This window comes from Tumebacillus amylolyticus (assembly GCF_016722965.1).
GTDB classification, from domain to species: Bacteria; Bacillota; Bacilli; order Tumebacillales; family Tumebacillaceae; genus Tumebacillus; species Tumebacillus amylolyticus.
On sequence record NZ_JAEQNB010000001.1, the window covers coordinates 230687 to 346029 of the forward strand.

Consider the following 115343-nt stretch of genomic DNA (forward strand, 5'->3'; position numbering starts at 1 on the left):
ATGTGGGGATCGGCGTGGACGAGAGTGTCGTACACGGGAGGCTGCCAGGTTGTTTGGGAGAGGGTGTCGGCGTAGGCTTGCAGGGTTTGCAAAGTCGTCGGCTCGAGGAGATCGAGGTCGGCGGCTTTTTTGAGATGGTCGTGAAGTTGGGGCGTGCGTTGGGTGAGATCGAAGCGTTGCATGATGTCGGTGGTGGGGATGCCGCAGGCGAGCGCTTTTTCGAGAGGGAAGGAATGGACGGCGAGCAAAAATTCAGCGAGGGGCTGAGCCGCTTCGATTCGGCGAAGATGCGGAACTCGCTCAGGCGCAAGACCGTGAACGAGACGATACCCAAGGAAAGGCCAAGGGAACTCCTCACTACATTTCCCGTAAAAAAGCGGCTCTGGAATCTGCAACGAAAACCGCCCGACCAAGTCGGGCAACAACCGACCCTCCGCTTGCAAGAGTTGCACTGCAATCTCCCGCCGTGGGAAACGAAACACGTACTCTTTATTGACCTGATACACCGTATTATCAAACCCCTCGCCCAGTACCTGCACACAGGCAGGTGCCAACTCAGGAAATTGGGTCTCAATCAGTTGCCGTGCCAATGCTTCCGTCACCACATGCTCCGGTGACCAAGGTTGGGTCATGGTGGGGGACCTCCTGATGTGAATCGATGATTTTCCTACAACCATAACAAAACAAAAGCCTGTCCACCAGCGCGGACAGGTCTTTTCACAATTAGATATTCGGGTTTGCTTTGGCCGGTTTCGGTTTTTTCTTGTAGGCTTCTTCTTCAGCAGGAATCTCCTCGACGAAGGTGGACGGGTCAATGAAATCCTTGTCGTTTCGGAAACGTTTATCCTCCGGGTGTTGCGCATCAAGAGTAAACTTCCCTTGTACCATACCTGTCAAGACATAATACTTTTCGTCCGGTCTAGCCACGTCGCTGTTATCGGTGTGAAGAAAGAGTATCACGTCCTCGTCCGGTGCAAAATCAGGGTTGTCCTCCGACTTCCACGTTGTGTTTCCGACGTACCCTTTGTCGATTCGAATGGCGATGTCCTTGTCATAAGGGGTGCCTTTGAAAACTTTGTTCACATGAACCATGACATCCGTTTGAATGACATTTCTCACATCTTGGCCACGTCCCCAATTCGGGTTGCTCCATCTGCTGGGCAACAGTTCTTTGACTTTCCCACGTACGATGACTTCTGATTCACCAACTAAGTCTGTCTTGTATTTTGTTGGGATAATGCCATGCACGCTGATCGTTTGGGGCTCGGTGCTGTCCGCATCCTGAACAGTTTGTGTTGTTGCAGTCTTTTCCGGCTGGGTCCATGCTGAAAATCCGATCATCCCAGCTCCAACCGACAGGCAGAATATCAAGAGAAGTGTTTTCTTCATAGGTTCGATGACCTCCTATTTATATAGGAACAAGATTCCGTTTTTATCATCCTGTTCAATCGTCCGCTTTTTGGTCTCCCCTAGTGCACTCTGGTCAAACATGGTGGCTTCTGGATCAACGCTGTGTGCCAAACCCAACAAGTGACCCAGTTCGTGAGTAATATTTGCCCCGACATCATAGTTCCCGCTTGATCCGTCGCTTGCAAAGGGGTAATAGACATTAATGTCGATATCCGCCTCGATTATCTTGTTGGTTGAAGAATTGGTCCTAGTGGATGTCTCCATCAGATAGCCAATCCCACGATTCCCCCGAGTGATATCATTTTCGTTATTCAAAACGGGATAGGTCGTCAGCGAGTGTTCAGGAAGACTTTGAAAAACCAGACTTCCGGCACCTGCCGTGTTCCACTGTCCAGCCGCGTTCGAGATGGCTTGCTTTGTTTCCGGAGCAAAGCCACTGTAGGCATGAACATAAGCAGGTGTCGTACTATATCCTCGTGAGTTAAGAGCCCACGAATGGGCTGCACTAGCACCAATTGTAGTCCCGACTAGAACAGTAAGAAATCCTAACCCCCACTGGGTTTTGCGCATATTGGTTGCCTCCTCTATAAATCTACAAATCGAAACTTCTAAGTAACAGTCTATATCGGGGTAATCCTGTGTATCAATGTCTATTTATTAAATTATTGTAACAGAGGTATCGTTTACTTCTCTCCAGATCTCCCCTATAAAAAAAGCCCGAACAGGCCAGCTCCTGTTCGGGCTTTTTTACTTACGGGGTCAGCGTTAGTTGTTTCGCTTTCTGCTGATACACCTTCGGGTCGGTGCTCGTTACATGATACCCACCCGTCGTCCAGTCCTTCACTTGATCGTCATACCAAGGCGACAGCAAGTGTCCCGATTGACCGGGGCCGACGACGTTGTAGGTTTGCGTCAGATTGGAGAGGTCGACGACCGTTCGCCATGCTCCGCCGTGGTTGACTTCGCCGTTGGTGGTGTCCCAACCTGCGGCTTCGACGGTGACTTTGGAGCCGGGGACCGGGGTTTTTGCAGGGTCGAACAGCAGATCAAGCGGCTTCACCGCTGCCAGTGGATGGTGGAACGGGACTTGGTGGAAGTCGCCCCAGTTCCATTTTGACGCATCCTTGCCCTGCAACTCCACCGCACGGTCTACCGCTCGTTGGAACGAGGTGAGGGCGACGGCGTCGAGGCCGCCTTTTTCCTGAACCCAGGGTCCCGGTTTCCCGTTGGCGGCGTTGCGAATGAGGTGGTCGACGGTGCCCGCTTTGTCTTCGAACAGCGCCATCGTCTCTTCCGAAAGCTCCGGCTTGAACAGGACGTTCGGCAACTCGCTCTCCCACAAGTTGTAAACCAGCGAACCGCCTGCGTCCAACGTATCTCGCGCATCCCAGTCAAAAAGCACCTTCAACGCGGCCAAGTCGATGTCGCGCAGTTTGTCTTTTTGCTTCTGTACGGCGCCGGTGAGGATCGGCAGGAATTCCTTCGCTTGCAAGTTCGTCGGGTCGAATTGCAGCTTCTGCATGTCTTCCGCCGTCAATCCCGACTTGCCCGCCAGCGTCTGCGAAATCTCCTTCTCTCGATACGGTTGCGCCCAGACGTTGGAGAGGTGGTATTTGTAATCGTCGCCTACCACCTTGTTGTTCGCCGTCGCGATGTATCCGGACGGCGGGTTGACCGTGGTCGGCAGTTCCTCCCACGGGATGAAACCTTGCCACTCATACTCCCCCGTCCAACCGGGCACGGGAGTCGAAGCATCGCCCTTGGTGCGGATCGGAATCAGGCCGTTCGCCCGATACGCAATCGTGCCGTCCTGCGAAGCGAACACAAAATTCTGCGCCGGCGTCTGGAAGTAGGTCAGCGCTTGCTTGAACTCCTCCCAATTCGTCGCCTTTGCGAAACGCTGCACCGCTTCCAACTCCGAGGATGGTTGCAACGCCGTCCATTTCATCGAGAGCACGGTATCCGAGTTTTTGTCATTCGCGAATTCCGAAATGATCGGGCCATGACGAGTGATGCGCACGTCGTAAGGCACGGCAGCCGCATCCTTGACTTTGATCTCTTCGTGGATCACCTGCGCCGGCTCCCACTTGCCTTGGTACTCGAATTCATTTTCATTTGCCGGATTGCGTTTCTCCATGTAGAGGTCCTGCACGTCCGGCCCGACATTGGTCACACCCCACGCGATGTGGTCATTGTGCCCGAGGATAATCCCCGGAATGCCGGCGAAAATAACCCCCGACACATTCAGCGTCGGCGCTTTCAAATTCGTCTCGTACCAAATCGACGGCGTGTTCAACGACAGATGCGGGTCGTTCGCGAGCAACGGCTTGCCGCTCGCCGTCTTGGAACCGGACACGACCCAGTTGTTGCTCCCGTTAAACGGGTTCGGCTTCACCGCTTCTGCCAGCAACGGCCCGACATCCAGCGGATGGTCCTTCATCGCTTGGATGATCGTCGGCGCGTCCACAGGGTACGACGGGAACAGGTCGAGCGCTTTTTCCGAAGAGAGATGTTGCGCGAGGTCGTAGTGGAACGCTTGCTCTTGCCAGTGCCCGCCGAGGTCGAACGCCATGTACTTGCCGATCGTCAGCGAATCGACCGCCGACCAGTCGCGCGGCTGGTAGCCGAGCAGCGTAAACTCAATCGGTAGGGAACTGTCTGCCTTGGCTTGCGCGATGTACGCGTTCACACCTTGCGCATACCAATCCAGCACTTGCTTTGCCTCCTGCGAGTACGCACTCAGACTTGCTTCTGCCGCCCGTCGCAAACCAAACGTTCGGAAGAATTTATCCCGCGAGAGAGCTTTCTCCCCCACCACTTCAGACAGTTCGCCCGAAGCTTGGCGGCGCGAGAGGTCCATCTGGAACATCCGGTCTTGGGCGGTGACATAGCCCTGCGCCAGATAGAGGTCGTGTTCATCTGTCGCTTCGATGTGCGGAACGCCGTGGTCGTCACGCCAGACGGTGACGGGCTTGTCGAGGCCGTGCAGCTTGAGAGTGCCCTCCACCACGGGAAGACTTTTCGAGATCAGATAATACCCGGTGCCGGATGAGGTGAGGAGGAGCAGAACCAAGACCAGCGCGATGGAAGTCACGATCTTCCACAGACGGCGCTTGGGCCACAAGCGAAGTCGTCGTCTCGGTGTAGGGGTTACGGTCGGTTGCAAACAAACATCCCTCCTTTTCTCCCTCCATAATGACAGAAAATTCCGCAAGAAAAAAGACCCTGCCACGCAGATGTGGCAAGGTCTCTTTTTTCTACAATTCCGTCCGCAAGCTCCACAGCTCCGGGAAAAAGCGGTGATCCAACGCCCGCTTCAAATACTCCACGCCCGACGAGCCGCCGGTGCCCATCTTGAAACCGATGATGCGCTCGACGGTGATCATGTGGTTGTAGCGCCATTGTTGCTGGCGGTTGTCGATGTCCACGAGTTTCTCGGCGAGTTCGTAGAGGTCCCAGTACTTGTCAACGTTGCGGTAGACTTCAAGCCAGGCTTGTTTCACGCTTTCGTTGGGCGTGTAGTCCTGCGACCAGTCGCGGTTCAACGCCTGCTCGTCCAGATGCAGACCGCGCTCCGACATCGCCCAGATCGCCGCGTCGTAGATCGAGCGTTGGTTGAGGGCTTTTTGCAGAATGTCGTAGAGGTCGGTTTGGTGTTGGTAGACGCCAAGCGAGGCGGCGTTCTTGCGACCGAGCATGAACTCGATCAGGCGGTTCTGGTAGGACTGGAAACCGGAGGAGCGGCCGAGTTTGTCTCGGAACTCCATGTATTCCGACGGGGTGAGCGTCGAGAGCACGTCCCAGGACTGAATCAACTGAATTTGGATGCGCGAGACGCGGGAGAGCATCTTGAACGCGGGCTCCAAGTTGTTCTGCAAGATGGAGGCGCGGGCGGCGTCCATTTCGTGCAGGATCAGCTTCATCCAGAGCTCGCTGGCTTGGTGGATGATGATGAACAGCATCTCGTCGTGATGGTCGGACAGGCGTTGCTGGCTGGTCAGAACTTTCTCCAACTGCAAGTAATCGCCGTACGTCATGTCTTTGGAAAAATCCATTTGCAGGCCTTGCTTGTCGTGCGGGTGATTCGAATTGGACATGTGTGTCGCTCCCTCGGGTGTTGGCTTGGAAGTGGCAGTAGGCATGAAAAAACCGTGCGGAGTTGCAACCGGCACGGATACGTAATTTCTATTTTTGGACAGAACCTGATTCTCAGTGTACCAAATTTATGAAGACTAGTCTAGAGCTTTCCGGAACTCTCCCCTAGAATTAGCTGTGAAGGGGGGATTCATTTGCGCCGCGTCTATTCCCTGTCTCTGCCCGTCATCGGCGAACTGAGTTTGCAACATGGGCTCGCCGCCGTCGACGCTCTGTTCGTCGCGAAACTCGGCTTGCTTTCCCTCAACGCCGTCGGCGTCACATCGATGTTCAGCGTCATCCTGCTCTCGATTCTGAACGCGCTCGGGGTGACGGTCACCGTTTTTCTCTCCAGAGCTACAACGCACGCCACTTCGGAAAAAACTCCCTCCCACGCGAGGTCTCTCGTCTGGCACGGACTCGTTATGGGCGGAAGTGTCGGCCTCACCGTGGCGATTCTCTGCCTGCTGTTTGCCACGCCGCTTTTGCATCTGGCCGGGGCGCAAGGCGAGTTGCAACGGACGGCGATGCCGTACTTTTTCCTCGTCTTGAGTTCCACGCCGGTCCTCGCGCTGCAAACGATGCTCGCCGCTTGCTTGCGAGCGTCCGGCGATACGCAGACGCCGCTTAAAGTCGGCTTGCAGATGAACCTCGTGCATGTCGCACTCGATGCCCTTTTTATCTTCGGCTTCGACATGGGCGTCGCAGGAGCGGGAGTTGCGTATCTGCTCGTGCAACTTTTCACGCTCGGTCTCTATCTGAGACGTGCCGCCCACCACCTCCCCACCCGACGAGACCTCAAACTGTCCCGCCCGATTCTTGCTCGGATGATGCGGTTTGCCGTACCCGCCGTCATCGAGCGACTGTTCAAACGCGGCGGGCAGGCCGTTTATCTCAGCTTCGTCGTGCGCATGGGCACGGAACCCTACGCCGCGAATAACATCGCCAACGTCCTCTCCCTTTTTACCTCGCTCCTCGGGGATGGCCTTGCCACGGGCGTTTCCATCGCAATGGGCCAAGCGATCGGCGACGAGACCTCAGACCGTCAAACTCTGCAAGCACGTCTGACCGAAATTCGCCGCTGGGGATTCCTCGGCGCGGCCGTTTCGATGACGCTGACGACCCTGCTGCTCTGGTGCCTCAGCCCTTGGATTTCACTTTGGTTCACCGACGAACCGCACGTCATTCAATTGATCACCCTCGTTCTCGGAATCTACATCTTCTGCCAACCGTTTTTCGCCGCCAACCTCATCGACTGCGCGGCGATTCAAGCGGGCGGCAACAGCACCTACACGATGTGGGTGACGATTCTCGGCGTGTGGGGCGTGCGCTTGGTCTTCATCCCGATTCTGATCTTCGGCTTTCACCTCGGACTCTCCGGCGTTTGGATGTGCATCGGGCTCGACCACATGACCCGCGCGTATCTCTACCGCCGGTATCGCTTGAAACGTGATATTCTGTACGTACCTTGAGAGGAGGCGCGGAACCCATGCTGTCATTTCGACCTGTGAACGTCCCGGAACACCAAGAGCAAGTGCTTCATTTCTTCAAATCGGCGGCCACCGACCCGAACGAAGTGTTTGACGAAGCCGAGTACATCGAGTTCGCCACGCAAAAATCAGAGGAACTCCCCGAAGGCTTCGTCTTCGCCGAGCATGACAACCAAATCGTCGGAGAACTCGTCCTGCGCACGCAGCTCTACGAAGACCGCCACGTCGGCTACGTCTCTCTGATCTACGTCATCCCCGAGGGACGCGGAGCCGGATACGCCCAACTCATGTTCACCTATACAGAGGAAGTCTTCCGCAAGCTCCAACTCCCCGAATACCACCTGCGCGTCGACCAACGCAACGCCCGCGCCGTCGCCTTCTACGAAAAACAAGGACTCACCAAACTCGCCGAAGAACGCAACCGCTTCAACGACCTCTGCTGGCGAATGGGCAAAACCCTCTAAGCACGCAAAAAAAGGACTCTCCACACACGGAGAGTCCCTTTTTTCTCAACCTTACATGCCTGCTTGCGGATCGTCTTGCATCATGCCGAATACGTTGCCTTCGGTGTCTTTGACATACGCGAGGTAGCCAACGGTCGGAATCGTAGCGACCGGGAAGAGAACTTCGCCGCCTGCTGCGACAACCGCTTCGACTTTCGCATGGACGTCTGCCACACCGAGGGTGTTGAAGGTTTCCGGTTTTTCCTGTTGCGGCATGAATCCGCCGTTGATGCCCGGGCCTTCCTCGCCGGTGTTGATCATCCAGTACACGTTGCCATCCGGCATCTCAAACTTGTTAAACGTCCACCCGAACACATCTCCGTAAAACTTCGCCGCACGCTCAAAGTCCTTCGCGGACAATTCAAAATGCACAACACGATTCATCGTATGTATCCCCCTAAACTAGTAAATGAAGTCTTTATCTAGTATACAACATAAGAAACATTCTAGGAAACAGACAATTGTTAAGATTCGATAAACGAAATAAATAAACCCCTTGTCGTTTCGAGTCCATTTTTGTTTGTTGACGTGTATGATTTATTTCTATAAAATTTTGACAAATACCTGTACTAGAAAAAGAGGAGGTTTCATCCATGTCCAAGCGTCGTCCGATGTTTCTCGCGGTGCTGATGGCGGGTCTGTTGGTTGTCCCGTCCACGCTCCCTTCGACACAAGCTACGGCGGGTGCCATCGACACTCCGCAACAAAGTCCGGATGCTCTGCAAACCGCTTTTGAAAAAGCCTCACAGGAGTTCGGCGTTCCGCTGAATGTCCTCATGTCCGTTTCGTACAACGAATCCCGTTGGGAACAGCACGTCGGCGTGCCTTCTCTCTCGGGCGGCTACGGCGTCATGCACTTGACTTCGCTGTCCCAGCCGGACCTCTCCGCTCGCGGGGAAACCGCTGACGAAAGCGCTGAGGGCGAGTCGGTCACGACCTTGCCCGCCAACAACGACCTTTCTGTGAACACGTTGGACGCAGCGGCGGAACTGCTCGGCACGAACACCGACGTTCTCAAAACCGATCTCACCGAAAACGTTCGCGGCGGCGCTGCGCTGCTCGCTCAATATGCGCGTGAAACGGTCGGATCGACTCCGACTCAGGCATCTGACTGGTACGGAGCCGTAGCGAAGTACAGCGGTTCGGACATCGACGAGATCGCGACCGACTTCGCAAACGACGTCTACACCACGATCCAAACCGGCGAATCGCGCACGACTCCGGAAGGTCAAACGGCGACGTTGACGGCCGAAGGAGTTACCCCGAACAAGTCCACCGCCGACAGCCTCCACCTGCGCAACGCGAAAAAAACCGGCACCGACTGCCCGAACGGGCTGGAGTGCCGGGAGATTCCCGCTCTCTACAAGCAATTGTCGGCGAGCCAAACCAACTACGGCAACTATGACATCGGCAACCGCCAACAGGACGGCGACGACATTCGCTACATCATCATCCACGACATCGAAGGAACCTACGAAGCGGGCATTCGGACGTTCCTCTCCCCGTCTTACGTCTCGGCGCACTTCGTTGTCAACAACGTCGACGGCCAAGTCACCGAGATGGTGAACCCGAAGGACGTCGCGTGGCAGGCGGGCAACTGGTACATCAACTCGCACTCCATCGGCATCGAACACGGCGGGATCGCAGCGGAGGGCGGTGCTTGGTACAGCGAGCAAATGTACCACGCGTCCGCCAAACTTGTGAAGTACCTCGCTCAAAAATACGACATCCCGCTCGACCGTCAGCACATCCTCGGACATGACGATCTGCCGGGCACGTCGCAAGCGACGCAGAAATCGATGCACTGGGACCCGGGTGCATTCTGGGATTGGTCGCACTACTTCGACCTGTTGGGCCAACCGATCAACCCGAGCAACGGGAACGGTCAAGGCAATGACAAGAAGCACGGCGACAACCCGATTCTCACGATCAACCCGCACTTCTCGACGAACCAACCGCCGCTGCTCTACGGCACGAAAGTTCTCGATGCGCAACCGTCGAACTTCGTCTACCTCTACCAAGCTCCGAGCTTTGACGCACCGCTTCTGAGCGATCCGGCTCTGCACGCCAAAACCGTGCCGGGCACGACGCAGATCAGCGACTGGGGCGACAAAGCGACGATCGGCCAGACCTTCTACCAAGCGGAAGTCCAAGGCGACTGGACCGCGATCTGGTACGGCGCACAAAAAGCCTGGTTCTACAACCCGAACGGCACCAACACCGTTCCGGGCAGCGGCTTGCTGATCACGCCGAAGTCCGGCCTGACTTCGATCCCGGTCTACGGCACCGCCTATCCGGAAGCAGCGGCGTTCACCGCGGCCGGCATCCCGAAAGCGGTCAACAACCCGCTTCAATACAGCATCCTCCCGGGCCAAGTGTACGTCTCGGCGGGCACCGTCCCGTCCGACTACTTCTACGCGAAACTCTTCAACGCCCCGGAGACGTACAAAGTCGTCAAAGGCAACGACCAGTTCTACCAGATCTCCTTCAACCACCGCATCGCGTTCGTCAAAGCAAGCGACGTGGATGTCGTCCAGCCATAAGAAAAAAGCCGTCGTCCGGTCTCGTACCGGGCGATGGCTTTTTTTTGTCCGCTTTGTTTTATTTCCTCTCAAACGTGAAGTACGTATGGCGGTAGACATTCCGCTCATCCACCACGCCGGGTTTCTGCTCCACAACTTGCCAGTTCAACCCGTCAAACTCGGGGAAAAACGTATCTCCCTCAAACGCGTGCCGAATCAACGTGAGGTACATCCGATCGGCCCGAGGCAACAGTTCACGAAACAACTCCGCCCCGCCAATGACAAAAACGTCCCCCTCCGGCAACTCCTCCAACGAGTGAATCACTTCGACACCCTCCGCCGAAAAATCGACCTGTCGCGTCAACACCACATTGCGCCGACCCGGCAACGGTTTCCCAATCGACTCGAACGTCTTGCGCCCCATGACCACCGTGTGCCCCATCGTCACAGCTTTGAAGTGCGCGAGGTCGGCAGGCAAGTGCCAAGGCATGGCGTTGTCCTTGCCGATCACACGGTTTTCATCCATCGCGACAATCAACGAGATCATACGGACACCGCTCCTTTGATCGCAGGGTGCGGGTCGTACCCGACCAACTCAAAGTCCCCGAACGAGAACCCGAAGATGTCTTGCACCTCCGGATTCAACTTCATCGTCGGGAGCGCACGAGGTTCGCGGGACAGTTGCAATTTTACTTGCTCGATGTGATTCAGGTAGATATGAGCGTCTCCCAGCGTATGAACGAAATCCCCCAGACCCAATCCGCAGACCTGAGCGACCATCATCGTCAGCAACGCATACGACGCAATATTAAACGGTACGCCGAGGAACACATCTCCAGACCGCTGGTAGAGCTGACACGACAGCTTCCCGTCGATCACGTAGAATTGGAACATCGTATGGCAGGGTTGCAGCGCCATCCCCCCCAACTCGCCCGCGTTCCACGCACTCACCACCAACCGCCGAGAATCGGGATTGCGCTTGATCTCGTCGACGACATTCTGAATCTGGTTGATCACTTTGCCGTCCGCCGTTTCCCATCTCACCCACTGCTTGCCGTACACCGGCCCTAGGTCTCCCTGCTCGTTTGCCCATTCGTCCCAGATGGACACGCCGTGCTCCTTCAAGTAGGCGACGTTCGTGTCCCCCTTCAAGAACCACAGCAATTCGTGGATGATCGACTTCAAATGAACTTTTTTCGTGGTAACCAAAGGAAAGCCCTCAGCCAAATTGAACCGCATCTGATGCCCGAAGACCGAGATCGTGCCGGTGCCGGTGCGGTCTTGCTTCGTCGTGCCGTTGGTGAGGATGTGCTCACAGAGTTCCAAGTATTGTTTCATGATGTCCGCGCCCCTCTCTATGACCTTATTCTATCAGTTTTTGTCGTCGTAAAACACATGCTCCGCCCGAATCGACGACTCCTCCACCGTAATCAACCCATAGGAAAAACGCGGCTGTTTCCGCTTGTCCGTCGGGGAGCCGGGGTTAAAAAGCAAAACTCCCCCCTCCTCCCTTACCAGCGGAATATGCGAATGCCCAAACACAATCACATCCACCGACTCCTCCAAAAAAGCCGCCCGCGCCCGCTGCTCCGTCGATTTCCCCTTGCCATCCCCATGTACGAGACCGATCTGAAAACTCCCGACGGAGATCACCTTTTTCCGTCCAAACTTCTCGACGATCTCTTCGCCGTCCACATTCCCGGCAACACCCTCGACAGGAGCAATCTTGGCCAACCACTCGTAGACAGCGAGCGTCTGCCAGTCCCCCGCGTGCAAAATCAAATCCACGCCGAGCAACCCCTCCCGCAACGCCCTCGGAAGCTGCTTCCCCATCTTGGGCATATGCGTATCGGACACCACACCGATTTTCACGATCAACACCTCCACCCTACATGATAACAAAAAATCCCCTGTTTCAAGATGGGGGTCTCGTGCGTCCAATTGATGTGCAAGTTGAGAATCGAAATTCTGAGAGGATGACATTGCCTGATGAAAGCTAGGACTTGGATGATCTACTTGAGCGTGGTCGCCCTCGTGGTGGCGGGGCTTGGGTGGTATGCCGCTGATCATAAAAAAACGATGCCTTCTCTCCCGAACGTTACGCCTAACTCGCAAACCAGTCCGTCGAAACCAGCTCCCCCGACTCCGGCACCGTCGCAGGACTCCCCCGCCTCCTCCGACATTCGGGGTGTCATCGAGGGCTTTTACGGCGATCCGTGGACGTTGGCCCAGCGCAAAAGCATGTTGCAGTTCATGGGCGAGCATCATTTCAACACCTACGTCTACGCGCCCAAGGACGACCCGTACCAGCGCAAACAGTGGAGCCGTCTCTACCCCGCTTCCAACTTGCACGAGATGCAATCTCTCGTGCAATCGGCCGAAACCAACAACATCCATTTCGTCTACTCCCTCTCCCCCGGACTCCCGGCCCCACTTCCGGGCGAGACTTCCACATCGGACGACGAAACCCGTTCCATCACTTACTCTTCGCCATCCGACCGCGACCAACTCGCGGCGAAAATCGACCAACTCCGCTCCATCGGCGTCCATGACTTCCTCCTGTCCTTCGACGACGTGCAGGAAACGCTCAAACCCGCCGACCAAACGCAGTATGGCACCAATATCGCATCTGCCCACATCACACTCGCCAACGATCTGTACCAACGAGAACACACCCTCGACCCGACCTTCCACCTCTGGTTCGCGCCCACGACCTACTACGGGGTCCAAGACAACCCGTACTGGCAGACTCTGCGCGCCAACCTCGATCCGGCAATCCCTGTGATCTGGACGGGCAACTGGGTTTTAAATCCGACGATCACCTCCGCCCAAGCGGAGACCGTCACCCACCTCCTCGGCCGCAAACCGTTGCTCTGGGACAACTACCCCGTCAACGACTACACCTACGTCGTCAAAAAAGCACCTCAACTTTTCCTCGGCCCGCTCGTTGGCCGCGATGCCGATCTGCCCGGCCACCTCTCCGGCTACATCGCCAACCCGCAACTCCAAGAGGAAGCCTCCAAAGTCGCCCTCTCCACCATCAGCGACTACCTGCAAAACCCGTCCGGCTACCAACCCACCCCCTCTTGGAAAAACGCCACTGCCACCGTCGGCGGCATCGGCGACCCGGCGGCGTGGCAACTTTTTTGCAGCTATGCACAGGAAAGCACCTTGCGCACGACGAGCAACCCCGAGTTCGTGCAGATGACCCGCGACTACTGGAACGCACCGAACCCGCAAGCCCGCGCCACAGCAGAATCCCGCCTGCGCGCCGAATTCCAGAACCTCGCCGCTCTGCCAACCCGACTGAGCCAAACGGTCCGCAATCCCGACCTGCTCACCGAAATCAATCCGTGGCTTACGAAACTCGCAAGTCTGGCCCAAGTGGACCTCACCGCCCTCGACTCCCTCAACGACCCGCAAAACGCAACGCTCCGCCAGCACCTGCAAACCCAAATTCGCGGCACCCAATCCAGCTCTTACAAAATCGGCACCGACCTCCTCACTTTCGCCCAACAAGCCGCCGCCCACTAGGTGAAAAAAGAAAACCGCACGCGTAAAGCCGTGCGGTTTTTTTCCATCTCTACTATACTAGTAAATAGCAGTCAAGAAAGGAGGTTTCGCCATTTATGACCCTCGACCCGCAAGTCACCCGAATGATGGAACTGCTCGCCAAAAGCAAACTCCCGCCACTCGAAACTCTGCAACCGCCGGCGGCCCGCAAAGCGTTGACCGTCCGACACCTGCGCGCCAGACAAGCGGTGGGCAAATTGGTCCCGCCGGAACCAGTGCAGGAGGTACAAGATCGCATGATCCCCGTAGCAGACGGCGAGATCAAAGTCCGCATCTACATACCCGAACGCACAGAAACGGGCCCCATGCCCGCACTGGTTTTTTTCCACGGAGGAGGGTTTGTGCTCGGAAGCCTCGAATCGCACGACGAAATCTGTAGGGCGCTGACGAATTTGACTCCCTGTGTGGTGATCTCCGTCAATTACCGTCTCGCCCCTGAATACAAGTTTCCGACGGGACTGTGGGATGCCTACGCTGCGACGCAGTGGGTATTCCAAAACGCCGCCGAACTTCACCTCGATCCCACACGCATCGCTGTTGGAGGAGACAGCGCAGGCGGCAACCTCGCGACCGGAGTCTGCCGTCTGGCCAAGGAACGCGGGGACTTCCAACCCTGCTTCCAACTGCTCCTCTACCCCGCCACCGACCTCGACGCCCAAACGCACTCCAAAAAGCAATTCGCCAAGGGATACCAACTCGACGACACCCTCTTGCACTACTTCCACAGCCACTACGTACATCATGAGCAAGACTTCCAAAACCCGCTGGTCTCGCCGCTTTTGCACCCTCTTGAAAACCTGAGCACTCTCCCGCCCGCCCACGTCCTCACCGCCGAGTACGACCCTCTGCGCGACGAAGGCGAAGCATACGCCTCACTTCTGAAAAAAGCGGGCGTGCCCTGCACCCACACCCGCTACGACGGGATGGTTCACGGATTCCTGGCGATGACCGCGTTTTTGGATCAGGCACGTGAGGGTTTACAAGACCTCGCCGCCGTACTGCGTCAATCTGCCTTTCAAATGCCTTCCTAAAAAGAGACCCGTGAAGCGATGGCTCCACGGGTCTTTTTTTCTATAGTTTCGCGAGTTCCGCACCGAGGAACTTCGCGACTTCGAGCATGCCGAACTTGCCGGCTGCAGCTTCGGCGTCGGAGTTGTAGTTGGTGTTCGTGTTGATGTCGTAGGTGTAGATTTCCCCCGCTGCATCGCGGATGAACTCGATCCCCGCCACTTGGACGTGGTTCGCTTTCAACACCGCCGCGTACTTCTCCAGAATCGGGTCTTGGAAGCCCTCTTGAATCTGGAACTTCGGCTTCTCCTCCACTTGCTCGCCCACCGGGCAGAACAGATCGCCGATCTGGCACGCATCGGCCGGGCACAGCTCGAACCCGCCCGACGTATCCACGCGAACTGCATACACAAACTGCCCGCCGACAAATTCACAACGCGTAATATACGGCTCCGGCGCTTGGATGTACTCCTGAATGAGCGTAATGCCATCCACCGGCTCCTCAAACGCCTCCGAGTTCAGATATCCCTCAAGGCCCTCCAACGTCTGGAACAATTGCACACCCAAGCCCTTGCCGGCGCGGTTGTGCTTTGTGATAAACGGCTGACCCGCATAGGCGCGTGCCGCTTCTAAAATTTGCTCCTTGCCCACCGCAGCCGTCGTTTTCGGCGTGCGAACACCGCCGGCGTTGAGCGCGAGGTATTGCTTGACCTTGCTCACTTCGAGCTCCAACGCGCGAGTGCCGTTGAACACGGTGCGACCATGCGCTTCCAGCCAAGCCAACACGTTCGACGTAAACTCCGGGGCAAAACGATGATCTCGCGTATGCGCCGACGCACTCATACGGGAGTAAAAAATCCCCTCCGGCGGTGCCTGCGTCAAATCGAGGGTGCCTTGGTCGAGATGCCACTCCTCGTACGGCAAGTTCAGTTCCTCCAGACGGCGGGTCAGGTGTACCGTCCACTCGCTGTTTTCATGGATCACATAAATTTTCGCCATCGGGCATACGTCCTTTGCTGTACAGAATTTTGCTTTATTATAACACAGTGAATCCCGCTCGGAAAACAAAGAAAACCCGCCCCTGCACAAGCGGCGGGCGGGTCTTTTTTTTACAGAATCGGCGGTTCCGGCTTCTTGGGGAGTCGTTCGGTGTCTTCTTGGTTGTCGCGGATCGTTTTTTGCAACACGAAGGACGACATGATCAGGAAGAGAGCGGTAACCGAGTAGTAGCCCTTGACGGACAGGTCTGCATCCAGGGTATAGATGCCGATAAACATCGCGAACGTCGCCAAAACAAATGAGGCCCAAGCCAAAAACGTAAATGCTTGCGTATTGCGTTTGCCCATGTGCGAACCCCTCCTAAATAATGACATCTTACAATGAAATTTATCCCTTGGCAACTAGGAAACTAAAATCTCATTATAATCGGAGGTAAATGCACTCTTGTTATCCGCGTGCCGGCAGTCGTACCGAGATCGTCGTGCCCTGTCCCGGCACGCTCTCCGCACGAATCTTGCCCCCGTGCGCTTCGACGATCCACTGGGCGATCGACAGCCCGAGACCTGTGCCCGGATGCGTGCGCGCCCTCATCTTGTCCCCGCGGAAAAAGCGGTCGAAGATGCGAGGCAAGTCTTCGGCGGAAATCCCGATGCCGGTGTCGGTGACTTCGATTTGCACGTGGTTGGCGGTTTTTCGGCAGGTGACGTGGACACGCCCGCTCTCCTCGGTGTATTTCAACGCGTTGTCCAAGAGGATGACGAGCAACTGCTGCAACCGCTCTTCGTCGCCGAGAATTTCGACAGGGAGTTCGTCGAGGGAGGAGTGAATTTCAATGTCCTTGAGCATCGCGAATTCGCGGAACCGTTCGACCATGCGCCCGACCAGCTCGTCCACACGCATCGGTTGGCGGAGAATCTCCAATTCGTTCGAATCGGAGCGGGCGAGTGTGAGCAGTTGCGAGACCAGTTTGCTCATGCGGTTGGTCTCTTCGATGGCGTCCGAAATTCCGACGCTCTCCTGCTCGATGGTGTTGTCCGGATGGCGGAAGAGGCGTTCCAGAGACGTTTTCATCACGGTGAGCGGAGTGCGAAGTTCATGAGAGGCGTCGGCGACGAACTCTTGCTGTTTGTTCCAGGCCTGTTGAATCGGACGCAGGGCTCGGGTGGCGAGATAGACGCCCGCCCCCACGGCGACCAACGCGCAGACTGCGCCGGCGACGATGATGACCCAGAGCATGCTGGTCATCATTTCTTGCGATTGTTGCAGGCCGGTGAGCAATTGAAGGGTTTGGATCGACGTGCCGTTTGCCATCTTCATTTGCACGGGCACGTTGTAGACACGATAGTCGTTGCCGCCGATGGAGACGGTGTGGAACTGTCCCGGCTGTCCCTTGCCCGGAGGTTTTTTGGGATCGCCGTCATGATCCGGGTCGGGGCTCAACTTTTCCATATCTTCTTGAAAAAGCGCTCCCTCCGGCATCTGCAACGCCGCGTTGCCCTTGTCATCCCAGAGCACGTAGACGACCCGCCGTTCCGCTTCGCGCCCCTGATCGAGCGGACGACGATCCAGTTGACCGTGCGAGGCATCGTTGAGGAAGTGCTGGGCATTGTCCTGCAAGTTGTGGTCCGTTTGGGAGTACAAGCGCTCTTTGGTGTACAGATACAGCGTCGTGGAGAACGCCGTCAACAGCAGAAAAAACACCAAGGTGTTGAGCAACACGAGGCGCAGCTTCGTTTTTTTGAACATGCGCCTACGCCTCCTTGAGCATGTAGCCGATCCCTCGCACGGTGCGAATCATGGACTCACAGTGGAACGGGGTGAGTTTTTTGCGCAAGTAGTGGATGTAGAGGTCGACGATGGAGTCGTTGGCTTCCGAATCCAAGCCCCAGATGCGGTCGAAGATCTGACTGCGGGAGAGGATCTGCTCGCGGTTCTGCACCATGTATTGCAGCAACTCGAATTCTTTGTTGGTGAGTTTGAGCGGCGTGCCGTGGACACAGCCGTCATGCTCTTTCGGCAAAAAGGAGAGGGGTCCGTACGACAGCTCTCCCTCCGGGGCGAGCTTGCCGTCCCGACGCAAGAGAGCGCGGATGCGGGCGAGCAGTTCTTCGGTGGCAAACGGTTTGACGAGGTAGTCGTCTGCGCCGGCATCCAAGCCTTTGACGCGGGCGTCCACCGAGTCTTTGGCGGTGAGAAAAAGCGCAGGGGTCTTGATGCCTTTTTGCCGAAGACGCTTGATGAGCGAGAGGCCGTCGAGACCGGGGAGCATGATGTCGAGCACGAGGAGGTCGTAGGAATTGCTTTCGGCGAGCAAGAGACCTTCGTCGCCCGCTTCGGCCTCTTCGGTGAGATAAGATTCGTCTTGCAAGATGTTGACAACCGCGTGTCGCAGGGCACGGTCGTCTTCGACAACGAGGACTTTCATCGTCATTTTTTCCAGAGCCTCCAAGCATTCCAGAGATTCGCCGTCAGCAGACCGATCAGCAGGTACGCGAGACCTCCCCAGAGGAGATAGAGCGCGACGCTGACCACGGCGGCGATCAGGGCAAATACGATTTGGTCAGACGTTCGACCCGGCGAGGTCGGCGGGTCGGTCAGCATGACAAAACCGAGGAACAGTGCGGAATTCACAAACGGCGTTCGCAGGGCGTCGCTGGCGAGGTCGGTGTCGATTCCGAGCAGTGCCAGCACGAGAAACGCGAGAACGTAGACGCCGAGGAACGTGAGCACTTGGGCGTACTTGTTGACTTTGCGGGTGATGGCAAAGCCGATGAGCAGCAGGGCAAGGGTCCACCAAGGTGAAAGTTCTGCCATACCGCCCCACCAGTCTTGGTCGGTGGAGAGGAGAAGAACGCCGAGCAAGAGACCGATGGCGGCAGGGTTGAGCATCGGTTTTTTGCGCACGCGCAGGAGATTTTTGAGCAAAACGCCGAGAGCAGCGGTGGCGGCCGGGATGTACCACGGGGTGGTGACGGAGACCACCATCGCCACGATCAGTCCGGTCAGGATCGCGCCGTCGGGGAGTTTGTTTTTTCGTTTTTGGAAAAAGGCGAAGGGGAGGTCGATCAGCACGCCCCCGAGGATGGCGCTCGATGCGTTGAGCAGGCCCGACGTGTTGTGGGTGAAACCAAGGCCGATGGCGGAGAGGAACAGCAGAGAGAGCAGGACGAACGCTTTGGGCGTGTTCCAGTAGCTGAGTTTTGGGGTCGGTGCGGTGGTGAGCGGTACTTCGGGTTGCATGTTCAAACCTCCTCGCCTCTGTGGATGTGTAGGTCGGGTGTGATGAAAATTCCGGTGAGTCCGGCTTCCTGCAGCAGTTCTTGGCCTTGCACGGGGCCGAGCAAAAACGCTGCTGTTGAAAAAGCGTCCGCCAGCATCGCAAACGGTGCGACGACGGAGCAACTGAGAAGTTGGCTTGCCGATGTGCCTGTGCGAGGATCGAGCAGATGGTGCGTGTTCGGGTTCTCGCGGGAGATTCGTTCGTAACTGCCGGATGTGCAAATCGCGGCGTTGGTGAGCGAGAGCGAGGTGATGATGTCGTGGGGCTGCGTCGGGTGTTGGATGCCGACTTGCCACGGTTCTCCTCGTTCGTTGAGACCTCCTGCGTAGACATCGCCGCCGGCGTTGATCAGAAAGCCGGCAGAGCTACGCAATTCCTGTGCGGCGAGGTCGACGGCGAGACCTTTGGCGACCGCTCCGAGGTCGAGACGGAGCGGTTTTTGGAGGAGGACGGTGCGTGTTTCTTCATCTAATAGGACGTCGCGATAGGTAGCCGGGACGTGGAGGTCCGCAAGAGGTGGCGGGAGCGTTTTTTCCCCGGTGAGGTAGTTGCGGTTGAAGCCTTGGCTTTCCATGTGGTGCCCGATAGTGGGGTCGAAAACGCCTTCGGTGAGGTCAGCGATTTCGAGGGCGATTCGGATTGCTTCAAACAGTAGAGGGCTGACGGGGGTCGGCGCTCCGATTTTTTGGCAGAGTTGGCGCAGTTCGCTCTCAGGGGAGAAGCGACTGCAGACTTGCTCGACGGCGGTGAATGCGGTGAATGCACGGTCGAGTTGACGGTGCAGAAGGTCCGTTGGTTCCGCAGATACGAGTTGAATCGTGACCAATGTATCCATATGCAAGGCGGCACGAGTGAGTTTGGTAGGCTGAATGGGAATCGTCATCACGTGTTGAGCCTACGCCTGTGCTTGCGCGAGGGCTTGGTTCATTGCGTTGCGGAAGTCGTCTGTGGACTTGGTGGCACCGCTGACGGTGTCCACTTTTGAACTCTGACGCTCGACCGCTTGGGCAGGAAGCCCGTCAATTCGGCTCTGCGGATAGTGTGTGTCACAATTGGTGATTTCTACCGCTGCGATTTTGCCACCCTGGATGGTGACCGCAACTTCCACTGAGCCGATGCGGTTGGAGCCCATGCCGGTGTACGTGCCGTCCTTGTAAGTGCCGGTAGATGCGGACGATGTCGTGTTGGAGTTGGAAGTCTGCCCTTGGGTATTTGCCTTGCTTTGCCCGCCGTTGGGAGTGGTGTTGGGAGCTTGGTTGTTGAAGTTTCCGTTGCCGGGAGGGGCATCGCCACGTTGCCCTTGAGGGAAGCGACCGCCGTGGTCGCGACCTCTTTGTCCTTGGAAGCCTTGTTGCTGTTGTTGATTGGGTGCTGTATGAGAATCAGGCGAGTTGACCGCTGCCATCACAGACGAAGCCTGATTCTGCATCGCCTGCGCCGAACTCGGATCGGTCACCAGATACCCCGCCACATAAATTGCACCAATCGCCGCTCCGCACAGCGCCGCGATCTTATCCGCTTTTCTGGCCATTCAACTCTCTCCCTTCAAATTCGTACTTCCATCTAGATGAGTCCAGTATACCAACGGAAAATTTGTTTTCCATTTGAGGTTTCTAAGAAAAAAACCGCCCGGCACACAGGGCGGTTTTTTAATACGAATTAGATCTTCGCGAGCCAGCTCAACAGGTGTTCGGCCAAGGCTTCGCGGGCGTCGTCCCAGTTGTGGTCGGTGTCGACGGTGAGGTGTTGCAGGTGTTGGGCGTTTGCTCGTTGGAACGCTTCGACCAAGGAGTCGTGATGCAACGCCGTCGGTCCAACATCGTCGCGCAGAGCGCCGAGGAGGAGCACCGGACGGGTGGTGATCGACTTTGCTTGGTGTACGAGGTTCCAAGCCGCACCGTGGTCGGCGATCTGTTGGGTCAGTTCGCGACCGTTGATTCCGGTGAGAAAGAACGTGGATTCCTCGAACATCGCCGTCACTTCTGCCAGCGACCGTTCATCATCTCCCACAATCTCGGCCGCCAGCCCGAAGTTGAATCCGGAAATCGAAGCAACCCCCGTCACGTCTGCATCTCCCGCCGTCGTCATGAGGCTGAGGAACCCACCCATGCTGTGTCCGACCAGCACGAGTTTCGACGTGTCCAGTTTGAATTCCGCCACGACATCCTCCCGACGCAGATACGCAAGCGCCGCCTGTACATCTTCCAACGCATTCGCAAACGAAAAATTCCCTTGGCTTCCCCACGCGCCTCGGTAGTTCAACAACAACACACTCCATCCCGCCTTGCGCATCGCGACGGCAAGGTCGTGATTCTGTTGCGCCCCCGGAAAACCGTGCAGCAACAAAAGAGTCGGATGCGGGCCGACACCCTCCGGCGTGAACATACGACCGACCATCATGGCATCCCCCGACGGAACTTTAAGCAAAGACATCATCGTCATCTCCATCCCTCCTGTACTTCCCTGTTGTTGAGTTCATTCTACCAATTCAATCCACTTTTGTGTATCGTAGAAGCTACAATCTATGAGGAGGCCCCAGAATGACTCCGGAACTTGCAAACTCTCTCTCCGACATCCTCGAAGCATTTGGAAAAACGCCTGTGGACCGTTATGAAGTGGATCGACTCCCGACTCCAGGCGGCACGTTGCAAGGTTTTCATCAATGGGTGAACGGCAAGCCGACGGTGGGCTGTTTCCATGTGACGCGCATCGGCGAGGAAAGCTACTATTATGTATGGATCGACTGGCACCGCAAGAACAACTACTACCTCGTCGTCTACCCCCACGACCGCTCCACCACCGTCGCCGAATTGCAAAACGTCGTCGAACACGCAGACGGCTGCGACCTGCTCTGGAAATACAACCCGCTCAAACGAGACGGGCTCAACGCAGAGCGCAAAGCCCACTTCAAACAACTCCTCGGCTCGCTCGACGTCACGGTCCGTCTGCCGCAAGCCCCCGAGGAAGTTCCCGCGTTCTTCGACGAACTCTACACCCTCGCCCGTCATCGCCAACTCGCCGATCGCCTGCCGCTTGTACAAAAAGGATGAGCCCACGAGGGACTCATCCTTTTTTTTCCGAACTATTGGGTGACGACTTGGCGTTCGGACAGGGTCTTGTGAATGTAGCGAGCGACGTGGACGCCGGCAGCCGATGCTTGGGCGAGACCACGGGTAATCCCCGCACCGTCCCCGATGGTGAACAGGCCGGAGATTTCCGTCTCGAACTTGTCGGTGAGCTTCGGGCGAGCGGAGTAGAACTTCGCTTCGACGCCGTAGAACAGCGTGTGCTCCGACGCGATGCCCGGCGTTACTTTGTCGAGGGCATCCATCATCTCGATCAGCGACTTCATCGTGTTGTACGGAAGCACGAGGCCGAGGTCGCCCGGAACCGCCTCTTTGAGCGTCGGTTCGAGGAAACCTTCTGCGATGCGCTTCGGCGTCGAGCGGCGGCCTTTGAGGATGTCGCCGTACTTTTGCACGATGACGGAGCCGTTGGAGAGGTCGTTCGCGCGGCGGGAGATTTCCTTGGCGTACTCGATCGGCTTGTCAAACGGGTCGGTGAACGTATGCGAGACGAGCAGGGCAAAGTTCGTGTTTTTCGAGCCGAGCTTCGGGTCTTTGTACGAGTGGCCGTTCGCCGTCATGACGCCGGAGTGGTTCTCCACGACCACGTGACCCGACGGATTGGAGCAGAACGTGCGCACACGGGTGCCGACGCTGGTGTTGAACACAAACTTCGCTTCATAGAGATGCTTGTTGATTTCGTCCATAATGACGTCGGTCGTTTCCACGCGGACTCCGATGTCCACTTGGTTGTTGTGCATGCGCAGACCTTGGCGTTTCAGAAGCTCGGACAACCATTGCGAGCCGTCGCGGCCGGGGCCGATGATGACTTTTTTGGCGCGAAGTTCTTCGCCGTTTTTCAAAACGACGCCTGTGACGACCGGGCCGTCAGCGGTATCTTCGACGAGTACGTCCTCGACGTAGGTTTTGAAACGGGTCTCGATCTTGGAGTCCATCGTTTCGAAAATGTTCGAGAGGATCTTCAAGTTCTCTTCGGTGCCGAGGTGGCGCACGCGGGCTTTGAGGAGCTTGAGTCCGGCAGATTGCGCCTTGCGTTCGATATCGGAAACGGACGGCGTGGTCGGGTCGGTGATCGTCGTCGTCCCGCCGTGTGCGAGGTTGATTTCGTCAGCGTATTCAATTAATTTCAGCACTTCGGAGGGAGAGAGATAGTCGCCCATCCAGCCGCCGAATTCGGTGGTGAGGTTGAATTTGCCGTCGCTGTACGCACCTGCGCCGCCCCAACCGGCCGTGATGGAGCAAGCGGGCAGGCAGCCGGCGTATTCTTTTTTCTGGTGAGCGGGCGGGCATTTGACCAACTTCTCCTCCAGAATCGGACAACGGCGGTGGTAGATATCGAGGCCTTTGTCGATCAACAGAACGTTGGCGTTCGGATCGAGATGAGTCAATTCATAAGCTGCAAAAATTCCACTGGGCCCTGCGCCCACGATGATCACGTCATACAACATCGTCAGGTCTCCCCTTTCAGGTTCACAGGACACGTAGTCGGCACTTTACGGGTACCGGTAGAGACACTGAGCCATATTCCCAGCGTATACGAGTCTCAACGGGTTTCATTGTACGGGAAAACACGAACAATAGTCAATGACCATTATTTTTTGTTCGTGAAAAAGGAAACCCTTACTGCGCGGGTTTCCATGTGTAAACGACGTTTGGGATCCACTTTCCGGTGAAATCTCTCCCGCGAATGGTGACGTTGCCGTTTTGCACTTCCACGAACATTCCTTCGCTGTCGGGGCGTTGCTTGCCGTCCGGATTGTACGGGCGGCCGGCCGAGGATTCGTTGACCATGAGGAACCTCTCTTGGAAAAAAGTCGTCGGGCGGTCGAGGTTGATGTGCGTGTGACCGGAGAAGAAGATGACGTTCGGGTGCGCGGAGAGGATTTTTTTCAGGAGTTCATGCTGGATGACCGTTCGGTTCCAACCTGGGCGGGCGGTGCCGGAGACGGTGTAAGGCAAGGGTTGATGGAGAAAGAGAAACGTCGGCTTGTCGGCGGGGGCTGCTTGTAGTTTTTCTTGCAACCAGTTCAGTTGGGTTTCGGATAAGTACGCGTCGTCGTTGAAGGACGGATCGCTCATGCGGGACTTTTCAGAGCCGAGGAAGAGGAAGTGGTAGCCTTTGATGATTTTTTCCGTGTAGACTTGCTTGCGACCGGCGAAATCGAGGAAGCGTTGGAGCGCTTTTTCATCGGTGTCGCCGTTGGGGAATGAAGTTTTGTTCATCGTCTCGCTTGCGTCGTAGAAAGCTGCGTAGAACTCATGGTTTCCAATCGTCACTTCCGTTGGCGGGTGCGGCGTTTCGGCGAGCAGTTTGCGCAGCGTGCGATAGTCGTCCGGGAACCCGTTGCTGAGGTCTCCGTTGATCACGAGCAGATCGGAGTGCGGAGCGGCTTTGTTGATGTCGGTGAGCACATTGCGAAACTTCGTCTGCGTCGCGACGTCTCCGTGGTTGATATGAGTGTCGCTGATCACCTCGAAGGTCAGCGATTTGAGATCGGGGTTCGGGGTGATGACAGAGGCTTGCACGTCAGGTTCCGGTTCCGTTGTCCATTTGGGATAGAGAACCAAGCAGGCAATCAGGGTCAAACAGGATAGGAAAAAGGCAAATAACTTCGATTTCATCTGATCACCTCAACTTGATTTTACACGCAATTCAAATAAAAAGGAAAGCAAAAAGAGGTGAATGTACAGGCGTTAATCTTGCGAGAGAGCGGGAGGTATGATATCGTTCGGGGGTTAATGCTTATAAAAAGGGAGGTCCTTCATGCACACTCTAACTTACAAACAAGCTTGGTTTTCCAACATACGCGGTGACATTCTCGCGGGGATGACGGTTGCGTTTGCGCTGATTCCCGAGGCAATTGCGTTTGCGATTATTGCCGGTGTGAATCCGATGGTCGGTCTGTTTGCTTCCTTTACCATTGCCATGGTCGTGGCGTTCGCGGGTGGACGACCGGGTATGATCTCGGCGGCGACGGGCGCGATGGCGTTGGTGATGGTCAACGTGGTTCGCGATTATGGGATTGAATACATGTTTGCCGCGACGGTTCTCACGGGTATCATTCAATATTTGCTCGGCGTGTTTCGAGTCGGGCGGTTTATTACGTTTTTGCCGCAGTCGGTGATTCTGGGCTTTGTGAATGCGTTGGCGATCTTGATCTTCATGGCGCAGTTGCCACAGTTCGTCGATGTCGGCTGGGAGATGTACGCGATGGTTGCGGGGACGCTGGCGATCATCTACTTGTTCCCGCGGGTCACGAAAAAATTTCCGTCGGCGTTGCTGGCCATCATCGTGATGACGATTGTCGCGGTTTGGACAGGCGCGGACTTGCGGACGGTCGGGGATATGGGCACAATTACGCGAGACTTGCCGAGTTTCCATATCGCCAACATTCCGTTCACGTTCGAAACGTTGAAGATCCTCCTGCCGTTCTCGCTCTCCCTTGCGGTGGTCGGGATGTTCGAGTCGTTGCTGACGGCGACAATCCTCGATGAAATGACCCAGACCAAGAGTGACAAAAACCGCGAAATTCGCGGCCAAGGTCTCGCCAACGTCGTGACCGGATTCTTCGGCGGCATGGCGGGCTGTGCGATGATCGGGCAGTCTGTGATCCATGTGAAATCGGGTGGGCGCGGAAGACTGGGGACTTTTTGGGCAGGGTTGTTCTTGGTGTTTCTGTTGCTGGTGCTCAGTGACGTGGTGCGGCAGATTCCGATGGCGGCGCTGGTCGGCGTGATGTTCATGGTCTCGATTGGGACGTTTGATTGGAAGTCGATCTTGCACATTCGTCGCATGCCGGTGAGTGAAGCGTTCGTGATGCTCCTGACGATGGGAATTGTCGTGGCGACTCATGACTTGTCCAAAGGCGTGCTGGCCGGGGTTGTCATTTCGGCGCTGCTGTTTGGCTGGAAGATTTCGAGATTGAAGGTTTCCAGCAGCTTCGAACAGGGTGGGACTCGCAAGGTCTACCATGTGACGGGGCCGTTGTTTTTCGGGACGACGAGCCAGTTCCTCGACATGTTCGAGGTGGATAACGACCCTTCCCAGATCGTGATCGACTTCAGCGGTTCGCACGTCTGGGACCATTCGGCGGTCACGGCGATCTCCAAAGTGCTGAACAAGTACCGGGAGTCAGGCAAGGTAGGAACGCTCGTCGGCCTCAACGACGAGAGCCGTTTCCTGATGGAGCGCGTTGGATTGAAGATCAACAGTGCGCAGTAGAAAAGTACACGTAGGATCAAAAAGATCGTCGATGAGAAAGCTTCGTTGACGATCTTTTTTTGTTTTAAAAAATAAATTATTATTCGACAGGTTATTCTCTATCTAAATATTTTTTCATATGATAATATCTAAAACATAAAACAAAAGGAGAGTTGTTATGAAAAAATCGAAGTTGTTCGCAATGATGGCGTTGGGTGCGATTCTGTTCGCGGGTTCCACAGTTGGATTGAGTTCTGCTGCGCATGCAGCGACGTTTGATCCGTTCGCGACCTACAAAATTGTCAATCAAAACAGCGGGAAAGCACTGGACGTAGAATATAATTCCACCGAAGCAAGCTACAGACTTCATCAGTGGACCTATATGGGATTGGCAAGTCAGCAATGGAAACTGAAACCGTCCACTGACGGGTACTACTACATCATCAATGTCAACAGCGGGTTGGCAGCAGATGCTTCTGGATCATCCAACGGCTCCAAGGTTTGGCAATGGTACTTCGACAATCGGGAAAGTGAAAAATGGGACATCCAACCCTTCGGAAGCTCCTACAAAATTGCCTCCAAACTCTATGGCAAGGTATTTGATATTGAATTCAACTCCACGTCCGATGGAGGCAATGTCAACCTCTGGCAATCCCTCTCCGGGGTTAACTCTCAGCTCTGGAGCATCCAAGCACTCTAAGTACGCCTCAACCTGATAGCAGGTTGTACCATACAAAAAGACAAGCATCTACACAAGTAGGTGCTTGTCTTTTTTGTACCGCTGCATCAGGTGCGCGGTCGAACTCGGTTTGTCGGCACGGCGTTCCACGGGTCTTCGGGCCAATAGTGTTTGGGGTAGCGGCCTTTGAGGTCTTTTTTGACTTCGAAGTAGGCGTTCGCCCAGAAGCTGGCGAGGTCGCGGGTGACTTGCACAGGACGTTGGGCAGGAGAGAGCAGGTGCATCAGGATCGGCACTCGTCCTCGTGCGATGCGCGGGGTTTCGGGGAGACCGAAGACTTCCTGCAAACGCACGGCGAGAACGGGAGATTCCGGATCGCTGTAGTCGATCGGAATTCGCGAGCCGCTCGGCACGGTGATGTGTGTGGGGGCGCTGGCTTCGAGTTCGCGCTGCTGCTCCCATGTTAAAAGGGATTCGAGGAGTTGCGTCAGGTTCAGGCGTGAGACGGCGTTCAGGTTTTTCGCTCCGTAGAGATGCGGGCCAAGCCAATCGGGCAGCGTTGCGGTGAGCGCTTTCTCCGAGGCATCCGGCCAATTCGCGGGGTCGGCATGGTGGAGGAAGCAGAGACGCTGTTGAAGTTGGCGAGCGTTTTTGGTCCACGGGAGGGACTTTTCCAGACCAACGCTGGCGATGCCTTGGAGCAGGGCCGGCAAGATTTCCTCCGGGCTTGGGTTGGTCAGTTGCATGTCGCGCAGGATCAGGGCACCGAATCGTTCACGCGTACGAGCTTTGACGGATTGGGTGGTGGTGTCCCATTCGACGAGGCGTTCGTCGGTGATCTCGTTTTGGAAATGGAGTTTCAAAATCTCGAGGTCAAGCGGGGCCGCGAGATAGATGCGGCTCTCTGTCCCTTGGTCGTCCAGTTCGGCTGCGACGAGGTAGGGTTCGGAGGAGAGAGCTTGGACTTGCGGGAGGACGGCACCGCGCCCGTTTTGCAGGAGAAAACGCCCATTCGTGCGGCGTTGTGCGATTCGGTCCGGGTAGGCGAAGGCGAGAAGCAGACCGGCGGCGTCTGAATCAAAGGTGTTCGATTTCAAACCGAGAGTCCGCTTCCACTGCCCCGCTTCTGTGAGAATGCGCCGTGCGGCGGAGGTGTCGACGGCGGTGCCGGGCATCGTCGTTTTTTCCTGAACGGCGCGGAGGACGTCGAGACGCAGGCGAAGGTCTGCATCGGCAAGACGGTCTCCGCGCAAGATGTCTCGTTCATTGAGCAGGGCCGCGAGTTCACAGGCCATCGCGCCGTACCCGAGGGGGTCGGCTTGCAGAATCATGTGCGCAAGTCGCGGGTGCATGCCGAGTTCTGCCAGACGCCGTCCGTGGGCGGTGATTTTCCCATCGGGGTCGAGTGCGCCGAGCTGTTGCAAAAGCGTCAGTGCCTGTGCGTAGGCAGCAGCGGGCGGCGGGTCGAGCCAGAGCAATTCGGAAGGGTCGGCAACGCCCCACGTTGCCAGTTCGAGAGCGAGCGGGGCGAGGTCGGCTTCGAGAATTTCCGGTGTGCTGCGCGGTTTCAATTGCTGGTCTTCTGCCTCGGACCACAATCTGTAGCACACTCCCGGCCCGAGACGACCTGCACGTCCACGGCGTTGGTCGGCGGAGGGACGTGAAACCGTGGTGGTTTCCAATCGCGTCATCCCCGTGCGCGGAGAAAAACGCGGGACCCGCATCTGCCCGCTGTCGATGACGACCCGCACGCCTTCTACGGTAAGCGAAGTCTCTGCGATTGATGTTGCCAGCACGATTTTTCGCTCATGAGGTTGGCAAGGGGTTAACGCTAGGTCTTGCTCTTCGCGAGATAGACTTCCGTGGAGCGGGGAGATACGGACTTTTGCTTTCCCAAGACCCTGCTCCGCGAGCAAAGCTTCCGTTCTCCGAATCTCTCCCGTACCGGGGAGAAAGACGAGGATGTCGCCGGTCTCTTTTTCCAACGCCTCTATAATTGTGCGCACAACGGCAGGTTCGACTCTCCCCTCTGCTCTACGGCTTGCAAACCGAGTTTCAACGGGAAACGCGCGACCCTCACTTTTCAATATCGGCGCGTCGCCGAGCAGTTCCGCAACAGGTTCCGCTTCAAGCGTTGCCGACATCACCAGCACGCGCAAGTCCTCGCGCAGCATCTCCTGCGATTGCAGACACAACGCCAGCCCCAAGTCGGCGTGCAAACTCCGCTCATGAAACTCGTCAAAAATCACGATCCCGTAGCCTTCCAACGCCTGATCCCCTTGCAACATGCGGGTCAGGACGCCCTCGGTCACGACTTCAATTCGCGTCTTGGGACCGACTTTGGTGTCCATTCGCACGCGATACCCGACGGTCTCGCCCACAGCCTCGCCCAAAACCGAAGCCATAAAAGACGCCGCCGCCCTTGCCGCAAGCCGTCTGGGCTCCAGCATCAAGATCTTCTGCCCGTTCAACCAAGGCTCGTCCACCAAAGCGAGCGGAATCCGCGTCGTCTTGCCCGCCCCCGGAGGAGCCACCAAAACCGCACTCACCCGCCCGCGCAACGTCTCTTTCAACTCAGGCAACACCACATCAATCGGCAACCCCGCCATCTCAAAACCTCCATCCGACAAAAAAGACCAGACCGCCACGACGATCTAGTCTCATTTACAATCTATATTTGTAGTCAAAAGGAAAAGAACAAGTGTTCCACACTCGTTTCTCCTATGGTAGAATACGAGAGACACAACTGAATAGGCTCCTCAAGGGTGATCGGCTCATCCCCACGAAAGGGGGTGAGAGTATGTCCAACCACGATGAATTGTCGCTCATGCTTCAGTTTGGATTGCTGTTAATCGCATTCCTCAGTCTGATCGTGACGATTATGAAGCACTGGATTGACATGCAAAACGAGAAAAAGAAATAGATCGCCCTTGAGTTCTCACAGCTCAGCGATCTATTTCTCATCTAGAAAATGAGCCGACACCCCTGAGGGGGTATCCGTTGTGCAAAACGACCGTAGGTGTTAGCGCACCTATGGTCATTTTTTCTTATCTCCATTCTAACACAGCTTATGCGGGGTTCTCAACTTAAACGGCTCCATTACGCCTTCTCTCGAAGCTGCTCAGACGATTCCAACTGTTGTTTCACCACGACTTCATCTAAGTAGCGCGTGAAGACAGATTGGCCGCTGTAGGTCAGAGTCAACCAATGCAAGGAACGCGTCATCCCGATATACAACAACGCAACATCGCGTTCTTCGTTCTCTTCCCGTTTAAACGGCATGTTTTCCAAATTGACGATGAAAACAGCACGGAAGTCCAACCCCTTCACACTGTCGAACGTCGAAATCTTCACCGTCTCTTGAGCTCGATCAAACCTGCGTTTGGACTCCGCACTCTCTGTTACCCAATAAAACGGAATTCCCTCACGATACAATTGCCCTCGAATAGTATCAATGTACGGCTCCCTATATGAGTTCTTCACCCGATACAGAATCACCATCTCCGACAGCGGAACTCCAAACTGATGATACAGCTCTGCGATCTTGGAGACGACAAACTCCATCTCCTGCCGTAAACTGGTACAGCGCTGAATCGTCGGCTTCGGTCCTCGACGCTTGGTGCTTTGCGGAGGTAAAATTTCCACTCCTTCTGTACTTCCTTGCTTAACCTTGTCCTGCAAAACCGAATGCTTCTGATAAAAGTCCCACGCAAATTGCACGATCTGTGCCGTGTTGCGGTAGTTGATCGTCAGCACCTTCGAACGTCCTCGGAAATCGAGTCCTATATTCTGATTGAGGCTTGTCTTGCGTTTAAAAATGTTTTGCGCTCGATCCTCCACCAGCAAAAGCGACTGTGTCTCTTCATTCAAAACGCTGCCCACCAACTTCAACCACTCAGGCGCAAAATCTTGTCCCTCGTCGATGAGGATTGCATCGTACGTAGGTAAAATTGCTTCTCGCTTCTCAATCTTTTCAAGCAATAAGGGGATTTGTTCGTCATGGTACAGTCGGAATACATCTCGAATCCATGCATGGAAATTATGAACTTCAATATTTGAGGAAACCGAATCATTCATCATCTCTTGTATCATTCCCTCTAAGCGACGAGCCAGAGGGACACCATAACAGAGGACGAGAATTTTCCACTCGGGATGCATCTTCGCCAACATCCGAGCTCTGCTTGCCAAGATCAACGTCTTACCGCTACCCGCCACGCCCCGAATCAAGCGATGCTTGTCTCCTAACTGCTTAGCCAAATTCTCTTGGTGAAGATCCATCGTCTTGATATTATGCAAGGACAGAAGCCATTGGTCTTGATACCGAACGGGCTCTCCGTGCTCAGCACTAATTCTCACTTCCGGGAACAGATGATAGCGGATCGCTTGAATCTCTGCCTCACTTAATCGCTCCGATCGACGGTAAAAAACGGGCATCATCCCCTGCAACTTCTCCACCAGATGTTCTTGGGAATAGTCCTCGTCATCCAAATCAATCTCGTCGCGGCACAGCACAAGATGCGGATCAATCAAACTGTACAGATCATGACGAATAAAGTCCTCCTGCTTCAAACGGGTGAAAACTGTCCCAAAGCCAAAGGGGAATTTCAAATGTCCATGATATTTTCCTTCGAGTTGCACCAAGTCTTTGTCTTTTTTGAGTTGATCGGCGAGATGGAATGCATACTGCCGTGCTTGTAACAATGGGCTTTTTACCTTCTGCACATCTCCTCCGGAGGTATGGAGTGTCCATTCCTCACGGTTGAGTTGGTAGAGCGTATTTTTTGTGTAGTCCTTGACTTCTAATACAAGAATTCCTAAATCAGGGCCAATGATGACAAAGTCAGGGCGCTTTCCACTAATCTCCGGTTCAAAATAGACCAGGTAGTCTTCCGGCAGGTCCTGTTTCAAAGTCTGAAACAGAGTCCGTTCGCCAGCCGTTGCTGAACTGCGAATCGTTTCCGGGATCATAAATGCCAATGTACATTACTCCTCAATAGACGTTTGATAGTATTTACTTTATTCGAAATTCACGCGATTGGCAAAAAAAGACCAGACCGCCTACGCGATCCAGTCTTTTTCCTTAATACCCCGCCACATGCCCATCCGTACGCATCTCGGTGCCACCTGCGAGCACGCCGCTGTCCTGATCTCTCCAGATAATCTGCCCGCGTCCGAAACTGCCGCGGCCGATGGCGACTTTGACGTTGTGGCCTTTGCGATGCAGAGCGTCGACGATGTGCTCGGGCACGGAGGCTTCGAGTTCGACATTCAACCCGTCCGTCCATTGCCAACGCGGGGCGTCGAGCGCTGCTTGCGGGTTCAGCGCGAAATCGACCGTGTTCATCACAACTTGCACGTGCCCCTGCGGTTGCATGAAACCACCCATCACTCCAAACGGTCCCACGGCCTGCCCGTCCTTCGACATAAAGCCAGGGATAATCGTATGATACGGACGCTTCCCCGCCTCCAAACGATTGTCATGCGTCGGATCGAGCGTGAAGTTGTTCCCGCGATTGTGCAACCCAATCCCCGTCCCCGGCACGACCAAGCCGGAACCGAAGCCCATGTAGTTGCTCTGGATAAACGAAACCATATTGCCCTCACCATCCGCCGTACACAAATACACGGTGCCCCCACTTCGCGGATCTCCCGCTTCCGGACGGCGTGCCGTGTCGCCGATCAACTTCCGACGCTCCTCTGCATACGACTCCGACAGCAACTGCTCCACCGTCACCGACATGTGATTGGAATCTGTGATGTACTTCTGCCCATCTGCAAACGCCAACTTCGTCGCTTCAATCGCCGTATGATACGCCTGCACCGTCTCGCGCTCCGTAAAATCAAAGCCCTTCAACAAATTCAACGCCATCAACGCGACAATCCCATGCCCGTTCGGCGGAATCTCCCAGACATCATACCCGCGATAATTGACTTTGATCGGCTGCACCCACTCCGGTCGGAAGCTCGCCAAGTCCTCGCCGCGCAAATACCCGCCGTGCTTTTTGGAAAAAGCGTCGATCTTCTCCGCGAGATCGCCTTTGTAAAAAGAAGCCGCCCCCGACTCCGCAATTTCTTGCAACGTCTTCGCATGGTTCGGTGACCTCCACATCTCGCCCACACGCGGAGCACGACCCTCCGGCGCAAACGTCTCAAACCAATGCTTGAACTCCTCACCCTTCAAGGTCTCGCTGAAAATCTTCACCGCACGCTCCCAGTAATACGCAAGCGTCGGCGACAACGGGAACCCGCGCTCCGCATACTCAATCGCCGGAGCCAGAACTTCTGTCAATGGCAACTTCCCAAACTTCGCCGACAACTCTCCCCACGCAGACGGAGCGCCGGGCACCGTCACCGGAACAAACCCGTACTTCGGCATCTCTGTGTGTCCCAGACTCCTCAACTCTTCCAGTGAGATCGCCGCAGGAGCAGGGCCGCTCGCATTCAAACCATGCAGTTCGCCTTTCGTCCAGATCAACGCAAACGAATCGCCGCCGATTCCGTTCGAAGTCGGCTCCACCACCGTCAGACAAGCGGCCGTCGCAATCGCCGCATCAATCGCATTGCCTCCCTTGCGCAAAATTTCCAAACCCGCTTGCGCGGCCAGGGGTTGCGACGTCGCGACCATGCCATTGCGGGCGTACGTAGTCATCCGGCGCGAAGCATAGGGATGATGCATTGCATCGAGATTCATCAGAACTCCTCCTTTTTTCTAATACAGATGGCAAGCGACGAAGTGCCCGTCCGCCGTTTCCTTCAAAGCGGGACGCTCCGTTTTGCACACGTCCATGCAAGCCTGACAACGCGTATGAAACGCACAACCGCTCGGCGGATTCGCCGGGCTCGGCACATCTCCCGTCAACACGATTCGCTCCCGCTTCTCGCTTGGATTCGGGTGCGGGACGGCGGAGAGCAACGCTTGTGTATAGGGATGGAGCGGGGTTTCGTACATCCCTTTTTTCGGCGCGAGTTCGACCAGTCGGCCCAAGTACATGACCCCGACACGGTCGGAGATGTGGCGCACGACAGACAAGTCGTGCGAGATGAACAGGTAGGTCAGTTGGAACTCCTCTTGCAAGTCTTTCATGAGGTTGAGAATTTGCGATTGGATCGAGACGTCGAGTGCGGAAACCGGTTCGTCGGCGATGATCAGTTTCGGTTGCGTAATCAACGCCCGTGCGATGCCGATCCGCTGACGTTGCCCGCCTGAAAACTCATGCGGGTAGCGGTCAAAGTGGGCTTCGGTGAGACCGACCGTTTGAAGCAGTTTGTTCACTTTTGCCTTGCGTTCGGACGCGTTGCCGATGCCGTGGACTTTCAGCGGCTCTTCTAAAATCGACCCGATCGTCATCCGCGGATTCAGCGAAGCGTAGGGGTCTTGGAAGACAATCTGCAAGTCGCGGCGCGCTTTTCGCAGAGCGTCGCCTTTTAACGAAGTGAGGAGTTGACCTTGGAAAAAAACTTCGCCCTCCGTGGGCTCGATCAAGCGCAGAATCGCCCGACCCGTCGTGGATTTCCCACAGCCCGACTCGCCGACGATGCCGAGCGTCTCCCCCTCTTGCACGGCAAACGAAACATCATCGACCGCTTTCACCACTTCCTTGCGCGTGCCGTAGTATTTTTTCAACCCTTTGACTTCCAAAAGCGTGCTCATGCGTGTTGCACCTCCTCCAATGCGGATTCCTCTTGCAACCAGCAGCGACTCTGCCGGCCTTCTCCGAGTTCGAACAGCGGCGGTGTTTCGGACAAGCATTTCGATGTGACATGCTCACAACGCGAAGCAAATCGACAGCCCTGACGCACCGACCCCGGCAACGGCACGGAGCCCGGAATCGACTCCAACCGATCCAGATCGGCGTCCACTTTCGGAATCGAGCGCATCAACCCTTGCGTGTACGGATGAGAGGGGCGTTCAAACAACGACTGCACATCGGCCGACTCCACGACTTGCCCCGCGTACATGACGATGACGCGCTGGCACATCTCCGCCACCACGCCCAAGTCGTGCGTAATCAGCAGAATCGACGTGTTCTGCCGCGCACTCAGATCGCGCATGAGATCGAGAATCTGCGCTTGAATCGTCACATCGAGCGCGGTCGTCGGTTCGTCCGCAATCAACACATCCGGGTCGCACGACATCGCCATCGCGATCATCACCCGTTGGCGCATCCCGCCGGAGAGCTGGTGCGGGTATTCGTTGACGATCTTCTCCGGACGGGGGATGTTGACTTTTTTCAGCATCTCGATGGCGTGGTTCAGGGCTTCTCGCTTGGAATGGCCGCGATGAAGCATCGTCATCTCGGCGAGCTGTTTGCCGATCGTATAGACCGGGTTCAGCGATGTCATCGGTTCTTGGAAGATCATCGCAATCTCATTGCCGCGCACGTTGCGCATCTCTGCATCGGTGAGCCCGAGCAGGTCGCGCCCGTTGAATTGGATCTGGCCGTCTGCGATCTTCGCACCTTTGGCCAGCAGTCTCATGATGGAGAGCGACGTCACGCTCTTGCCGCAGCCGGATTCGCCGACCACGCCGAGGGTTTCGCCTTTTTGTAAAGCAAATGAAATGCCGTCGACGGCGGGAACAACGCGTGTTTCACTGTGGAACTGAGTCTTCAAGTTACGAACTTCCAAGATGTTGGCCATCGCTGTTGTCCTCACTTTCGCTGTTCAGCTTTGTACCAATGTCTCAAAAACTTTTTGTTCAGTCAAGAACGAATTTTCTGATTGATCCGAAAATACTTTTGGTGTAAGGTAGACGAAACGAAAGCGAAATTGCGTTTTTGCTTTCGAAAAGACATCACCAGGGGGTTTGACAGATGAAAAAGCCATTACAACTGAGCTTCACGATTTTATTGGCAGGTGCCATGCTGGCAACGGTCGGTTGTTCCTCGAACAACTACGCCACTTCTTCAAAAACCGATTCCCAAGGAACCGCAACTGTGAAAAACGGCGGCACCCTCAACATCTCCCTGGACGCGGACCCGCCGAAACTCGATCCGAGCTTCTCGACGGCGCTGGTCGACCGCATGGTCTTCCAAAGTATCTATGACAAACTGGTTGATCTCGATGAGAAAGGCAACATCGTCCCGATGCTCGCAGACAAATGGGACGTGTCGCCCGATCAGAAAACATACACGTTCACCCTCCACGAAGGCGTGAAGTTCACCGACGGCACCGACTTCAACGCCGACGCCGTCAAATTCAACATCGAACGCTACATGGACAAAGCTTCCACCCGCCGCAACGAACTGCAAGCGGTCGACAAAGTAACGGTCGTCGATCCCAAGACCGTCAAGATCGATCTCAAGCAACCGTTCGCCCCGTTCCTCTCCGTGCTCACCGACCGCGCCGGCATGATGGTTTCGCCGGACGCTGTGAAAAAGTACGGCGACGACTTCCTGAACCATCCCGTCGGCACCGGCCCGTTCGTCTACAAAGACCGTGTCAAAGGCTCGACCCTGACGCTTGAGAAAAACGCTTCTTATTGGAAGAAAGACCTCCCGCACCTCGACAAAGTCGTCTACAAAGTCATCAACGACTCCTCCCAAGCACTGAACAACTTAAAAAGCGGTCAAGTCGACATCACCAACGTATTCCCGACCAAGGAGATCCCGAACTTCGCCAACGACCCGAAGATTTCCGTCGTCAACCAAGCGGGCCAAGGTTTCCAAGGCATCCACCTGAACGCGTCCAAAGCTCCGTTTGACAACAAAGAACTCCGCTCCGCCGTCGACCTGATGATCGACCGCGACGCCATCGTCAAAGTTGTGCTCAACAACGCGGGCACGCCGGGCCATTCCCCGTTTGCCCCGACCCAATTTGCATACGGCGACAGCGACAAGTACCAAGCTCCGAACGTCGACCAAGCCAAGGAACTTTTGAAAAAAGCCGGCAAGCCGGACGGCTTCACATTCACCCTCAAGATCGGCACCTCGCCGACCAACCAACAGCTCGGCCAGATGATCCAGAACATGCTCAAACCGGCCGGCATCACCGTCAACTTGGAAAAAGTCGAGTTCGGCACCCTCCTCGACCAATCGAAAAACGGCAACTTCGAAGCAGTCCAACTCGGCTGGTCGGGCCGCCCGGACCCGGACCAAAACCTCTACGACTGGGACGTTTCGAACGGCGCGCAAAACTACTCGCGCTACAGCAATTCGCAAGTTGATTCTCTGCTGAACGACGCACGTCTGGAGGGCGACTCCACCAAGCGCAAAGACCTTTACGAAAAAGCGATGAAGATTCTCAACGACGAGAACCCGTATGTCTACCTCTACCACTCCAACAACGTATTCGGCCTTTCGAAGTCGGTTCAAGGGTTTACCTACGTCCCGGACGGCTTGATTCGCACCGTGAACCTGAGCAAGTAAGACACTTTTCACAGGAAGGAGAATCCACATGGCATTCCTGGTCAGGCGATTGTTGTTGGCTGTTCCGGTCATCTTTTTGGTAACCGTTTTGGTCTTCTCCCTCATGCATATGCTGCCCGGTGACCCAGCAACGGTCATCCTCGGGCAGGAAGCGCCTCCGGAAGCGGTTGCGGCGTTGCGCGAAGAACTCGGGTTGAACCAGCCGATCGTCACCCAGTATCTGCATTGGATCGGCGGCGTTCTGCACGGAGACCTCGGGCGTTCGCTCGTTGACCATACTCCGGTTTCCGAACTGTTGGCACAGCGTCTGCCCGTCACGGTGGAATTGACGATCGGGACGTTCGTGATCGCCCTGCTGATCGCGATCCCGGCGGGCATTCTCTCGGCGACGAGACAGGGGAAGTTTTTGGACTACATCTCTTCGATTTTGGCGATGAGCGGGATGTCGATTCCGTCGTTTTGGCTGGCGATGATGTTGATCGTACTGTTCGCCGTCAAACTCGGCTGGTTCCCGGCGTCGGGGTATACGCCGTTTTTTGAAAATCCGGCGGCGAATCTGACGGCGATGATCTTGCCGATGGTTGCCACTGCGATGCGGGAAGCGGCGGTGCTGATGCGGATGTTGCGCAGTTCACTGCTTGAAGTCATGAACGCCGACTACATTCGAACCGCGTACTCCAAGGGCCAGCGCGAACGCGTCGTCGTCTTGCGCCATGCGCTGAAAAATGCGCTGGTGCCGGTTGTCACCACCAGCGGTCTGATGATTGCCGGACTGCTCGGCGGGTTGGTCATCACGGAGTCGATTTTCTCGATTCCGGGCTTTGGCAAACTGATCGTCGATTCGATTTACACCCGTGACTTCGTGACCGTGCAAGGGGCGGTGCTCGTCTCTGCGTTGCTGGTCGTCGTCATCAACCTCGCCGTCGATCTCACGTACTCGCTGATCGATCCGCGCATCAAAGTCGGGAAGGGGGCAGAAGGATGAGCCACGCTGTATCGGAACTTTCAAACACGAACACCCACGTACCCCTGCAAAAAAAGGAGAGCCGTGCCCGCCAATTCTGGCGACGGTTCTCCCGCAACAAATTGGCGGTCGTCGGCGGGGTCATCATCCTCGTGCTCACTTTGACGGCGATCTTCGCCCCGTTGATCGCCAACCACGACCCGATTTTTGAGCAAGACTACAACAACTTGATGGCGAAACCGGGCAACGGGCATTTCCTCGGCACGGACGATCTCGGGCGAGATACGTTCTCCCGTTTGATCTACGGTGCTCGTCTTTCGCTGGAAGCTGCGTTGATCTCCGTCTCCATCGCGCTCGTGATCGGGGTGCCGATTGGTTTGATTACCGGCTACTACCGGGGTTTTTGGGACGAATGGGTCATCATGCGCGTCGTGGACGCGATGCAAGCTTTTCCGTCGATCATCCTCGCGTTGGTCATGGCGGCGGTGCTTGGAGGTGGATTTTTTAACGCGATGGTGGCGATTGGGATTGGGTTCTTGCCGTCGATTATCCGCATCACCCGTGCGCAAGTGCTGACGGTGCGCAACTTGGAGTATGTGCAGGCGGCGAAAGCGATTGGGGCGCGCGACATCCGAATTATGTTCCTCCATGTCTTGCCGAACTGCCTCGCGCCGTTGCTCGTCCAAGCGACGCTGTCGATGGCGGCGGCGATTGTGGCCGAAGCGGGACTTTCGTACCTCGGACTGGGGGCGGCGCCGGAGCAACCGAGTTGGGGCTCGATGTTGCACATTGCGCAGGGGTATCTGAATATTGAGCCGCTGCTTGCGTTTTGGCCAGGCGTTGCGATATTTTTAGTGGTGCTCGGGTTTAACTTGCTGGGGGATGGCATCCGGGAAGTTCTCGATCCGAAACTAAAACGGTAACGGGGTAATTAGGGGGAGTACGCATGGTATACGAGTACGCAGACGCAGAAAGTGAACTGCCGAAATTGGAACTGGACGACGTGGACAAACAAATCTTGGAGGTTCTGCACGAGAACAGCCGCATCTCGTACACAGACTTGGGGAAACGAATCGGTCTGTCTCGTGTTGCCGTCCAGACCCGCATCCAAGCCTTGAGTGAAGCTGGGGTGATTGAGCGGTTTACGGTGGTCATCAATCCGGCGATGGTGGGGATGAAAGTTTCGGCGTTCTTCAATGTAGACATCGAGCCGCGCCACCTCGATCAAGTGGCGCAGGAACTTGCCAAGGAGCCGGAGGTCACGAGTTTGTATCACATGACCGGGCCGAGCACGTTGCACATGCATGGAATCTTCACGTCGAACATGGAGTTGCAGAAATTCATGCTGGAAAAACTCTACGCGATGCCGGGCATTCTCAAAGTAGACTGCCAGATGTTGCTCAAACGCTACAAAAGCCGTATGGGGATGAAGCTGTAAGAGAACATCCCTTTTTATCAGGAGAAGGGAGGCAACGCATGTCCGCGATCTGGTATTTGTTTCTCGCGATGGCCCGTGCCGGCCTGCTGGGGTACGGAGGTGGGCCGAGTGCCATCCCGTTGATTCGAACGGAGGTCGTCGAGCGCTACCATTGGTTGAGTGACCAAGAGTTTGCCGATGCACTCGCCATTGCCAACACGCTGCCGGGTCCGATTGCCACCAAACTGTCCGCCTTCGTAGGCTACAAAGTCGCCGGCATCCTCGGTGCGACCTTCGCGCTGATCGGCATGGTCGCCCCGACCGCGATTGCGGTGATCGTCCTGCTGAAACTGCTGATGACGTTCAAAGACAGCCCTTATTTGAAGGGATTGATCTCCGCCGTCCGACCGGTCGTTGTGGTCTTGCTCTTGCAAACCGCTTGGCAAGCCTCGCAGAACAGCACGTTCGGCGACTGGAAACCGATCGCTGTAGGAGTCGCGGCGGCACTGGCTCTGTTCTGGTTGAAAATCGACGCGCCGTACGTGATTCTCGGCGCGATGGTGCTCGGGTTGATTTTTTTCCGGACGCCGAGTGTGTAGGGAAATCAAGTTAAATCCTTGAGGAAACTCAAGGATTTTTTTGTTGTCTTTTAGTCGATAGAAACCTATTATTAATATAGTAATTTGCTATCTAATGTAATAGAGAGGGTTGAGGGGTTTGAAAGGTCGAGAAAAAATCAGAAAGTCCTTGGCGGTCGTAACACTGCTCATTTCAACCGCGTTGTTCGCACAGTCGGCAAGCGCGTATGTGAGCTATCGTTTGTTGTCAGTGCCTGCTTCACTGCAACAGCAGAGCCTATGGTGCTGGGCAGCTTCCACGGAGATGGTGGCGAAGTATTTTGGAGCCAATGCTACACAAAGCGATATCGTCACCTATGTAAAAGGCTCTCCCGTTAACGTAACGGGAACAGTTGCAGATGTCCAAAGGGGGCTTTCGAAATACAACATTAAATCCTCCTACATTGCCACCACGATGACCTTCCAAACGATTGCGAACCAAGCGAGCAACGGCCAACCTATGGTCGCGTCGATCTCATATACGGATGGAACAGGTCATGCACTTGTGATCCGTGGGTATTATGAAGACACATCTCTCTCTAAGCAAGACGTGTACTTCATTGACCCGGCTAACGCTACCTACAATATCCTTCCTTATGGAGATTTTTTGAGCAACAGCAAATTTAGATGGGTCAACAGTGTCTACGCAATTTACGTATAATGGGAAGGGGTGCAAAAGTGAAACGAATTCTAACTACTCTGTTCCTCGTATTGTTTGCAACTTGCACGTTGGGTCTGATCCAACAACCTGCGTTTGCCGGTAGTCCGGAACCTAAGATTCAATATGCTGACCAAAAAGTAAAATCAATGGTCGAGGCCGACTTTCAAAATTATAAGAATTCCTTGGAGCACACCAAGGACAACTTCGGAGTAACAGAGCAAGAGTCATACTCCAAAGCTTCCCTCGGAGACGGGGTCGCTTATTACGACTTGGCAAACAACAGTGACCTGAGCGCAGACCCGCTCACTTTCGCCGGATACGTCTTTCCGATTCATGTCCAAGGAAAAACGGGCGGGATCGTGTTTGCTCAGGAGAAGGAAGGGAAATGGGGTGTCTTCTACATCCAAAGCAACTTGACTTTCGAACAAGACCTTGCGGAAGCGAAAAAGCGAATCCAAGCAGATGACAGTATCAAACTCGTTTCCGACATGTCCACCGCGCTGTATGCTGTCTCGATTGAGTCGGAAACAGGGAATAGCGGTATCCTTCCTATGAGAGACAACCTGGCTTTGGGGTTGAAAAAGAATGCCCTCATTCCGAAGTCTGAGTTTCAATCTCAACTGAAGAGCCTCAAGGCTGCGAGAGAATCTAACAAAATCAGTAGCAATAATGGCAAAGACAATGAACTTATTCAAATGGGCGGTGGTTTCGGCACGGCTCAAACGGCTCCGACCGAACAAGGGGCTACAAAAAACCTCCTCATCGGCGGTGGAGCATTGATTGCAGGTGCGCTCTCCATCTTGGCGCTTCGTAGACAGAAAAAGCAAAGCGAATCGAAATAAAAAGAGAACCCTCGGCAATTCCCAGATCGAGGGTTCTTTTTTTCTATCAAGTATGAACGGGGTTCGCCCGTTTGGGGATTTTGTTGAGCGCGACGCCGTTTTTGTAGTAGAGGGCGGGCGAGAGCAGGTTGTAGTAGATGTGGACATTCGAGCATCCGTGCTCCTGCAACAGCGTATGAAGCATGAGCGCAAGGGCATCGTGCGTCTGCTGGTCGCGTTGGAACATCTGAATCTCCACCGATTGCGGGGAGTTGAGGATGGGTTCAATGGCGGTCTTCTCAATCTTGATGATCTCCGTCGGGATGTTGACGATCTCCGAGATGCGGGTGACGACTTCCACGGCGATTTTTTTCAGGAACGCCGTTTCGAATCCCGTGAAGCGAATATATGGCATGTTGATTCCCTCATTTCGTTTCGTGTTGCTAAACGTATTGACTCTATTGTATCAAAAAAAGTCGCGTTGCAACGGCGGTGCCTTTTTCTAATTTCGATTTAGTGGTAAAGTATTAGAAAAATAAGGCAACTCAAGAAAAGGACTGAACCCCACCCATGATGCGAGAACGACTCGACCAAGCGATTCAACTGCGTGAGGAAGGCCGCGCCAAGCAAGACCAAACCATCCTAGAGCAAGCCCGCACGCAACTTTTCGACTTGCTGGCGGAAGACCCGGAGAACGCGGAGATTCACTTCCAAACCGGCGTGGCACATGACAATCTGGGACTCGGACGAGAAGCGATCCCCTACTACGTTCGTGCCGTCGAACTGGGACTTTCCGGCCCTGATCTGGAACGAAACTTGCTCGGACTCGGCAGCACGTACCGCGTGCTCGGCGAATACGAGAAATCGGTGGAAACCCTGCGCCGCGGTGTGCAAGAGTTTCCCGAGAACCGCGCTCTCCAAATTTTTCTCGCAATGGCCTTGTACAATTCACAGAACTACAAGGAAGCGATGGAACTCGCGCTGACGAACCTGCTGGAGACCACCTCCGACGAAAAACTTCAATACTTCAAACGCGGCCTCTCCTACTACGCGGCCCATCTCGATGAAACCTGGTAAGGAGCAGGCATCTGGCACTTCCAACGATCCACGTTGCGAAGTGCCTTTTTTTATTTCACGGAATTGTCAAAAAACACCTCGCCCCTCCGAATCCTCTACTAAAACCCACGAACGCAACGGGAAAGGGGATGCACCGCATGAACTTCAACCGCAAAGCCCTCCGATGGACTTCCATGACAGCGCTTACCCTCCTCCTCGCCGGACTTGCACTCATACCCTTTGAAGACCTGACCCAACTCGACCCGCTCACCAACATCCGGCACATCGGCACCAACAACGACCAACTCAACGCCGTCAACGACCGAATCGTCGGGCGCATGCAGAACATCTCCGACCTTGCCGAAACCACGCAACAAATCGACGCCCACCTCCACACCTTGCAAAAAGGCCTCGACGGTCCCGCGACCTCGCTCGGCCATCTCGATCAACTCTCCCAGCGTGAAGTCGATCTCAGCAAGCAATTCGTCGGACTCGCCACGCACTTGCAAACCAACCTGACGTCCATCAACAGCTCCTCCACCGGCCAACAGACCACCATCCAATCGATGAACGACACCACCGCCCTCCTCGCAGCATCGGCGAACCAACTCGCCGCGACCAACGACACCATGGCCGACAAGCTCGACCAAGCCGCCGTGCTCACCAAACAAGTGGAACAATCCATGCCCTAGGGAGGGAATCCAAATGAAACCCGTCTGGAAAATCCTCGGCCTCGGCGTCCTCATCGTGCTCTTGGCCGACACCATGCTGACCACACATGCTTTAAAAAAAATCGACCGGGGCCTCGACCAAAGCCTAGATTCAACTTCGCGAATGATCCAAATCCAAGAAGCGATCGTGCAAAAAAACGCTGCCCTCGACGACGTCATCCAAACCACCCAAGTGATGGACACGCAACTCTCCGCCACCCTCACCGCCACGCAAAACGTCCAAACCCACATCGACACCATCGTCCAACTCAACGACCAAACGCTGAAAATCAACCAATCTCTCGCGGGACTCGGCGGAGACGGGCAAAAAACGCTCGAAGGCATCTCCACCGACATGGGCAAACTCCACACGTCGGCGGGTGAACTCTACACCGCGCTGACCAAGCTCCAAGCCACCGTCAAGCGAGACTCCACCAACATGGCCGCCATGCGCGGATACGCCGACCAGATGAACGCCAAAGTGCCGGGGGTGCTGAAATGAAACCTCACCTGAATCCCAAACCCAGATTCCAGCTGAAGCCCGCCCTGACCGCCAAACTCGCGCCCGTCGTGAAAACGCTCACCATCCCGAAAATTTTCACCGTCCTCTGCCTTCTCGCGCTTGGCATCAACGGTCTCCTGCAAGTCAGCCTGCAACACGACATGGCAACGAAAGCTGACAAACTCAAATCCCAGCTCCAACACACCCAACAGCTCTCCGGCGAGATGAAAAACGGACTCCACGGCCTCGACGACCTCCGCACCGCCAGCGTTCACATGGCGGGGACGCTCGACCAACTGGAGCAATCCACTTCGCAGATGAGCGACGGCCTCGGGCAACTCGACGGCATCGTCAAGGGCATCGACGGCACGATCACGCAGCTCGGCGTCTCCACTCAAGCCACCGGAACGGCCATCGACTCCACATGTCAACATGCCAACGACCTGCTCACCACCTTGCAAAAAATCCGCGAAGTCAACAGCGACGTCATCGCCAACCTCGACGGCATGATCCAAAACCAACAGCGCATCAATTCCGACCTCGCCGAGATGAACGCCAAGACCGCCGTTCTCCCGCAGACAGGAGGCCACTAACATGAAACTCCACTTCGAAAAAAAGCCTCTCCTCGCCCTGCTCGGCGCGGCTGTCCTGGGCATCGGCGGGCTGACGGCGTTGATTGCGCAAGCTCCGACGACCTCGCCGAATCTGATCACGATGCTCCAAGACCTCGGCGGCACGACGAGCGACATGCTGGCAAATACGGAGTCGCTGCAAGGGGAGGTCTCGCAAGTCCAAACCAAACTCGGGCAACTCAACGCTCAAGAAGCGATCCTCCAACAGCAAGAAAAAACGGGAGCCGACCTCCAAGCGAAACTCGCGGAGCAGGAGCAACTCACCTCAAACGGGGTGGCCCTCATGGAACAGATTCTGCAACGCGAGCAAACTTCCGTTGATTCGACCACAGCTCTCGCCCAGCAAGCACAAGCCATGAACGGCGATGTCGAAGCCAATGCCGCGACTCTCACCGAACTCGCGACCGCGTTGAACACGGCGAACAACGAGAGCAACAAACTCAACGGGCAGATGGATGCCCTGCTCTTGGAACTTGCGAAGTCGAAGGACTCCTTCAAACTCTTCGGGACGGTCTTTGACATTCTGCAAGACCCGTTGAACCTGCCGAACACCCTGCAAAAACTCAACGACTTCCTCAAAGGAGGCACCGTAGACAAAGCCACCGGCGGTCTGCTCGGCGGTCTCGGAAGCACCGTAGGCGACCTGATTCCAAATCCAACGCCCTCGAATCCAGCACCTGCAACTCCCGCGTCGCCCGACCCCGAGAACCCCGTAGGCGGTTTGCTCGGCAACCTCATCCCTTAGCCCAAGGAGGCGTCCCTATGAGCACGAAAATTTTTTCCATCCTGCTTTTTCTCGGAGGCTTCCTCGGCGTGGGCATGTTCGGCTACAGCCTCTACCAACAAACCCAAGTCCAATCGCAAATGAACGCCTCCATGTCGGTCATCAACGACTCCATCATCTCCACCCGCGTCGTCATTCGTGAAACGTCCACCGTCCTCGACCCGCTGACCGAAACCACCACCGCCCTTGCGCAAATCGAACAGCGCGAGCAAGCCACCGTCCAACATCTCGCGTCGATGAACGCCCACCTCCGTACAACGGCTGACAGCGAAACGCAGATCATCACCGGCCTCGACAACCTCAATTCCTACGTCACCCACGCCGGCAGCTCTCTGCAAAAACTCGCCGACACCAACCACACCCTGCTCCAAACCGGCCGCACCTCGCTCTACTCCGCTCAGCAAGAGGGCGGCCAAGTCGGGCAGCTCAACACGCTTACGACCCAAACGATCACCCAACTGCGCACACTCAACGGAAAATTGGCCCCCCTCCGACTCCTCCCATAAACCAAAGCCAACTTCCGAACCTTATAGAAACGATCTCGGAACCCAAAAAGCCCCAAGGAGGCCCGCACATGCTCGAATCCCTCGCCCTGATCTTCTGCTTCTTCATGATCGCATACGGCTACATCCGCTACCTCATCGCCCTCGCCCGACGCCAAGAAAACCCCGTCGTCCACGCCCTCTGGATGCCCGCCGCCGCCTTCGTCTACGCCGCCATGCTCGCGTTTGACACGTGGATTTTTTGAATGAAAAAGAGACCGAGCCCCACACGGGTGTCGGTCTCTTTTTTTCCGAACCCATCCAAGCCCTCCGACATACCCTCTTAGTAAGATAGGCATTTGCGGAGGAGGAGAGGCGGATGCGGGCGTATCCGGTGAAGTTTGCTCCGGTGATCAAACCTCGCGTTTGGGGCGGAGATGCATTGAAAAAAAGCTTCGGGGTCGAGACCTCGGAGCCGATTGGCGAGTATTGGGTACTCTCAGGATTACCGGGGGACGCAAGCGTCGTGGTCAACGGACCGCTCGCAGGCAAGACGCTGGTCGAGTTGATCGCCGAGATGCCCGACGAGTACCTGGGCATGAATCAAACACAACCACTCCCGCAATTCCCCTTGCTCATTAAATTTCTGGAAGCACGCGAGCACCTCTCCGTGCAGATTCACCCCGACGACGAACAGGCCCAAGCGTGGGAGCAAAGCCTCGGCAAGACCGAAGCTTGGTACATCCTCGACCACGAACCCGGCGCGAGCGTCATCTACGGACATACCTTCCCGAGCGCCGAAACCTACTGGAACGCCGTGCGAGACGGACAGGTCGTGGACTACCTGCAAGAGCTCGAAATTCAACGCGACCAACTCATCTTCGTCCCTTCACGTACCCTGCACGCACTCAAAGCGGGCACCACCCTCATCGAAATCCAACAGAGTTCCGACATCACCTACCGCGTCTACGATTGGGGCCGCCCACGCGAATTGCACCTTGAAAAAGCCGCCCTCTCCATGACCTACGGAACTCCCACAGAGAACCCCAACCAACGCCGCACCATCTTGGAAAAAAACAACTTCACCCACGAACATCTACTCCACTGCCCGTACTTCACCATCGAAAAACTGACCCTCACAGACACCACCCACACGCTCGAAAAAAACCACCCCAATCCCGACATCCTCATCGTAGCAGATGGGGAGGGGACCCTGATCTTCCGTCCCGACCACGAAACCGTCACTTCAGACCTTGAACCCTTCACTCTCAACCTCGCACCCGGAGACACCGTCCTCCTCCCAACCTCCATCTCATCCTACACCCTCACCACCTCCACCCAGCTCACCCTCCTGCGCACCTACTACGAATTGCTGGCACATTGAAAATTCCGTTCTTCCCTTGGTTATGCTATAGTAGTAGATTGAGATAACTCTTCACATTTCAAGCAAAAAATACAGGTACAAAACCAACAGAAGGATGGTATCCATACATGATCTCCACCAATGGCATCACCCTGCGCTACGGCAAACGTGCGCTCTTCGAAGACGTTAACATCAAGTTCACACCGGGCAACTGCTACGGCCTCATCGGGGCAAACGGCGCCGGCAAATCGACGTTCCTGAAAATTCTCTCCGGCGAAATCGAACCGTCCAAAGGCGAAGTCTCGATCACCCCGGGCGAACGTCTCGCGATCCTCAAACAGAACCACTTTGAATTCGACGAGTTCGACGTCCTCAAAACCGTCATCTTCGGCCACAAAAAACTTTACGACATCATGGTCGAAAAAGACGCGATCTACGCCAAAGGCGACTTCTCCGAAGAAGACGGCATGCGCGCCGCCGAACTCGAAGGCGACTTCGCAGACCTCAACGGCTGGGTAGCCGAATCCGAAGCGGCCGAACTGCTCCAAGGTCTCGGCATCACCACCGACCTGCACGACAAGCAAATGAAAGAACTCGACGGCTCCCAAAAAGTCCGCGTCCTCCTCGCCCAAGCGCTGTTCGGCAACCCGGACATCCTGCTGCTGGACGAACCGACCAACCACTTGGACATCGAATCGATCCGCTGGCTCGAAGACTTCATCCTCAAGTATGAAAACACCGTCATCGTCGTCTCCCATGACCGTCACTTCCTGAACACGGTCTGCACGCATATCGCCGACATCGACTTCAGCAAGATCCAAGTCTACGTGGGCAACTACGACTTCTGGTACGAATCTTCCCAACTCGCGCTCGCTCTCATGAGGAACGCGAACAAGAAAAAGGAAGAGAAAGTCAAAGAACTCGAAGAGTTCGTCCGTCGCTTCTCCGCCAACAAGTCCAAAGCGAAGCAAGCAACCTCCCGTAAGAAACTGCTCGACAAAATCTCCCTCGACGACATCAAACCGTCGAGCCGCAAATACCCGTTCATCGACTTCAAACCGGATCGTGAAGCGGGCAACGACATCTTGACCGTCAAAGACCTCACCGTCACCATCGACGGCGAGAAAGTTCTCGACAACATCTCCTTCACCCTCAACCGCGGAGACAAAGTCGCATTTGTCGGCCCGAACGAACTGGCGAAAACCACGCTGTTCAAAGTGTTGATGGGCGAGCTCCAACCGGACTCCGGCGAATTCACGTTCGGCGTCACCACGACCCAAGCGTACTTCCCGAAAGACAACGCCGAGTACTTCGAGAACAGCGACATGAACCTCGTCGACTGGCTGCGTCAATACACCCGCGACCAAGACGAAACCTACGTGCGCTCCTTCCTCGGCCGTATGCTGTTCTCCGGCGAAGAGTCTCTGAAAAAAGCGTCCGTTCTCTCCGGCGGCGAGAAAGTCCGCTGCATGCTGTCTAAAATGATGCAGACGGGCGCGAACATCTTGATCATGGACGAACCGACCAACCACTTGGACCTCGAATCGATCACGGCGCTCAACAACGGCCTGATCAAGTTCACCGGCAACCTGCTGTTCGTCTCCCATGACCATCAGTTCGTCGAAACCATCGCGAACCGCATCATGGAGATCACCCCGAACGGCCTCGTCGACAAAACCGCCACCTACGACGAGTACCTCGCCGACGACCGCATCAAGGAACAACTGGAAAAAATGTACGCGTAACACCGATCTGCAAAAAGAGGAGCTCTCCGCCATCGACGGAGAGCTCCTTTTTTATTGACAAGTTGGAAAAGTTGCCCTATTATGGGCGCAAAATGAACTTATAAATTTGGAGGGATTCCATCGAATGTCAAACCTCTTGTTTCGCTCGGCCCAACCGCACGAACTCCCGCAGGTTCTCGACCTGATTGATACAGCTTTCACGCATTACACGGAGACGCCCGATGTTGCCAACGGACGCTCGCACGTCGAGTTGTTCACGGCGGTCTACAACCGACCGGACCTCGACCCGGAACTGATCGTCGTCGCCGAAGACACCGCCACGGGCCGATTGGTCAGCATGGCGAGCTTGCTCCCGAAACCGGCACAGATCGGCACCCGAGAGATCAACGGCGTCGTCCTCTCGCCCGTTGGAACGCTGCCCGACTACAGAGGCCGAGGCATCGCCGAACAACTTCTCCGCTTCGGACTCCAACTCGCCAAGGAAAAAGGCTTCACCTTCTCCTGCGTCCTCGGCCACCCGACCTACTACCCGCGCGTCGGCTACGTGTCGGCGTTCCCGTGGTACCGCCTTAGCCAGACTCTCCCGGAACAGCTCACAGCGGGAGCGGACACGCGCGCTTTTCAAAATGGAGATCTCCACGCCCTGAGCGAAATCTACAACCGCGAGTCCTCCGGTTTTTTCCTCACCCCCACGCGATCTCTCAACTGGTGGGAAACTGAACTCGCGCATCTCGGCGAACAAGGGCGCTGTTTCACCGATCTCCAAGTCTTCACCCAAGGCGAGGAGATCATCGGCTACGCATCGCTTGGCGAGGCGGACGACAAACTTGTGCTCAAGGAAGTCTCCGTCTCAGACAACGCCCACGCGCCCGCTGTCTTGAACGCACTCTACACCCTCGCGTCAACACGCGGCAAAACCAAACTTCAAGCCACGTTCCCCGCCACCACCTCTCTCGGCCTGCACTTGAAACGCCAAGGTGCTACCGAAACCATCCACGCTCCCTCCGCCTGGATGTTCCAAGTTCTTAACTGGGAGACCTGGCTGGAAGCCTACGCGATCTACACGGGCATGGGGATGCAACTGACCTACGACGAAATCAACCACCAGCTCTACGTCGACGGCGAGCTCTCTCCGACGCTGCAAGCCTCCCCCGAAGCGCTCACCAAACTGACCCTCGGCCTCCACACGAGCGACGAGTTGGAAATCCTCGGCCTCCTCACAGGGCAAGACTCGCACCGCCTCTTTCCGAAAAGGGCTCCGTACTTCAACCTCAACGAAGCCCTTTTCTAGACATAAAAAAACCACCTGCTCCGAGGAGTGGGTGGTTTTTTTGATTAATAGCCGGAGCCGTCTAAGGAAGCGAGAGTAACCCCGAGAATGATGAAGAGGAGAATGACGATTGCGTAGAGAATGACGGCGATCAGACCGGTGACAAAACCCGCCGTTGCCATGCCGTGGCCTTGTTGGCCGGTGCGGGCGATGTCTTTTTTCGAGGAAGAACTGAGAACCATTGCAATGATGCCGGTGATGAGACCCACGTACGGGATGACCAGCGAGACGATGCCGAGAATCATGGAAGCAATCGCTTTGCCGTTCGTCGTCGGGTTGTGTTGCGCTTGCGGTTCAATCGGAGTGTTCATGTTGTATAAGTGCCCCCTTCAAAAAAATGATACTTCATGAGTATAGCCTAAATTTGGATTTTATACATCTATTTTCCGGGAGACACTAAACGATTTTCTTAACCCGAATCGATCGTACAGCAAGAAGAAAACCGCCGCCAGCACGCACAGCACGATCATGAATCCGATCATCCCCTGCGCCGAAATTCGCTCGAACAAAAACGCGCCAAAAAGCGGCCCGATCATCCGTCCGGCCGACTGGCCGCTCGTGACGATGCCTTGGAACATGCCTTCCCGACCCGGAACGGCCATCTCCGCCGCCAGCGCGGGAACACCCGGCCATGCCAGCATCTCCCCCATCGTCAGAATCACCATGCCGACGATGAATCCGGTATACGCAGGCCAGACGACAACGGTCGCCATCGCGAGGGCAAACAACCCCGCCGCGATCAAGATCTGCGTCTGCAACGTCCATGCGTATTTTTGAATGCACCACGATAACAGAGGTTGCAGCAACACGATCACCAAGCCGTTGACCGTCCAAAGAACGGAGTAACTCGACAGCGAGATGCCCGTCGATTGCACGTACATCGACATCGTCGTCTGCCATTGGCTGTAGGTGACGACCATCAACCCGAGTCCGATTGTCAACAGCCACAACGCCACCCACGTCTCGCGCTTGATCTCGCGGGGGGCTCCTTTTGAGCCGGCGGAATCGGTCTTGGACGATTTCGCTTTTTCCACATGAGATTCGGAAATGTTGCTCATAAACAGGAGTAAGAACAAGATATACGACAACGCATTGCCATAGAACGCCAACGTGAACGAGTGCGACGCGAGAATTCCGCCGATGACGGCGCCGATCGCGACGCCCAAGTTGTTGGCGACATAGATCATGTTGACCGCCCGACGGCCGCCCTCCGGCCAGATCACCGTGCTCAGCGCCCGTAGAATCGGCCAAAACGTGCCTTGGAAAAAACCGAGCACGATCAGCAACCCCACATACAGCGGGAAGGAACGCCATGTGCCCATCGCAAGCAAGATGAGCATCGCCGCCGTAATGGAAAGCAGCAGCGTTTTTCGCCCGCTCCAACGGTCAAACAGCCAACCGCCCGCCAAGTTGCCAACCAGCATCGTGGCATATTGGCACAACAGCACGAGACCCGCCACCGTAAGCGATTTGCCAAACGTCTCAATGTACGAAGTCGTCAGGGGCCAGAGGAAGCTCTCCCCGATCGCACTGATCGTAACGCTCAGAGCCATCATCCACAGTGCGCGCGGATAAGCTCTGAGGGATTCCATCATGTAGGCCACCTCAACTCTGTGTGTGAAAGTATAAAGCATTTTCATTTTAACAATTAATTCCGTCCCCCACAATAAGCGGGCAAAAACTACCTGTTCTATCCGATTGTGAAGGAGATTAAGTGTAGCTTTGTCGAAATAAATATTTGGATTTACAGTACGTATGGGGTGAGGGAGGTATTTATAGAATGAGTGAGTATACAACTGTCTCTTATGAGGGTTTGAAACATCTTGCCAAGATCGTGATTCAACCGGACGGCACTCCGCATGTGAAAGCGGAGAACGATGCCGATGCGTATTTCTGCGTCGGGTATTTGCATGCGAAAAACCGCCTGTTCCAAATGGACTTCATGCGCCGCCAAGGGTTGGGCCGTCTGTCTGAAGTCGTCGGGCCGGCGCTGCTTGAATCGGACAAGTTCCAGCGTGAGATCGACATCGCCCGCACGGCGGAGGGCGAGTGGCAGGTGCTGAAAACGTTCGAGGAGACGCGCATTGTGCAGGAAGCGTATGTCGCCGGGGTCAACGCAGTGATGGAAGAATATCGGGCGAGCGGGCAATGGCCGCTCTTTTTCCAACAGCTCGGGTATACGCCGGAGCCGTGGCGTCCGCAAGACTCCATCGTCTGCAACACGGTGCTTGCCCAATTGCTGTCCGTGACGGAGATTCCGGTTGCTTATTCGTTGATTGCCGAGAAATTTGGCGAGGAGACGCTGTCGAAGCTGTTCCCGATGTTGCCGCCCAATCAGCAACAACCGTTTGCGCAAGGTCCGTTTGAAAAATTGCCGCCGCAGCCCTTCCCGATTTCGCAAGAGCAGTATTTTCGTGAGTTCCAAGCGCAAGCGAATGCCAGCGTAGAAGAGTTGGTCGCGGCGACGCTCGATGCGTCCGATGTCGATGCAGGCGTTGAATTCCTGTCTCGTGTGCAAAACATTCCGTTCCTGCGAGACAAGCGGGATCGTCATTCGAACTCGTGGGTCGTTTCGGCGGAGAAGTCCACGACGGGTACGCCGCTTTTGGCGTCCGACCCGCATTTGGTGTTGTCGCTTCCGGCGGTTTGGTACCATCTTCATGTGGAAGCTCCGAACTTTAACATCACCGGCGCGACGATTCCGGGCATTCCGTTCGTCATCATCGGACGCAACGACCATGTGGCGTGGGGTGTGACGGCGGGGCAGAATGCCTCGAACTTTTTCTATAAGGAACATACGGATGACGAGCATCCCAACCAATATTTCTGGGACGGGGCGTGGCACGACTTTTTCTCCACGACGACCGAAATTGAAGTGCGTGGGCAAGAGACGCTGTCGTACACGTATCAATCGTCTGTGCATGGCCCGATCGTGACGCGAAACGGCGCTCCGTATGCGTTGACGTGGATGTACGGCATCCCGAGTCGCGGGATGGTGGCGTACCATGAAGCGACCAAGTCGAAAAACATGCAAGAGTTCCGCGAATGGATTCAATTGGCGGAGAACACGCCGCTCAACTGGGTTTGTGCAGACCGTGACAACAACATCGGGATCACGACCGTCGGCCGACTGGCGATGTTCCGCGACGGCGTGAAACCGTGGCTGCCGATGTCGGGCACAGGCGTTGCGGACATCATCGGGATCGCGCCGAAGTCTGCGATGCCGATGGCGACCAACCCGGATACGCACATGCTGGCGACTTCGAACCAACGCCAAGCGGGGGCCGACTATCCGTACTACCTCGGCACGGCGACGAACTTCGATCCGGGCTACCGTTCGAACCGCGTCTACGAACTGCTCGCGGCGAAGGACAAAGTTTCGCCGGAGGACTTCAAAGAGATGCACTACGACGCAGGCGATTACCTCGCGTCTCAGATCGTGCCGAAGATGTTGACGACGCTCACCGCGACGAACGAGTTGGAGCAAAAAGCGCTCGCCGTGCTCGCGGATTGGAACTACCAGATGCGCGCATCCGACGTGGCACCGACTTTGTGGTGGACGTTCTGGACAACGTATCTGCGCGAGACGTTCGATCCGTGGATGAATCCGGCAGGTCTGCCGGTGGCGGAGTACAACGCGTCTCCGATCGACTATCTGAACTCGGTGCTCAACCAAAACCTTGAACACTGGACGTTGAACGAGCCGACCCATGAGTTCTTCACCGATCCGACGACAGGTGTGGTTCGGACCTCGCCTGAGTTGATGCAAGCGTCGTTTGCCAAAGCGGTGTCTGCTCTGCAAGAGAAGCTCGGCGACGACGTTGCGAAGTGGACATGGGGCACGGTGCATCACCGTATCATCGCTTCGATGCTCGGCGAACCGTCGCTGAGCTACGGTCCGGTTCCGGCAGACGGCGACACGTTCACGATCAACGTTGCGCCGGGCATGCTCGCGACGTTCGGAGCTTCCTATCGAATGGTCGCTGTGCTCGACAACGACTACACCGGCTCCGGCATCTACCCCGGCGGCCAATCCGAAGACCCGACCACCCCGTGGTACACCGACCGCATCGCCCGCTGGGCAACGGGAGACTACGAAATCTTCCGCACCTTCCACGAAGCGGAGCAGAACGCCGAGAACACGCAACGCCTCGCGTTGCATCCGGTGAAGTAGAGATCATTTTTAAAAAGCCGTGTGCCCCACCTGTGAGGCACACGGCTTTTTGGCGTATAATGGTGATACTACATAATTCGGGATGATAGGTGATGGAGATGAGGATTGAGAGATTAGTACTCGAAAACTTCCGTGGGTTTGAACGGCGCGAGATTACCTTTTCAGAGCAGTTTACTGTACTGATCGGGGATAATGGGTCGGGGAAATCAACGATTCTTGATGGTTTGGCAGTGGCATTAGGATCGTTTATGGCGGGTATTGAAGGCAGAGAAATTCGGACCATCCAAAGCGAAGAGGTCCGGCAAAAAAAGATCGTCATTGGGGAAATTACGACGATGGAACCTCAGTTGCCGACACGTGTAGTTTGTACTGGTACGGTTGAGGGGCGTAGACAAACGTGGGATCGTTCAGTACTGAAAGTTAACACATCAGGCGCGATCAGTGAGAGGGCAGAATACCCTTCCCTGATCACGTATGCAGAAGGTCTTCGGGAAATTATAAGTGCGGGAAAAGAAATTAAACTCCCCCTACTCTCTTATTATGGAACAGGTAGAATGTATGCGAAAAAGCCAGCATTCGGATTTGGAAAGCGTGCTTTTTTCCCAGACTTACCGACTAAGCCGGGTTCACGCGTGGAGGGCTATTTTAATTGCCTAAGCTCTGGTGTAAATTGGAGGAGATTTGAGTCTTGGTTTAGAGATAAACGTATGATTGAACTTCAAAAGCAAACGGAATTAGAGATCCTACAAGCCGTACGAAACGCCGTAAGCAATAGTTTCGAAAAATGGAATGCCATTGAATACGACTTTGATACTAAGGAAGTCGTAGCAATTGACGAAGAAGGAATAAGACTTCCTTTCGACATGTTAAGCGACGGAATGCGCAATATGTTGGGTATGGTAGCAGACATCGCCTATCGCATGGCGACCTTGAACCCGCACCTTCGAGATCGCGTCATCCAAGAAACCCCCGGCGTCGTCCTCATCGACGAACTTGACTTGCATCTACACCCTGTCTGGCAACGCAAGGTCGTGGACGATCTCAAACGCACCTTCCCCAACGTCCAATTCATTGTCACCACCCACTCGCCTTTCATCGTGCAGTCGCTCTCGGAAGGCGAACTTCGCTGGTTGCAAAAAGAAGACGACGACGAACGGGTCGAAGCAGAAAAGTACGTCAACCGCAGTCTCGAAGACATCGCGGAAAACGTCATGGAAATCCCATTCCCACTCGCCCAACGCAGCCACCACCTGCAAAACATGTACGAAGCCGCCCAACAGTACTACGACCTCCTCGACCAAGCCGAAGGAGCGTCACCCGAAGAAATTCAACGCCTCAAACAAAAGCTCGACGAACTCAGCGCTCCCTACAGCGACAACGTCGCCTACTACGCATTCCTCGAACGAAAACGCTTGAAAGCCGGCTTGGGGAGAGACGACGATGAGACCGATTGAGAAGAGCAGGCACCCCAGAGACCACCAACAACAAATCCTGACCTTCCCAACCTATCAACACGCCAGAGGCCCGCTCCTCGAAACCATCGGCAGTTACTGCTCTTACTGCGAGCGTCCACTGTCCAACCCGGCTGTCGAACACAAGATGTGCCGACAACACCACCCGCACTTTGAGTTAAAATGGAACAACTTTCTCCTGAGCTGCACCAACTGCAATTCCACCAAAGCGCACCACAACCATCTCGTCCTCCTCGACTGCATCTGGCCGGATCGGGACAACACCTATCTCGCCTTTGTCTACACAGCAGGAGGCAACATCGAGGTCAATTCGAACCTCCCAACCCTCATCCAAGAGCGGGCGCAACGAACTTTGGACATGACAGGCATCCACAGAAAACCCTCACTGGACATCGCCGTCAATCCTACATTCCCCGACCAACGTTGGAAAAAGCGACGTGAAGCGTGGAACGAAGCAACGGACGCCAGACAAGATCTCCAGGAGGACCTTGGCACTCCTAATGAAGCGAAGATGAAAAAACACATCATCAACCAAGCCAAAGCCACGGGCTACTGGTCAATCTGGATGACTGTCTTCCACGACGATCCTGATATGAAAAAACGCCTCATCGACGCCTTCACAGGCACTTCCTCAACCTGCTTCGACGCAACCCAACAACCGGTCCCACGCAGACGTCTCATCTAACACCAAAGAAAGCATCTTAGGAGGTCATCCCCATCGACGGCAGAACTCGTTCCAACATCAGACCGGGCTTAACGGTTGACATCGTACTCAAAGCGGACCAGCGCACGGGCAAACGCACGCGCGGCGTGGTCAAGGATCTGTTGACCAACTCGCCGACTCATCCGCACGGCATCAAAGTTCGTCTCACCAACGGCCAAGTCGGTCGCGTCCAAGAAATCATCACCACGACCAACCCGTAACAAAAAGGCAGGGCACACGCCCCTGCCTTTTTTTTATTCGAGAGGAAAATGACGAAAACTGTCGAATTGTAGGTTGGTTAAAAATATTGAACGGAATAGAAATCGAGGTCACATCATGAGTGATATCCGCGACTTGATCCTACAGATGTTGATCATCATCGCCCCTGTGCTGCTCTATCAAATTCTCTGGCGCGACCGCAAGCCGGCGGGTGTGAAACCGAACTCCTGGTTGATCGCCCTCTTGCTCTCCATCGCCCTGATAAAATGCATGACGTTCCCCGTACATATGCAGGCCGGGATGCAGTTCGACTTGCGCTGGGTGCCGGTCGTTCTGGCATTTTGGTATGGAGGTCCCAAGATCGGCGGCATCGTGGTGGCCGTCTTGCTCGCGTATCGAGGGTACCTCGGAGGAGACGGACTGTACATGCAATTGGCGATTCTGCCGTTTCAAGTTCTGCCGCTTCTCTACATGCATCGCTACATGCGCTCCTTTCGCAAAATCTCGCGTACGCTCGTGGCGCTCTCCCTCGGAGTCTGGGAAGCGTTCTGCGCGTCGGCCGGTTTTTTCATCTCCTTGCATCTGCAGGGGGCTCCGATCTTCACCGCAGACCAGATGGATTTTTTCATCGGCTTCTTGGAACTGTGCGGCATCTCCACCGGTCTCGCGTCGTATCTCATTGAGAACATGATTGAGAACGGACACATGCGCCGCGAGATTCAGCGCGCAGAGAAACTTCACGTCCTCGGCCAACTCGCCGCCTCCATCGCCCACGAAGTCCGCAACCCGATCACCGTCACCCGCGGCTTCATGCAACTGCTCGGCGAATCGGAGCTCGCGACCAAACAGCAAGGCTACATCAAGATCGCCATCGACGAACTGGACCGTGCCGAATCGATCATCAGCGACTACCTTTCGTTTGCCAAACCGCAACTGGAGAAGCTCGAAGTCGTCCACGTCAACGCGCAGATTCGCAATCTCGTGAACGTCTTGGGCTCTTTTGCCGCGTTTCATAGTGTAGAGCTGCTCACGGAACTGGGCGATGAGACCTCCATCGAGGCCGATCCCGCCAAACTCAGCCAAGTGTTGATCAACATCACCAAAAACGCCATCGAGGCCACCAAAAACGGCGGCCGCATCCGCCTCGTCACCCTCCGCCAGAAAAACCACGCCGTCCTCCACATCATCGACGAAGGCATCGGCATGACGGAGGAGCAAGTCCTGCGCCTCGGCAACCCGTACTACTCCACCAAGGAGAACGGCACCGGACTTGGCCTCATGGTTTCCTACCGCCTCATCGAAGTCATGAACGGCACCGTCGACGTGCATAGCAAAAAAGGCCGCGGCACGCAGTTCACGCTGACCTTCCCGCTCGTCGAAGCCCAATAGCGCCCGGACAAGCCACGGTCACAGGAGTTCGCTCATATGGTGAAGGAGACCATCTGGGAGGTGATCTCCTGTGAAGAAGCCCCGTCTGTCCGGCAGCAAATGGAACAAGTACCGCCTGATCCAAGGCGTCCCGGCTCTCGCGGACATCCAACCGGAGACGCGCCTCTACTCCACCTCGAACTTGACCGCGATGCTTCGCCGGTTCAAAACGCTCTACGTCAAACCGGACGACTCCTTCGGCGGACTCGACGTTCTCTGCCTGACCAAGTCAAAGCAAGGCAAGGGCATCCAGATGCAACACGGACGCCTGAAAAAGTCATTCGCCTCCATCGCCGAATTTCACAACTGGTTCCAGACCCTGCGCCGCCGTCGACGTTTCATCATCCAGCAAGGCATCGGCCTCGCCCCGTGGCACGGACGGCCCGTTGACATCCGCACCCTCGTCCAACGCAACGAAAAAGGCCTCTGGGAAACCACCGGCTATTTCGCCAAAGCGGGCGCCCCCGGACTTGCGATCACCAACATCAAGTCGGGCGGCAAGTTGCTCACCGTTCGGACGTACTTGCGCAGTCTCGACCTCTCCCTCGACGAACGCGCCGCGATTTTGCGGGAGTTGCAACTGATGTCCGAACAGGTCGCGCAAGTGTTCGGGCCGAGCTTTTCCAACCGACGCTATGGACTCGACATCGGAATCGACCGCAAGCACAAGCTCTGGCTGATCGAGGTCAACACCCGAACTTCGATCAACGTTTTGCACAAGGTGGACAAGGAAATGTACCGCCGTGCCGCGAAGTTAGCCAAAAAGAAGCTCTAGCCGCCCTGAGCGGCCGGAGCTTTTTTTCATCAAGGAGGGACGTTGGATGGAACTCGTGATCGAAAAAGTCGCCCGGCTCTTGAACCGAGCGGGCGTCACATGGGCGGCGGGCGCGTCGTGGATGTTGAAGCAATACGGAATCGTGCAGACGGCAAGGGACTTTGACGTGCTGGTCGCGCTCCCCGACTTCCCAAAAGTGCATGAGGAACTGTTGAAATTGGGGTACGGGAGACCGGGGGAGACGAAGAATCCGTATCTCACGAAGCATTTTACTACCTATGAGATTGACGGCGTGGACCTCGACGTGATGGCGGGGTTTACGATTTCACACGAGGCGGGGGCGCACGAGTTTCCGTTTGACGCCGCGCATGTCACGGGGCGTGTGCAGGTCGGAGAGCAAGAGGTGCCTCTGTCGGCACCGGAGGATTGGTTGGTTCTCTACCTCTTAATGGGGCCGGATCGCGAGCCGAAAGTACAAGCTCTGGAAGCCTACTTTCGTGAAAAGGGCATCGCGCATCCGCAGTTGCTCTCTCAGGCGTTGGAGCAAGATTTGCCGGAAAGCATCCGGGCGCGGGTGAACGCACTTTTTTCCGCTTGCCAAGCTTTCTGAATTTGCAATACAATGAGGGCAGAATGAGCGCAAGCGGTTGCACGTTTTTTCCACATTGAGATGCAAACGCTTTCAATCAGAGCAAGTGACAAGCAAAGGGGGTTCACGCATGAAGCTTTTTCTGCGCAGGAAGCAAGCGCGCATCTGGTCGCTGATCACGGCAGTTTTACTGGTCGTGCAAGCGGTTGGAGGTTCGCTGTGGCCTGCAATGGCAGGGGCAACCACGAACGGCACGTATGTGGACGGCAGCACAATTCATTTCGTTTTGCCGAAAACGTCGGTCGTCGTGGAAGCCAAGGGGGATTTTAACGGCTGGTCCGATCCCGCAGTGGCGCTGACCGATGGAGACAGCGACGGTACGTATACCGCCGATGTGACCGGACAGACGCCGAGCACGGACTACGGCTACAAATTCCTCGTTAACGGCAATTATCTGGACGGTTCGAATCTGACGGCGACGTCGGACGCGAACGGCGACTTGCATCTGAGCTACACGCCGCATTTTTCTGTGGCGGGCTCGTTTGACAACGCGTTCAACACGCACCACGATCTGACGAACACTCCGGGGACGGGGACGTATGAGTACGTCAGCGACGCGCTTGCAGACGGTGATTATACGTACAAATTCATCGCGTCGGCGGACGGACTGTCCGATCTCTGGTTCCTCGACCCGATCAACACCGCCGTTTCCAACGGCAACTCCAAGATCACCGTCGGCACACCGCCGACTCCGACCGTGCAAGCCGACCCTTTGGCTGACCAACCGGGCGGCAAGTCTAAATGGGTGGTCGTGGGTTCCTTCCAAGGCTGGAACAACGCCTCCACCGACACTCAATTGAAGCATCTCGTCGGTGACTTCTATGAGTATTCCACGGTGCTTGACGCGGGCCACTACGAATTCAAAGTCGTGCGCAGCGGATCGTGGGACGGCTACTCCGACAACGGCAACAACTTCTCGTTCGACCTCACCGAGACGACGAAGGTCAACTTCTACGTCAACGAAGCGTTGAACCAAGTGCGCACCAACCTGCCGAACATCGCAGGCATTGCGCAGTACACCCCGCAACTGAGCGCGACCGATTGGCCGCGTCTGGTCGGCGACATCCAGACGGTGTTTGGCGAACCGGCATGGAGCCCGGACCAAGCAAAGCAGTTTTTCGTCGACTACAACTTCGACGGCTCGCTCTACAAGTTGCAACGCTCGCTTCCGGCGGGCAAGTATGAAATGAAAGTCGTGCAAGGCGACAACTGGGGCGCGAACAACTACGGAGCGAATGGCGCCAACTTCGTGTTGCAAACGCTCGATCCGGCTGATGTGACGTTCTCCACGACGCTTGCCGACCAAACCCTCGTAACCGATTACAAACCGGCCGACGGCAAATCGGACGGCATGATCCACCGGGACAAGATTCAATTCGATTCTCGCTCGGTAACGTACAAAAAACCGTTCGGCGCGATCAAGGAAGGCATGGAAGACCTGACCCTGCGCATCGCGACCGAAGCGGGCGACGCACAAGTCGTTCGTGCCGAATTGACCTCTGCAACCGGTCTTGCTTCGGCGTTCGACATGCACAAAGCCACTTCGTTTGACAACACCGACTACTGGGAAGTCACGATCCCGAAATCGACCTTCCAAGGCATCGGCGTGTGGGGCTACAAGTTCATCCTCATCGACGGCCCGACCAAAGTCGAGTACGGCGACGACACCACGCGCGGCGGTGCAGGCGTCGCTGCCGACGACGGCGCGATTCCTTTTGACCTCACCGTGTACAAAGCGGACTTCAAAACTCCGGATTGGATGAAAAACGCGGTGGTCTATCAGATTTTCCCGGACCGTTTCTTTGACGGCAACCCGGACAACAACCGTGCGAAAACGGTAGACGGGTATCGTGGCGGCGCTCCGGTTGACGGCGTCACGCAAACGTCCAAGGGCGGTTATCCGTACCAATACTTCGACGGCGGCGTAGCGAACGACCCGACCCCGAATCAAGTATGGGGCAACTGGTCGGACGTGCCGGAGAGCCCGGACCGCACCACGCCTGAGCAGAAGCCGTACTTCCCGGATGCCAAGACGGACGGCCTCTGGACGAACGAATTCTACGGCGGCGACATTCAAGGGGCACAGCAGAAGCTCAACTACTTGAAGTCGCTGGGCGTCACCGTCATTTATTTCAACCCGGTCGCATGGGCGTCTTCGAACCACAAGTACGACGCGACCGACTACAAACACCTCGATCCGATGTTCGGCGAGCCGGTTTACAACACGCCGGGCGACCCGACTTCGGGATTGGATTATGAAAAAACACGCGTGGCGTCCGACCGCGTTTTCACCGAATTCGCGAAGCAAGCACGCGCACAAGGCATCAAACTGATCGTCGACGGCGTGTTCAACCACGTGGGCGACGACTCGATCTACTTCGACCGCTACTCCAAATACCCGGAGATCGGCGCGTATGAGTTCTGGGCGAAAGTCTATGACAAAGTCAACGCGGGCACCCCGCAGGCAAACGCCATGCAAGAAGTCATCGACTCCTTCACCGCACAGATCAACCCGCTGACCGGCCAGAACTACAAGTATCCGGAAGACTTCGACTTCACCACGTGGTTCACCGTGTCGAATGAAAAAGTCGACGGCCACTACAAGTACGAAGGCTGGTGGGGCTACGATTCCCTGCCGACCATCGACGCAACCGAACCGGCGCAGGGCGATACCGAAGGCCTGCCGGGTCAACACGAATGGAACGTTCAAGGCTACCGCGACAACGTCATCGGTCACGACTTGACGGGCCTCTCCACCGACCAATCGAGTGCGCTGATGCAATACGCAAACTCGCAGCGTTGGGAATACCTCGGCGCACGCGGCTGGCGTCTCGACGTCGCACCGGACGTCTCCGCCGGAACGTGGCAACAATTCCGCAAAGCGGTGAAATCGACCGGCGGTCTGCAAGATGCCAACGGTCAAAGTATCGACGACCCGATCATCCTCGGCGAAGAGTGGGGCGTGGCAACTCGCTTCCTGCTCGGAGACCAATTTGACTCGGTCATGAACTACCGCTTCCGTGGAGCGTTGCAAAGCTTCATCATCTCCGGCAACGCGCAACAATTCAACGACGCTCTGGAATCGATTCGCGAAGACTACCCGGCAGAAGCATGGAAAGTCATGCTCAACCTCGTCGATTCGCACGACACCATCCGTTCGATCACCAAGTACGACCGACCGGATTGGGAAGAAGAACACCTCGCCATCGCACCGGACGCAACCGACATGGCGATCAAGAAACAAGCGCTCACGGCAATTTTCCAAATGGGCTATCCGGGCGCTCCGACGATCAACTACGGCGATGAAGTGGGCTTGACGGGTACCAAAGACCCGGACTCCCGCCGTTCGTTCCCGTGGACCCGCGTAACGGAAAGCAACGGTACGTTCGCAGGTGGAGATCGTTATGCAGATTTGTTTGCAACGTATCAAAAAGCGGCCAACCTGCGCGACAGCAACGAAGCGTTCCGCACGGGCGACTTGAAAGTTGCGTATCAACAAGGCGATGTCATCGCCTATGCGCGCAAAACCGACACCAAAGCAGGTCTCGTCGTGATCAACCGCGGCGCGAACGACGCGAGTATTGACGCAAACGTCGCCGGATTCCTGCCGGACGGTCTGACTTTGCAAGACCAACTCGGCAGTTCCGTTCAAGGAACGGTCGTCGGCGGCAAACTTTCGCTCACCGTCAAAGGTCTGAGCGGGATGATGATGACGTCCGCTCAAGACCTCGTCGCAGTGGAGCCAGTGAAAAACGTCGCGGCCGTCGGCGGCAACATCCGAGTGACGCTGACATGGGATGCTGTGGCAGAAGCAACCGGCTACAACGTCTACCGCGCTCCGATTGAAGGCGGCACCTTGCAATTCGTGGGCAGTGTGACCGACACCACGTGGTCGGACGTCAACGTGCAAAACGGCAAGAAATACTACTACACCGTCACCGCCAAAACGGACAACGGCGAGAGTGCGCTCAGCGACTACGCATCTGCAACTCCGTCGTTCCCGATCCAAAGCGTGGAGATCACCCAACAGTCCACTCCGGTGACGCTGGGTGCAGGCAACATGACTTCGGAAATCCAAGTGACTTTGAACATTCCGGGCCTGACCGACGATGCAGCACTGGCAGGCAAGGATGCACCGAACCTGCTCGCACGCCTCTTCTACTATAAGGAAGGCACGAGCAAGGCACTGGCGATGGACACCAAACTGCGCTACAAGTCCGATACCAACGATGGGCAAAAAGTCTACTGGGCACAGTTTGAACCGACTCAGCAAGGCGCGCACTACTACTTCGCGAAAGTCTCCACCGACAACGGAGACACGTGGACCGAATCTGCGCAGACCTACGTCGACGTCTACGCCGATCCGAACGACACAACTCCTCCGGCAGCTCCGGTGCTGGCGGGAATCAACGTCGAATCCAACCAAGCCCAACTGAACTGGATGGAAAGCGATTCGGACGTGTACCAGTTCGAAATCTACCGCAAGTCTACGGGCACCGATTTCCAATTGGTCGCCGTCCAACCCAAGACGGCCACGTCTTACGTGGACTACACCGTCAGCAACGACACGGCGTACACCTACAAAGTCGCCGCCGTTGACGCTTCTTACAACCGTGCATACTCCGCCGAACAATCGGTCACTCCGACGCTGGTTATGGTCGATGTCAAAGTGCGTGTCCACTTGCCGAACTACACGCCGGTCAAGGACGACATTTACATGGCGGGCGACCTCAACGGTTGGAACGCATCGGGCTACAAACTCACCGTCCCGAGCGGGGCCACCTCTCGCGATGTAGTCGAGTACAGTTTCAAGATGATGGCGGGCAAGTCGATTCAGTACAAGTACACGCGCGGTTCTTGGTCGACGGAAGCTCTGACGTCGCATGATCGCAAATCGAACGACACGACCGACCCGAGTAACTACGCGTACTCGTCCACCGACACCAACATGAAATTGACGATCAAGAACCAAGGCGGCAACCAGATGGTGGTAGACGACTACGTTCTGCGCTGGGTCGACATGCCGATGATCGTCACGATGCCGCGCATCTCGTACGGCGACAACATCGCGTACACGACGTCCGACGATCACTTCACGCTCAAAGCAAACGTTCCGTACGGCGTGAACTTCACAATCAACGGGCAACCCATCCAAGCAAGCCAAATGGATGCAGCGGGCAACGTGCTCGTCGAGAACATTCCGCTTGCTGAAGGCCAGAATCACTTCACAGTGCACATCGAACCGAGTGCGGAAACGCTGAACCTCCCGTGGTACACCGACAAGGGCCGCGCAAGCCAAGCGACCAAGTCTCTTGATTTGGACATCACACGCGATGGCAACACCCCGGACCCCGACCCGACCGTACCGGTTACCGGAGTAACTCTCAATGCGACCAATATCAAACTGTCGATGAGAAGCGCCCCGTTCAAACTGGCGGCAACCGTTCTCCCGGCCAATGCAACGGTCAAGGATGTTACGTGGAGTTCCAGTGACACGAACGTCGCGACGGTCAACGCAGAGGGAACGATCACTGCGGTTCATCCGGGCCACGCTGTCATCACCGTCACCACCAAGGACGGCAACAAAACCGCTTCTGCTTCTGTTAACGTTAACAATGCGAGCAGTACTGGAAACGAAAACAGCAATGGCAAGCCGGATGACAAAACCAAAACCGTCACCACGCAAACCCTTCAGGATGCGCTGAACTCCGGCGCCTCCTCTGACAAAAAAGTCTCCGTGGACGTCGAAGGCAAAACGAAAGTCCTGCTGCCGACCAACACCGTAGACTTGCTGGGCACCAAAAACCTGGAACTCAAACAGGGCAACCTGTCCCTCGACGTTCCGACGAGCACCCTGAACCAACTCCTCAAGCAAGGCGGAACCACGGCAGGTCAGCAAATTTCCCTGCAATTCCAACCGCTTGAAGAGCAAGCGAAACAAGACCTGCTCACCCAAGCCGGCACCAAGGGCAAAGCGAGCCTCACAGCGGCCTCGGACGTCTATGACTTCCACCTCGCGCTCGTAGGAGCAGACGGTCAGGAAACGACTTCGCTCAGCCAATTTGACCAACCGCTGCTCCTGACGTTCAAAGTCAGCGACAACGCGAACAAAAAGCTGATCGGCGTCTACTACCTCGCCGACGACGGCAAACTCGAATTCGTCGGCGGCAAGCTGAACGCGGACGGCACGATGACCGTCGAGATTCACCACTTCTCCAAATACGCAGTGCTTGAATTTAACAAGCACTTCGCAGACCTCTCCACCGATCACTGGGCGGCGGGCGTCATCCAAGAATTGACCGCCAAGCACGTGATCTCGGGTACGAGCGACGACTCCTTCGAACCGGAACGCAGCATCACCCGCGCCGAGTTCGCCGCGCTGCTCGTTCGCACGTTGGACCTGAAAGCGTCGAAAGCGGCAACCTTCACCGACGTCAACGCAAGCGACTGGTACGCAACTTCGGTTGCGGCCGCCAACGAAGCGGGCCTCGTCTTCGGACGCACCGCATCGGAGTTTGCACCGAACGAAGGGATCACCCGCGAAGAGATGGCCTCCATGCTCATGCGCGCCTACGAAGTGAAGTCCGGCAACAAGGCCAACGGCCTCCTCGACCTGACCTTCACCGACGCAGGCACCATCAGCCCCTGGGCGAAAGCGTCGATCCAAGGAGCTGTGAAACTGGGCTTCCTCGCAGGAGAAGAGAACAACCGCTTCCTCCCGCAAGGCAAAACCACCCGCGCCGAAAGCGCACAAGTCATCTCCAAACTGCTTGAGAACTAAAAAAAGGACCCAACCGCATAGGCGGTTGGGCCCTTTTTTATCTCAATACGAACACCAAGAGGAACGCAATCGGTGTTGTGCAGGCAAGTAGATAATGAGATCGCCTGCGAGTAAGGCTCATCACGAGGTAGTAAAAAAATGTACCTGCGAGAAACGACTCTACAAATCCCCATTTCGCATCGCCCGTGATCGTAAGGCCGAGGAGAGAGACTAGGAATAGTGCAGCAAAACCATACATTGGTTTTTTCGCTGTCGACAACCGAGGGACAATTCGAAACATCGCGGTTACCAAGGTTAGCGCGAGTAGAAAGGGGAGATACAGAAAAATTGCCCCAAGTATTCCGCTGTACAACCAGTCAATGTCCTTGTGCAAGAGTTGAATATCTGTCCAAAGACCGAGTCCAACCATCACGACGAGCGCAACACTGACACCTGCAGTATATCGAATCATGTGAATGTCCCTCCTCTTCAAATTCATGTACGTCTGGTGGTAACTGGAAATGCTGGTGACATCGCCATGCGCGTTGCTTACCCAGTAGTTCGACTGATTGGTCGCGAGTTCCTTGCTTGCTGACCTGAACCGCATCGTCGTGATCGCAGGCAACGACTTGAACGACTTGGATGTCGCGAAGAACTTCTACGTGAAAAAAAGAACCCGATCCATAGCGGACGGGTTCTTTTTTTGTTATCCTGTAAGTGTAATAGAATTTACGGATTTTCTATAGTTAATTTAATTACAAATAGACGGAGGGGCCATCTATGAGCCTAAAGATCCTCAGCAGGGGGTTGTTCTCGACCCTGCAAGAAGCGTGTGAAGCCGGCGGTGCCATTGATACGTTTGCGCTGTATGCGTCCAATTTGTTGGTGGGCAACGGAGAAGGGGAAGCGGCGCTTGAGATCACGTTGCTCGGCCCGGAGATTCACTTCGAACGCGAGGCGTTGATCGCCATCTGCGGAGGAGACCTCGCCCCGTCGGTGGACGGCAAACTGATCCCGAACTGGCGACCTGTCTACGTGCACGCAGGCAGTACGCTGAAATTCACCGATGCCAAAAACGGGTTTCGTTCCTACCTCGCCGTCGCAGGCGGATTCGATGTCGAGAGTGCGCCGGAACGCCGCAAGTCCGACTTGCTGCATCTCGGACGACCGCTTCGAGAGGGGGACATCTTGAAGTTCGGCGAGTTGCCGGAGTCTGCCGCGAAGCAGTTCAATCGGTTGCGCGACGCAGCTCGCCACGAGACGTTTGCGACGACCGACTGGTTCGTCTCCCACGAAGTCATGCCGTCCTACAACGCCAAGCGTCGCATCCGCGTGTTGCGAAGCGACTCCTACGAGCAATTCTCAACCGGTTCCCGCGAGCGGGTGTTTGCCAGCCCGTTTCAGATGAAGCCGGAGACCAACCGTTTGAGCTATCGACTGGACGGAGTCTCGCTTCGAGTAGAGGAACCCACGATTGCCACATCGAACACCGTCAGCCCAAACCCGGCTCAAGTCGGGGCCATCTCCGTGCGGGAGGACCGCACTCCTTTCATCCAGATGTCCGCTCAATCGGACCCCACCCCTCACATCGCCCGCGTTATTCCCGTTGACTTCCCAGTCCTCTCACAAGTTCGTCCGGGCGAGCGAATCAAATTCCATGAAGTGTCACCCAACGAAGCCCAAGAACTGGCGTACCTGCGTCAGATGGGACTGCGCATTCTCAAAAACACGATTTTGTCTCTGCAAAGTCGTTAAACCAACCGATTCCGGCAGAAAGGAGATGTCGAGATGAACTTGTGGAAGTCGAGTATTTTCTGGCGAATTTATTTGCTCAACCTCGCAATCATCTGCGTTCTGTTGACTTCCATGTTCGCCATCTCGCGCGTGACGCTGCCGGACATCTCCCGTGGAAAATTCCAAGAGATCACCGACACCAGCGCCAACCGGCTCAAAGAGCAGGTGGGAAATGTGGTGGACTATCTTCATGAATTGACGACCTATGTCCAAGGAGACAAGGAATTTGCCTCCCACGACCCGGCGGTCATGCAATCCGAGTTGGTAGACCTCGTCAAAACCTCGGCCCTGATCGACAACGCGACGATCTCAGACGAGGACGGCATCGTCATCGCGTCCACGCCGGCCGATCTCTCGGACACGGTGGGCGAGTACATCGGCGACCGCGAATATGTGGTCAAGGCAATGGGGAATTCATCCGCCTACCTCAGCGACGTCAATTGGACCAACACCGGACGCCCCGTGCTCGTGATCTCCATCCCGATCTTGGACGAGAACGAACACCCGATGTATTGCATCAACCTCGCCTTGCGGTTGAGCGACAACAAACTGCTCTCCAACCTGTTTCAAAAAATCGACCTCGGCGCGGGCGGGTATGTGTACATTTTTGACCGCAACGGGCATTTGATCTCGCACCCCGATCACTACCGCATCGGCGAAGACATCTCGCAAAATGAAGTCGTGCAAGAAGTCTTGAAGCACCAAGACGCCGGGTATCGAAAAGTCACGAACACCAAGGGCATTCTCATGGACGCGTCGTTCGCCTTCGTGCCCGAAGTCGGTTGGGGCGTCGTCGCCCAAGTTCCCGATGCCGCATCGCTCGATTCGTTTTTCTCGTTTCGCAACACGCTGCAACTTCTCAGTCTGATCGTGCTCGTCCCGCTGGCGCTCGTCACGGCCCTGCTGGCGTTGCAGATTATCAAACCGATCCGCACGCTCTACGACGCCGTCGACCAAGTCGCACGCGGCGATTACGAGTCGGACCTCGCCTTGAAGGCTTCCAAGAACGAGATCGGGCAACTCTCCAAACGCTTCAATGAAATGTTCCAAACGATCCGCAACGCTCGTGAACAGATTGAATACCAAGCGCTCCACGACCCGCTGACCGGCTTGCCCAATCGCACGCTCTTGGCTGACCGCATCGGGCAGATGATCGCACACGCCGACCGCTCGCATACGCGGGTCGCCGTTGCGTTTCTCAACCTCGACCGCTTCAAGGCGATCAACGACTCACTGGGACACAGCATCGGAGACCGCTTGCTGTGCGAAGTGGCCCAGCGAATCAACGAGTATGTCTCGGACAGCGACACCGTCTCACGCATCGGAGGCGATGAATTCCTGCTGGCGATGCCGAACGTCGAACACATGCAAGACGTGCTGAGTGTCGTGCATGAGGTTTTGAAATCACTGAACATTCCCTTTTTGATCGACGGGCATGAACTGTTCCTGACGGCGTCGATCGGCATCTCGTTCTACCCAAGCGACGGACTGGGCGTGGAAGAGCTGATCAAAAACGCCGACATGGCGATGCACCGCGCCAAAGAACTCGGCCGCAACATCTGCCAATTGCACACCCCGGCGATGAACACCGAAGCCGAAGAACGGCTCGTGCTGGAAAACCACTTGCGCCGTGCGTTGGAACGAGAGGAATTTCTCGTCTACTACCAGCCGAAAATCGACCTCATCTCCGGACACATCGTCGGCATGGAAGCCCTCTTGCGCTGGAACCACAGCATCTGGGGCATGATCTCGCCTGCGAAATTCATCCCCATCGCCGAAGACACGGGGCTGATCGGGTCGATTGGCGAGTGGGTGTTGCGCACCGCCTGCGCGGACACCAAGCGCTGGCAAGACCTCGGCCTGCCGCCTCTGCGAGTGGCCGTCAACCTCTCTGCCCACCAAGTCCACCAACCGAACTTGGTGGAAACCGTCGAGGACATTTTAGAAAAAACGGGCCTGCACCCGCAGTACCTCGAACTCGAATTGACGGAAAGCATCCTCATGCAGAACACCGAAAACGTCATCGACACCCTGCATCGACTGCGCGAGATGGACATCGCCATCGCCATCGACGATTTCGGGATTGGCTATTCGTCGCTTTCCTACCTGCAACGCTTCCCGATCTCTACATTAAAAATCGACCAATCCTTCGTCTCGTCGATCGTCCGCACCGGAGACCGCATCGACGGCGTCATCGCCAAAGTCGTGCTCGCCCTCGCGCACAACCTCGGCCTCGAATCGGTCGCCGAAGGGGTGGAGACGCCGGACCAACAAGCGTTCTTGCAAGAAGCCGGTTGCGACTTCGCCCAAGGGTTCCTCTACAGCCGTCCTATCCCTGCACAAGACTTTGAATATTTACTGTTAAAAAACGAAAGTGCCTCTGTATAGAGCCCTTTCGTTTTTCTTTTTATATACAAGATTATGTATCAATTGAGTTTTGTGGTAGAATAAGATCTGTTATGTAAGGGGGAAAACCTTTACTAATATTCAAAAATGAGGGGTGTTGTGGGTGAGTCGTGTTCTTGTTTCCTCGATTATACAAAATATTCAAGTTTGCAAGCGAATTAACGACGAGCAATGGAAACACGAATTAGAAGTAGATGTAGAGCACATAATTAACATAAATAACACTGATGAAAAAATACGAGCGTCATTCGAGGAGCTTCCTATAAATGTAAAAAGGATTATTGACGAGTTTATTGGAGAAGAGACATTAACAGCAATTTCTAATAGAAATTCAGAAGCCATTGAAACCGTGCTGACTTGCTTGAAAATATACGCTTTCATGGGATATAAGCAAGGACAAGTAAAAAAACAGTACATAGAATCGCAACTATCTAACGCACATTTCAGCTTTATCGAAGACCAAACAAAGAAATCTCAAGAGTTTGTATCCTGTTTATTAATGGGCGGGGATTATTTAGATCATTTCAAAAACATCCTTCACCTGAACAAAGCCCATAAATTTAGCTATGTAGAATTTGCATTAGCGGTTGACTTGCGAAATGTTGATGATTTTGTAGAGAAACAAGAGCTAGAAGCTAGCCTTGAGACTGGTATTTCTCTTCATTTACCTTCAGTGGAGGCCGTTGATGCGGTACTATCTGAAGTAGAGACTAGTGCGGAATCCGATTACGTTAGCAAGTGCAGGGGTATCTTGCAAAGCGAAGGAGAGATAATTATTTTCATCCTTCGTCAAGATAAACGTTCTTCAATTAGAAAAGTAGATGAAATGGTTATTGACACATCTGCAGAATGGACAGTATTGCGTTTTGACGAACGAGCGAAAACTGTAAAAATCCGAAGCTTTTTCGAAATGGCAAACGAGTTTGCTAATAGAATACTGGGTTTAATGAATTCATCTACAGTACATTACTATGTACAATCTAGTAAGCATACAAGTAAGACACGACTTGTTTCGTTTATCCAGAACTTAATGGCAGGAGATATTCCATCGCTGTCAATTATTGAACTTAGGGTAGTTCCACAGAATATTCCCGGCAATCCTGAGTTTACAATAAAAAGGGTTTCGGAGCTTGTCACAATGCAACAGTCACTAAATGCTTTGGCTCATAGAAACAATGGTTTTAGGCTTTTTAGCGATATAGATGAAATTATTTACATCAAATTCGAGTACAACACCAGTAGTGGGAACAATATTTATCAACTCAAATTTAAGGGGATTGCGGGCACAACTGCTAAATCAATTGAGTTTTATGGTCGTGGCGGGCTAACTAGAATACGTAATATAAAGCAGTTGTTAGCGGATTATGGTGTGATGGTTAATGAAGGTGAGGTTGAAAATTAATGTCATCATCAATAGTTGTAGGGAAGAAGATACAGCCTGATCAATTACAGGGACATGCAGGGTTTCTAGTTCAACATAAATACGCCACTGTTACAGAAAGACAGTTTATCAATTGTATAGACGTAAAAAGATTTGGATTAGGTGAAAGCAGAAAAGGTTGTAATACCATAAATTATATTTCCGCAGGTACAGAAGTACTAAGTTGTCGCAATTGCGGGGAGGATCTTGAACTGTTTTTAGATTCGCCTCAGAGTGAGTTCGAGATCACAAAAATAAATTATCGAAAGATAATGCAAGATTGCTGTGACAAAATAATTGCTAGCGGAGTAATTAGAGAATATAACGAATTAGGAAATGGTGTATATACATTAATTGGTGATGATATAACAGGAGTGTTGGTGTTCAATTGTATAAACTTAGATATTGGGGTTGCAATTCAACAAATTATGGTTGGTGAGAAATTTTTCTGTGTGGATATTGATGGGGAGTCTACAATAAATACATCTGTTCACTATTGTAAAAAGTATAGCGTTCAGGAATGCTTGGAAGCAGATGACGTAACACTTAGAAGTGACTTAAAATACTTACCTAATAGTAGTCAGGTCAATGCATTAATGGAAAAACGCAATCAAGTGCGAAGTAGTTTAACAGAATTGGCCAAAAAGATCACATGGCAAACATATGAGGGGCCGTTTACGGATTTTGTTATAAGCAAAATTAGAGGAAGTCATAGAAAATTTGTTGAGTTTCAATATGTTGTATCAAACCATCCAGCATACAGTACAATACAAGTTCAAGTTGGAGGAGCCGGTAGAACCGACTATCGTTTAATACAAATGAACAGCTACCTAGATATCCTCTTTGATAAAAGTGTCATTATTGATGCAAAGCGATATTCGACAACAGAGATAAATAATGGAGTCTTGGAGAAAATTGAACATCATATAGCACATGATCCTACAGACCCTCGTAGAGCATTAATCATCACCTCAACAGATCATATAACATGCTGGGATGAACTAATTAATTGGTATAACATGACTGGCAAATATAAAATTGTTGTGCTCACTCCTCAAATTCTCGCATTCATACTTTGCTTTTTTGAACTCGAGGAGGAGATTTTAGATTATATGAGGGCCTTGGTGGCCCCTTGAGTAAAAAGCGCAAAATAGCTGAGGATTTTGAAAAAATATTGACAGAACAAGGCCTGACATCATATACTGAAAGCGTCTAATTTCTACCAATCCAACTCGTTAGTAAAAAGGAGGTCTACGTCAGATGTTTAACTTCAAATTTTGGGCTCGAGCCTTGAATCCAGTGTTTGGTAAACTTCATAGTGACGTAGAACAACCGTATGGATCGGTGATGGCACACTGACATTCCCTTGGCCGGGATTGTGAGGATGTGCGTACTAGAGCACCAGTTCAACCATAGGTCGCCGTTCTACGCGCGCACCTATGGTTTTTTGTTGCCCTTCTGGGGTCAGATACAGGAAGCCGTGGGAATCTCTAGGGATTTTTGCGGCTTCTTTTGTGTCTTGGTAACATCCAAATTTAGGAACTGGAACAGAAAAGGGGGACACTATGAAGATTTTTCTCGACCTGTTGTGGTACTTCAAGCGAGAGAAGCGGGCGTATGTGATCGGCGTCATCACGCTGTTGGTCATCGCCATGCTGGATATGATTCCGCCGTACGCAGTCGGCTTGATCGTGGACGGCGTCAAAGACCAGACGCTGACGATGAACTCGCTTCTGAAATGGGCCGCAACGATTGTGGGGGTGGCGATGGTTGTGTATTTCTTGCGCTTCCTCTGGCGGATCTTCCTGTTCGGGGCATCCTCTCGATTGGCAAGGCTTCTGCGCAACCGCCTGTACGAACATTTTACCAAGATGTCACCGCAATTTTTCCATCAACGTCGTACCGGCGATCTCATGGCGCATGCGACCAACGACATTTCGGCCATCGAATTGACGGCGGGGGACGGGGTTCTGACGCTGGTGGACTCGATCTCGATGGGCAGCATCGTCATTCTCACGATGGCGACCACGATTTCGTGGAAACTCACCCTGTTCGCGTTGCTTCCGATGCCGATCATGGCGTGGGCGTCCTCGCGCTACGGCAACATGATGCACGAACGATTCCACGCCGCTCAAGAAGCGTTCTCCACGATCAATGACAAAGTCCAAGAGAACATCTCCGGCGTTCGAGTTGTCAAAGCATTCGGTCAGGAAGAAGCGGAGAAAGCCGACTTCAAACGCCTGTCCGACGACGTGGTGGAGAAAAACATCCGCGTCGCGAAGATCGACGCGCTTTTTGACCCGACGATTCTGCTCGTGGTCGGATGCTCGTACCTCCTCTCCGTGGCGATCGGGGCGCGGTATGTCATGCACGGCGAGATCACGCTCGGGGAACTGACGCAGTTCACGATCTTGCTCGGTCATCTGATTTGGCCGATGCTGGCGTTCGGCTGGTTGTTCAACATCGTGGAGCGCGGTCGGGCTTCCTATGATCGTGTCGATGCTCTGCTGAACGTCAAAGCGACCGTCGTCAACCAAGAGGGCGCGACGGAGGACATTCCGACCGGCGAACTTCGCTACGAGATCAACACGTTCACCTACCCGGAAAAAGAGACCCCCGCCTTGCGGGATCTCCACATCACCCTGCCCCAAGGCCACACCCTTGGCATCGTCGGCAAAACGGGCGCGGGCAAGACCACCCTGTTGAAATTGTTGCTTCGCGAGTTCGACGTGACGAACGGTGATCTCAAGATCGGCGGCACGTCCATTTACGACACGACGTTGAGTTCCCTGCGTTCGGCCGTCGGGTATGTGCCGCAAGACCACTTCCTGTTCTCGGCGACACTTGCGGAGAATATCGCGTTCGGTCGACCCGAAGCCACGCAAGCGGAAATCGAGCAAGCGGCGAAATTGGCGTGCATCCACGACGACATCCTGCACTTTGCAGAAGGCTATGCCACGTTGGTCGGCGAACGCGGCGTAACGCTGTCCGGCGGACAAAAGCAACGCATCTCCATCGCGCGTGCCCTGCTGTTGAACCCGGAAGTGCTGATCCTCGACGATTCGCTGTCTGCCGTCGATGCGAAAACGGAAAAAGCGATCCTCGACGCTCTGCAAGCCAACCGTCAGAACAAAACCACCCTCATCTCGGCGCACCGTCTCAGCGCCATCGAGCACGCGGAGCAGATCATCGTCCTCGACGACGGCGCGATCTCCGAGCGGGGGACGCACGACCAATTGATGAACGAAGACCGTTGGTACGCGACGATGTACCAACGCCAGCAACTCGAATCTCTCGTTGCACAAGGAGGTGGCGCAGATGATCCTTCGGAGACTCGCCGCGTATCTCAAGCCACATCGTAAGACCCTGCTGATTGCTTTTTTGCTGTTGCTCTGCGGGACATCGGCAGAAGTTTGGACGCCGAAACTCGTGCAGATCTTCATCGACGATTACTTGACGCCGCGCAACTTCGACGTGAACGCGTTGACGTGGTTGGGCGCGGGCTTCATCCTGCTGCACATTGCGGCGGCCGGTTTTAACTACTTCCAACTGGTCATGTTCAACAAAATCGCCCAATGGGTCGTCCAGCAGTTGCGGATGGACGTGTTTGGCAAAGTCCAGCACTTGGGGCTGGAATTTTTTGATCGCACGCCGGCGGGGTCGCTGGTTTCGCGGATTACGAACGACACGGAAGCGGTCAAAGAGCTTTTTGTGAGCGTGCTTTCGACGTTTTTGCAGAACACGGTGTTTCTGATCGGGTGTTTTGCGATGATGTTCTTCCTCGACGTGAAGCTCGCGTCGTACTGCCTGCTGTTCATGCCGGTGGTTTTGGGCATTATGTGGCTGTATCGCTACTTCTCCACGAAGATCTACCACATTACGCGGGAGAAACTTTCGCAGTTGAACGCTAAACTCAACGAATCGATCTCCGGCATGAACATCATCCAAGCGTTCCGCCAAGAAGCGCGTCTGCGCAAGGATTTTGCAGAAACCAACAACGAGCATTACGTGGCGAACGTGCGCAACATCCGGTTGAACGGCCTGTTGCTGCGTCCGATCATGGATATGATGTACCTGTTTGCGTTGGTGTTGATTCTGTACTTTTTCGGCAAGCAGTCGTTTACGACGGTGGTGGAGGTGGGCGTGATCTATGCGTTCATCAACTACATCGAGCGTTTCTTCCAGCCGGTGATTCAGATGATGTTGCGCCTCTCGCAGATGCAGCAAGCGTTGGTCTCGGCGGAGCGGGTCTTCGTGCTCTTGGACGATGAGCGCATGGCACCGACGCAACAAGGGGCCGAGTCTCCGAAAGTCGGGGACGGCTCCATCGAATTCCGCGATGTGTCGTTCTCGTACGACGGGCAAACGGATGTGTTGAAGAACATCTCCTTCACCGCCAAACCGGGGCAGACGGTGGCACTGGTCGGGCATACGGGGAGCGGCAAGAGTTCGATCATCAACTTGCTGATGCGCTTCTACCCGCAGTATCGAGGGGAGATTCTCATCGACGGAGCTCCGTTGTCGGCGTTTGCCGATGAAGAGCTGCGGAAAAAAGTCGGGCTGGTCTTGCAAGACCCGTTCTTGTTCGTCGGGGACGTGAAAGGCAACATCCGACTGGCGAACGACGAGATCACCGACGAGCAGATTGTGGAAGCGGCGCAGTTCGTGCAAGCGGACGGCTTCATTCAAAAACTGCCGCAGGGGTATGAGGAACGAGTTGTCGAGCGCGGGGCGACGTTCTCCAGCGGTCAGCGTCAATTGCTCTCGTTCGCACGGACGATGGCGCTGAACCCGAAAGTGCTGGTGCTGGACGAAGCGACGGCGAGCGTGGACACGGAAACGGAAGAAGCGATCCAAGAAGCGTTGGAAAAAATGCGCAAAGGCCGCACCACCATCGCCATCGCGCACCGCCTCTCCACCATCCAAGACGCCGACTTGATCCTCGTCCTCCACCGAGGCGAAATCGTCGAACGAGGCACCCACCAAGAACTCCTCGCCAAAGAAGGCCTCTACCACAAAATGTACCTCCTCCAACTCGGGGGACTGGCCTCGTAATTTTTTTGAAAAAAGACGGCTCCCTTCACGTAGGGATGCCGTCTCTTTTTATAATGTGAATGTTATACTAGATGCAAACAGACCAATGGGGTGACTCATGGAACAACTGATGGACTTGAAAGTCGATTTCGCGTTTAAGCAAATCTTCGGCAAGGTGGGGAATGAAGCGATCTTGATCGCTTTTTTGAACGGCGTGCTGAATCCACCTGCTGACAATCGAATCAAGTTTGTCGAAATTCTCAATCCGGAGATGAACCGTGAGCATCTGGAGGACAAGGCCTCCGCTCTCGACATCCGAGCCCGTACGGAGCAGAACGTTCATGTGAACATTGAGATCCAGCTGGCGAATAAGTATGATATGGAGAAACGGACGCTGTACTACTGGTCGTGTCTGTACAATGACCAGATGAGCAAGGGGATGCCGTACACCCAACTGGACAAAACGATCACGATCAACATCTTGAACTATCGATTTTTGAAAGAGACGGATCGTTTTCATACGACGTTTCACCTGTACGAAGACCGGCAAAAGTTTTTGCTGACCGATATCATGGAAGTGCATTTCCTCGAACTCCCGAAGTTGATGGCCAAGTGGGATCAACAAGAAGTGAACCCTCACGAGGAAGATGTGGTTCGCTGGCTGTTGCTCCTGGAAGCGGACGACCGTACAGATATTCGAAAAGAACTGGAGGAGATTGCGATGGAGGACCCGGTCATGAAACAAGCGTTCGAAAAATGGGAAGAACTCAGCCGCGACCCGAAAAAGCTGGTCGAATATCGCATGCGGCAGAAGGCGATTTTAGATGCGCATGCATTGGAAAAAGAAGCGGAGATTCGCGGTAGTAAGCGTAAGCAAACGGAGATCGCGGAACGGCTTTTGAAAATGGGTATGGCATTGGAGCAAATCGTCGAAGCCACGGGGCTGTCCTTAAAGGAAGTCAAAACCATTGAAGAGCTCATGCACTAAAAAAAGCATCTGACCCTCTCTTGGGGGTTGGATGCTTTATTGTATGGGTCTTTTTACGTCCTTCAAGATAGGTCTTTCACACTATTCAAATTCATTCACATAGATGGGAAAATAAGTGTTGAAATCCTACATATGAGATTCAACGGGGTGGGGACATGACAACCAATCAAAAGTCGCTCGCAGGGGGTTGGAAGAATTCCCTGTGGCTGTTTTGGACGTTTACATTTGTTTTGAACTGGGTTGCTTTTTTCTACATTGGGGCGCGGGGGAAGCGGCCGTTGTGGATGATGGCGGGCTTCGTGTATGCGATCCCGACGGTTTTGTTGTTGGTTTTGGACAGGAGTTCGTCCTCGTGGGTGTGGGATGCGCTGGTGGTCTTGGTGCTCGGACTGGTCTCCATCATTCATGCGTTTCTGGTGCGCATGGAATACCTGCGTCTGCTGGTCGAGGAACGGGAGAAGCAAGTGCGAAAGTATCAGAGCTTGCAAAGCTTGATCGGCGAGTCGGAACCTGAACCCAAGGCGGAATCGGCCACGACGGACCCGACGGTTGAAGCGGCACCACCTCCGGCATCAGGTCCGAGATTGAATGCGATTTCGAATGTGGCGACAGATGCTGGAACTGATGTGCCATCAAGCCCTGTACCCGAACCTGCTCCTCCCTCCGACCTACCCGCCGCGCCAACGCCGAGCCCTGTCCGCCAGACCACTTCGCAAAAAATCGACGCCTTCGTCCTCGATGAACCGACCGACGAAGCGAGGTCGAGATCGAGCGTGCAAACCCTGCACGCCCAACCGCTCTCGATCATCAACCTCAACTCCGCAAGCGCCGAGGAAATTGCGAGCATCCCAAGCCTTACCCTCCTCCACGGCATGACGGCTGTCTCCATCCGCGAGACCCAAGGCCAATTCACCACCCTCGAACAATTCGTAGACTGCATCGGCCTCAAATCTCATGTCGCCGACCGCATCCGACCCTACGTCAACCTTTAGCCAAAAAACACCCTCCGCCCACGGGCAGGGTGTTTTTTTCCTTTTCCAGCCCCGTCACTTGTGAGACAATAGTGGTAAATCATGTCATTCCTATAAGAGCAAAGCGAGGGAACCCCAAAATGTCTCTTACCAAAAAAGGCTCCGCATGGGAGCTCGCACAGTCCTGGTACATCCTCTTGGCCTTCACCGGATTTTTTAGCTGGGCAGCGTTCCTCTACATCGGAATTCGCACAAACCAGCGCAAGTGGTGGGGCATGGGCATCGTGTATTTTCTGCCGTTTGCGGTCCTCTTCTTCTATGGAGCGCAGCATGGCTCCGGCTCTTGGCAGATGAACACGTTTGCCCCGATCTGGCTCGTGAGCATCGTCGCCACGATCGTCCACGCCTTTCTCGTGCGCAAGGAATTCCTCCTGCGACTCGCCGCACACGCGGAACTGAAGTGGAAAGCCAACCAAGACCTGAAAAACTCCATCGAACTCCAATACGACGTCGACCTTGACGACCCGCTTCACAAACGCAAACGCAACCCTCAACCTGCCCCTACCTCTGAAACGGCCGCGGGCTCCAACACCGTCAAACGCAACGCGACCGACTCGGACATGGTAAAATAAAACCAACCACAAACTCAACGAAGGAGTGACCCCCATGTCTTCGAACCTCGTCACACTGCAATGGCTCGCCGACCACTTGAACGACGCCGATGTAAAAATTCTCGATTGCCGCTTCGCCCTCGGGCAACCGCATTCCGGACGCGAAGTGTATCTCCAAGACCACATCCCCGGCGCGTTTTACTGCGATCTCGAACAAGACCTCTCGTCCAAAGTCGAGACGCACGGCGGCCGCCACCCGCTCCCGAACCTCGACGAACTCGCGGCAAAACTCGGCGGGATCGGCATCGACGCCACGACCACCGTCGTCGCCTACGATGACCAAGGCGGCGCGATGGCCTCCCGCCTCTGGTGGTTGCTGCGCTACCTCGGCCACGAGCAGACCTTCGTCCTCGACGGCACCTACTCGCATTGGAAGTCTGCCGGTCTCCCCTCGACGTCCGAACTCCCGACAGCCGAACCCAAAACCTTCACCCCGTCGATCCAAGACGCACACGTTCTCCACATCGACGATTTGAAAAAACGCCTCGGCAACCCCGGCGTCACACTCATCGACGCTCGCGAAGAACGTCGCTATCTCGGCCTCGAAGAACCGATCGACCCGGTCGCCGGCCACATCCCGTCTGCCGTCAACCACTTCTGGAAAGACTCCCTGACAGACGCCGGCACATGGAAACCGGCAGACGCCCAACGCGCCCGCTTCGCAGACGTACACGCCGACGACGAGATCATCGTCTACTGCGGCTCCGGCGTCACCGCGACGCCGAACATCCTCGCCCTGCGCGAAGCCGGGTTCCAAAACGTCAAACTCTACGCGGGAAGCTGGAGCGACTGGGTGTCCTACCCTGAAAACCCGATCGCCACGAAAAAAGGCGAGTAACGACTCATGTCGCACCCGCCGCGCATCCTCGTCGTCGAAGGCAAAACCGACCGTACCCGGCTCTTGCAAGTTCTGACCGAGCCGGTGGAATTCGTGCTGACATACGGCACGATGAGCGATGACAAGTTGGAAGCGTTGATCTGGCCTTTGGTCGACGAGGACGACGTCTACATCCTCGTCGACGCCGACGGCCCCGGCAACAAACTGCGCACGATCTTAAAACGAGAACTCCCCAACGCCCGCCACCTCTACACGCGCAGACTCTACCGCGAAGTGGCCACCACACCGCTTGAGCACCTCGCCGAGATCCTCCACCGCGAACATTTTGAAGTTCGCGCGGAACTTCTCCCCGAGAACCGCCCGCCGGAGGGCAAGCAGACATAAAAGCGTCACGAAGCAACCTCCCCGAGGTTGCTTTTTTTCTGCTATCATAGAACCGAAACCCACAAAAGTGAGGGAACCTACATGTTGAAAAAATTCGTCTCTCTCGGCAGCGTGATGATGCTGCTTTCCGTTGCCATCGGCGCGTTCGGCGCACATGCGTTGAAACCGGTGCTCGTGGAGAACAACTTGCAATCCACCTTTGAGACCGGTGTGCATTACCACATGATCCACGCCCTCGCGATCTTGTTCGTCGCCCTGATGGCCGACAAGTTCCCGAAGAGTCCGAAACTGCTGAACGCAGCCGCCTGGCTGTTTTTTGTCGGCATCTTGCTGTTCTCGTTCTCGCTCTACATCTTGGCGATCACCAACATCACCATCCTCGGTGCGATCACCCCGCTTGGCGGAGTGTGCTTCCTCGTCGGCTGGGCCCTGCTCGCGCTCGCCGCTGCACGAAGCACGCGCTGACGGTACGACCGAACCCCCCTTTCCCACATCGAAAGGGGGTTTTTTTATACCTTCCAACACATACTACCCGTACCATGCAAAGGAGGTGATTCCATGTATCGACGGTTTCGCAGGAAGCGAAACTCGCTCCAAGACAGGCCGGAAGAACGGACGACCTCGAAGCAAGACGAAGACCGCGAGCAGCACAACGACCGCGAGGAAGAGTTTGACGCGCTCAACCGTCAGTATGTGGAACAACTTCGCGAGATCCCGATCCACCATGACTTGAACGACAACCGCAGATACTTGGAGTACCTCTTCAGTGACTGCTCCGATTGCATCATCCGACCGTTTCGGATCGAAGGTTCCCGTGAAGCGTTCGCCCTGTTCGTGGACGGGTTGATCGACACGGCGGAAGTCAACCGCACGCTCAAGGCGATGATGATTGACGAAGGGGGAGTCGGCAACGCCGAACGTCTGGCCTCCGAATCGGTGCCCGCTTCCCAACTGGACGACGTCGACAACTACGGAGACTTGTTGCTCGCCGTGCTGGGCGGTGACACCGGCGTGTTCATCGAGGGCAATGGACGAGCGCTGCTGCTCGGGTTGCGCGGGATGAGCACCCGCTCGATCTCGGAGCCTGAGACAGAAGCGGTCGTCCGCGGCCCGCGTGAAGGATTCATCGAGAATCTTCGCACGAACACCTCTTTGCTTCGCCGCAAGCTGAAAACCCCCAACTTGAAGATGAAAGCGATGGTCGTCGGCAACCAGACGAACACCTCCATCGCCATCGCCTATCTGGAAGGCATCGTCGACCCCGCGACGGTCGACGAAGTCGTCGGACGCATCTCGAACATTCAGATCGACGGCGTGCTGGAATCCGGCTACATTGAAGAACTGATCCAAGACAGCACCTACTCGCCGTTTCCGCAAGTTCAATACTCGGAGCGGCCCGACACGGTGGCGGCCTCGTTGCTCGAAGGGCGGGTCGCTATTTTTGTCGACGGCACTCCGTTTGTACTCATCGTGCCGACGACGTTCTGGCAACTGCTCCAAGCGAACGAGGACTACTACGAGCGCTTCCAGATGGCGACGCTCATCCGCTGGTTGCGGTACGTGTTTCTCTTCATCGCGTTGCTGATGCCGTCGCTGTACATCGCCATTTCAACGTTTCACCAAAGCATGTTACCGACCACCCTCTTGCTCTCGGTGGCGGCGGCCCGCGAAACCATCCCGTTCCCCGCCGTCGTGGAAGCGTTCATCATGGAGATCGCTTTCGAAGCATTGCGCGAAGCCGGGGTGCGCTTGCCCAAAACGGTCGGCCAAGCCGTCTCCATCCTCGGAGCCCTCGTCGTGGGGCAAGCGTCCGTTCAAGCGGGCATCGTGTCAGCCCCGATGGTCATCATCGTCTCGATCACCGGGATTGCTTCGTTCACCATCCCGCGCTACAACGCGGCGATTACGTTGCGTATGCTGCGCTTCCCGCTGATGATCTTGGCTTCGATTTTCGGCATGTACGGCATCTTGATCGGTGTGATGTTCATCCTCGGGCACATGGCGAATTTGCGCTCGTTTGGCATCCCGTATCTCTCTCCGACAGGCCCGCTCTCGTCAAACGACCTGCGCGACGTCCTGATCCGTGCGCCGTGGACGGAGATGTCGAAGCGCCCGTCGTTCCTCGACATTCAAGATACACGCCGCGCCGGCAAACAAATGATCGAGGACGTGGACAGCACCTCGGGGCAAAAAGGGATCGGCATCCCTCACCCGAGCGTTGAGGGGGAGTCTGACGCATGAGTTCATCGAAGAAAAAGACACTCGGCAACTCCTCCCGCCTGCTTTTGATTCTGATCTTATCCACGTTGCCCTTCTCCTTCGGATGCTGGGACCGCACCGAAATCAACGACATCGCCATCGTCGTCTCGACGGCGTTTGACCTCGACCCCGACGGCAAATACCGCGTCACCTGCCAGATGGCGTTGCCCGGACAGATGGGCGGTTCCAACGGCGGCGGCGGCGGAACGAGCGGTCAGAAAAGCTACTATGTGGACTCCGAAACGGGGAACACCATCCGGGAAGCCAACGCTCGCCAACAAGCGCGACTGTCGCGGCAACTGTTTTTTGCACATCGACGGGTGCTGATCATCGGCGAAGAACTTGCCAAACAAGGCATCCGGGAAATCTTCGACGTCGTGGCGCGCGTGCCGGAGAACCGCTTGACCTCCAACATCGTCATTGCCAAGGGCAAAGGCTACGACCTGCTCAACGCGCAACCGCAATTCGAACGGTTCTCCGCAGAAGCGATGCGCGAAATCCTTCAGTCGGACAACATGATCGAAATCAACATGAAGGACGTCGCCCAAGAACTCAGCCAGGTCGGCACCGACCCGTTGATTCCGCTCATGATGCCGGTCCAGACCACCAAAGGCAAGCAAAAATCGACCGAAACCCAATTCATCGGCTACGCGCAGTTCCACGATGACCGCTACGTCGGCCCGATCCAAGACGAAGCCGCTCAGGGCATCTACTGGATTCGGCAGCGATTCAAACCTTACACCACATCGTTTGAGAACAAACAGTTCGGGAAGATCGCCATCAACGTCTACAAAGGCAAATCAGAAGTCATCCCCCATCTGGGATCGGACCACATCACGTTCGACGTGCGGATCAACGCCAACTGCTACATCACCGAAGCCGAACAGGGGATCGATTTCGGCATGTCGGAGAACATCCAAAAAGTGGAGGGTGTGTTCGACCAAAAAATCAAACAGAGCGTACAAGCCGCCATCGCCGAAATCAAAAACCACAAGTCCGATTCCGGTCAACTCGGGTTGGTCATCGCCCGCAACTACCCGCGCCAATGGCAAGACAAATACGAGAAACACTGGTATGCCGAACTCCAAAAAGCAGAGTTTAAGATCTCCGTGAACACCGAAGTCGCCCGTGTCGGTCTAATCTCGGAGAACATCGCCAAGAAGGAGGTAACGGAATGACGTTAGGCTATGTAATTGTGTTCACCGGGGGATTCCTCGCCACGCTTTGGGGGGACAAAAAGGAATTGAAGCATGCCAAAAAAGCCGAAAAGGGCATCTATTGGGGCATCGCCCTCTGCGCCTCCTCGTTTTTCGTCTGCTCCTATGCCAATGTCCACGTCCCGATGCCGACCGAACTCGTCGTGTACGAGATCGCCCCGTGGTTCCACCAAATCACCCAAAACTTGAGGAGTTGAGGCAACATGGCCGAACGAAAACAAGTTCACATGCTCAACCAACGTCAATTTGCGTGGATGATTGCCACCGTCCTCATCTCCGGCGGCCTCGTATCGCTTCCGAAGTCCCTGATGGAACTCGCCAAGCTCGACGCTTGGTTTTCGCAAGCGTTGGGCATGGCGTATGCGTTTTACATCGCGTACTTTCTCTGCCAGTGCGCTCGACGATTTCCGGGGAAAAATCTGTTTGAGATCAACTTTCTCCTCTGCGGGCGATTCGGGGGCGGGCTGATCAACGCCCTGTTCCTGTTTTTCATCTGGATGGTGCTGGTGCGGGACACGCGGGGCTTTGCCGATTTCATGAACTCGACGCTGTTGCTCAAAACGCCGGAGGAGTTCACGATCCTCATGTTCCTCCTCGTCGTGGTGTATTACTGCAAAAGCAGCGTGGAAGTGGCGGCGAGGGTCAACGATTTGATGTTCCCGCTGTTCATGGTCGTATTGTTCGGGATGCCGTTTCTATTGACCAACGAATTCTCGTTTGCCCGGTTGGAGCCGATCTTGGGACACGGCTTTCCCACCGTCTTGGTCGGGAATCTACTTCCGATGGGGTGGTACGGAGATACGTTGATCATGGGAGCCTTTCTGCACACGATCACAGCGAGCCGACAGATTCACTCCGCGGTCAAATTCGGCGTGACCCTCGCCGGTGTGGGTCTGACGCTCTTGATGTTCATCTGCATCTGCGTATTGGGCTCGACGGTGGCGGGCCGGATGATGTACCCGAACTACACGCTCGTCGAGCAGATCCACATCACCGACTATCTGGATCGCTTGGAGTTGGTGATGTTCAGCGTCTGGTTGCCGTCGTTCGTTCTGAAAGTGTGCTTCATCTTCACCGCGTTCCTCATCGGGCTGAATTCGTTCACCAAGCGAACGACACTGAATCTGTACTGCCGCCAGTTCGGGTGGTTGTTGCTCACGACGACCGCGATGGCGTTTCACAGCGTGGTGGAAGTGTTTGACTTCGGCAACTATGGCTCGATCCTCCTCGTGGTGGGGATGCAGCTCCCGATTACCATCCTGTTGTTCATCCTCTTGGCTCGGCAAAAGCGCGATCATCGGGAGAGGCAAACCGATCTGGAGATTCAAGCCAAGGAGCAAGAGCGACGAAACGGCCCGGACGCCAAGTGGTACGACCGCGTGCGGATGAAGACGTGGGCGTTGTGCTCGCTGGGGGGGCTCGCGTTCTGTTTTGTATGCATCGGGCTCGGAGCCCTGCTTGGACGCGACATCGCCAAAGTCGGATGGACCTGTGGAGTCGTCTATGTGCTGGTGATGTTCGTCTTGCTTTTCAGCACCTACATGGAGATGCGTCAAGTGCGCCTGAGTTCGGTCAAACCGGAGATCAAACAGAAACGAGAACGCAAACTCGCGTAAAAAAAGGAGGTGTCCCGCCGAGCGGGGCACCTCCTTGGACATTCACTGATTCGAATAAGCCTGCAACGCCTCTCCACTGCTCGCGTCCACAATCACATGGACCACGCGGACGGAGGGTCCGGTCGAGGGGGTGGTGCGGGTGAATCGGACGATGTACGCCGGAGTCCGTTCCAAGCGTCGGTTGACCTTGGCCGAGGTGAGATGTGTGTTGCTCACCAGACAGTACTCCACATGAACGTCCGTCTCCTTGGAGATCAAGTCTCCGTAAGCACTCCGCGCACTCGCAATGGCGTCACTCTGTGCAATCTGAGGGTCATGATCGGGTACATCTAATGTGATTCCGTCTGTGGCTAGGGCCTGTCTTTCCAATTGGGTGTGGTCGCTGAACCAAGCCAGACTCCCCAGAAGGATCGCGACAGCTGTCACGGCGATGTATTTCGTCTTCATGGTCGTCTCCCTGTCGATTGAGGTTTTTCAAGACCTATACTAAGTATACGATACATTTCTTAGATTGTAACGAATCCAAAAAAAGTCCCACTCCGAGGACGGATGTGGGACTTTTTCCTAGGCTTGTACTTTGAAACGGGCGATCATCTCTTGCAACTCCACCGCCATCTGCGACAGTTGTGCCGTCGAGTTGGCGACTTCTTCGACGGAAGCCAACTGCTCTTGCGACGCGGCGACGACCATCTGCGAGTTCTGCGCGGACTGGTTGGCGATATCGGCCATATAGTCCACCGAAGACGCGATCTCTTCGGAGCCGGCCGACATCTCTTCGACCGATGCGGAGACGTCTTCGATCTGGCTCGCGACGTCCTGCGTCATGCTGAGGATGCGTGTGAACGACTCTCCCGCCTGTTGCACCGCTTCCATGCCCTTCTCCACTTCCGCAGTCCCCGCTTGCATCGCCAGAACGGCTTGGTCGGTGTTGCGCTGCATCTCTTCGATGATCGTGTGAATCGACGTTGCCGCACCGCGCGATTGCTCCGCGAGTTGACGCACTTCGTCGGCGACAACGGAGAAGCCCTTACCATGCTCGCCGGCGCGCGCCGCTTCAATCGCCGCGTTCAACGCCAAGAGGTTGACTTGGTTGGCAACTTCCGTGATCAGCTCCACGACTTGTCCGACTTCACGCGAGCGCTCGCCCAAGGCCTGCACGAGTTCGGCCGACATGCCGACCGTTTCGCGGATTGAAGTCATCTGTTCGACCGCTTTGTGGACCGCGCTTGCACCGGTTTCCGACTCACGGGTTGCGACACTCGACGATTCGGTGGCGAGATTCGCCGATTCGGCGACACGTTGCAGACCTTCGCTCATCTGACGCATCGTCGAATTCGTCTCTTCCGCCCCGCGCATCTGCACTTCCGCGCCCTGCGACATGTCTTGGATGGCGTTCGTAATCTCATTTGTCGCATGCGACGTTTGGTTGGTGGTTGCGTTCAACTGCTCGGCGCTGGCGGCAAGCGATACCGCCGTTTCGTTCAACGTCAGCACGACGCCGTTGAACCCGAGAATCATCTCGTTGAAGTCGGCGGTCAAGCGACCGATCTCGTCTTTGGACTTGACGATACCAGCCACGGTCAGATCGCCGCCGCGTGCCTGCGCCATGAGCGCTTGCAAGCGTTGAATCGGTTTGGTGATCGTGCGGGCGATCAGCATCCCGATGACAACCATCAGCACCAGAGCGGCGACGAGCAGGCCCAAGGAAATCTGCGAGGCTTTTTTCACATCTCCATCGCTTTTCACGTACAAGTTGCTGGCGACTTCGGCGTTGTAATCGCCGAGTTTCGTAAGGGTTGCGGACAAAGTCTCTCGCACCGGACGAACTTCCTTGTCAAAAATGCCATACGCTTGACTTTGTTTGCCTGCGAGAGAAAAGTCGATCACGTTCTGACGCATTTTTTGGTAGGTCGACAATTGGGTTTTGTATTGCTCCAACAGTTCTACTTCTTTGGGATCAAGATTCGTTGCTTCGTACTCCTGTATCAACTTTGCGTTGGTTAGCTTTTGGTTCTCGATATCTTGATTGAGCCGTTGTACCTCGGCTTTGTCGGTGGTCAAGACCATTTCGACGAGATCTGTGTCCACGGTCCGGTTGTTGGTCCGAACCTGGCCGATCCACTGCACAGGCAACAGACGGTCTTGGTACATCGATTGCGAATCGGCTGCGATCTGGTTGGCATAATAGGTACTCACACCGCCGGTTGCCAACAGAAACAGCACCCCGACCCCAATCAACACCCACAGCTTGCTTGCAACTTTCAGGTTTCGTAGAAACATCGATTGTTCCCCCCGGTAAGATTCGACACATGCTTCCATTATATATCAAATCTAGCCTTTTAAATAGACAGTAAACCTAGTAACGACGAAAAAAAGAAGCATCTCCGAACGGGATGCTCCTCTTATTTTACACTTGTACAGGTGTACGTTTTCTGGCTGCGATCAAGATCGTCCCGACCAGCACCACCACTCCGGCCACCGCATACGGCACGGTGGCACCGACGTTGTGCCCGATATAGCCGGAAAGCACCGGAGCGATCGCCGCCCCCAACCAACGGACGAAGTTGTAGACGCCGGACGTGATGCTGCGCTCATACGGCGAGACTTCCATGATGTGCGAAGTGAACAGCGCGTTGTTCAGCCCTGAAGCGAGACCCGACACGACGATCAGCACGATGGAGAACGTCATCGACGTCGAGAAGTACAACAGCCCCGTCGCGATGGCGAAACACAACAGAGCGACCGGCAAGATGCTCTGCGGTTTGAACTTGCGTTCCAACTGGTGGGACAGCATCGCCGATCCGTACGCCAGCGCCAACCCCCAGCCGAAAAACACGAAGCCCAGTTGAATCGCCGTCATCTTCAGAACCAACGGCGAGTACGCGAGGATCACGAAGAATCCATAGTAGTAGAACATCCCCGACAACGCCACGCGCAGGAACGGTTTGTGCGTTATCAGATGCACCAATTCGCTCATCCCCGCCACTTGTCGCTTCACTTTGGCCGCCGGTTCGTAGACGAAGAAGATCACGAGCAAGAACGCGAAGAAAATCAACACGGCCGTCCCGATGAACGGATATCTCCACGAATGTCCGCCCAGCAACCCGCCGACGAGCGGACCGCCCGCCATGCCAAGCCCGATCGCCGCTTCATAGAGCCCGACGGCGGTGTGAACTTTCGGCGTCAACGCGATCAAAAGCGTCATCGTCGTGGCGAAGAACATCGAGTTCCCCAAGCCCCAGCCGGCGCGAAAGAGCGTCAACTGCGGGATGCCGTTGGAAAATCCACAGAGCAGTGCGAACACGGTGACGACGCCCAGACCGATCGTCATCATTCGTTTATCTCCGAATCGGCTGGCGGCAAGACCGGCCGGAATCATCATGATTGCCATCGTAAGAATGTAGGCCGTGAACAGCAACTCGACTTGCGTGGGCGTTGCTCCGATCTGTTCGGCAATGATCGGCAAAATCGGGTCAACAACCCCGATGCCCATAAAGGCCAAAAACGTAGCGAACACGGTAACCCACCGCGCCACTACGGGATTTTTTTCAGTTTGCATATTTATTTCGCCTCCCGAAACAAATAATAACGCCATTTATTCCGATCTGTCAAGAAGGGAAAAAGGAGCGCCCTCAAAGAGCGCTCCGATTTTTATTGCGGGCCAAAACTTTCAAGGAGAGGAGGATGACGGAGTAGACGGCCGTTGCGGCAATCGTCGCAAACAGCCAATGATCGGTGCCGAGGAACAGGTACAGCATCAAGTGGGCGAGGAGAATCACGGTGATCCAAAGCAAGAGATTCATGCGGTTGATGAAGCCATACCATCCGTTCATAGATACAACACCTCCTTAGGGCTTAGTATCGGCAAAAATGGGCGTGCCATGCGTGGCAAGAACCCCCTCCCATCCATAGACTGGTAGGGATTCATCGGAGCAGAGGAGGGAATTGACACATGCCGAAAAAAGGCAAAAACACGTCCAAAAACACATCCAAAGCGCAAGGCACAGCCAACAACAACCAGCAAACGACGCCTCCGAGTCTCGGAGATCAACTTAAAGACCGTCTGAAAAACGTCAACAAAGGCGGTCTGCTCGGGATGCTCGGTCAAGTTCAAAAAACAACCCCGGACACTTGGAAAGACCCGGAAGCGGTCAAAGAAATGGCGAAGAAATTCGCGGAACAACTCAAGATCCCGGTCAACGAAGATCGACTGAACCAATTCATGAAAGCGTACAAGGATGCAACCAAAGGCGGCAACCCGAACGCCAACGTGGAAGACCTGGTCAAAAAGTACGGCAAAGGCCAAGTCGACGACAAAACGCTCAAAGAAATGCAGAAGTTCATCAAGCCGAAGGACTAGTTCAAGCTCATGGGACGCTCCAAACGTCGCAAGCGAGACGAGCGGGAACAACGGCGGCGGTCGGAGGGCGAGATCGGGTTTGACGGCGTGGAAGTTTCCCTGCCGTCCCCGTTCGCACCTCCTCCGGCATCGGCCGCAAGCGACCGCTTCTGGCGGTTTGCGGTGGCGTTCCTGATTATCTTCGTCCTGTTGTGGTTGCTCGCCCCCGATCGCGAGTGAAAAACCGGCCCTGCCGAGGGGCCGGTTTTTTTTTGTGCGCGTGTTCGAGAAAAAGAGGACGGTCGAGTTACTGACCGTCCTCTTGTTTCTCCTCCGATTGCTCCGATCCGCCGGAGTTGCCTCCGCCGCCGAGCAGGAAGCCGGCCAGCGGGGAGTTCATCAGCGCCATCAACAGCGTCGACCACTCTCCGGCGGTCATGTCTTTGAACTTGCCGCCGATGACTTTGGGCAGCACGCCCTCTTTGTGCAGATGCGTTCCGACACCGTGCAGGGCGTCAAACATCTGATCGGCACGGCTCATGTAGCCGTGGTATTTCTTGAGGTGGTTGCGCAGTGTCCCGAGGTGTTTCATCGAGTCTTCGGCGAACGTCGGACTCTTGGGATTGGGCAGTTGGAAACTGGGGAACGAAGCACCGCCGGGCAACGGCGAGCGCTTGGATTTCGGCTTGGCGGCGGGCAGAGACTTGCCGGCGCTTTTTTTGGTGGGCGAGGATTTGGCTTTGGCTTTGGGGGCTGTTTTCAGTTCGGCTTTGGCGAGTTCAATTTCGGCTTCGAGGATGCGTTTGGTTGTCTCGTAGGTCGGTTGGGACGATTCGAGGGTGGCGAGGCACGCTTGGAGCGTACGCACGCGTTTTTCGAGCGTCTTGCGGCCCTTTTTCTTGCTTCCGGCCATAGGGGTACACCTCCGAGCTGGGTCATGTTCCCTATAGGATATGGAAGAGCATGAACCGGCGTGTGGGCGGATACACTACGTCCGAGACAAAATTCAGGGGAGGGACGCACATGACGCGCAAAAAAGACGTGCACCAAGACTTTTATGCAAACCACGGAGGCGTTCACTTCACGCAAAACGTGCCGGCCGATCAAATCAACAATTTCGTAAGAGAACTCCCGAGCGACAAACGGGACAACCTCTTCGAAGTGTTGGGCGAGTTGGAAACGGCCGGTATGATCAAGATCACGAACGACGGCCGGTTTGCCGACGGTTCCGGCAAGCTCAGCGGGACCGCAGGCTGCTACGAAGACGACGAGAAGTAAAAAAAGCCTCCGCACGCATCGGCGTGTGGAGGCTCTTTTTGGGTGGAGCGGGAACTACGGGCGAACTTTGGTGGTGATGACGCCGTTTTTCTCCGCGATGTCGGTCAGCTTGAGCATCGTGATCGGCTGGTAGTAGGAGCCGCTGTAGAAGTCTTTGCCGAATTGCAGGGTGGTTTTGCCGGAGGTGCCCGGGAACACGTCGCCTGCGTCGCCTGCGTTCATGTTGTTTTCGAGGTCGAAACGGCCGTCCGCTTGGACGATGCCTACGCCGTAGTGCCATTCGTTCGTGTCGGTGTACATGTCAACCGGGTTGTACGCGCGACGGTCTGCGTTTGCATCTTGGCCTTCGTCCGGACGCCAGAAGTTGCGTTGCAGGACGTTGTCGTCGACATGGTACACGACCAAGCCGTGCATCTTGTCGTTGAACTGGCCGGTTTTTACGCCGCCGTAACGAGCGAGACCGAGGTCGTAGCCTTTGAGCTGGCGGTTTTCCAGCAGGAAGTATTCGGTGCCGTGGGTACCGGATACGGTGTATTTGTAGACTTTGTTGGAGGTGGAAGCGTCCGCGATGGAGAGGTCGCCGCCTTTCCAAGAGTTGATTTCAACCGCATCTGCGAGACCTGCGAAGTAACGGTTCCACGCGTCGAGTTGAACCGGGGTGTTGCCGTTGTATTGCACATAGTTCGGGAAGCGAGCCCAGGAACCGCCCGCCATGACAGACCAAGCGCCGACGCCTTCGGAGTCGTAGCCATAGTCGTAGAGGTCCGGGAGGCCGAGGATGTGGCCGAATTCATGCGCGTAGACGCCGACTGCCGGTGCGAACGGGCCGGAGACGAGGGACGGATCGTAGGATTCGCCGTCGAAGCCGGTCAAGTTGCCGCCGTATTCCGGTTCCATCGAATATTTGGAAACATTGACGCCGTCGACTTTGAGCGGCTCGTTGAGTTCCCATTTGTGAGACCAGAATTGTTGCGGGTCGGTGGACCACTCGCCGCCGGTGCCTTCGTGGATGATGAAGATGCCCGGAACTTCGCCGTTTGCATCTGCATATTTGGAGAAGTCGATCGTCGGGTCAGCCGCTTTGACAACGTCCTCGACGAGGCCTTGTACGTTGTGCGGGTAGTCGCCGAAACCGTTGGCGTTGTAATCGGAGGTCGAAGTCGGCAGAGAGCCGGTGTCGCCGAAGTAGTAGGAGTACGGGTGCGGAGCGGTTACCCAGCCTACTTTTTCCGGAGAGTCTTGGGTGGTGACGTTCAGCTTGCCGTAGGAAACTTCGTTGTAGTAGTTGTGCAGCGTACGGTCGGTCGGAGCCGGGGTGCCGTTCGGTGCAGTTGCGTACTTGGTGAATTGCGGAAGTTCAAACGGGTTGTAGGAAGTTCCGTAGAGCAGGTCGTTGAAGTATTTGGCCGGGATGCGCTCATCCGGAGAGCCCGGGACCGGCGAATGGCCGTTTTCTTCCGGGAACTTGACGAGGATCGCGAGGTTGTTTTGTGTCGGGTTGAGGGTCAAGCGATCTTCCACGCTTTTGTGAGTCGGGCGGGAATTCGGGTTTTTCTGCTTCTTCGGTTCCGGTTGTTTCGCAACGATGCCCTTGGCTTGCAGAGCTTTTGCAACATCCGTTTCGATCGTTTCAGCAGAGAACACTTGCTCTTGGGTGTTTGCAGCAGCGACAGCCGGTTCAGCGGTCGTCGAGGTCAACGACTTCGCGGATACAACAGGCGCGGACAGCATGGTGGCTGCGGTCAGAGACGAAACCACAGCAAAGGCAACCAATTTTTGCTTTTTCATTTCAGTACCTCCCCCTTTTTACTCGACGAACACAGAATTGTCGAATGTGTCTAAAATATAATCCACGAAGTCCGAAAAGTCAACGGAAAGTTTGACACAGATGCTGTTTTTGATTTAACATTATTAAATTAGGGAGGGGTTCCGTTTAGTATCTACGAATGGCGAGTTTGGTCGTTTATAATAGAAGAAAAAGGGAGGCGGCAGAGGATGTTCTGGAGCGGGAAAAAGCGCGGAATTGGGGCGTTGTTGGGGATTTTGGTGATGATTTGGGGGCTGCTCGGCTGTGGGGGAAGTGGAGAAACACAGGAGCAGAAACTGACAGAGTTTAAGCAAGCGCACCAAGCGATTTATGATGCGTGGCAAGCACAGACGACTACACAGTTGCACGATTTGCTTTCCAAAGGCTTGGCCGATCCGCTGTTGTCGCAGCAGATGAGCCAGCAAACGGCGGTGATGCAGCAGCGACTGATGGCGAATGAGCGGCACATTGTCAAGAAGATTACGTTTAATCAACTGGATATGTTGAAGGATGGCAAGGAAGAGTTCACTGTCTACGCTGATTGGACAGTCGACGGTGTACGCGAGCACGGAGACGTGCATGAAATGACCGTTTCGTACAAAAAACAATTCCACGTGGTGAAACAAAAAGACGGCACCTGGAAGATCGACGAGATGTCGGATAAAAAATAACCGTGGTACGACATAAAAAAAGCCGCTTCGGACGCTCAGCGTCGAAACGGCTTTTTTTATTGAAGACAGACTTTCTTGAAAAGGCACTCCATGAGAGCGTCATCCTGAAGAGCGTCTTCTTGAGGGCATCTTCTTGAAACGTGTCTTCTTGAAGAGCGGCCTTGGTAGAGGCGTGCTCTTTTTAGGTTGTGTATTATTGCAGTTGTTTGAGGAACGCTTCGAGGCGGTCCATGGCTTTGGCGAGGTTGTCGCGGGAGGTGGCGTAGGAGATCCGGAAGTTGTTGGGCGCGCCGAAACCGGAGCCCGGGACGAGCGAGATGTTCGCTTGCTCCAAGAGCAACGCTGCGAAATCATCGCAGTTGTTGATGGCGTTGCCTTGGTACGACAAGCCAAACGTGCCCGCACAGTTCGGGAATACGTAAAACGCCCCGGACGGTGCATCACAGGTCACATACGGCATCGCACGCAGACGCTCCAACACATAGTCTCGACGCCAGCGGAATTCCGGCACCATCGTCTCGTCTTGGTGATCGAGGGCGGCTACGGCCGCTTTTTGCGAAATCGAAGCGGGGTTGGCCGTGGTATGGCTTTGGAACGACGTCATCGCTTTGACGATCGCTCGGTCTGCCGCCAAGTAGCCGACCCGCCAGCCGGTCATGGAATAGGACTTGGAGAACCCGTTGACGACGATCGTGCGCTGCTTGATGTCGTCGCCAAGGCTTGCGATGGAAACCTGCTCAACACCGTAGACCAACTGGTCGTAAATCTCGTCGGAGATCACATAGAAGTCATGCTTGCGAATGACTTCAGCCAGAGCTTGCAATTCTTCCGGCGTGTAGACGGCACCCGTCGGGTTGCTCGGAGAGTTGAGGAGCAGAACTTTGGTCTTCGCGGTAACTGCCGCTTCAAGCTGTGCCGGGGTGATCTTGAATCCGGTGCTCTCGTCGGTCGGGATCACAACGGGAACTCCTTCGGCGAGGCGAACCATCTCCGGATAGGAAACCCAGTACGGAGCCGGCATAATGACTTCATCGCCGGGGTTGCACAGCGCCATGAAGGCGTTGTACAGCGAATGCTTCGCGCCGGACGAGACGAGGATGTCGTCGGCCGTGTAGGAAAGGCCCTTGGTCGCGAGTTGCTCCGCGATTTTCTTGCGCAGTTCCACGATGCCCGGCACGGCGGTGTACTTGGTGAATTGTTGGTCGATGGCGAGCTTCCCTGCCACACAAGCAACCTCCGGCGTGCCGAAGTCCGGCTCACCGACGCTCAAGTTGATCACGTCGATGCCGTCGGCGATCATCGCTTTCGTTTTGGTGTCGATGGAAAGCGTCGGGGACGGGGCGATGTTCTTGACCCGGTCTGACAGTCCAAAAGCCATTTCGGTTTCCCTCCAAACCCTATGTTCGAATACTTTTACAATACCCTCGTGATGTAGCTAGGTCAAGCAAACGGCGGGTCGGTTTTGCGCCGACCCGCCTATTTTACTCCTACTGTATTCAGTTGCCTGTGACCCAGTTCCAGAACGACTTCAGCCCGGACTCGGTCTTGTTGGTAATGTTCTTCGCCGTGCTTGTCACCGAGGGGTGCGTTTCACACCATTCGGTCGGCTCCGACCCGGTGAGGAAAAACTCGCGTTGCTTCTCCGGACAGTTTTCCGTCGCCAACTGGCCTGTATGCGGGTCGATGTAGAGTTCAGAAACGTTGCTCGGTTGCGCAAAGTCATGAGGTTCAATTCCTTGGTGTGCGGCGTTCATGAACTGCGCCCAGATCGGAGCTGCGACATACGACTCTGTAGGCGAAAGCAGTTGGTCTTTGTCATAACCGACCCAGACGGCGGTGATGAGGTCCGGGGTGTAGCCGATCATCCACGCGTCTGTATCGGTCGTTCCCGATTTGCCGGCAGCCGGTCGGTCGAACATGCTGTGAACGCGGTAGCCGGTGCCTTCAGGCGAGGTGTAGACCGATTTCATCATGTCGGTGAGGATGTACGAGACGCCGGGGTCGAGGATCGATTCCCGCTGCTCTTCAAACGAGCGAATGGTTCGGTCGCTTGCGTCTTCGATCTGTTGGACGACATGCGGGTTGACTTTGTACCCGCCGTTGGCAAGCGGGGCATACGCTTTGATCATCTCCAGCGGCGATTCGGGAAACACGCCGAGCGCAAGCGACGGGTACGGCTTCATGTCGCCCGTCAAGCCCAATGCTTTCGCGGTGTTGATGACTTTCTCCGGCCCGATGTCCATGATCGTCGTCACGGCGAAGACGTTGTCCGAGCGGGCGATGGCTTGCCGGAACGGGATGTAGTCGTGGAGATACGAGTTGCCGTAGTTGTGGACGTCGTACGTTTTTTCTTGCCCTTGGTCGTCTTTGTAAGTGAACGTGGTCTGCTCGCTTTTGATTCGTGTGGCAGGGGTGTAGTTGTTCATCAGCGCCGTCAAGTAAACGACCGGTTTGAAAGCGGACCCCGGTTGGCGCTTGGCGAGCGCGCGGTTGAAGGAGCTTTGTTTGTAGTCTTTGCCTCCGACCATCGCTTTGACGGCGCCCGTTTTCGGGTCCATGGCGATCAGCGAGACCTGCATGTTCTGCGACGTGGCCGGGAGTTTTTTCAATTGGTCTTGGACGGCTTGTTCGGCGGCCGCTTGCATCTTGGGGTCGAGCGTGGTCTGGATCTTCAGACCGCCCCGGTAGAGGTCGTCGTCGGAGATGCCGTAAGTGTTTTTCAGTTGGTAGGACACGAAATCCGTGAAGTACGGCGCGGTGCCGGTCGGTGTTTTTTGCGGGGCGAGTTCGATTTTTTCCGCAAAGGCTCGTGTGGCTTCCGCTTGGGTGAGGTAGCCTTGGCCGACCATGAGGTCGAGCACGATTTTTTGACGCTCCTTGGCTTTGTTGAAGTCGAGGAACGGATCGTAGAGGCTCGGGCCCTTCGGCAGGCCGACGAGCAACGAGGACTCCGCGAGGTCGAGGTCTTGGACGTCCTTGTTGAAATAGGTCTTCGCCGCCATCTCCACGCCGTATGCGCCGTGGCCGTAGTAGATGACGTTGAGGTATTGCTCCAAGATCTCGTCTTTGGAGTAGTTCATCTCCAGTTGGATCGTCAGCATCGCTTCCCGCAGTTTGCGCGTGAGAGTCTGGTCTTGGGTGAGGAACAAATTCTTGGCGAGCTGTTGGGTGATCGTGGAGCCGCCTTCGACGACTTGTCCGCTTTTGAGATCGACCCAGAGAGCGCGGGCGATCCCGGCGGGGTTGATGCCGTTGTGGTGGTAAAACTGCTGGTCTTCTACCGCCAGCGTCCCGTCGATGATGAACGTGGGGATGTCGGCGAGCGGGACTTTGATCCGGTTGCTGTCCGTTCCTTTGACGAGGTTGGTCAAGAGGCTGCCGTCGCCCGCGACGAGGGCGGACGGGTTGGCAATTTTGTTTGGAGGCAAGTCGGAATAGCGCAAGTATAAGTAGAAGAAAGCCCCGAACGCGATCGTGGACATGAGAAAGATGACCAGTGCTTTCCAAAACCACATCGCCGGACCGCGGCGGCGGGGTTTTTTTCGCGGGGGCCTGTGGGTTTCGACGTTGTCTTCCAGCTCTTCGATGTAAGGAGTTTTCATAGCGTCTCCTCCCTGTTTGGATTCCTAATTCGCCAGTATGAACCAGTCAAGGTGGAATCATACGAGAATTCCTTGGTGAGAATGAGAAAAAGCTGTTTATTTTACCAATAATTTTGGTATAATACCTACCGTCTGCCTTTTCTATCAGCATCGACCTGCAAGTTGACATACATACCCTAAGGAGGTTCTCTCAACATGGAACTTTGGTACACGGAGAAACAAACCGAGAACTACGGCATCACCGCGAAAATTGGCAAAACGATTCACACCGAGCAATCGGAATTCCAACGCATCGACCTGATCGACACGCTGCAATGGGGCAAGATGCTCGTCCTCGACGGCATGGTCATGACCACCGACAAAGACGAGTTCGTCTACCATGAAATGATCACCCACCTCGCGATGAACACCCACCCGAACCCGAAGCGCGTCCTCGTCGTCGGCGGCGGTGACGGCGGTGCGATCCGTGAAATGTTGAAATACCCGTCTGTTGAAACCGCCGTTCTCGCGGAAATCGACGGTCGCGTCATCGAAGTCTCCAAGGAATACCTGCCGGAAATCGCAGGCAAGCTCAGCGATCCGCGCGTCGATGTACAAGTTGTGGACGGCATCAAGTACATCCATGACAACAAAAACTCGTTCGACGTCATCCTCGTCGACTCCACCGAACCGGTCGGCCCGGCTGTCGGTCTGTTCGCTCGCGACTTCTACCAAGGCATCTACGAAGCGCTGAAGGACGACGGCATCATGGTCGCTCAATCCGAATCCCCGTGGTTCAACTCCGAGCTGATCACCCGCGTGTTCAAAGACATCGCGTCGATCTACCCGATCACCCGCTACTACACTGCGTCGATCCCGACCTACCCGTCCGGCCTCTGGTCTTGGACGATGGGTTCCAAGAAGTACGATCCGCTGGAAGTGGACGAAGCGAGCCTGATCGAACCGGAAGGCACCAAGTACTACCACAAAGCGATGCACAAAACGGTCTTCACCTTGCCGAAATTCGTAGGGGAGCTGTTGAAATAACATGAGCATCCACCGTATGAAACACGACCCGGCCTACAGCGGACGCGAATTCATCGGCGCGACCTCGAACTACGACGAAGCGGACACCGTCATCTACGGCATGCCGATGGACTGGACGGTTTCGTTCCGTGCAGGCACTCGTCTCGGCCCGCAACGCGTACGTGAAGTTTCGATCCTCTTGGAAGAGTACTCCCCGTACTTGGACAAACACCTCGAAGAAGTTTCCTACTTCGACGCAGGCGACATCCCGCTGACGTTTGGCAACCCGGCGAAATCGGTTGACCAGATTTATGAGTATGTCAAAGGCTTGCTCGATGACGGCAAGTTCCCGATCGGTCTTGGCGGCGAGCATCTCGTCACCTGGGGCCCGGTGCGTGCGTTCCATGAAAAGTACCCGGACCTCGTCGTGATCCAATTCGATGCACACGCCGACCTGCGCGAAGACTACGAAGGCGAGCCGTACTCGCATGCCTCCGTTCTGCGCAAAGCGTGCGACATCGTCGGACCGAAAAACGTCTACCAGTTCGGCATCCGCTCCGGCACCCGCGAAGAGTTCTACTGGGCACGTGAGAACACGAACTTCTACCCGTTCGACGTGCTGGAACCGCTCAAAGGCTGCATCGAAGAGCTCAAAGGCCGTCCGATCTACCTGACCATCGACATCGACGTCGTCGATCCGGCTGAAGCACCGGGCACCGGCACGCTCGATGCGGGCGGGATCACCTCGCGTGAACTGTTCAAAGCGCTGTACCTCATGCGCGATGCAGGTCTGAACATCGTCGGCTTCGACCTCGTGGAAGTCGCTCCGGTCTACGACCCGGCAGAACAAACGCAGATTCTGGCATCCAAGATCGTGCGCGAAGTGCTGCTCGGCTTGGCACCGCAGAAGAAATAGTTTTTTCGATGAAAAAAGCAACTCCGGGTTCCGGGGTTGCTTTTCTTCAAGTTACAAGGAGGTTGGAGGTATGGGGGACAAAGTGCCGGTGCAAGTCAACGTCTGGTCGCAGCAACGGGCGAAAAGCGGCGAGCGGCTGACGTTTCGCACGGAAGCGGAAGGCACGCTGTACCAAAAAGGCGAGTCGCTCTACATCGCCTATCGCGAAGGCGAAGAGAGCGGGCTCGGGCAGACGCTGACGACGCTTCGAATCGAAGGCCGCCATGTGACGTTGATTCGGCAGGGCGAGACGGTGATGAAGCAATCGCTTGTCAAAGGCGAGGAGCAGAGCGGGACGTACAAGACCCCGCACGGGACGTTCGAACTCGTCACGCGCACGTCGCATCTCGTTGTGAACATGAGTGAGAAGGGCGGCAAGTTGGAGGCGTTGTATAATTTGCGGCTGGCAGGGGATAAAAGTCGTATCGAATTGAAAGTCAACGTCAAACCCTTGCCATAGAGAAAGAAGGTGGAAAGACATGGACGCAAAAGTACTGCTTCTCTCGCTCGTAACAGGGGGGGTCGTCGGGGCGCTGTTTCAACTGCTCCGCTTGCCGCTCCCGGCCCCGCCCGTGCTGTCGGGCATCCTTGGGATCGTCGGCATCTGGCTCGGGGCACAGGTTGTGGAGTGGATCAAGGGCATGATGTAGAGACGGTTTTGAAAAAAAGGAGTCAGACCCGTGTGTGGGTCTAACTCCTTTTTATTGTGGTTGAGTGATGGCTTGGAAGATGGGAATGAGTTCGCCGGGGAGTTTGAGATGTTGCCAGAGCTCGATGTCGTAGGGTGTATCCCAATTGTTACGCTGACCCATAAGGAGGCGCAGTACAGGTTGGACTCGACCCTTCCAGAAATCCTTGCCATGAACCCAACGGGTTAGTTGTACGGGTTCGGGAAGTTGCAGAACTTCTTCCAGACGCGTTTGAAATGTGGAGAAAAGGCGGTCAGCGTCTAGTTTCGAGCTCCACTCTTCAAGTTTTTGTTTGATCTTGGTTTCATCTTGAGCAATTTGGAAATCGAGTAAGTGGTCTTTGAAACCAACGGAGATGAGTTCTTGTTGCAAGGGGTTCACAACAGACCACAGAACGCCTTGTCGAACCCATTTTTGCAGGTCTCTGGTGATCATCTGTTTGAATTTGCTTTCCCCGGCACGGAAGTTGTCACGGTAATGGGATGGAATCATGTTCCAAAGCTCGTCGGGGACAATCAGGTAACTTTCCATGCAATAGCGAGGCAGGATGTGCAAGTTGGGATATTGGGCTTGTAGAGCTTGGACTTCTTCATCCGAGAGCTCGTCACGATCGACGAGTCCCACCCATGTAGGCTGGTCCTTGAGTATCTTCAAGACGTTTTCTTTGCCGTTTGCGTCAATCACAGACCATTGGGTATTCCATTCCGTGTGACCTACGTGTGAACGAAGAGCGGCTTCGTAACAAAGGACGTCGTCCTTGCCTTCAACGAGGAAGATTCGTTTGCCTAAGTTCCCAACTTCCCTTTCAAGAATTTGATCCCTTAGGTCAGTCCATTTTGCCATCGCCCTGCTCCTCCAGCCATTGCTCTAGTTCTTTAACAGCAGATTCCAACTCCTCATCTACTGTTTCTTGCGAATCCTCAGGTTCACCAAGGCGAATTCGTTTTCCGATGGCTTTGTACCTGTCCCATACGTCTGGGTGGTGGGAAGTGATGATGAGTTGCCCGTTACGCTGGGAAACAAGGCTTTCGAGTTGTCCGAGAAGACCTTTAACCAGAGAGGGGTGAAGATGAAGATCGGGTTCGTCGAGGAGTACAACGCCTCCTTCTTCCATCCAACGGCTAATGATATAAATCATGATCAGAACTTGGCGTTCCCCAGCACTGAGTTCGTCAAGATAGTGCCATCGTTTGGAACTATCATTGAGAACTACCCGCAAACGATTTCGATCTGCACGATGAATTTGCGGATCAATCTGCTTATTGATAAGAAATTTGTTCATATCTCTGATGATAGCTTTGTAATTTTTCTCATCAACTATTTTTAAGTTTATGAGGCCAGCTTCTAATTGACCTCTCCAGTTCTCGTTTGCCTCATATGTACAGAGCCAACGGATGCGATAGTCATCGGGAATAAGGCTCCCGACATTTTTTTTGGGCGCTACCCATCGTCGTTGTTCGGCATCTAAGTAGATCAAATTGCTTGACAAGGTCTTTTCTGGGGTGAGGATCAAGCGGTCATGCTCATCAAGCCATTTCTGGACAAACGGAATGTGTTCTTCGGGTATTGATAGGTTTGTACCACTCGGGTTGTTTTCTGAAACGATTTGTCCTAGCCAGAGTAGATTAGGATGTAAGGACTGTAATTCGATTAGAACGTCTTCGGAGCCGATAAAGAGCCCCACTTGGTTATCGGTGTCATTCAGTGGAGAATCAATGATGATCGCTAAACCAGTGTTTTTCCAATTATGATCACCACTAGTCCACGTTGCTGGACTATCTGTAATGCAACATTCCGCAGCAGACCATAGATTCTGGATGTGAAATAGCAGGAATGATTTTCCGGTTCCGTTAGGTCCAGAAATAAGAAGATATGGGTAGGCCTGTCCGCTGTGTGGTTTTCGAAAATCCAATGCTATCTCAGGTTGTGGACCTGCATTTTTAGAGTAAAAATGTGTAATCTTCATTTGGATATCTCCTGTCTAGTACGGAGTTTTTTGCCATCTTAGTATACAGCTATTGTTTCCCTATTCAGACCTATTTTCCTCCTGTTGCGAAGAATTCCTTACCTAGTAGGGACAAACGTGTAACTCCATTTTCCTACCTGTATCATAGGGGAAGACAAGTATTCTGGAATTGGTGGGGTGGCATGGCGGCGTTTTTGATTTTTTTTGCGGGAGTCGCTGGAGACGTCGATGATTTGCTCGATTTTGTTCTTTCTGACGTCACCCAACGCCCAAGACGGAGTCGGAATCTCGCATCAGAAGCGTGGTCGAGAAGCGTGGTCGAGAAGCGCTCCATGTGGGCCGTAGAATTTTCGTATTCGTTACCATCGCTCGGTAGCAGGGTATGACATCTACGCCCAGGACAAACGGGTCAGCGTCGACCGTTTGTTCACAACGTTGCAAGTCATACTCGTCTTATCGAACAAAAAAAGGCCACCTCGCGGGGGCCTTTTTTCATGAAGATGTTAGTTCACACCGACGTTGGTCCAAGCGGTTTGCAGCGCGGTGTAGTAGGAAGAAGCAGAGCCGTACAGCGCGGAGGTGGCCGCGAGGGTGGCTGCCCGTGCGCCGGAGAAGTTGGTGGAAGAAGTCATGTAGTCGCGTTCTGCGATGTACCAGATCTTCATGGCGATGTCGCGGGAGCCGATGGAAGTCGCGAAGTTGTAGAACGCTTTGTTCGGGATGCCGGAGTTGGTGTGGACGCCGCCGTTGTCGGAGGTGGTGTTTACGTAGCCGGACATGTTCGCAGGTTGGCCGCCAAGGGGCGGGTTGTCCATGTACCGCAGAGCGTCACCGGAGATGCTCGGGGTGTAGACGTCCTCCCCGATCATCCAATCTCCGCTGTCGACCGCGCTTGCAAACGCATCCGACCACGATTCGTTAAGCGCACCGGATTGCCCGCTGTAGATCAGGTTGGCGGTGGTTTCCGTCACACCGTGGTACAATTCGTGTGCTGTCACATCAAGCGCGACCATGGAACGGAAATTGACGCCGTCGCCATCGCCGTAGATCATCTCCGTTCCATCCCAGAATGCGTTGTTGTAGTTGGTGGAGTAATGCAGAACGTTGACGATGGAGGAGCCTCTGTTGTCGTAGGAGTTGCGGCCGAGCTTGTTCCAGAGATAGTCATAAACGGTCCCGGCGTAGACGTGTGCATTGCCCGCCGTCACATCGGTGAAAACGTTGTTGGACGAAGTGATATGGTAGGCGTTGGTGCTCCCGTTGCGAGCGGAGAGCGTCTGGATGATGCCGCCGTTCGTTGCGTTCATGTGCTTGGTCCAGTCTTCCATGTAGTACAATTTGGTCGCGTCGCGGTAGTAGGTGTTGATTTTCATCGTGCCGACCGTGCCCACGGCGGGGCCGTCGCCTTGGAGGTTGTTAAAGGCGCGAAGGATCGAGCCGTCTGTCGCGTTGACGACGATCTGCCAGTTGCCCGCAGTGTTTTCACCCAAGTAGTTGACGTTGACGAGGTAGGCGAGCACCGCTTGCTCCCCGACCGGTGCGTAGACGAGCTCTGCTTGGGCCGGGCGGCTCAAGGTGCCCGTGTAACCGGTGTTTGCGACCGCCTTGGAGATCGCAGTCGTCGCATCGAGCGCGGCTTTGGTTGCATTCGGGGTCAGGGCCGCGTAATCGCCGGTGATGCCGACGACGTTGCCGTTTTGCTCGTGTACGATCATCTGGTGATCCAGAACGCGGACGCCGTTGATTTGTTGGTCGAGCTTGGTGTGGGTGACAGACTTCTCGTCGAGATGCGTTTCTTTCGCTTTGAATGCGGAAGCGGCGCGTGTGAAACCGAAGTCCGCTTGGACTTTGTCGAGTGCGTTCAGGGCGCGTTGTTCCGCAGTGGAACCGCTTACATGTCCAATCGTACCGAGCACGTTGTGAACTTTGCCTTGCTCGTCTTTGAGCACTTGCTTGTCCGCCGCACCGGCCGGAAGCGTGAACGCGGAAACAGTCCATGCAGAAAGTACGAGTGTCGCAATCATTTTTTTGTTCATATCTTGAATGACCTCCTATTATTTTATGAATTTAGAATATATGGAAAAAAGACCCTCGTCACTAGGTACGAGGGCCTTTATTTTTTCTGAAACTTTTTAGTTGACGCCGACGGCTGTCCACGCGTTGACAACCGCGTTGTAGACGTCGGAACTTGTGCCGTAGAGAGCCGCTGCTGCTTGGATTGTTGCAGAGCGCGCACCGGAGAAGTCGGTGGACGCGGTCATGTAGTCACGAGACGCGGTGTACCAGACTTTGCCCGCGATGGTGCGGGAGCCGATGGCGGTTGCGAAGTTGTAGAACGCTTTGTTCGGGATGCCGGAGTTGGTGTGAACGCCGCCGTTGTCAGATGTGGTGTTCACGTAGTTGCTCATGTTGTCCGGGTTGCCGTTGAGGGTCGGGTCTGCCATCGAGCGAAGCGAATCTCCTGCGATGTTCGGGGTGTAGATGTCTTCGCCGATCAGCCAGTTTTTGCCCTCGATGACAGACGCCATCGCATCCGACCACGATTCGTTCAGGGCGCCGGACTGGTTGGAGTAGGTGAGATTCGACGTCTTCTCGGTAACGGCATGCGTCAATTCGTGCGCGATGACGTCGAGACCGCCCGCGAAGTTGATGAACGTGGTGCCGTCACCGTCGCCGTACGACATTTGCGTGCCGTCCCAGAACGCGTTGTTGTATTTGCTGCCGTAGTGGACGCCGGAGAGCAACGTGTGCCCGGCGTTGTCGTAGGAGTTGCGGCCGAGTTGGTTTAGGTAGTAGTCATACACAACGCCCGCGTAGTAGTGCGCGTCAACGCCTGCGCGTTGGTTCGCCGTATCCCACACGTTGTCTGCGTCCGTCATGTCCGATTGCAGGAACGAGAATTGCCAGCCTTTGTAGTCGCGGGTGCGGATGACGCCCCCAGTTGCGAACATCGGCTTGCTTTGGTCTTCTAAGTAATACTTGCCGCTCTTGAGCGTGGTGTTGATAGACTTGGAGTCGCCCAAGACACCCGTCCCGGTGCCGGTTGCGTTCTCGATGGTGTTCAGCGCCTGCACGATCGAGCCGTCGGTTGCGTTGACGAAGATCTGCCAGCGGCCCGGTTGGTCGCTTTTGTAAGTGACGTTGACGAGATAGGCGAGCACCGCAACGTCCCCCTGCGGCACGTAGAGAAGTTCGGAGGTGGCAGCTTGGTCGAGTTCACCGGTATAGCCGGTGTGCGCGACCGCTTTGTCAATCGCTTGCTTTGCATCCAGTTTCGCTTGGGTGGCGGTCGGGGTCAAGGCGCTGTAGGTACCGGTTACGCCTTGGACATCGCCGTTGGCTTCATGAACGATCATCTGCTCACCGAACACGCGCAAACCGTTCACGGTGTGGTCGAGTTTGGTATGGGTGGTGCCGTTCTCGTCGAGGTGGGTGTCCTTGGCTTTGAACTTGCCTTGGGCTTTGTCGAAGCCGAAGTCGGCGTTGACTTTGTCCAACGCGCTCAGGGCGCGTGCTTCCGGTGTGGAACCGGACGCTTTGCCGAGTTTGCCGGAGACGGTGTGGACTTTGCCTTTTTCGTTTTTGTACACATGTTTGTCGGATGCCGCCTGGGCAGACAAAGCAAAGGACGAAGTGACGACGGTGGACAGGACGAGAGTCGCGATGAGTTTTTTGTTCACGTTGAAGACCTCCCATGTTGTGATCAGGATGTATAGAAAAAAGACCATACTGCCTGAGGCTGTATGGTCTTTTTTTCTAATGTAGCGATTAGTTGACGCCTACGTTGGTCCAAGCTGTTTGCAGCGCGGAGTAGTAGGAAGACGTCGTGCCGTAGAGAGCGCCGACCGCTTGCAGGGTAGCTGCGCGAGCGCCGGAGAAGTTGGTGGAAGAGGTCATGTAGTCGCGGGAAGCGATGTACCAGACCTTGGATGCGATGGTGCGGGAACCGATCGCGGTTGCGAAGTTGTAGAACGCTTTGTTCGGGATGCCGGAGTTGGTGTGAACGCCGCCGTTGTCTTGGGTGGTGTTCACGTATTGGGACATGTTCTCCGGATCGCCGTAGACGGACGGGTTGGACAGGGAGCGCAGACCGTCTCCCGGGGTGTTCGGGGTGTAGATGTCGTCGCCAACCAACCAGTTGTCGTTTTCGATGGAGACGCCTTGTGCGTCAGACCAGGATTCGTTGAGCGCGCCGGATTGGCCGGAGTAGGTCAGGTTGGAGGTGCGCTCGGTGATGCCGTGGGTGATTTCGTGCGCATCGACGTCGAGGTCGCCGGAGAGCGGGATGAAGGTTACGCCGTCGCCGTCGCCGTAGGTCATCTTGGTGCCATCCCAGAACGCGTTGTTGTAGGAACGGCTGTAGTGAACGCCGGACAGCATGGTGCCGCCGTTGTCGTCAAAGGAGTTGCGGTTGAAGTTCGACAGGTAGTAGTCGTAGACTTTGCCTGCGTAGAAGTGAGCATCGACAGCAGCCGGATCGGTCCAGACGTTGTCCGTGTCGGTGTAGTCGGTCATGGTACGGGTGCCGTTCGCGTAGTTCTGGGTGCGAATGACGCCGCCATTGGAGAACATTTGCTTGGTTTGGTCGATCAGGTAGTAGGTGCCGGTGGAGGACTTGATGGTGTTCAGGGACTTGGTGTCGCCGAGAACGCCCTTGCCGGAGCCGATTGCGTTGGTGCCGGTCGGAGTGGAGCCGCCGCCGCCCGGTTTTGCGAAGTCGATCTTGTTGATCGAGTTCACGATGGAACCGTTGGTTGCGTCAACTGCGATTTCGTAACGGCCCGGTTCGTCGCCGACCGTGTTGGTGAATTGAACGAGGTATGCGAGAACTGCTTTGTCACCGGACGGGTAGTAGAGCAGTTCAGCGGTTGCCGGTTGCTCGAGGTCGCCGGTGAAGCCGGTGGAAGCAACTGCGTTGGAGATCGCTTGTGCGGAGGTGACGTCTGCTTTGGTAGCCGTAGCTTTCAGAGCGCGGAAGTCGCCGGTGACGCCTTGGACATCGCCGTTCGCTTCGTGGACGATCATTTGTTGATCGAAGACGCGCAGGCCGTTGATGGTGCGGTCCATTTTGGTGTGAGCGACGCCGTTTGCGTCTTTATGAGTTTCCTTCGATTTGAAGTTGCCGCGAGCGGTGTCAAAGCCGAAGTCTTTGCTTACTTTGTCGAGGGCGTTCAGGGCGCGTTCTTCGGCGGTGGAGCCGGAGACTTTGCCGAGTTTGCCGACTACGTTATGGACGGTGCCTTTTTCGTTTTTCAGGACTTGTTTGTCACTGGCAGCACCAGCGGACATGGTGAAGGCGGAGCCGATGAGCGAAGTCAGGACGAGCGTGGTTACGAGTTTTTTGTTCATTGCTTAAAAACCCCCTTGAATTAATTTATCTAGCTGTAATGTTTTGTTCGTTGTAATTTGAATTGTACGGGAACTGTGAAGAGGAGTCAATGAAATTTTAGAAAATTTTCATTAGTGCTAAAAAGTTGTACTATTCGACACCGACTGCGCTCCAAGCGGCGGCGAGGTCGCGAACGGCGGCAGAGTCAGCGCCGTAGACGACGGAGCAAGCTTGGAGGGTGGCTGCGCGGGCGGTGGAAAAGTCGCTGTCGGGCGTCATGTAATCGCGCAGGGCGAGGTACCAGACGAGGCCGGCTTTTTCACGAGATTGAAGTGCGGTTGCAAAATTGTAAAAGGCCCGGTTCGGGATGGCTGCATAGGCATGCACGTCGATCACAGGCTCATGGACACTAGGATGCGGCAACGGCGCAGGCGTCTCGTCCTGAGAGTCCGTATTGTCCTGGGAGTCTGAGTTGTCTTGGGAGTCTGAGTTGTCTTGGGAGTCTGAGTTGTCTTGGGAGTCTGAGTTGCCTTGGGAGTCTGAGTTGCCTTGGGAGTCTGAGTTGGCTTGGGAGTCTGAGTTGCCTTGGGAGTTTTGGTTTTGCTGGTCGTTCGGGTTGGGCGTCGGGTCGGAACCTGTATTGGGAGTGTCGCCTGTGAGTTGATGGATTGGATTGGTGTCGGTTCCACCGCCGTGTGCGATGACGTAGCCTTCGTCGGAGTGAGCGAGCAGGCTCTGCTGGGATTGTTCTTGAATCCGGTTCAGGTCAAGCTCGTCGGACAGCGTACGCAACCCGCCCGACTTCAGATCTTCCCCGATCGTCCAGTTTTTGCCCTCGATCACACACGCCATCACATCCGCCCACGACTCACTCAACGCTCCGGACTGCCCCTTGTACAGCAGGCCTGCCGTAGAATCGATCACGGCATGCGTCCATTCATGAGCCGCGACATCCAACGGCGCGCGATCCCCATAGACGACCCGCGTTCCGTCCCAAAATGCTCCCACATCCTTGCCGCCAAATTGCACGGCAGAGATCATCGAACTTCCCCGATCATCGTAAGAATTACGATGGAAATGCTTCAAAAAGTAGTCATACACAATCCCTGCATTGTCCTGCGCAGACACGGCAACCGCTTGATTGGCACTGTCCCAGTTGTTGTCGAGATCGCGCACCATCGACTCCGATTGCGTCCCGCCTTGGAACGTATACGTCCGAATCGTCGACCCATTTCGCTCGAAGAAAGGACGAGTTTCATCTATTAAATAATAAACGCCGTTCTGCAACTTCGAAGCGACCCGCTCAACATTGTTCACAGAGGAGATGACCGACCCGTCCACGGCATCAATCAACACCGTCCACCGCCCCGGATCATCTCCCATCCAATTGAGATGCACCACATACGCGAGATAGGCGTTGCCGTCGTTGGCCGGGTCGTACACGAGTTCCGCTTTCAACTCGTCGGTCGAGCCGGTGAAGTGAACGGCCGCGGCCGCTTTTTCCAATGCGTCCGTTTCTGTGATCATGGGGGACTCGGTGTTGGGGGTCAAAGGCTCGCAAAAACCGGTGACGCCGATCAAGCGGTCGCCTTTTTCATGCAACAAGACCTGACGTCCATAAACGGGGAGGTTGTTCAAACGCGGTTGCAGCCGTTGGTGCGTGATCCCGTATTCGTCAAGCGTACGACCCTCATAAGAAAACAGCTCCTCCGGGTTCTGGAAGCCATACGTCTCCCCGAGAAGTCGCAGAGCGTTCATCGCTCGCTGCGATTCCGAGGACCCGCTGAATTTGCCAAGCGACCCTGTAGAACTCCACAGGCTGTGGACGTGGCCCGATTCGTTTTTCTCTATATGTAGCGAGTCGTCCGCAAGGGCAGACGTCGCCGGGAGGAACAGCGCGGCACTGAACAGGAGCGGAGCCAAAGCCTTGTTTTTCATCGGACAACCCTCCAACTGAATTTTATACACGATATCTAAATAGTAAGATATCAACGTTAAACAGTCAATAAAAAACCCCGTGACCGAAGTCACAGGGTTATAGAAGGTGGAGATTAGTTAACACCGACGTTGGTCCAAGCGGATTGCAGAGCGGTGTAGTAGGAAGAGGTGGAGCCGTACAGAGCTGCAACAGCTTGCAGGGTTGCTGCACGAGCGCCGGAGAAGTCGGTGGTGGAGGTCATGTAGTCACGATCTGCCTGGTACCAAACTTTACCTGCGATGGTGCGGGAACCGATTGCGGTTGCGAAGTTGTAGAACGCTTTGTTCGGGATGCCGGAGTTGGTGTGAACGCCGCCGTTGTCAGACGTGGTCACAACGTACTTGCTCATGTTGTCCGGATCGCCGTAGATGGTCGGATCTTGCATGGAGCGGAATGCGGTGTAGCCGCCGCCCGGGATGCAGATGTCTTCGCCCATCAGCCAGTTCTTGCCTTCGATAACTGCGCCCATTGCATCGGACCAGGACTCGTTGAGAGCACCGGATTGGTCTTGGTAGACGAGGCCGGACGTCTTCTCGGTGACGCCGTGGGTCAGCTCGTGACCGATAACGTCAACTGCACCGGAGAAGTTGCGGAATTGAACGCCGTCGCCATCGCCGTACACCATGTAGGTGCCGTTCCAGAACGCGTTGTTGTAGTTTTTGCTGTAGTGAACCAACGAGTCGAGCGTCATGCCGTTGTCGTCGATGGAGTTGCGGTTTACGTTGTTTTTGTACCAGTCATAGACTTGACCTGCGTAGAATTGCGCGTCAACCGCTGCGCGTTGCGTGGTGGTGTTCCACACGTTGTCTGCGTCGGTCATGTCGTACATGAGAGAGGTACGGTTTTTCATGTCGCGGGTACGAATGATCCCGGTCATCGGCTTGGTGGTGTCTTCGAGGTAGTAAGCGCCGGACTTGAGGGTGGTGTTGATCGACTTGGTGTCGCCGAGAACGCCGATCCCGGTGCCGACTACGTTTTCTACTTTGTTGATGACTTTGGTGATGGAGCCGTCAACCGCGTTGACGAAGACGTCCGAATTCACCGGGGTGTCGCCGAGTGCGTTCACGGAAACTTTATAGGTGAGAACCGCTTGGTTGCCAACCGGGAGATACACGAGTTGTGCAGCGAGTGCGCCGGTCAGTTGGTAGCCTTCCGGAGTTACGCCGGTTTCAGCCAGTGCTTTGTCAACTGCGGTGGAGGATTCGATGGAAGCTTTGGTTGCGGTCGGAACGAGCGCTTTGTAAGTCCCGGTGATGCCGGAGACTTCGCCTGCATTTTCATGTACGATCATCTGTTGGCCGAAGACTTCGATGCCGTTGATGACGTTGTTCAATTTCGTGTGAGAGGTGCCGAGTTCGTCTACATGGCTTTCCTTCGCTTTGAAGTTGCCGGTAGCTTTTGCGAACCCGAAGTCAGCTTTTACACGATCGAGTGCGTTCAGAGCGCGTTCTTCAGCGGTGGAACCGCTTACTTTGCCGAGCTTGCCGACAACGTTGTGGACTGCGCCTTTTTCGTTTTTCAGGACTTGCTTGTCTGCCGGAGCAGCGCCTGCGTTGATTGCGAATGCGGATGCTACGAGCGAAGACATAACCAGCGTGGTGACCAACTTTTTGTTCATTTTAAATTGCCTCCCTGTTTTGTAATTGGATGCTCAATGTCTCTGTCTATGTTTTTATTATGCGTTCTTGTGAATAATCTGTCAATAGAATTTTCGGAAAAATTTTTATAGGAATAAAAAAACCCAAGCCAGAGTCGGCTTGGGTTTACTTTATGAGTCTAGTTTACGCCTACAGTGGTCCAGGCGGTTTGCAAAGAAGTTGCATAAATAGAAGTGGGGCCGTACAGCGCGGACACCGCTTGCAAGGTCGCCGCTCGTGCGCCGGAGAAGTTGGTGGAAGAGGTCATATAGTCACGGGAAGCCACGTACCAGACTTTGCCGGCGATGGTGCGGGAGCCGATGGCGGTGGCGAAGTTGTAGAACGCTTTGTTCGGAATGCCGGAGTTGGCGTGTACGCCGCCGTTGTCTGTGAGGGTGTTTACGAAATTCAGCATGCTGTCCGGTTGGCCGTAGAGGGTGGGGATAGCGAGAGAGCGCAATGCATCTCCGGCTGTAGAAGGCGTGAAGACATCCTCCCCGATCTCCCAATCATCGCCGTCGACGACAGAAGCTTGAGCATCGGACCACGATTCGCTGAGAGCACCGGATTGGTTGCTGTAGGTTAAGTTGCAGGTAAATTGGGTAACGGCGTGGGTCAGTTCGTGGGCGACGATGTCTCGAGCGCCGGACAGCGGGAGGTAGTTGATGCCGTCCCCGTCTCCGTACATCATCTCCATTCCGTTCCAGAAAGCGCCGTTGTAATTCGTCGAGTAATGCACGTTTGAATAAATTGGACCACCGGCATTGTCAAAGGAATTGCGTCCGAGGCCCTTGTAATAGTCCCAAACCACGCCGGCGAAGTAGTGGGCATCGACGGCCGCTCGCTGGGGGGAAGCGTCCCAGATGTTGTCGCTGTCCGTCATGTAATAGCCGGTGCTCGTGCCGTTGGAATAGGTGAACGTTTCAATGTCCCCGGTCATGGTTTTGGTGTGGTCTTCTAAATAGTAGGTTCCCGAATAATTGGTGGTGTGCAGGGTCTTGGTATCGCCGAGTACGCCTGTGCCGGTTCCGTTTGCGACGGTCAAATTCTCCAATTCATTGATCGATCGGACGATGGAACCGTCGAGAGCGTTGACAAAAATCAGCCAATTACCGGGGTTCTGTGCATCGTTGTAGGCGAGGTTGACTTTGTAGGTGAGGACTGCGTTGCTGCCCTGCGCGACATAATTGAGCTCGGATGTGGCGGTGCGGGTCAGTGTTCCATGAAAGTCGAGGGAGTTCAGCGCTTTCTCGATCGCTTGTTCTTCGGTCAAAACGGGGGTATCCGTGTTGGGGGTCAGATTGTCGAAATCTCCGGTGACACCCTTCACCGTACCGCTCATTTCATGCACGATCATTTGGTGATCAAAGACCGGAATTCCGTTGAGGGTCTGGTCAACTTTGGTGTGCGCCACGCCGTTTTCGTCTGTATGGGATTCGGTCACATGAAAATGACCGGCCGCTCGTGTGAAGCCGAATTTGGGTCCGACGAGGTCGAGCGCTTGGAGAGCTCGTTGTGCGGCCGTCGAGCCTGAAACTTTGCCCAAGGTGCCGACGACATTGTGTACTTTGCCCGCCTCGTCGCGCAGGGTTTGAACCGTATTGATTTGTGCAGATGCGGAATTCACCAGAACAGACGTGAGCAATGAGGACATGACGAAGATTGAGTAAGTTGACCGTTTCATGATACTGACCCCCTACTTATATTTGGAAGTAATTATATTCATGATACGTCAGTTCTTCATTTAATGTCAATATAATCCCGATAGCAATTAAGCGTTTAGTCCCTTGACATCAAGAAAAAACCCATGACCGAAGTCATGGGTTTTTCCAAAAACTGAGTGGTTATTAGTTTACGCCTACGTTGCTCCAAGCGGTTTTCAGAGCGGTGTAGTAGGAAGAGGTGGAGCCGTAGAGAGCTGCGGTCGCGGACAGGGTAGCTGCGCGAGCGCCGGAGAAGTTGGTGGAAGAGGTCATGTAGTCGCGGGAAGCGGTGTACCAGACCTTACCAGCGATGGTGCGGGAACCGATTGCAGTTGCGAAGTTGTAGAACGCTTTGTTCGGGATACCGGAGTTGGTGTGAACGCCGCCGTTGTCGGAAGTCGTGTTCACGTAGCCGGACATGTTAGCCGGTTGGCCGCCAGCAGCCGGGTTGTCCATGTAGCGAAGAGCGTCGCCGGAGGTAGCCGGGGTGTACACGTCTTCACCGATCATCCAGTCGCCGGAGTCCATTACGCAAGCTTGAGCGTCGGACCAGGATTCGTTCAGAGCGCCGGATTGGTTGGAGTAGGTCAGGTTGGAAGTGGTTTGGGTAACTGCGTGGGTCAATTCATGAGCGTCTACATCGTAGCCGCCGGACAGGGAACGGAAGGTCGAACCGTCGCCATCGCCGTATACCATTTTGCCGCCATCCCAGTATGCGTTGTTGTAGTTGGTGGAGTAGTGAACGGTGGAGACGATTTGTGCACCGTTACCATCGTAGGAGTTACGGCCCAGGCCGTTGTAGTAGTTGTAAACTTGGCCCGCGTAGTAGTGAGCGTCGATTGCAGCCGGGTTGTTCCAAGTGTTGGTGGTGGAGCCGATATCGTAGTAGGAAGAAGAACCGTTTTTGTAGTCGTAGGTTTCGATGTCGGTGCCTTTGTTGGTCAGACCGGTTTTGGTGTGGTCTTCCAGGTAGTAGGAACCGTAGGAGGTGTAGTAGTAGGTGTTAACGGTTTTGGTGTCGCCGAGAACGCCTTTTGCCGAAGCGGTTGCAGCGTTGTCGAAGTCGATTTGGTTGATGGAGTTCACGATGGAACCATCAACTGCGTTGACGAAGATCGCCCAGTTAGCCGGGGTAGCGGAATCGTTGTACGCGATGTTGACTTTGTATGCGAGAACTGCTTTGTTGCCTTGAGCAACGTACATCAGTTCAGCGGTAGCCGGACGCTCCAGTTGACCTTTGAAGCCGGTGAAAGCGGTTGCTTTGTCGATTGCGGAAACGGAGGTCAGAGCAGCTTTGGAAGCGTTCGGGGTCAGAGCTGCGAAGTCGCCGGTTACGCCTTGAACGTCGCCGTTGTTTTCATGAACGATCATTTGGTGATCGAAGACGGTGATGCCGTTGATGACTTGGTCCAACTTGGTGTGAGCCAGGCCGTTTTCATCGTTGTGGGTAGCTTTTACTTTGAAGTTGCCAGCAGCTTTTGCGAAGCCGAAGTCTTTGCCAACGAGGTCGAGAGCAGCCATTGCACGAGTTTCAGCGGTAGCGCCGGAAACTTTGCCGAGGGTACCCATGACGTTGTGGACTTTGCCGCTAGCGTCTTTGAGGGTGGTTTTGTCGGTTACTGCAGCGCCTGCGTTGATTGCGAACGCGGAAGCAACGAGGGAAGACATAACGAGAGTAGTTACGAGTTTTTTGTTCATTTGTGTGACCTCCATTTATTTTTATCTGAACCACTTTTATATGCGGCTCTTGAGCTAAATACTACGGCATATCTGAATAGTGTGTCAACAGGGAACGCAAACTTTTTTGAAAAGATTTTTAAGTGTGACGTTTTTTATTTATAATTTTGGTTTAGCTAAAATAAACGCAAAAAACCCCATGACCGAAGTCACGGGGTTTTGAGTGTCAAGGATTAGTTGACGCCTACGTTGCTCCAAGCGGTTTTCAGAGCGGTGTAGTAGGAAGAGGTGGAGCCGTAGAGAGCTGCGGTCGCGGACAGGGTAGCTGCGCGAGCGCCGGAGAAGTTGGTGGAAGAGGTCATGTAGTCGCGGGAAGCGGTGTACCAGACCTTACCAGCGATGGTGCGGGAACCGATCGCGGTTGCGAAGTTGTAGAACGCTTTGTTCGGGATACCGGAGTTGGTGTGAACGCCGCCGTTGTCGGAAGTCGTGTTCACGTAAGCGGACATGGTGGACGGTTGGCCGCCTGCTTCCGGGTTGTTCATGTAACGAAGAGCGTCGCCGGAGGTACCCGGGGTGTAAACGTCTTCACC

Annotated in this window: 104 protein-coding genes and 1 riboswitch (2 of these 105 running past the window's edge); of the genes, 58 read left to right on the plus strand and 46 right to left on the minus strand. The window is 55.1% G+C overall.

The window, feature by feature from the left end; translation table 11 throughout:
• The 5 genes from JJB07_RS01155 to kynA all read right to left on the minus strand — a co-directional run.
• On the minus strand, nucleotides 1-632 hold the 5' portion of the coding sequence (locus JJB07_RS01155) for a phosphotransferase (protein WP_201630410.1). The gene continues 292 nt to the left of window position 1, outside the view; only the first 632 of its 924 coding nucleotides appear in the window; the start codon lies at nucleotides 630-632; its stop codon lies off the left edge, out of view.
• 91 nt (nucleotides 633-723) lie between these two features.
• Nucleotides 724-1389 (minus strand): hypothetical protein, encoded by a 666-nt coding sequence (locus JJB07_RS01160; protein ID WP_201630412.1) that lies wholly within the window; start codon nucleotides 1387-1389, stop codon nucleotides 724-726.
• A 15-nt stretch (nucleotides 1390-1404) separates the two neighbouring features.
• Nucleotides 1405-1980, minus strand: coding sequence for a matrixin family metalloprotease (locus JJB07_RS01165; protein WP_201630414.1), 576 nt, complete (start codon nucleotides 1978-1980; stop codon nucleotides 1405-1407).
• A gap of 181 nt (nucleotides 1981-2161) precedes the next feature.
• Nucleotides 2162-4576, minus strand: coding sequence for a penicillin acylase family protein (locus JJB07_RS01170; protein WP_201630416.1), 2415 nt, complete (start codon nucleotides 4574-4576; stop codon nucleotides 2162-2164).
• Between the two features lie 91 nt (nucleotides 4577-4667).
• A complete protein-coding gene (gene kynA / locus JJB07_RS01175; RefSeq protein WP_201630418.1) occupies nucleotides 4668-5507 on the minus strand; it encodes a tryptophan 2,3-dioxygenase in 840 nt (279 codons plus the stop codon).
• Between the two features lie 192 nt (nucleotides 5508-5699).
• On the opposite strand from kynA, the gene JJB07_RS01180 reads away from it, so the two are divergent.
• Complete coding sequence (locus JJB07_RS01180; RefSeq protein ID WP_201630420.1) at nucleotides 5700-7016, plus strand: MATE family efflux transporter; 1317 nt, start codon at nucleotides 5700-5702, stop codon at nucleotides 7014-7016.
• 17 nt (nucleotides 7017-7033) lie between these two features.
• Entirely contained in the window at nucleotides 7034-7498 is a 465-nt protein-coding gene (locus JJB07_RS01185; RefSeq protein ID WP_201630422.1) for a GNAT family N-acetyltransferase, read from the plus strand.
• A 51-nt stretch (nucleotides 7499-7549) separates the two neighbouring features.
• Here the strand turns inward: JJB07_RS01185 and JJB07_RS01190 are convergent, their stop codons facing one another.
• A complete protein-coding gene (locus JJB07_RS01190; protein ID WP_201630424.1) occupies nucleotides 7550-7921 on the minus strand; it encodes a VOC family protein in 372 nt (123 codons plus the stop codon).
• Nucleotides 7922-8130: 209 nt separating this feature from the next.
• Between JJB07_RS01190 and JJB07_RS01195 the strand changes: the two genes are divergently transcribed.
• On the plus strand, nucleotides 8131-10080 hold the full coding sequence (locus tag JJB07_RS01195; protein WP_201630426.1) for an N-acetylmuramoyl-L-alanine amidase: 1950 nt from the start codon (nucleotides 8131-8133) through the stop codon (nucleotides 10078-10080).
• Nucleotides 10081-10138: 58 nt separating this feature from the next.
• Here the strand turns inward: JJB07_RS01195 and JJB07_RS01200 are convergent, their stop codons facing one another.
• Genes JJB07_RS01200 through JJB07_RS01210 form a run of 3 tightly spaced genes read right to left on the minus strand, consistent with a single transcriptional unit; the run spans nucleotide 10139 to nucleotide 11931 of the window.
• Nucleotides 10139-10606: a dihydrofolate reductase gene (locus JJB07_RS01200; protein ID WP_201630428.1), complete on the minus strand. Its 468-nt coding sequence runs from the start codon at nucleotides 10604-10606 to the stop codon at nucleotides 10139-10141.
• Nucleotides 10603-11397 carry a thymidylate synthase gene (locus tag JJB07_RS01205; RefSeq protein ID WP_201630429.1) on the minus strand — a complete coding sequence of 265 codons (795 nt, stop codon included), beginning with the start codon at nucleotides 11395-11397 and terminating at the stop codon, nucleotides 10603-10605. The genes JJB07_RS01200 and JJB07_RS01205 overlap by 4 nt, the downstream gene beginning before the upstream one ends.
• Before the next feature lie 33 nt (nucleotides 11398-11430).
• Nucleotides 11431-11931: a YfcE family phosphodiesterase gene (locus tag JJB07_RS01210; protein WP_201630431.1), complete on the minus strand. Its 501-nt coding sequence runs from the start codon at nucleotides 11929-11931 to the stop codon at nucleotides 11431-11433.
• A 117-nt stretch (nucleotides 11932-12048) separates the two neighbouring features.
• On the opposite strand from JJB07_RS01210, the gene JJB07_RS01215 reads away from it, so the two are divergent.
• Nucleotides 12049-13593 (plus strand): protein O-GlcNAcase, encoded by a 1545-nt coding sequence (locus JJB07_RS01215; protein WP_201630433.1) that lies wholly within the window; start codon nucleotides 12049-12051, stop codon nucleotides 13591-13593.
• A 95-nt stretch (nucleotides 13594-13688) separates the two neighbouring features.
• Nucleotides 13689-14663: an alpha/beta hydrolase gene (locus tag JJB07_RS01220; RefSeq protein ID WP_201630435.1), complete on the plus strand. Its 975-nt coding sequence runs from the start codon at nucleotides 13689-13691 to the stop codon at nucleotides 14661-14663.
• A 40-nt stretch (nucleotides 14664-14703) separates the two neighbouring features.
• Here JJB07_RS01220 and JJB07_RS01225 read toward each other — a convergent pair whose 3' ends face one another.
• From JJB07_RS01225 to JJB07_RS01260, 8 genes are all read right to left on the minus strand, one after another.
• Nucleotides 14704-15639 carry an ATP-grasp domain-containing protein gene (locus JJB07_RS01225; protein ID WP_201630437.1) on the minus strand — a complete coding sequence of 312 codons (936 nt, stop codon included), beginning with the start codon at nucleotides 15637-15639 and terminating at the stop codon, nucleotides 14704-14706.
• A 110-nt stretch (nucleotides 15640-15749) separates the two neighbouring features.
• Nucleotides 15750-15986: a YiaA/YiaB family inner membrane protein gene (locus JJB07_RS01230; RefSeq protein WP_201630439.1), complete on the minus strand. Its 237-nt coding sequence runs from the start codon at nucleotides 15984-15986 to the stop codon at nucleotides 15750-15752.
• 100 nt (nucleotides 15987-16086) lie between these two features.
• Nucleotides 16087-17385: a sensor histidine kinase gene (locus tag JJB07_RS01235; RefSeq protein ID WP_201630440.1), complete on the minus strand. Its 1299-nt coding sequence runs from the start codon at nucleotides 17383-17385 to the stop codon at nucleotides 16087-16089.
• Nucleotides 17386-17389: 4 nt separating this feature from the next.
• The gene (locus JJB07_RS01240) at nucleotides 17390-18064 is read right to left on the minus strand and encodes a response regulator transcription factor (RefSeq protein WP_201632632.1); all 675 of its coding nucleotides are present in this window, start codon (nucleotides 18062-18064) and stop codon (nucleotides 17390-17392) included.
• Nucleotides 18065-18066: 2 nt separating this feature from the next.
• A complete protein-coding gene (locus JJB07_RS01245; protein ID WP_201630441.1) occupies nucleotides 18067-18879 on the minus strand; it encodes an RnfABCDGE type electron transport complex subunit D in 813 nt (270 codons plus the stop codon).
• Nucleotides 18880-18881: 2 nt separating this feature from the next.
• Nucleotides 18882-19802 carry an FAD:protein FMN transferase gene (locus JJB07_RS01250; protein ID WP_201632635.1) on the minus strand — a complete coding sequence of 307 codons (921 nt, stop codon included), beginning with the start codon at nucleotides 19800-19802 and terminating at the stop codon, nucleotides 18882-18884.
• Between the two features lie 12 nt (nucleotides 19803-19814).
• On the minus strand, nucleotides 19815-20450 hold the full coding sequence (locus JJB07_RS01255; protein WP_236587548.1) for an FMN-binding protein: 636 nt from the start codon (nucleotides 20448-20450) through the stop codon (nucleotides 19815-19817).
• A 128-nt stretch (nucleotides 20451-20578) separates the two neighbouring features.
• Nucleotides 20579-21361 carry an alpha/beta hydrolase family protein gene (locus JJB07_RS01260; RefSeq protein WP_201630442.1) on the minus strand — a complete coding sequence of 261 codons (783 nt, stop codon included), beginning with the start codon at nucleotides 21359-21361 and terminating at the stop codon, nucleotides 20579-20581.
• Nucleotides 21362-21459: 98 nt separating this feature from the next.
• On the opposite strand from JJB07_RS01260, the gene JJB07_RS01265 reads away from it, so the two are divergent.
• On the plus strand, nucleotides 21460-21969 hold the full coding sequence (locus tag JJB07_RS01265) for a hypothetical protein (protein WP_201630443.1): 510 nt from the start codon (nucleotides 21460-21462) through the stop codon (nucleotides 21967-21969).
• A gap of 32 nt (nucleotides 21970-22001) precedes the next feature.
• Here JJB07_RS01265 and JJB07_RS01270 read toward each other — a convergent pair whose 3' ends face one another.
• Nucleotides 22002-23453, minus strand: coding sequence for an NAD(P)/FAD-dependent oxidoreductase (locus JJB07_RS01270; RefSeq protein WP_201630444.1), 1452 nt, complete (start codon nucleotides 23451-23453; stop codon nucleotides 22002-22004).
• Nucleotides 23454-23467: 14 nt separating this feature from the next.
• A riboswitch (purine riboswitch) is annotated at nucleotides 23468-23565 on the minus strand.
• A 60-nt stretch (nucleotides 23566-23625) separates the two neighbouring features.
• Entirely contained in the window at nucleotides 23626-24627 is a 1002-nt protein-coding gene (locus JJB07_RS01275) for a metallophosphoesterase family protein (RefSeq protein WP_201630445.1), read from the minus strand.
• 142 nt (nucleotides 24628-24769) lie between these two features.
• On the opposite strand from JJB07_RS01275, the gene JJB07_RS01280 reads away from it, so the two are divergent.
• On the plus strand, nucleotides 24770-26227 hold the full coding sequence (locus tag JJB07_RS01280; protein WP_201630447.1) for a SulP family inorganic anion transporter: 1458 nt from the start codon (nucleotides 24770-24772) through the stop codon (nucleotides 26225-26227).
• 157 nt (nucleotides 26228-26384) lie between these two features.
• The gene (locus tag JJB07_RS01285; RefSeq protein WP_201630450.1) at nucleotides 26385-26906 is read left to right on the plus strand and encodes an RICIN domain-containing protein; all 522 of its coding nucleotides are present in this window, start codon (nucleotides 26385-26387) and stop codon (nucleotides 26904-26906) included.
• A gap of 86 nt (nucleotides 26907-26992) precedes the next feature.
• On the opposite strand, the gene hrpB is transcribed toward JJB07_RS01285, so the two are convergent.
• Nucleotides 26993-29494 (minus strand): ATP-dependent helicase HrpB, encoded by a 2502-nt coding sequence (gene hrpB / locus JJB07_RS01290; RefSeq protein ID WP_201630452.1) that lies wholly within the window; start codon nucleotides 29492-29494, stop codon nucleotides 26993-26995.
• Nucleotides 29495-29685: 191 nt separating this feature from the next.
• Here hrpB and JJB07_RS23855 point away from each other — a divergent pair, with 191 nt between their 5' ends.
• A complete protein-coding gene (locus tag JJB07_RS23855) occupies nucleotides 29686-29808 on the plus strand; it encodes a putative holin-like toxin (protein ID WP_236587550.1) in 123 nt (40 codons plus the stop codon).
• Between the two features lie 176 nt (nucleotides 29809-29984).
• On the opposite strand, the gene JJB07_RS01300 is transcribed toward JJB07_RS23855, so the two are convergent.
• The 4 genes from JJB07_RS01300 to JJB07_RS01315 all read right to left on the minus strand — a co-directional run bounded on the left by JJB07_RS01300 (nucleotide 29985) and on the right by JJB07_RS01315 (nucleotide 35525).
• The gene (locus JJB07_RS01300) at nucleotides 29985-31862 is read right to left on the minus strand and encodes a 3'-5' exonuclease (protein ID WP_201630454.1); all 1878 of its coding nucleotides are present in this window, start codon (nucleotides 31860-31862) and stop codon (nucleotides 29985-29987) included.
• A 103-nt stretch (nucleotides 31863-31965) separates the two neighbouring features.
• On the minus strand, nucleotides 31966-33576 hold the full coding sequence (locus JJB07_RS01305) for a gamma-glutamyltransferase family protein (protein WP_201630456.1): 1611 nt from the start codon (nucleotides 33574-33576) through the stop codon (nucleotides 31966-31968).
• An 18-nt stretch (nucleotides 33577-33594) separates the two neighbouring features.
• On the minus strand, nucleotides 33595-34536 hold the full coding sequence (locus JJB07_RS01310) for an ABC transporter ATP-binding protein (RefSeq protein ID WP_201630457.1): 942 nt from the start codon (nucleotides 34534-34536) through the stop codon (nucleotides 33595-33597).
• On the minus strand, nucleotides 34533-35525 hold the full coding sequence (locus tag JJB07_RS01315; RefSeq protein ID WP_201630458.1) for an ABC transporter ATP-binding protein: 993 nt from the start codon (nucleotides 35523-35525) through the stop codon (nucleotides 34533-34535). The genes JJB07_RS01310 and JJB07_RS01315 overlap by 4 nt, the downstream gene beginning before the upstream one ends.
• Before the next feature lie 173 nt (nucleotides 35526-35698).
• Here JJB07_RS01315 and JJB07_RS01320 point away from each other — a divergent pair, with 173 nt between their 5' ends.
• From JJB07_RS01320 to JJB07_RS01350, 7 genes are all read left to right on the plus strand, one after another.
• Nucleotides 35699-37252 carry an ABC transporter substrate-binding protein gene (locus tag JJB07_RS01320; protein WP_201630459.1) on the plus strand — a complete coding sequence of 518 codons (1554 nt, stop codon included), beginning with the start codon at nucleotides 35699-35701 and terminating at the stop codon, nucleotides 37250-37252.
• A 28-nt stretch (nucleotides 37253-37280) separates the two neighbouring features.
• Nucleotides 37281-38237 carry an ABC transporter permease gene (locus tag JJB07_RS01325; protein WP_201630460.1) on the plus strand — a complete coding sequence of 319 codons (957 nt, stop codon included), beginning with the start codon at nucleotides 37281-37283 and terminating at the stop codon, nucleotides 38235-38237.
• Nucleotides 38234-39139 (plus strand): ABC transporter permease, encoded by a 906-nt coding sequence (locus JJB07_RS01330; protein ID WP_201630461.1) that lies wholly within the window; start codon nucleotides 38234-38236, stop codon nucleotides 39137-39139. Before JJB07_RS01325 ends, JJB07_RS01330 begins: the two co-directional genes overlap by 4 nt.
• A gap of 23 nt (nucleotides 39140-39162) precedes the next feature.
• Nucleotides 39163-39654 carry a chromate efflux transcriptional regulator ChrS gene (chrS, locus tag JJB07_RS01335; protein WP_201630462.1) on the plus strand — a complete coding sequence of 164 codons (492 nt, stop codon included), beginning with the start codon at nucleotides 39163-39165 and terminating at the stop codon, nucleotides 39652-39654.
• Between the two features lie 38 nt (nucleotides 39655-39692).
• A complete protein-coding gene (locus tag JJB07_RS01340) occupies nucleotides 39693-40232 on the plus strand; it encodes a chromate transporter (RefSeq protein ID WP_201630463.1) in 540 nt (179 codons plus the stop codon).
• 118 nt (nucleotides 40233-40350) lie between these two features.
• Nucleotides 40351-40911: a C39 family peptidase gene (locus JJB07_RS01345; protein ID WP_201630465.1), complete on the plus strand. Its 561-nt coding sequence runs from the start codon at nucleotides 40351-40353 to the stop codon at nucleotides 40909-40911.
• 17 nt (nucleotides 40912-40928) lie between these two features.
• Complete coding sequence (locus tag JJB07_RS01350; protein ID WP_201630467.1) at nucleotides 40929-41753, plus strand: hypothetical protein; 825 nt, start codon at nucleotides 40929-40931, stop codon at nucleotides 41751-41753.
• A gap of 46 nt (nucleotides 41754-41799) precedes the next feature.
• Here the strand turns inward: JJB07_RS01350 and JJB07_RS01355 are convergent, their stop codons facing one another.
• Complete coding sequence (locus JJB07_RS01355) at nucleotides 41800-42147, minus strand: DUF1904 family protein (RefSeq protein WP_201630469.1); 348 nt, start codon at nucleotides 42145-42147, stop codon at nucleotides 41800-41802.
• 155 nt (nucleotides 42148-42302) lie between these two features.
• Here JJB07_RS01355 and JJB07_RS01360 point away from each other — a divergent pair, with 155 nt between their 5' ends.
• From JJB07_RS01360 to JJB07_RS01405, 10 genes are all read left to right on the plus strand, one after another.
• Complete coding sequence (locus tag JJB07_RS01360; protein ID WP_201630471.1) at nucleotides 42303-42809, plus strand: tetratricopeptide repeat protein; 507 nt, start codon at nucleotides 42303-42305, stop codon at nucleotides 42807-42809.
• A gap of 137 nt (nucleotides 42810-42946) precedes the next feature.
• Nucleotides 42947-43480, plus strand: a complete 534-nt coding sequence (locus tag JJB07_RS01365; protein ID WP_201630473.1) for a hypothetical protein — start codon at nucleotides 42947-42949, stop codon at nucleotides 43478-43480.
• A gap of 13 nt (nucleotides 43481-43493) precedes the next feature.
• Nucleotides 43494-44000 (plus strand): hypothetical protein, encoded by a 507-nt coding sequence (locus JJB07_RS01370; RefSeq protein WP_201630475.1) that lies wholly within the window; start codon nucleotides 43494-43496, stop codon nucleotides 43998-44000.
• Entirely contained in the window at nucleotides 43997-44593 is a 597-nt protein-coding gene (locus JJB07_RS01375; protein WP_201630477.1) for a hypothetical protein, read from the plus strand. The genes JJB07_RS01370 and JJB07_RS01375 overlap by 4 nt, the downstream gene beginning before the upstream one ends.
• 1 nt (nucleotide 44594) lies before the next feature.
• Nucleotides 44595-45377: a hypothetical protein gene (locus JJB07_RS01380; protein ID WP_201630479.1), complete on the plus strand. Its 783-nt coding sequence runs from the start codon at nucleotides 44595-44597 to the stop codon at nucleotides 45375-45377.
• Between the two features lie 17 nt (nucleotides 45378-45394).
• Nucleotides 45395-45922, plus strand: coding sequence for a hypothetical protein (locus JJB07_RS01385; protein WP_201630481.1), 528 nt, complete (start codon nucleotides 45395-45397; stop codon nucleotides 45920-45922).
• A gap of 68 nt (nucleotides 45923-45990) precedes the next feature.
• Nucleotides 45991-46164 carry a hypothetical protein gene (locus tag JJB07_RS01390; protein WP_201630482.1) on the plus strand — a complete coding sequence of 58 codons (174 nt, stop codon included), beginning with the start codon at nucleotides 45991-45993 and terminating at the stop codon, nucleotides 46162-46164.
• A 113-nt stretch (nucleotides 46165-46277) separates the two neighbouring features.
• Nucleotides 46278-47282: a type I phosphomannose isomerase catalytic subunit gene (locus tag JJB07_RS01395; RefSeq protein ID WP_201630484.1), complete on the plus strand. Its 1005-nt coding sequence runs from the start codon at nucleotides 46278-46280 to the stop codon at nucleotides 47280-47282.
• 107 nt (nucleotides 47283-47389) lie between these two features.
• On the plus strand, nucleotides 47390-49006 hold the full coding sequence (locus tag JJB07_RS01400) for an ABC-F family ATP-binding cassette domain-containing protein (protein ID WP_201630492.1): 1617 nt from the start codon (nucleotides 47390-47392) through the stop codon (nucleotides 49004-49006).
• Between the two features lie 124 nt (nucleotides 49007-49130).
• Nucleotides 49131-50297 carry a GNAT family N-acetyltransferase gene (locus JJB07_RS01405; RefSeq protein ID WP_201630494.1) on the plus strand — a complete coding sequence of 389 codons (1167 nt, stop codon included), beginning with the start codon at nucleotides 49131-49133 and terminating at the stop codon, nucleotides 50295-50297.
• Between the two features lie 44 nt (nucleotides 50298-50341).
• Here the strand turns inward: JJB07_RS01405 and JJB07_RS01410 are convergent, their stop codons facing one another.
• Both JJB07_RS01410 and JJB07_RS01415 read right to left on the minus strand, forming a co-directional pair.
• Nucleotides 50342-50647 carry a DUF4190 domain-containing protein gene (locus tag JJB07_RS01410; protein WP_201630496.1) on the minus strand — a complete coding sequence of 102 codons (306 nt, stop codon included), beginning with the start codon at nucleotides 50645-50647 and terminating at the stop codon, nucleotides 50342-50344.
• A gap of 60 nt (nucleotides 50648-50707) precedes the next feature.
• Nucleotides 50708-51928, minus strand: a complete 1221-nt coding sequence (locus JJB07_RS01415) for an MDR family MFS transporter (protein ID WP_201630498.1) — start codon at nucleotides 51926-51928, stop codon at nucleotides 50708-50710.
• Between the two features lie 188 nt (nucleotides 51929-52116).
• Between JJB07_RS01415 and JJB07_RS01420 the strand changes: the two genes are divergently transcribed.
• The 8 genes from JJB07_RS01420 (at nucleotide 52117) to JJB07_RS01455 (ending at nucleotide 66537) form a co-directional block, all read left to right on the plus strand.
• The gene (locus JJB07_RS01420; RefSeq protein WP_201630500.1) at nucleotides 52117-54510 is read left to right on the plus strand and encodes a penicillin acylase family protein; all 2394 of its coding nucleotides are present in this window, start codon (nucleotides 52117-52119) and stop codon (nucleotides 54508-54510) included.
• Between the two features lie 92 nt (nucleotides 54511-54602).
• Nucleotides 54603-55964, plus strand: a complete 1362-nt coding sequence (locus JJB07_RS01425; RefSeq protein ID WP_236587552.1) for an AAA family ATPase — start codon at nucleotides 54603-54605, stop codon at nucleotides 55962-55964.
• Nucleotides 55951-56667: an HNH endonuclease family protein gene (locus JJB07_RS01430; RefSeq protein WP_201630502.1), complete on the plus strand. Its 717-nt coding sequence runs from the start codon at nucleotides 55951-55953 to the stop codon at nucleotides 56665-56667. Before JJB07_RS01425 ends, JJB07_RS01430 begins: the two co-directional genes overlap by 14 nt.
• A gap of 32 nt (nucleotides 56668-56699) precedes the next feature.
• Nucleotides 56700-56906 (plus strand): YwbE family protein, encoded by a 207-nt coding sequence (locus tag JJB07_RS01435; RefSeq protein WP_201632646.1) that lies wholly within the window; start codon nucleotides 56700-56702, stop codon nucleotides 56904-56906.
• Nucleotides 56907-57021: 115 nt separating this feature from the next.
• Complete coding sequence (locus JJB07_RS01440; protein WP_201630504.1) at nucleotides 57022-58293, plus strand: ATP-binding protein; 1272 nt, start codon at nucleotides 57022-57024, stop codon at nucleotides 58291-58293.
• Between the two features lie 70 nt (nucleotides 58294-58363).
• Nucleotides 58364-59107 carry a YheC/YheD family protein gene (locus JJB07_RS01445; RefSeq protein WP_201630506.1) on the plus strand — a complete coding sequence of 248 codons (744 nt, stop codon included), beginning with the start codon at nucleotides 58364-58366 and terminating at the stop codon, nucleotides 59105-59107.
• A 46-nt stretch (nucleotides 59108-59153) separates the two neighbouring features.
• The gene (locus JJB07_RS01450; protein ID WP_201630508.1) at nucleotides 59154-59717 is read left to right on the plus strand and encodes a nucleotidyltransferase family protein; all 564 of its coding nucleotides are present in this window, start codon (nucleotides 59154-59156) and stop codon (nucleotides 59715-59717) included.
• Between the two features lie 109 nt (nucleotides 59718-59826).
• Entirely contained in the window at nucleotides 59827-66537 is a 6711-nt protein-coding gene (locus JJB07_RS01455) for an S-layer homology domain-containing protein (protein WP_201630510.1), read from the plus strand.
• A gap of 37 nt (nucleotides 66538-66574) precedes the next feature.
• Here JJB07_RS01455 and JJB07_RS01460 read toward each other — a convergent pair whose 3' ends face one another.
• The gene (locus tag JJB07_RS01460) at nucleotides 66575-66988 is read right to left on the minus strand and encodes a hypothetical protein (RefSeq protein WP_201630512.1); all 414 of its coding nucleotides are present in this window, start codon (nucleotides 66986-66988) and stop codon (nucleotides 66575-66577) included.
• A gap of 308 nt (nucleotides 66989-67296) precedes the next feature.
• Between JJB07_RS01460 and JJB07_RS01465 the strand changes: the two genes are divergently transcribed.
• The 16 genes from JJB07_RS01465 to JJB07_RS01540 all read left to right on the plus strand — a co-directional run bounded on the left by JJB07_RS01465 (nucleotide 67297) and on the right by JJB07_RS01540 (nucleotide 86114).
• The gene (locus tag JJB07_RS01465) at nucleotides 67297-68271 is read left to right on the plus strand and encodes a 5-oxoprolinase subunit C family protein (protein ID WP_201630514.1); all 975 of its coding nucleotides are present in this window, start codon (nucleotides 67297-67299) and stop codon (nucleotides 68269-68271) included.
• A 33-nt stretch (nucleotides 68272-68304) separates the two neighbouring features.
• Nucleotides 68305-70698: a bifunctional diguanylate cyclase/phosphodiesterase gene (locus JJB07_RS01470; protein WP_201630516.1), complete on the plus strand. Its 2394-nt coding sequence runs from the start codon at nucleotides 68305-68307 to the stop codon at nucleotides 70696-70698.
• Nucleotides 70699-70819: 121 nt separating this feature from the next.
• Nucleotides 70820-72118 (plus strand): hypothetical protein, encoded by a 1299-nt coding sequence (locus JJB07_RS01475; protein WP_201630518.1) that lies wholly within the window; start codon nucleotides 70820-70822, stop codon nucleotides 72116-72118.
• Nucleotides 72118-73272, plus strand: coding sequence for a hypothetical protein (locus tag JJB07_RS01480; protein WP_201630520.1), 1155 nt, complete (start codon nucleotides 72118-72120; stop codon nucleotides 73270-73272). The genes JJB07_RS01475 and JJB07_RS01480 overlap by 1 nt, the downstream gene beginning before the upstream one ends.
• Nucleotides 73273-73701: 429 nt before the next feature.
• Nucleotides 73702-75498 (plus strand): ABC transporter transmembrane domain-containing protein, encoded by a 1797-nt coding sequence (locus JJB07_RS01485; RefSeq protein WP_201630522.1) that lies wholly within the window; start codon nucleotides 73702-73704, stop codon nucleotides 75496-75498.
• Nucleotides 75455-77191: an ABC transporter ATP-binding protein gene (locus tag JJB07_RS01490; RefSeq protein WP_201630524.1), complete on the plus strand. Its 1737-nt coding sequence runs from the start codon at nucleotides 75455-75457 to the stop codon at nucleotides 77189-77191. Before JJB07_RS01485 ends, JJB07_RS01490 begins: the two co-directional genes overlap by 44 nt.
• Nucleotides 77192-77288: 97 nt before the next feature.
• A complete protein-coding gene (locus JJB07_RS01495) occupies nucleotides 77289-78158 on the plus strand; it encodes an Rpn family recombination-promoting nuclease/putative transposase (protein WP_201630526.1) in 870 nt (289 codons plus the stop codon).
• 155 nt (nucleotides 78159-78313) lie between these two features.
• Nucleotides 78314-79150 carry a ComEA family DNA-binding protein gene (locus JJB07_RS01500; RefSeq protein WP_201630528.1) on the plus strand — a complete coding sequence of 279 codons (837 nt, stop codon included), beginning with the start codon at nucleotides 78314-78316 and terminating at the stop codon, nucleotides 79148-79150.
• A gap of 119 nt (nucleotides 79151-79269) precedes the next feature.
• Nucleotides 79270-79761, plus strand: coding sequence for a hypothetical protein (locus JJB07_RS01505; protein WP_201630530.1), 492 nt, complete (start codon nucleotides 79270-79272; stop codon nucleotides 79759-79761).
• A gap of 34 nt (nucleotides 79762-79795) precedes the next feature.
• Nucleotides 79796-80638: a sulfurtransferase gene (locus tag JJB07_RS01510; RefSeq protein WP_201630532.1), complete on the plus strand. Its 843-nt coding sequence runs from the start codon at nucleotides 79796-79798 to the stop codon at nucleotides 80636-80638.
• Nucleotides 80639-80644: 6 nt separating this feature from the next.
• A complete protein-coding gene (locus tag JJB07_RS01515; RefSeq protein ID WP_201630534.1) occupies nucleotides 80645-81022 on the plus strand; it encodes a toprim domain-containing protein in 378 nt (125 codons plus the stop codon).
• Nucleotides 81023-81103: 81 nt separating this feature from the next.
• A complete protein-coding gene (locus JJB07_RS01520) occupies nucleotides 81104-81487 on the plus strand; it encodes a DUF423 domain-containing protein (RefSeq protein ID WP_201630536.1) in 384 nt (127 codons plus the stop codon).
• Nucleotides 81488-81580: 93 nt separating this feature from the next.
• Nucleotides 81581-83263, plus strand: coding sequence for a spore germination protein (locus JJB07_RS01525; protein ID WP_201630538.1), 1683 nt, complete (start codon nucleotides 81581-81583; stop codon nucleotides 83261-83263).
• Nucleotides 83260-84459: a Ger(x)C family spore germination protein gene (locus tag JJB07_RS01530; RefSeq protein WP_201630540.1), complete on the plus strand. Its 1200-nt coding sequence runs from the start codon at nucleotides 83260-83262 to the stop codon at nucleotides 84457-84459. Before JJB07_RS01525 ends, JJB07_RS01530 begins: the two co-directional genes overlap by 4 nt.
• Nucleotides 84456-84695, plus strand: coding sequence for a hypothetical protein (locus JJB07_RS01535; RefSeq protein ID WP_201630542.1), 240 nt, complete (start codon nucleotides 84456-84458; stop codon nucleotides 84693-84695). The genes JJB07_RS01530 and JJB07_RS01535 overlap by 4 nt, the downstream gene beginning before the upstream one ends.
• A 6-nt stretch (nucleotides 84696-84701) precedes the next feature.
• A complete protein-coding gene (locus JJB07_RS01540) occupies nucleotides 84702-86114 on the plus strand; it encodes a GerAB/ArcD/ProY family transporter (RefSeq protein ID WP_201630543.1) in 1413 nt (470 codons plus the stop codon).
• A 42-nt stretch (nucleotides 86115-86156) separates the two neighbouring features.
• On the opposite strand, the gene JJB07_RS01545 is transcribed toward JJB07_RS01540, so the two are convergent.
• From JJB07_RS01545 to JJB07_RS01560, 4 genes are all read right to left on the minus strand, one after another.
• Nucleotides 86157-86561 (minus strand): PepSY domain-containing protein, encoded by a 405-nt coding sequence (locus tag JJB07_RS01545; protein WP_201630544.1) that lies wholly within the window; start codon nucleotides 86559-86561, stop codon nucleotides 86157-86159.
• 117 nt (nucleotides 86562-86678) lie between these two features.
• A complete protein-coding gene (locus JJB07_RS01550; RefSeq protein WP_201630545.1) occupies nucleotides 86679-88394 on the minus strand; it encodes a methyl-accepting chemotaxis protein in 1716 nt (571 codons plus the stop codon).
• Nucleotides 88395-88521: 127 nt separating this feature from the next.
• A complete protein-coding gene (locus JJB07_RS01555; protein ID WP_201630546.1) occupies nucleotides 88522-89673 on the minus strand; it encodes an MFS transporter in 1152 nt (383 codons plus the stop codon).
• A gap of 73 nt (nucleotides 89674-89746) precedes the next feature.
• A complete protein-coding gene (locus tag JJB07_RS01560; protein ID WP_201630547.1) occupies nucleotides 89747-89947 on the minus strand; it encodes a hypothetical protein in 201 nt (66 codons plus the stop codon).
• A gap of 119 nt (nucleotides 89948-90066) precedes the next feature.
• On the opposite strand from JJB07_RS01560, the gene JJB07_RS01565 reads away from it, so the two are divergent.
• Nucleotides 90067-90474 (plus strand): hypothetical protein, encoded by a 408-nt coding sequence (locus JJB07_RS01565; protein WP_201630548.1) that lies wholly within the window; start codon nucleotides 90067-90069, stop codon nucleotides 90472-90474.
• A 9-nt stretch (nucleotides 90475-90483) separates the two neighbouring features.
• Nucleotides 90484-90693, plus strand: a complete 210-nt coding sequence (locus JJB07_RS01570; protein WP_201630549.1) for a hypothetical protein — start codon at nucleotides 90484-90486, stop codon at nucleotides 90691-90693.
• Nucleotides 90694-90760: 67 nt separating this feature from the next.
• Here the strand turns inward: JJB07_RS01570 and JJB07_RS01575 are convergent, their stop codons facing one another.
• Nucleotides 90761-91366, minus strand: coding sequence for a hypothetical protein (locus tag JJB07_RS01575; protein WP_201630551.1), 606 nt, complete (start codon nucleotides 91364-91366; stop codon nucleotides 90761-90763).
• Between the two features lie 110 nt (nucleotides 91367-91476).
• Here JJB07_RS01575 and JJB07_RS01580 point away from each other — a divergent pair, with 110 nt between their 5' ends.
• A complete protein-coding gene (locus JJB07_RS01580; RefSeq protein WP_201630553.1) occupies nucleotides 91477-91731 on the plus strand; it encodes a hypothetical protein in 255 nt (84 codons plus the stop codon).
• A 54-nt stretch (nucleotides 91732-91785) separates the two neighbouring features.
• Here the strand turns inward: JJB07_RS01580 and JJB07_RS01585 are convergent, their stop codons facing one another.
• On the minus strand, nucleotides 91786-93519 hold the full coding sequence (locus JJB07_RS01585) for a M6 family metalloprotease domain-containing protein (RefSeq protein ID WP_201630555.1): 1734 nt from the start codon (nucleotides 93517-93519) through the stop codon (nucleotides 91786-91788).
• Nucleotides 93520-93726: 207 nt separating this feature from the next.
• Between JJB07_RS01585 and JJB07_RS01590 the strand changes: the two genes are divergently transcribed.
• On the plus strand, nucleotides 93727-94209 hold the full coding sequence (locus tag JJB07_RS01590; protein WP_201630557.1) for a hypothetical protein: 483 nt from the start codon (nucleotides 93727-93729) through the stop codon (nucleotides 94207-94209).
• A gap of 193 nt (nucleotides 94210-94402) precedes the next feature.
• On the opposite strand, the gene JJB07_RS01595 is transcribed toward JJB07_RS01590, so the two are convergent.
• Both JJB07_RS01595 and JJB07_RS01600 read right to left on the minus strand, forming a co-directional pair.
• Nucleotides 94403-95587: a pyridoxal phosphate-dependent aminotransferase gene (locus JJB07_RS01595; RefSeq protein ID WP_201630559.1), complete on the minus strand. Its 1185-nt coding sequence runs from the start codon at nucleotides 95585-95587 to the stop codon at nucleotides 94403-94405.
• Nucleotides 95588-95705: 118 nt separating this feature from the next.
• A complete protein-coding gene (locus tag JJB07_RS01600; RefSeq protein ID WP_201630561.1) occupies nucleotides 95706-97811 on the minus strand; it encodes a transglycosylase domain-containing protein in 2106 nt (701 codons plus the stop codon).
• A 195-nt stretch (nucleotides 97812-98006) separates the two neighbouring features.
• Here JJB07_RS01600 and speE point away from each other — a divergent pair, with 195 nt between their 5' ends.
• From speE to JJB07_RS01620, 4 genes are all read left to right on the plus strand, one after another.
• Nucleotides 98007-98837, plus strand: a complete 831-nt coding sequence (speE, locus tag JJB07_RS01605) for a polyamine aminopropyltransferase (RefSeq protein ID WP_201630563.1) — start codon at nucleotides 98007-98009, stop codon at nucleotides 98835-98837.
• Between the two features lie 16 nt (nucleotides 98838-98853).
• Complete coding sequence (speB, locus tag JJB07_RS01610; RefSeq protein ID WP_201632649.1) at nucleotides 98854-99732, plus strand: agmatinase; 879 nt, start codon at nucleotides 98854-98856, stop codon at nucleotides 99730-99732.
• A 70-nt stretch (nucleotides 99733-99802) separates the two neighbouring features.
• On the plus strand, nucleotides 99803-100231 hold the full coding sequence (locus tag JJB07_RS01615; RefSeq protein WP_201630565.1) for a YwiB family protein: 429 nt from the start codon (nucleotides 99803-99805) through the stop codon (nucleotides 100229-100231).
• 19 nt (nucleotides 100232-100250) lie between these two features.
• Nucleotides 100251-100421, plus strand: coding sequence for a DUF1427 family protein (locus JJB07_RS01620; protein WP_201630567.1), 171 nt, complete (start codon nucleotides 100251-100253; stop codon nucleotides 100419-100421).
• Nucleotides 100422-100472: 51 nt separating this feature from the next.
• Here JJB07_RS01620 and JJB07_RS01625 read toward each other — a convergent pair whose 3' ends face one another.
• The 10 genes from JJB07_RS01625 to JJB07_RS01670 form a co-directional block, all read right to left on the minus strand.
• Nucleotides 100473-101303 (minus strand): DUF4435 domain-containing protein, encoded by an 831-nt coding sequence (locus JJB07_RS01625; RefSeq protein WP_201630568.1) that lies wholly within the window; start codon nucleotides 101301-101303, stop codon nucleotides 100473-100475.
• Complete coding sequence (locus JJB07_RS01630) at nucleotides 101287-102426, minus strand: ATP-binding protein (protein WP_201630569.1); 1140 nt, start codon at nucleotides 102424-102426, stop codon at nucleotides 101287-101289. Before JJB07_RS01630 ends, JJB07_RS01625 begins: the two co-directional genes overlap by 17 nt.
• A gap of 503 nt (nucleotides 102427-102929) precedes the next feature.
• A complete protein-coding gene (locus JJB07_RS01635; RefSeq protein WP_201630570.1) occupies nucleotides 102930-104462 on the minus strand; it encodes a M4 family metallopeptidase in 1533 nt (510 codons plus the stop codon).
• A 96-nt stretch (nucleotides 104463-104558) separates the two neighbouring features.
• The gene (locus JJB07_RS01640) at nucleotides 104559-106106 is read right to left on the minus strand and encodes a M4 family metallopeptidase (RefSeq protein ID WP_201630571.1); all 1548 of its coding nucleotides are present in this window, start codon (nucleotides 106104-106106) and stop codon (nucleotides 104559-104561) included.
• Between the two features lie 88 nt (nucleotides 106107-106194).
• A complete protein-coding gene (locus tag JJB07_RS01645; RefSeq protein ID WP_201630572.1) occupies nucleotides 106195-107775 on the minus strand; it encodes a M4 family metallopeptidase in 1581 nt (526 codons plus the stop codon).
• Nucleotides 107776-107905: 130 nt separating this feature from the next.
• Nucleotides 107906-109693: a M4 family metallopeptidase gene (locus tag JJB07_RS01650; protein ID WP_201630573.1), complete on the minus strand. Its 1788-nt coding sequence runs from the start codon at nucleotides 109691-109693 to the stop codon at nucleotides 107906-107908.
• Nucleotides 109694-109806: 113 nt separating this feature from the next.
• A complete protein-coding gene (locus tag JJB07_RS01655) occupies nucleotides 109807-111351 on the minus strand; it encodes a M4 family metallopeptidase (RefSeq protein ID WP_201630575.1) in 1545 nt (514 codons plus the stop codon).
• A gap of 158 nt (nucleotides 111352-111509) precedes the next feature.
• Complete coding sequence (locus JJB07_RS01660; RefSeq protein WP_201630577.1) at nucleotides 111510-113054, minus strand: M4 family metallopeptidase; 1545 nt, start codon at nucleotides 113052-113054, stop codon at nucleotides 111510-111512.
• Nucleotides 113055-113217: 163 nt separating this feature from the next.
• Nucleotides 113218-114771 (minus strand): M4 family metallopeptidase, encoded by a 1554-nt coding sequence (locus tag JJB07_RS01665; protein ID WP_201630579.1) that lies wholly within the window; start codon nucleotides 114769-114771, stop codon nucleotides 113218-113220.
• A 212-nt stretch (nucleotides 114772-114983) separates the two neighbouring features.
• Nucleotides 114984-115343, minus strand: partial view of a M4 family metallopeptidase gene (locus JJB07_RS01670; RefSeq protein WP_201630581.1) — the final stretch only. It continues 1176 nt past the right edge of the window; 360 of the gene's 1536 nt are visible here — the last part of the coding sequence; its start codon lies off the right edge, out of view; the stop codon is at nucleotides 114984-114986.

What these genes read in the sequence shown, in the direction of transcription:
- JJB07_RS01160 (WP_201630412.1), bottom strand. Translation starts at nt 1,389, where the DNA reads ATGAAGAAAACACTTCTCTTGATATTCTGCCTGTCGGTTGGAGCTGGG.
- JJB07_RS01165 (WP_201630414.1), bottom strand. Translation starts at nt 1,980, where the DNA reads ATGCGCAAAACCCAGTGGGGGTTAGGATTTCTTACTGTTCTAGTCGGG.
- kynA (WP_201630418.1), bottom strand. Translation starts at nt 5,507, where the DNA reads ATGTCCAATTCGAATCACCCGCACGACAAGCAAGGCCTGCAAATGGAT.
- JJB07_RS01185 (WP_201630422.1), top strand. Translation starts at nt 7,034, where the DNA reads ATGCTGTCATTTCGACCTGTGAACGTCCCGGAACACCAAGAGCAAGTG.
- JJB07_RS01190 (WP_201630424.1), bottom strand. Translation starts at nt 7,921, where the DNA reads ATGAATCGTGTTGTGCATTTTGAATTGTCCGCGAAGGACTTTGAGCGT.
- JJB07_RS01195 (WP_201630426.1), top strand. Translation starts at nt 8,131, where the DNA reads ATGTCCAAGCGTCGTCCGATGTTTCTCGCGGTGCTGATGGCGGGTCTG.
- JJB07_RS01200 (WP_201630428.1), bottom strand. Translation starts at nt 10,606, where the DNA reads ATGATCTCGTTGATTGTCGCGATGGATGAAAACCGTGTGATCGGCAAG.
- JJB07_RS01205 (WP_201630429.1), bottom strand. Translation starts at nt 11,397, where the DNA reads ATGAAACAATACTTGGAACTCTGTGAGCACATCCTCACCAACGGCACG.
- JJB07_RS01215 (WP_201630433.1), top strand. Translation starts at nt 12,049, where the DNA reads ATGAAAGCTAGGACTTGGATGATCTACTTGAGCGTGGTCGCCCTCGTG.
- JJB07_RS01220 (WP_201630435.1), top strand. Translation starts at nt 13,689, where the DNA reads ATGACCCTCGACCCGCAAGTCACCCGAATGATGGAACTGCTCGCCAAA.
- JJB07_RS01225 (WP_201630437.1), bottom strand. Translation starts at nt 15,639, where the DNA reads ATGGCGAAAATTTATGTGATCCATGAAAACAGCGAGTGGACGGTACAC.
- JJB07_RS01230 (WP_201630439.1), bottom strand. Translation starts at nt 15,986, where the DNA reads ATGGGCAAACGCAATACGCAAGCATTTACGTTTTTGGCTTGGGCCTCA.
- JJB07_RS01235 (WP_201630440.1), bottom strand. Translation starts at nt 17,385, where the DNA reads ATGTTCAAAAAAACGAAGCTGCGCCTCGTGTTGCTCAACACCTTGGTG.
- JJB07_RS01240 (WP_201632632.1), bottom strand. Translation starts at nt 18,064, where the DNA reads ATGAAAGTCCTCGTTGTCGAAGACGACCGTGCCCTGCGACACGCGGTT.
- JJB07_RS01245 (WP_201630441.1), bottom strand. Translation starts at nt 18,879, where the DNA reads ATGCAACCCGAAGTACCGCTCACCACCGCACCGACCCCAAAACTCAGC.
- JJB07_RS01250 (WP_201632635.1), bottom strand. Translation starts at nt 19,802, where the DNA reads ATGACGATTCCCATTCAGCCTACCAAACTCACTCGTGCCGCCTTGCAT.
- JJB07_RS01255 (WP_236587548.1), bottom strand. Translation starts at nt 20,450, where the DNA reads ATGGCCAGAAAAGCGGATAAGATCGCGGCGCTGTGCGGAGCGGCGATT.
- JJB07_RS01260 (WP_201630442.1), bottom strand. Translation starts at nt 21,361, where the DNA reads ATGACGATGATGTCTTTGCTTAAAGTTCCGTCGGGGGATGCCATGATG.
- JJB07_RS01265 (WP_201630443.1), top strand. Translation starts at nt 21,460, where the DNA reads ATGACTCCGGAACTTGCAAACTCTCTCTCCGACATCCTCGAAGCATTT.
- JJB07_RS01270 (WP_201630444.1), bottom strand. Translation starts at nt 23,453, where the DNA reads ATGTTGTATGACGTGATCATCGTGGGCGCAGGGCCCAGTGGAATTTTT.
- JJB07_RS01275 (WP_201630445.1), bottom strand. Translation starts at nt 24,627, where the DNA reads ATGAAATCGAAGTTATTTGCCTTTTTCCTATCCTGTTTGACCCTGATT.
- JJB07_RS01280 (WP_201630447.1), top strand. Translation starts at nt 24,770, where the DNA reads ATGCACACTCTAACTTACAAACAAGCTTGGTTTTCCAACATACGCGGT.
- JJB07_RS01285 (WP_201630450.1), top strand. Translation starts at nt 26,385, where the DNA reads ATGAAAAAATCGAAGTTGTTCGCAATGATGGCGTTGGGTGCGATTCTG.
- hrpB (WP_201630452.1), bottom strand. Translation starts at nt 29,494, where the DNA reads ATGGCGGGGTTGCCGATTGATGTGGTGTTGCCTGAGTTGAAAGAGACG.
- JJB07_RS23855 (WP_236587550.1), top strand. Translation starts at nt 29,686, where the DNA reads ATGTCCAACCACGATGAATTGTCGCTCATGCTTCAGTTTGGATTGCTG.
- JJB07_RS01305 (WP_201630456.1), bottom strand. Translation starts at nt 33,576, where the DNA reads ATGAATCTCGATGCAATGCATCATCCCTATGCTTCGCGCCGGATGACT.
- JJB07_RS01310 (WP_201630457.1), bottom strand. Translation starts at nt 34,536, where the DNA reads ATGAGCACGCTTTTGGAAGTCAAAGGGTTGAAAAAATACTACGGCACG.
- JJB07_RS01315 (WP_201630458.1), bottom strand. Translation starts at nt 35,525, where the DNA reads ATGGCCAACATCTTGGAAGTTCGTAACTTGAAGACTCAGTTCCACAGT.
- JJB07_RS01320 (WP_201630459.1), top strand. Translation starts at nt 35,699, where the DNA reads ATGAAAAAGCCATTACAACTGAGCTTCACGATTTTATTGGCAGGTGCC.
- JJB07_RS01325 (WP_201630460.1), top strand. Translation starts at nt 37,281, where the DNA reads ATGGCATTCCTGGTCAGGCGATTGTTGTTGGCTGTTCCGGTCATCTTT.
- JJB07_RS01330 (WP_201630461.1), top strand. Translation starts at nt 38,234, where the DNA reads ATGAGCCACGCTGTATCGGAACTTTCAAACACGAACACCCACGTACCC.
- chrS (WP_201630462.1), top strand. Translation starts at nt 39,163, where the DNA reads ATGGTATACGAGTACGCAGACGCAGAAAGTGAACTGCCGAAATTGGAA.
- JJB07_RS01340 (WP_201630463.1), top strand. Translation starts at nt 39,693, where the DNA reads ATGTCCGCGATCTGGTATTTGTTTCTCGCGATGGCCCGTGCCGGCCTG.
- JJB07_RS01355 (WP_201630469.1), bottom strand. Translation starts at nt 42,147, where the DNA reads ATGCCATATATTCGCTTCACGGGATTCGAAACGGCGTTCCTGAAAAAA.
- JJB07_RS01360 (WP_201630471.1), top strand. Translation starts at nt 42,303, where the DNA reads ATGATGCGAGAACGACTCGACCAAGCGATTCAACTGCGTGAGGAAGGC.
- JJB07_RS01365 (WP_201630473.1), top strand. Translation starts at nt 42,947, where the DNA reads ATGAACTTCAACCGCAAAGCCCTCCGATGGACTTCCATGACAGCGCTT.
- JJB07_RS01370 (WP_201630475.1), top strand. Translation starts at nt 43,494, where the DNA reads ATGAAACCCGTCTGGAAAATCCTCGGCCTCGGCGTCCTCATCGTGCTC.
- JJB07_RS01375 (WP_201630477.1), top strand. Translation starts at nt 43,997, where the DNA reads ATGAAACCTCACCTGAATCCCAAACCCAGATTCCAGCTGAAGCCCGCC.
- JJB07_RS01380 (WP_201630479.1), top strand. Translation starts at nt 44,595, where the DNA reads ATGAAACTCCACTTCGAAAAAAAGCCTCTCCTCGCCCTGCTCGGCGCG.
- JJB07_RS01385 (WP_201630481.1), top strand. Translation starts at nt 45,395, where the DNA reads ATGAGCACGAAAATTTTTTCCATCCTGCTTTTTCTCGGAGGCTTCCTC.
- JJB07_RS01390 (WP_201630482.1), top strand. Translation starts at nt 45,991, where the DNA reads ATGCTCGAATCCCTCGCCCTGATCTTCTGCTTCTTCATGATCGCATAC.
- JJB07_RS01395 (WP_201630484.1), top strand. Translation starts at nt 46,278, where the DNA reads ATGCGGGCGTATCCGGTGAAGTTTGCTCCGGTGATCAAACCTCGCGTT.
- JJB07_RS01400 (WP_201630492.1), top strand. Translation starts at nt 47,390, where the DNA reads ATGATCTCCACCAATGGCATCACCCTGCGCTACGGCAAACGTGCGCTC.
- JJB07_RS01405 (WP_201630494.1), top strand. Translation starts at nt 49,131, where the DNA reads ATGTCAAACCTCTTGTTTCGCTCGGCCCAACCGCACGAACTCCCGCAG.
- JJB07_RS01410 (WP_201630496.1), bottom strand. Translation starts at nt 50,647, where the DNA reads ATGAACACTCCGATTGAACCGCAAGCGCAACACAACCCGACGACGAAC.
- JJB07_RS01415 (WP_201630498.1), bottom strand. Translation starts at nt 51,928, where the DNA reads ATGGAATCCCTCAGAGCTTATCCGCGCGCACTGTGGATGATGGCTCTG.
- JJB07_RS01420 (WP_201630500.1), top strand. Translation starts at nt 52,117, where the DNA reads ATGAGTGAGTATACAACTGTCTCTTATGAGGGTTTGAAACATCTTGCC.
- JJB07_RS01425 (WP_236587552.1), top strand. Translation starts at nt 54,603, where the DNA reads ATGGAGATGAGGATTGAGAGATTAGTACTCGAAAACTTCCGTGGGTTT.
- JJB07_RS01430 (WP_201630502.1), top strand. Translation starts at nt 55,951, where the DNA reads ATGAGACCGATTGAGAAGAGCAGGCACCCCAGAGACCACCAACAACAA.
- JJB07_RS01440 (WP_201630504.1), top strand. Translation starts at nt 57,022, where the DNA reads ATGAGTGATATCCGCGACTTGATCCTACAGATGTTGATCATCATCGCC.
- JJB07_RS01450 (WP_201630508.1), top strand. Translation starts at nt 59,154, where the DNA reads ATGGAACTCGTGATCGAAAAAGTCGCCCGGCTCTTGAACCGAGCGGGC.
- JJB07_RS01455 (WP_201630510.1), top strand. Translation starts at nt 59,827, where the DNA reads ATGAAGCTTTTTCTGCGCAGGAAGCAAGCGCGCATCTGGTCGCTGATC.
- JJB07_RS01460 (WP_201630512.1), bottom strand. Translation starts at nt 66,988, where the DNA reads ATGATTCGATATACTGCAGGTGTCAGTGTTGCGCTCGTCGTGATGGTT.
- JJB07_RS01465 (WP_201630514.1), top strand. Translation starts at nt 67,297, where the DNA reads ATGAGCCTAAAGATCCTCAGCAGGGGGTTGTTCTCGACCCTGCAAGAA.
- JJB07_RS01470 (WP_201630516.1), top strand. Translation starts at nt 68,305, where the DNA reads ATGAACTTGTGGAAGTCGAGTATTTTCTGGCGAATTTATTTGCTCAAC.
- JJB07_RS01480 (WP_201630520.1), top strand. Translation starts at nt 72,118, where the DNA reads ATGTCATCATCAATAGTTGTAGGGAAGAAGATACAGCCTGATCAATTA.
- JJB07_RS01485 (WP_201630522.1), top strand. Translation starts at nt 73,702, where the DNA reads ATGAAGATTTTTCTCGACCTGTTGTGGTACTTCAAGCGAGAGAAGCGG.
- JJB07_RS01490 (WP_201630524.1), top strand. Translation starts at nt 75,455, where the DNA reads ATGATCCTTCGGAGACTCGCCGCGTATCTCAAGCCACATCGTAAGACC.
- JJB07_RS01495 (WP_201630526.1), top strand. Translation starts at nt 77,289, where the DNA reads ATGGAACAACTGATGGACTTGAAAGTCGATTTCGCGTTTAAGCAAATC.
- JJB07_RS01500 (WP_201630528.1), top strand. Translation starts at nt 78,314, where the DNA reads ATGACAACCAATCAAAAGTCGCTCGCAGGGGGTTGGAAGAATTCCCTG.
- JJB07_RS01505 (WP_201630530.1), top strand. Translation starts at nt 79,270, where the DNA reads ATGTCTCTTACCAAAAAAGGCTCCGCATGGGAGCTCGCACAGTCCTGG.
- JJB07_RS01510 (WP_201630532.1), top strand. Translation starts at nt 79,796, where the DNA reads ATGTCTTCGAACCTCGTCACACTGCAATGGCTCGCCGACCACTTGAAC.
- JJB07_RS01515 (WP_201630534.1), top strand. Translation starts at nt 80,645, where the DNA reads ATGTCGCACCCGCCGCGCATCCTCGTCGTCGAAGGCAAAACCGACCGT.
- JJB07_RS01520 (WP_201630536.1), top strand. Translation starts at nt 81,104, where the DNA reads ATGTTGAAAAAATTCGTCTCTCTCGGCAGCGTGATGATGCTGCTTTCC.
- JJB07_RS01525 (WP_201630538.1), top strand. Translation starts at nt 81,581, where the DNA reads ATGTATCGACGGTTTCGCAGGAAGCGAAACTCGCTCCAAGACAGGCCG.
- JJB07_RS01530 (WP_201630540.1), top strand. Translation starts at nt 83,260, where the DNA reads ATGAGTTCATCGAAGAAAAAGACACTCGGCAACTCCTCCCGCCTGCTT.
- JJB07_RS01535 (WP_201630542.1), top strand. Translation starts at nt 84,456, where the DNA reads ATGACGTTAGGCTATGTAATTGTGTTCACCGGGGGATTCCTCGCCACG.
- JJB07_RS01540 (WP_201630543.1), top strand. Translation starts at nt 84,702, where the DNA reads ATGGCCGAACGAAAACAAGTTCACATGCTCAACCAACGTCAATTTGCG.
- JJB07_RS01545 (WP_201630544.1), bottom strand. Translation starts at nt 86,561, where the DNA reads ATGAAGACGAAATACATCGCCGTGACAGCTGTCGCGATCCTTCTGGGG.
- JJB07_RS01550 (WP_201630545.1), bottom strand. Translation starts at nt 88,394, where the DNA reads ATGTTTCTACGAAACCTGAAAGTTGCAAGCAAGCTGTGGGTGTTGATT.
- JJB07_RS01555 (WP_201630546.1), bottom strand. Translation starts at nt 89,673, where the DNA reads ATGCAAACTGAAAAAAATCCCGTAGTGGCGCGGTGGGTTACCGTGTTC.
- JJB07_RS01560 (WP_201630547.1), bottom strand. Translation starts at nt 89,947, where the DNA reads ATGAACGGATGGTATGGCTTCATCAACCGCATGAATCTCTTGCTTTGG.
- JJB07_RS01565 (WP_201630548.1), top strand. Translation starts at nt 90,067, where the DNA reads ATGCCGAAAAAAGGCAAAAACACGTCCAAAAACACATCCAAAGCGCAA.
- JJB07_RS01570 (WP_201630549.1), top strand. Translation starts at nt 90,484, where the DNA reads ATGGGACGCTCCAAACGTCGCAAGCGAGACGAGCGGGAACAACGGCGG.
- JJB07_RS01575 (WP_201630551.1), bottom strand. Translation starts at nt 91,366, where the DNA reads ATGGCCGGAAGCAAGAAAAAGGGCCGCAAGACGCTCGAAAAACGCGTG.
- JJB07_RS01580 (WP_201630553.1), top strand. Translation starts at nt 91,477, where the DNA reads ATGACGCGCAAAAAAGACGTGCACCAAGACTTTTATGCAAACCACGGA.
- JJB07_RS01585 (WP_201630555.1), bottom strand. Translation starts at nt 93,519, where the DNA reads ATGAAAAAGCAAAAATTGGTTGCCTTTGCTGTGGTTTCGTCTCTGACC.
- JJB07_RS01590 (WP_201630557.1), top strand. Translation starts at nt 93,727, where the DNA reads ATGTTCTGGAGCGGGAAAAAGCGCGGAATTGGGGCGTTGTTGGGGATT.
- JJB07_RS01595 (WP_201630559.1), bottom strand. Translation starts at nt 95,587, where the DNA reads ATGGCTTTTGGACTGTCAGACCGGGTCAAGAACATCGCCCCGTCCCCG.
- JJB07_RS01600 (WP_201630561.1), bottom strand. Translation starts at nt 97,811, where the DNA reads ATGAAAACTCCTTACATCGAAGAGCTGGAAGACAACGTCGAAACCCAC.
- speE (WP_201630563.1), top strand. Translation starts at nt 98,007, where the DNA reads ATGGAACTTTGGTACACGGAGAAACAAACCGAGAACTACGGCATCACC.
- speB (WP_201632649.1), top strand. Translation starts at nt 98,854, where the DNA reads ATGAAACACGACCCGGCCTACAGCGGACGCGAATTCATCGGCGCGACC.
- JJB07_RS01615 (WP_201630565.1), top strand. Translation starts at nt 99,803, where the DNA reads ATGGGGGACAAAGTGCCGGTGCAAGTCAACGTCTGGTCGCAGCAACGG.
- JJB07_RS01620 (WP_201630567.1), top strand. Translation starts at nt 100,251, where the DNA reads ATGGACGCAAAAGTACTGCTTCTCTCGCTCGTAACAGGGGGGGTCGTC.
- JJB07_RS01625 (WP_201630568.1), bottom strand. Translation starts at nt 101,303, where the DNA reads ATGGCAAAATGGACTGACCTAAGGGATCAAATTCTTGAAAGGGAAGTT.
- JJB07_RS01630 (WP_201630569.1), bottom strand. Translation starts at nt 102,426, where the DNA reads ATGAAGATTACACATTTTTACTCTAAAAATGCAGGTCCACAACCTGAG.
- JJB07_RS01635 (WP_201630570.1), bottom strand. Translation starts at nt 104,462, where the DNA reads ATGAACAAAAAAATGATTGCGACACTCGTACTTTCTGCATGGACTGTT.
- JJB07_RS01645 (WP_201630572.1), bottom strand. Translation starts at nt 107,775, where the DNA reads ATGAACAAAAAACTCGTAACCACGCTCGTCCTGACTTCGCTCATCGGC.
- JJB07_RS01650 (WP_201630573.1), bottom strand. Translation starts at nt 109,693, where the DNA reads ATGAAAAACAAGGCTTTGGCTCCGCTCCTGTTCAGTGCCGCGCTGTTC.
- JJB07_RS01655 (WP_201630575.1), bottom strand. Translation starts at nt 111,351, where the DNA reads ATGAACAAAAAGTTGGTCACCACGCTGGTTATGTCTTCGCTCGTAGCA.
- JJB07_RS01660 (WP_201630577.1), bottom strand. Translation starts at nt 113,054, where the DNA reads ATGAAACGGTCAACTTACTCAATCTTCGTCATGTCCTCATTGCTCACG.
- JJB07_RS01665 (WP_201630579.1), bottom strand. Translation starts at nt 114,771, where the DNA reads ATGAACAAAAAACTCGTAACTACTCTCGTTATGTCTTCCCTCGTTGCT.